Origin of the sequence: Mesorhizobium sp. B3-2-1 (assembly GCF_006439515.1) — a bacterium.
Lineage (GTDB): Bacteria > Pseudomonadota > Alphaproteobacteria > Rhizobiales > Rhizobiaceae > Mesorhizobium.
In genome coordinates this window covers 1-105,765 of the sequence record NZ_VFTI01000023.1, presented here as the reverse complement: position 1 = coordinate 105,765, position 105,765 = coordinate 1, and the positions used below count along the sequence as shown (strand labels likewise).

The window sequence follows — 105,765 nt, the reverse complement described above, 5'->3', positions numbered from 1 at the left end:
GCACATCCTACGACCCCAACAAACACCCCGCCGCTAGCTTCTTGCTCACAACAGGTTGACACAGGAAGTCTCATGCACGTGCCTCCTTCTCGCGGATGGCCGCCAGGATGCGGCTTGGCGTTGCCGGCACCTTGGTGACCAGCACGCCGGTGGCGTGGCGGATGGCGTTGAGGATCGCCGGCGCCGTCGGGATCAGCACGTGCTCGCCCAGGCCCTTGGCGCCGAACGGTCCTTCCGGATCGGGCACCTCGATAAGGATGGTCTCGATCGGCGGCACGTCACCAATGGTCGGGATCAGATAGTCGTGCAGGTTCTCGGTGCGGCCGGGGATGTATTCTTCCATCAACGCCATGCCGATGCCTTGCGCGATGCCGCCTTCGATCTGGCCCTCGACCAGCAGCGGATTGATCGCCTTGCCAACGTCATGCGCCGCGATGATCCTGATCAGCCTGACCGTGCCGAGCTTGAGATCGACCTCGAGCTCGGCGATCTGCGCGCCATAGCCATAGACCGCATAGGGCTTGCCCTGGCCCTTGGCATCGAGCGGCAGGGTTGGCGGGTCATAGGTCTCCTCGGCGCGGAAGACGAAGCCCTCGGCATCCGCATCGAGCGAGGCAAGATCGATACGGCGCGTCGCCTCGCCTTCGCGGATGACAATCGCCGAGCCATCCAGTTGAAGGGAAGCCTTGTCCGAGACATTGGCAAAGCGCAGGATCTTTTCGCGCAGGGCCCGCCCCGCCCTCTCGGCCGCCTTGCCGGTCACGAAAGTCTGTCGCGAGGCCGAAGTCTTGCCGGCGTCGGGGCTGATCGCCGTATCGGCGCTCTTGAGCCGGAATTTTTCCAGCGGCAGGCCGAGCGCATCGGCGCAGATCTGCGTGATGACGGTGTTGGACCCCTGGCCGATATCGACGGCGCCCTGGTGCAGGATGACCGCGCCGTCAGCCGCGATGCCTACCCGGATGGTCGAGGGATTGGGCAGCGAGGTGTTGCCGCAACCATACCAGCACGAAGCGACGCCGATGCCGCGTTTTCTGTCGATACTGGCACGGTTGAAAGCATCCGCATCGGCCATCGCCCGCACCCAATGCGGCCGCAGGGCTTCGAGGCATTCGGCGATGCCGACGCCAGAGTCCAGAAGCTGCCCGGTAACCGTTTCGGATCCGTTCCGAAGGCAGTTCTTCAGGCGGAAGTCGAGCCGATCCATGCCGAGCTTGCCGGCGAGCTCGTCATAAAGCGTCTCTTGCATGATCGTCGCCTGCGGCACGCCGAAGCCACGGAAGGCGCCGGCAATCGGCCCATGGGTGTGGATGGCGCGGCCTTCTGCGCGGTAGTTGGGCGTCGCATAAGGGCCGGAGGCATGCACAGGCACGCGGTTGGCGACCGTCGGTCCCCAGCTGGCATAGGCGCCGGTGTTGAAATCGCCTTCGAAAATCATGCCGGTGACGCGGCCGTCAGTATCGGCGCCGATAGTCGCCTTCATCCGGGCCGGATGGCGCTTGGTGGTCGAAATCATCGATTCGCTGCGGGTGTAGGCAAGCGCCGCCGCCCGCCCGGTCTTCAGCGCCACGAGGCCGATGAGAGGCTGCAGGGAAACGTCGAGCTTGGACCCGAAGCCGCCACCGGTCGCGGTCGGCACGATGCGCACCTTGTCGACGGCGAGGCCGAGCACTTTCGCCGTGTCGTCACGGTCCATGTAAGGCGCCTGGGTGCAGGCGACGACGACCAGCGTGTCGCCATCGAGATATGCATAGCCGGCTTCCGGCTCGATATAGGCGTGCTCGACATAAGAGGTGTCGATCCGGCCGCTGGCGGTGACGGCCGCACCGGCCAGCGCCGACTCGGGATCGCCGCGCTCGACAAATCCCTTGGTCAACAAATTGGCCGGGCGGTTTTCATGGATCAGCGCCGCACCTTCGGACTGCGCGTCGCAAGTCTGGAGGACATGCGGCAGCGCGGTCCAGCGGATGGGGAAGTCCGACAGATCGAGATCGAGGATCGCCTCGCGCTCACCGGCGACCAGGGCGACCGCCTCGCCGCGAAGCCGGACAAAGCCTTCGGCCAGCGCCGGCTGGTCGGCAAACGGGCCGATAACGCCGAAACAGTTTTTTCCCGGCATGTCGGCGGCCGTAAAAACGCCCGCGATACCGGGATGGTTTCTCGCCCAGCCATCGATGTCGCCGAAGGCGAAGCCGGCATGATAATGCGGCGAGCGGATCACCAGCACGGCAAGCGCATCGGCCGGGAAGGAATCGCCGCCGAATTTTTCATCGCCCGTTACCTTCGGCACGCCATCGAGCCTGATCGGCGAAGCCCCAACGGCATGGCCCGAGGCCGGCATCCTCCGATCGAAATCGCGATCCAGTCCATAAAGTTGGCGCTGCCCCTCACCCTTACCCTCTCCCCGCAAGGGGCGGGGAGAGGGGGGCGCCAACGCTGGAGTGCTTCCCTTCTCCCCGTCACTATAGGGGGAGAAGGTGCCGGCAGGCGGATGAGGGGCAGCGCTATCCGTCGATGGCTTTATTGCAAATTGTCCTGCCTCCATCACCGCCGCGATGATCTTCCGGTAGCCGGTGCAGCGGCAGAGTATCCCGCCCAGCGCATCCTGCACCTCGGTCTCGGTCGGCCTGGGTTTCGCGTCCAGCAGCGCGGTCGCCGCGACCAGCAGCGCCGGCGTGCAGATGCCGCATTGCGCCGCACCATGCGCCAGGAACGAGGCTTGCAACGCCGACAGCCGGCTATTGGCGAGGCCCTCGACCGTCGTCACCGCAGTGCCGGCGGCTGAGGCCGCCGGCATCAGGCAGGCACAGACGGGATCGCCGTCGACCAGCACCGTGCAGGCGCCGCAGTCGCCGGCGTCGCAACCGACCTTTGTGCCGGTGAGCCGCAATTCGTCCCGCAGCACAGAGGACAGCCGACGCAGCGGCGGCACGTTGACCGAGACGGCGGCGCCGTTGACCGCGAAGGCGATATCGGCGCGATCCATGCTCATGCGGCCACCTTGTCGCCTTTCGGATTGCCCGCGGCCTCGAGCACCGCCCGCGCAACGATCTCTCGCACCGCTTCGAGCCTGTATTCGGCGCTGCCGCGCACATCGGCGATCGGCGACAGCTCAGCCATCTGCGCCGACCGGACCGCGGCAACAAGCCCGGCGTCCAGGGGAAGCCCGCGCAACGCCGCCTCGACACCGGCAAGCCGCCTGGCAACGGCGGAACAGGAGCCGACGGCGACGGCCGCATCCGCGACAATGCCATTCTCGACAACCAGACGCGCAGCCACCATGGCGATGGAGATGACGAGGTAGCGCCGGGCGCCGAGCTTGACGAAGGCCGATGTGCCGGTGGGTTTCGGCACGCGAATGGCCGTCACTATCTCGCCAGGCTGCAAGGCCGTGCGGCGGTTGCCCAGGATGAACTCGGACAAGGGCAGATGGCGCGTCGCCGCCGCCGAGCGCAGCTCGACCTCGGCGTCGAGCACGAGCAGCCCCGGCACGCCGTCGGCGGCCGGCGAAGCGTTGCACAGATTGCCGGCGACCGAGGCGACGTTCTGGATCTGCGCCGAACCGACCTCGCGCGCCGCCTGTTTCAGTGCGTCAAAGGCTGGCGGCAAGGGGTGGCGGATGACATCGGTCCATGTCGTGCGCGCGCCGATGATCCAGTGGCTGCCGGTCTCGGCGATGCCGCGCAGCGCCGTCAGGCCGTTGATGTCGAGGACATTGTCGCGAAACGGCTTGCTGCCTTGTGCCGGATAGAAATCCGTGCCGCCCGCAAGAATACGCCAGGCGCCCTCGCCAAGCAGCGCGAGCGCCTCGTCGACCGTGGTGGGTTTCGCGTAACGGATCACGCTTTCCTTCCCAATAAGGTGGGCCTTCCCAACAAAATGGGCCTTCCCGGAAATCGGCCCTCCCAAGGCGCTTGCTCCCGGGGATATCTTGCCGGTTTCAATCCGGCAAATTCATTCGTATGCAAATGATATCAAGACGGCGGAAATTGTCAAAGCCAGAGTTTGCGGCGGCGCCCGTGTGGCTGGCATCGCCACGCATTTGTTATGCCGCTGGAGGTTGACGCGGCCCGCCATCTGGTCAAGTTTCTCCCTCCGGTCGCGCCAGCGGCTTTTTCTTTCGCCCGGTCCCTCGTTCGGAACCCGAGCCCTAGCCTGACAGGAAGGAAACCCCATGGCCGACGAAGCGCTCGTTGTCATCGACCTGCAGAACGATTTTTGCCCGGGCGGCGCGCTGGCCGTTGCCGGCGGCGACGAGATCGTGCCGCTGGTCAATGACATGATCCGGCGAACCGACCATGTCGTGCTGACGCAGGACTGGCACCCCGCCGGCCATTCCAGCTTTGCCTCCAGCCATCCCGGCGCGCAGCCTTTTTCGACGATCGAGATGCTCTATGGTCCGCAGACGCTGTGGCCGGATCATTGCATTCAGGGCAGTCTCGGCTCGGATTTCCATTCCGGCCTTGCCTGGACCAAGGCCGAACTCGTCATACGCAAGGGATTTCGCCCTGCCATCGACAGCTACTCCGCCTTCTTCGAGAACGATCACGCGACGCCCACCGGGCTCGCCGGCTATCTCCGTGAGCGCGGCATCGACACGCTGACCCTGGTCGGCCTGGCGACCGATTTCTGTGTCGCCTTCTCGGCGCTGGATGCGGTCAAACAGGGTTTTAGCACCACGGTCAGGCTCGATGCCTGCCGTGGCATCGATCTCAACGGATCGCTCGAGACAATGCTGGCGAAAATGCGCGATGCCGGCGTGACGCTCGAAGATCACACGTCGGGCTGACCGCACCATGGGGGACAGAAGGGGATCCATGCCGATGGCGATCGGAGCGGCAGGCGCGATCGTCGCGATGCTGTTTCCGGTATCGGCCTTCGCGGCCGAAGAACACGGCCTGCCTGGCGCCACGATGTCGCTCTGGTGGGCGCTGCCTTTTGCCGGGCTGCTCCTGTCGATCGCGACCGGTCCGCTGCTGTTCCACCATGTCTGGGAACATCACTACGGCAAGATCGCGGCCTTGTGGGCGGCGCTGGTGATCGTGCCGCTCGCGGTCGCCTTCGGCGCCCCGGCGGCAACCGAGGCGGTGCTGCACGCGCTGCTCACCGAATACATGTCGTTCATTGTCCTGCTGTTTGCGCTCTACACGATTTCGGGCGGCATCCTGCTTGCCGGCAACATCCACGGCACACCGCTGGTCAATGCCGGACTGCTGGCGGTCGGGGCGCTGCTTGCCTCGGTGATCGGCACGACGGGCGCCTCGATGATCCTGATCCGGCCGATCCTGCGCGCCAACGACAACAGGCCTTTCAATGGCCATGTCGTCATCTTCTTCATTTTCCTGGTGTCCAACATTGGCGGCTCGCTGACGCCGCTCGGCGACCCGCCGCTGTTTGTCGGCTTCCTGCGCGGCGTCGATTTCTTCTGGACGACCACCAACCTCTACCGGGAGACGCTGTTCGTCGGCGTCGTCGTGCTGGCGGTGTTCCTGGCGATCGACCTCATCCTGCACCGGCGCGAGGCCGGCGCGCCGAAGATCAAGGATCCAACACCGGATACGAAAGTGCGTCTGCGCGGCCTGGCCAACCTTCCGCTGCTGGCCGGTGTGATCGGCGCCATCCTGCTGTCGGCGGCCTGGAAGCCGGGCGTGAGCTTTTCCGTGTTCGGCGTCGGTCTCGAACTGCAGAACCTGGTACGCGACGCGGTCATTCTCGCGCTGGCCCTGCTATCGCTTCCCCTCTCGTACAAGAGCCACCGCCAAGCGAACGGTTTCAATTGGGGTCCGATCGCGGAAGTGGCCAAATTGTTCGCCGGCATCTTCATCTGCATCGTTCCGGTGGTCGCCATTTTGAGAGCCGGCCATGACGGCGCGCTGGCGCCGCTGGTCGCGCTCGTCACGTCGGCACAAGGCACGCCCAGCGACCTCGCCTATTTCTGGCTGACCGGGGCGCTGTCATCCTTCCTCGACAATGCGCCGACCTATCTGGTGTTTTTCGAGCTGGCGGGCGGCGACCCTCAACACCTGATGACGGAGTTCGCCTCGACGCTCGCCGCGATCTCGGCGGGCGCCGTGTTCATGGGCGCCAACACCTATGTCGGCAACGCACCCAACTTCATGGTCTATGCCATTGCCAGACATCGCGGCGTCAAGATGCCGGGCTTCTTCGGCTATATGCTGTGGTCCGGGCTGGTGCTGATCCCAACCTTCCTGATCGCGGGTTTTCTGTTTTTCCGCTAAGCTCATTCGACGCAATTCCCAAGGGAAAGCGCTACGCGCTTTTCCCGGGAAAACCGCTACACACTTTTCCTGGAATTGCTCTCGTCAGCCGACGCCGACATAGCGCCGGACCGCCGACGGGTCGGCGCGCAGGGCCTCGACATCGACCGTCTCGCGGTTGCGGCCGTTTTCGATGAAGCAGACACGATCGGCAACCGACAGCACGGCATCGACCCGCTGCTCGACCAGGATGGTGGAGACACCCATCTCGCGCAGCTTCGACACCGTCTCGCGGATCTTGGCGATCATCGACGGCATCAGCCCTTCGGTCGGCTCGTCGAGCAAAAGCACCTGCGGCTCGAGGCAGAGCGCCCGCGCCATCGCCAGCATCTGCTGTTCGCCTCCGGACAAGGTGCCCGAGCGCTGCCTCAGCCGCTGGCGCAGCAGCGGGAAGAGATCGAGGACGTTCTCGCGTGTCGCCTTGTCCTTGCCGCGCGCCATCAGCCCGATCTCGATATTCTCGGCCACGGTCATCTCGGCGAACAATCGCCTTCCTTGCGGCACATAGGCGACGCCGGCCTTCGGCACCTCATGCACCGGTAGGCCGGTCAACTCCCGGCCAGCGAGCCTGATCGAACCGGCACTTGCCGGAACCAGGCCCATGATCGCTTTCAGCGTCGTCGTCTTGCCGGCGCCGTTGCGGCCGAACAGGCACAGCACCTCGCCCTTGTTCAGAACGAGATCGAGGCCGTAGAGCACCTGGACTTCGCCATGGAAGCAATCCAGCCCCGAGATCACCAGTGCATCGGTCTTGCTCTTCTCCGTCATGGGGCCGTCCCCAGATAGGCTTCCTGCACCGCGGCGTTGTCGCGGATGGCTTCGGGCGTGCCCTCGGCCAGGATTCTGCCGGCGTTGAAGACGGTGATGCGGTGCGCGAGCTGCATGACGACCGGCATGTTGTGCTCGATCAGCAGCACGGTGGCGTTCCCTGCGATGTCGCGCACGACCTCGATGAAATTATCGATCTCGCTGTCGGCCAGACCTTGCGTTGGCTCGTCGAGGATCAGCAGGCGCGGCTTCAGCGCCAGGCCCATCGCCACTTCCAGCAATCGTTGATGGCCGTAGGACAATTGCCCGGCCGGCATATGGGCGCGATCAGCCAGCCCGGTGCGTTCAAGCGCCGACATGACGCCGGCACGCACAGCACCCTTCGAGCGGCCGTCGCTCAGCGTGCGCTGCACCGGCAGCGCGACATTGTCATAGGCGCTGAGGTTGGCGAAGACGCTGGTGATCTGGAAGGTGTAGGCGATGCCCCGGCGGACCCTGACATAGGCCGGCAGGCCGGTGATGTCGGCGCCGTCGAAGAGGATCGCTCCCGAAGAGGGCCGGATGCGGCCGCTGACCAGGCTGACGAAAGTGGTCTTGCCCGCGCCGTTGGGGCCGATGACGGCACGGATTTCTCCGGGCATCAAGGTGAAGTCGACGCTGTCGACGGCGCGCAGGCCGCCGAAGTTACGCGACAGGGCCTTGGTGGTCAGCAGCGGCGTCATGGCAGCCACCCGAGCCAGCGTTGGCGGATGCTGCCGAGAATGCCCTTCGGGAAGAACAGCACCAGCAGGATCAGTGCGATGCCGACGATCAGCAGATAAGCCGATGTGTAGCCGCTGGTGATGTCGATGACATAGTACATGAACAGCGTGCCGATCAGCGGCCCGAGCGTTGTCGCCGCACCCCCGAGCAGCACCCACAGCAGCGGCAGGATGGAATACTGCACCGAGGCGAAGCTCGAGCCGACATAGCCGAACAGCAGCGCGTAGGCGGCGCCGGACGCCGCACAGATCGCGCCGGAGACGACGACGGCGGCGAGCTTGTTGGAGAAGGTGTCGTAGCCCAGCATCTTCGTCCGTTCCTCGTTCTCCCTGATTGCGACCAGCACGCGGCCATATCTGGAACGGACGACGGCGAGCGTGATCAGCAGCACGAGAGAGAACAAGCCGAGCGCCGTCATGTAGCGCACGGTCGGGTTGGTGAGGTCGAGCGATGTGGCGCCGAAAGTGAGGACACGTGCCGGCTGCGGCACGACCATGCCCTGATCACCCCCGGTCCAGGCCGCGAAATAGAGGATGGCGAGATAAAATACCTGGGCGAACATCATAGTGACGATCATGAAGGCGACACCCGTAGTGCGCAGCGCCAGGAGGCCGATGATCAGCGAAAGAACCACTCCGCAGCCGAGACCAGCGGCGAACGCCGCCGGCACGCTCCAGCCGAGCTGGATGACGGCGAGCCCGGCGCCATAAAGCCCGGCGCCGAAGAACATGGCATGGCCGAGGCTGAGCAGGCCGACATAGCCGAACAGCATGTTGTAGCCCATGGCGAAGACCGCCAGCACCATGATGCGGGCGAGCAGACCGTGATAATAGTCCGGCAGCAGGAAGCTCAGCACGAAGAGCAGGCCGATGACGCCGAGATGCAGCGCGTAGGCCTTTGCCGGCGAAGCTTCGCTCATCGCGACGCCGTCCCGAACAGGCCTTGCGGCCGGAACACCAGCACCATGGCGACCAGCAGCGTGGCGATGATCTTGGCCAGTGTCGGCGAGAAGAACATCGAGATGATGCCGTCGGACAGGCCGATCAGCACAGCAGCGACGACGGTGCCGCGCAGCGAGCCGAGGCCGCCGATGATGACGACGATGAAGGACAAGAGCAGCGGATCCCGCCCCATCAGGTAATGCGCCTGGCTGATCGGCACGATCAGCACCGCGGCAATCGCCGCCAGCATGGCGCCGAGCGCGAAGACGCCGCCGTAGACGCGGCCGACCGGGATGCCGAAGGCCTGCGCCGTCTCGCTGTCATACTGCGTGGCGCGCATGATGAGACCAATTTTCGTGCGCGTCAGCACCAGCCATGTCGCGATCAGCAGGAGAGCGGAGGCGGCGATAACAGACAGCTTGTAGCCGGAATAGCCGAACCACGGCAAAAGGATGCGGTAGCTGAACGGCGGCTCGACCGGCCGCGCTTCGGGACCATAGAAAGTCAGCGCCAGCTGCTGGATGATGTAGAGCATGCCGATGGTGGCGACGATGGTGGCTTCCGGATTGTAGTTGAGCCGGCGCAGCACCAGCCGTTCGGCGACCAGCGCGATGGCGCCGACGATCAGCGGCGCGATCACCAGCGCCGCCAGGAAGCCCAGGGCCGGGTGGCCGCCGACTGCCGATGTGATCGCCCAGGCAAGCACGGCGCCCAGCATGAAGAACTCGCCATGCGCGACGTTGACGACACGCATCACGCCGAACACCAGCGACAGGCCAAGCGCGGTCAGCGCCAGCACGGCCGAGGTGACGAGGCCTTCGAGGGCGGCGAGGAGGAGGTGAGGGCCGAAGTGCATCTATGCACCAGCGGATGCGTGAGGCACCCCCCTCTGCCCTGCCGAACCCGGCCCTGCGCTATCGCTCCGGGCGTTCGTCGTTCGGAAAGCCAAGCAATTGGCTTTCCGTCCGCTGCGCGGACCACTTCTCACCCCCCGCAAGGGGGGAGATTGGCAACTTGTGCGGATGCGGCCACCTTCCAACCTTGGTGATTGGCGAAAGCCATGGCGACATCCGATCTCCCCCCTTGCGGGGGAGATGTCCGGCAGGACAGAGGGGGGTGGCTTGGCGCTCACGCTTGCTGGAATGAGCCTAGAGCGCCTGCGTCGTGTAATCCCCTTCGGCCTCGTAAAGCCCGTCCTCGATCTTGGTCTTGTGGACGACCTTGAGCTTGCCGCCTTCGACCTTGGAGATGTTCTGGATGCCAAAGCACTGGTGGATCTTGCCGTTGAAGGTTTTCGGCCCCTGCGGATGCTCCGGCCCTTCGGCGAATTCCTTCAGCGCCTCGGTCGCCTCGACCAGCTTGGCGCGATCTTCCGGCCCCTTGTAGCCAGCGTCCTCCATCGCCTTCTTGACGACGTAGAGCGTTTCCCAGCAGCCGAACATGTGCGCGGCGGTGGAGACGTCCTTGGGGTCGCCGACGGCGGCGCCATTGTCGTCGATGCCGACGGCGGCGCGATAGGCTTTCTGCGCTTCGGTGTCATCGGGCTGGGCGTAGCGCGGCGAGCCTTCCCAGAAATGGCTTCCGTCGAGGAATTCGAGGCCGGGGCTGTTGATGTCGACGGCCTCGAGCGAATCGATGAAGCCGAAGAGCTGCGGCCGGTTGGAGCCGTAGAACTCGCCGAGTTCCTTGACGAAGGTGAGCACCGCGGGGCCGACCATGACGTGGTAGATGACCTCGGTCTCGGCAGGGATCTGCGGGAAGTATTTGGTGAAGGAACTCTCCGTCGGCGGGATGGCGATCTGCGCGATCACCTCGGCGCCTTGCGCCTTCAGCGCCGGGGGCAGGTAGTCGCGATGGTCGTAGCCGAAGGCGAAATCGGGGAAGATCTGCGTCACCTTCTTGCCGGCATTGGCCGCGATCCACGGCGCCATCGACTGGATCTGGCTCTTCACGTCGGTGATGCCGGGCTGGAAGACGTAGCGGTTGAGCTTGGTCGAGGCGACGTGGTGGCCTTCGCTGACGACGAAGTAGGGTATCTTGTTTTCGCCGGCGGCGGGCGCCGAGCCGATGACGACATGCGAGAACAGCGTGCCGAAGACGATGTCGGTCTTGTGCTGGGTGGCGAACTTGCCGACCACTTCGGCGCCGCGGCCGGGATCGGTGCCATCATCCTCGATGATAACCTCGACCTGACGGCCATTGATGCCGCCGGCGGCGTTGATCGCCTTGATCGCGGCGGCGGTGGTCTTCTCGTACCAGCGGCCATAGGCGGCGCCAATGCCGGTGCGGTGCGACTGGAAACCGATCTTGATCGGCGCGGAGCTTTGCGCCTGGGAATAGCGGACGAAGCCGGGCGCCAAGGCGACGCCGGCGCCGGCGGCCAGACCCTTCAGCGCCGTGCGGCGGGTGAGCGTGGTTTTGGAGAGGTCGAAAAATCCGTTCTTGTCAGTCACGTTCGTTCCCCTGTTTTTGTGTTTTGACCAACGATAAGGCGGCTCGAACATCCTCGGCAAGAGGATGCAAAATTGCATGTGTACAAACTAAATCACCAAAGGCCTGACCTGGCAAGCGAGCTTTCCGCCGGGGCATGGCTCACCCGGATGGCCCACGCGGACAGCTTGTCTCATCCGACTGTCGGCGTGGCAAGCAGCCAGAGACCGAAAATGGTGTAGGCGATCATCAAGACGGTGAGCGGAAACTGGCTGAGCGCGGCGCGGGCCGGCTGGGGGTGCAGGCGCCAGGCAAAGCCGTGGGCGACGAGAACCGCGAGGACATGGCCAAGGATGATGGCGCCGGCCTGGATGTTCCACAGCCACCACGCCGACGCCGCGCCGGCAACGACCCCGGCTTCGACCTGCATGTCGGCGGTGCCGAACAGATTCCAGCCCAGTGCGAAGGGGTCGGACAGGGCGGCCAAGGCATATTGGCCGTCGACCAGCAGCGCCGTCAGATAGTGCGCGACATGGTAGGCGAGCGCGATCGGCACGATCGACCACACGAGCAGGCCCGCCGCCTTGGCGAGAGGCTGGTCGCTGCCGGCAAGGCGCTGGCCGACGATGACCGCAAGCAGGAACACTGCCGCGAGCAGCACGAATGTCAGGACAAGGCCAAGGCTGCCGCTGCCGATCACCGCCGTACGGCCTGGGAATTCCAGTGGATTGATGCCGAACAGGCCGAGCCAGAAGAAGGTTTTCGACAGGCCGTCGAAGGAGACCGACGACAAAGCGAGCAGCAGGAACGCGATGCCGCTTGTCGGCAGGGGTTCAGCCGCCAGCAGCTTGGCGCCTGGCCAGCACAGCGCAAGACGGCCTTTGTCGCCGCGCTCGACCGGCGCGAAGCGCGCCACCATCGAAAAGAAGATGCCGAGGAATTCACCGTTGCGGCTCCACTTGTCGTAGCCAAACACCAGCATGGCCATCAATGTGAACAGCCAATAGAGGCCGGCGACCCATGCAAGCCGTGCCGGATCGTCAGGAGCTGGATAGACGAGTTCGAACCAGGCAAAGGCGAAGAACAGCACGACGGCCGGCCAGCGGCCAAGCCATCGCGGAAGACGCCAGGCCGCCTCATCGCCTCTGCCGCTTAGCCGCGACAGCAGCCGCCACGGCCCGTACCAGGGGTTGAGCCATGCCCAGAGATCGCCGAACACGCCTTGCAGCAGCGTCAGTCCGGCCCATAGCAGCGTCCAGATCACCAGTGGAAGCGGGTTGGAGAGGGGATCGCGGCTGCCGAGGAAGCCGGCGGCGATGAGAATTGCAAAGCCGGCAAAGGAGATCAGGCTGACGGTGGTTCGGGTGGCGTCGCGGAAGGCGAATAGCGGCAGGCGGCGGCGCCAGAAACGGTCAATCCAATCCGCCGGCAGCAGCGCCAGCACGATGAAACTGGCGGCTACGGCGAAGGCGCCGCCGATGAGATAGTAGCCGGTGGGGAGCAGGAGGACGTGGCCGCGGTCGGAGGCGTGGGCGAAGGCGGGCGTGGGGCCAAGTAAAGCGGCAATCAGGAAAGCTAACGATAGACGGAAGCACTCTACGGCGCCCCCCTCTGTCCTGCCGGACATCTCCCCCACTTGGGGGGAGATTGGCAGTTCGCTCGATCGGCGCCAGTCCTTCAACGTCGGCAATTGGCGAAGGCGGAGACAAAGTCCAATCTCCCCCCTCGTGGGGGAGATGTCCGGCAGGACAGAGGGGGGCGCGACGGAACTCGACCTATCCAGGTTTTCCATCCCGCGAGCCCATCCCTCAAACCTTGACCAGTTGCTCCACGCGATCCTTCTGCCCGAAAATCCTCAAATACCGCTCGATCTCCTTGAGATCGCCGGTCGCCTTGGCCGGGTTGTCGGAAAGCTTGACCGCCGGCCTTCCATTGGCCTCGGTGACCTTGCAGACCAGCGATATGGCGTCGAGGCTGTTGGTCTCGGTCGGCGCGCAGCCTTCGAAATCATTGGTCAGGTTGGTGCCCCAGCCGAAGGACATGCGCACCTTGCCCTTGAAGTGGCGGTAGGTCTCCTCGATGGTTTCGACCTCGAGCCCGTCGGAGAAGATCAGCAGCTTCTGCCTGGGGTCCTTGCCCTTTTCGCGCCACCACGACAGGATTTTTTCGCCGCCCTCGATGGGCGGCGCGCTGTCGGGACGGAAGCCGGTCCAGTCGGCGACCCAGTCCGGCGCGTCACGCAGGAAGGAAGCGGTACCGAAGGCGTCGGGCAGCACGATCAGCAGATTGCCGCCATAGTAGCGCTGCCAGTCCTGCAGCACCTTGTAGGGCGACTGCTTCAGCTCTTTTTCCGAATTGGCCAGTGCCGCGAACACCATCGGCAATTCATGCGCGTTGGTGCCGAGCGCTTCGAGGTCATTGTCCATGGCCAGCAGCACATTGGAGGTGCCGGTGAACGCCTCGCCTACGCCTTCCTTGAGTGCCTCCACGCACCAGCGCTGCCACAGGAAGGAATGGCGCCGGCGAGTGCCGAAATCGGAAATGCGGATGCCGGGCAGCGCCTTCAGCCGTTCGGTCTTAGCCCACATCTTGGCCTTGGCGCGAGCATAGAGCACATCGAGCGCGAAGGGCCCGAACGATCGCAAAGCGGCGCGCGAGCGCAATTCGTTGATGATGGCAAGCGCCGGGATTTCCCACAGCGTCGTGTACATCCAGGGGCCGCTGAAGGTCAGCTCATACTGGCCGTCGCGCTTCGACAGCTCGTATTCCGGCAGCCGAAAACCTTCCAGCCAGGCGAGGAACTCCGGCTCGAAAATCTGCTTGCGGCCGTAGAAATTGTTGCCGCCCAGCCAGATCATCTCCTTCTTGGAGAAGCGTAGCGTGCGGGCATGGTCGAGCTGTTCGCGCAACTCGCCTTCGTCGATCTCGTCGGCCAGCCGCACCGGAATGGTGCGGTTGATCAAGGAGAAAGTGGCATCGACCTTGGGGTACATGCCCCAGATCATCTGCAGCATCAAAAGCTTGTAGAAGTCGGTGTCGAGCAGGCTGCGCACGATCGGGTCGAGCTTCCAGGTGTGGTTATAGACGCGCCGCGCAATATCGGTCTTGGCCATGTCTCGTTACCGCCTTCGCTGCCCTGCCACCACAATAGCGACAGGCCTCATAGCATCGAATTGACCAAAACGCTGCTTGCTTTCAGGCTGGCCCGACAAAAAGAAAGTCCTGCGTGCTGCTACGAGGGTTTGCCGCCCATCACCTTGAGCGCGGGACGTTTGCGGCGGATGACGAGGCGGCCCGCCACCGGAGCGTCGGCGCGGCTGTCATCCCCGGCCTTCTCGGCGAACAGCCAGTCGATAAACACCTGCACGATCGGCGTCGCCCGCATTTCGTTGCGGCAAACGACATAGAAATCATCGACCGCCGGTACCGACAGGCTGAACGGCGCGACCAGCATGCCCCTGGCGAGCAGCGCGCTTGCCGTCACGGAATCGCCCAGCGCCACGCCATGGCCATGGACGGCGGCTTCCGCCGTCATGCGCGCGTCGCCGAGATGATGGCGCCGGCCGCGCTCGAGGTCCAGCGCGTCGGCGGCGGCCAGCCAGGTATGCCACTCGCGGCCATCGTCACCGTGCAGCAGGACATGGTCGGCGAGGTCGCGAACGTTGCGGATCGGCCGGTTGTTGATCAGCGTCGGGCTGACCACCGGGAACAGCTCCAGGCCCGACCATTTGCGCATCCAGCAATCGGCCCAGCTGCCATCGCCATAGTGCACGCAGACATCGATATGCGGCGCCCGGATATCCCTGGGGTCGTTGGAGGGAATGAGCGTCAGCTGGATATCGGGATATTGCGCGGTGAAGCTGCCGAGCCTCGGCGTCATCCACAAAAGCAGCAGCGCCGGCACGCAGGACACCGACAGGGCGCCGCTGCTTGCCGGCCGCGTCAGCCGCTGCGTGGCGGCGGCGATGCCGTCGAAGGCCGTCGACACCGCCGGCAAGAGTTCGGCGCCATGCGGGGTCAGCTTGACCCGCTGGCCGACCCGCTCGAACAGCTTGACGCCAAGCGATTGTTCCAGCGCCTTGATCTGGTGGCTGACGGCGCCATGCGTGACATTCAGCTCGCTCGCCGCCTTGGTCAGCGAGGCATGGCGCGCCGTGGCCTCGAAGGCGCGCAGCGGGTTGAGAGGTGGCAAGCGCTTGGCCATGGATGCTCGGCTTCATTGTGAGATTTTCTCACAGAAACCACCCTAACAATATCAATTGCTTTTTCAAAGCGGCTGCCGGAGACTTTGCCCCAAGACAACATGAAGACCTGAATTTGCAGACAGCCAGCGGGACAGCAGCCCGGCCGGATGACGGTCGGCTCGCCCGAGGTCACCAATTGCAACGCTGCATCGGCTGAGGAGAAGCGGATATGGGATACGATCGCGGCAAGCTCGACGCGTTGCGTCGCAAATATGGCGAGAGCCATGGCGGCGAGATGTTCGACCCGAAATTCCGCAAGGTCGCGGACAAGATCTTCTCCAAGAGCGGCACGCGGCTGGCGCCCTATTCCGGCATCCCGACCTTCCTCACCGCGCCCTACCGTGAAATCGCGGCGGACAATCCGGACTTCGGCGATCTGCAGGTGGCGATCATCGGCGTGCCGATGGATCTCGGCGTCACCAACCGGCCGGGCTCGCGCTTCGGGCCGCGCGCATTGCGGGCCATCGAGCGCATCGGCCCCTACAACCATGTGCTGGAATGCGCGCCGACGCATGAGCTCAGGGTCGCCGACATCGGCGACGTTCCGTTCCAGAGCCGTTACCGGCTTGAGACCAGCCATGAGGATATCGAGCGGCGCATCAACCAGATCGTCGACGCCGGCGTCATCCCGTTGTCGGTCGGCGGTGACCACTCGATCACGCACCCGATCCTGAAGGCGGTCGGCAAGAAGGCGCCGGTCGGGCTGATCCATATCGACGCCCACTGCGACACAAGCGGCCTGTTCGACCTGACCAAATTCCACCACGGTGGCCCGTTCCGCAACGCCGTGCTCGATGGCGTGCTCGATCCGACGCGCACCATCCAGATCGGCATCCGCGGCGCGGCCGAGTATCTGTGGGAGTTCACCTACGAATCCGGGATGACGGTGGTCCATGCCGAAGAGGTGACCGGGCTCGGCATTCCCGCCATCATCGAGAAAGCGCGCAGAATAGTTGGTGACGGCCCGACCTATGTGTCCTTCGACATCGACAGCGTCGATCCGGCCTTCGCGCCGGGCACCGGCACGCCGGAAGTCGGCGGGCTGACGACGCGCGAGGTGCTTGAATTGCTGCGCGGCCTAAAAGGCCTCAACATCGTCGGCGGCGACGTCGTCGAGGTGGCGCCGCAATATGACGCGACCACCAACACCGCGCATGCCGGCGCCCAGGTGCTGTTCGAAATCCTGAGCCTGATGGTGTTCAGCCCGGCCGTGACCGGCAAGGGCGCCTGACGTTCAGAAAAGCAAAGGCGGCCGCCGCGCTGGAGCCGGCGGCCGACCCAAACAAACAAAAAGCTTCCAGAAGGGGAATGACAATGACAATCCGCTCGACATTCAAATCATCCATCGCCGCCGTCCTGGTCCTGGGCGCGGCAGGTCTCGGCGTCGCCACACAGGCTGCCAAGGCCGACGCACTGGCCGATATCACCAAGGCCGGCACCATCAATGTCGGCGTCTTCGCCGATTTCCCGCCCTTCTCCTCGGCCAGCGCCGACATGAGCCTCAAGGGCTATGACATGGACGTCGCGCAGTACATCGCAGACACGCTCAAGGTGAAGCTCAATCCGATCGCCGTCACCGGCCAGAACCGCATCCCCTATTTGAACGACCACCGCGTCGACATCCTGATGAGCGTCGGCTACTCGAAGGAGCGCGAGCAGGTCATCGACTTCGCCGCGGCCTATGCGCCCTATTATATCGCGGTGATCGGCCCGGCGGCGATGACGGTCAAAGGCAAGGAAGACCTGGCCGGCAAGTCGATCGCCGTCAATCGCGGCACGCTGGAAGACACCTCGCTGACCGAGGCAGCACCAGCGTCGGCCGACATCAAGCGCTTCGACAACTACAACTCGGTGATCCAGGCCTTTATTTCCGGCCAGACCCAGCTGATGGTCGTCGGCAACGACGTCGGCGCCCAGGTGCTGGCCAAGCAGGATGTGCTCAAGCCGGAGCAGAAGTTCCAGCTTCTGACCTCGCCTTCGCATATCGGCCTCAACAAGAATGAGGACGGCCTGAAGAAGGCGGTCAACGATGCCGTCGCCAAGATGTTGGCCGACGGCAAGCTCGACGAAAGCTCGAAGGCCTGGCTGAAGACGCCGCTCAACCCCGACAACCTCAAGGATTGAGTTGCCGTGGCCTTCGGCTGGCTTCCAGGTGCCGTGGGCGACATCGCGCACGGCGCGGCGACGACGATCCTTTTGATCGCCGTCACCACGCTGGCGGGAACGCTGCTCAGCATCCTCGGCGCCGCTGGACGGCGAAACGGCCCGGCGCTGCTACGCCGGGCCATCGCCTGGTATGTCGAGGTGATGCGCAACACGCCGTTCCTGGTGCAGCTGTTCTTCATCTTCTTCGGCCTGCCGAGCCTCGGCATCAGGCTCGACCCGATCCTGGCCGCCATGCTGGCGATGACGCTCAACATGGCGGCCTACACCATCGAGATCGTCGGCGCCGGGCTCGACGCGGTGCCGAACGGGCAGACGGAGGCGGCCCTGGCCCTTGGACTGCGGCCACGCCAAGTGTTCATCAAGATCGTGCTGCCGCAGGCGCTCAAGATCATCTATCCCGCGCTGACCAGCCAGATCGTCATCATGATGCTGGAATCCGCCGTGGTGTCGCAGATCGCGGTGCGCGAACTGACCTACGAGGCCGACATGCTGCAGGCGCGCACCTTTCGCTCGTTCGAGACCTATTTCGTCGTGACACTGGTCTATCTCTTGATGTCGATGGCCTTGCGGCGGCTGCTGGTCACAGGAGGGCGCCGCGCGCTCGGGGCTGGCGTGTCATGATCGAGTTCACGCTCTGGGACATCGTGCGCAACCTTCTGCTTGCCGCCCGCTGGACGGTGCTTTTGTCGCTGGCCGCCTTCGTCGGCGGCGCCCTGGTCGGGATGGCGGTGCTGTTCTTCAGGATCGCCAAGAATAAATGGAGCCGGCGCCTTGCCTCCGGCTACATCGCCCTGTTCCAGGGGACGCCGCTCCTGATGCAGCTCTTCCTGATGTTCTTCGGCCTGCCGATGCTTGGCCTGCGCATCGAACCCTGGACGGCGGCGGTGCTCGGCTTGACCTTCTTCGCCAGCGCCTATCTCGCCGAGATCTGGCGCAGCGGGGTTGACGCGCTGCCGCTCGGCCAGTGGGATGCCGGCGCCAGCCTCGGCCTGCACTATCTGCAGGAGCTGCGGCTGATTATCCTGCCGCAGGCGTTCGCGATCACCCGCGCCCCGACCGTCGGCTTCCTGGTGCAGCTGATCAAATCGACGGCGCTGACCTCGATCATCGGCTTCGAGGAATTGGTGCGGACCTCCAACGCCATCAACAACGCGACCTTCGAGCCGTTCAAGGTCTATGGGCTGGTGGCGCTGATCTTCTTCGTCCTGTGCTTTCCACTGACGCAATATGCACGGCGGCTGGAGAAGCGAACGGCGGCGCACTGACGTCAACAAGAACGGCCACCAGGTTACCGGCAGCCGTGACTTTTCAATGCCCGAACGCCAGCGACGGCGCGATGCGGTCGCGGCGCAGCCAGCGGGCCAGAAGCATGGCCGCCACCACGGCCAGCCCGCTGGACAGGCCGATCCAGATGCCGACGCCGTGGAAGCCGAAATGGAAGGCGAGCAGCACGCCGAGCGGCAGGCCGACGCCCCAGTAGCCGATGGCGGCATAGATCATCGGCACCTTGGTGTCGTGCAGGCCGCGCAGCATGCCGGAGGCAACCGCCTGCGCGCCGTCGAAGACCTGGAACAGGGCGGCAAAGACCAGGAACGACACGGCAAGCGCGATCACCCTGGCATTGGCGGGATTGCCCAGATCGATGAAGGCGCTGATCAGGAGATGGGGCCAAAGCACCATCACCAGGCCCATCAGCGCCATGAACGAGACGCCCATGACGAAGGCGGTCCAGCCGGCACGCGACACGCCCTCGGGGTTGCCCGCGCCATGCGCGAGCCCGACCCGCACCGTCACCGCCTGGTTGAGGCCGAGCGGCACCATGAAGGAGATAGAGGCGATCTGGATGGCGATGGCGTGCGCGGCCAGCGAATCGGCGTCTATCAGGCCCATCAGCAGGGCAGCGGCGTTGAAGATCGTCACCTCGAAGGCAAGGATGCCGGCGATCGGCAGGCCAAGCCGCAGCAGTCCCTTGAAGCGCGGCCAGTCGGAACGCCAGAAGCGGCCGAACAGATGGTAACGCCGGAATTTCTTCTCCAGCATCACCACGATGGCCATGCCGACGAACATCAGCGTGCTGGACAGCGAGGTGGCGAGGCCCGAGCCTGAGATGCCCATGGCGGGAACACCGAGATTGCCGAACATGAACAGCCAGTTGAAGAAGGCGTTGCAGACGACGGCGACGAAAACGATGATCAGCGCCCAGCCCGGCCGCTCCAGCGCCGAGATGAACGAACGCAGCACGATATAGCCATAGAAAGGCAGCACCGCCCATTCCAGCCAGCGCAGGTAGATGCCGGCCTGACGCGCCAACGCGGGCTCCTGGCCCATGGCCTGCAGAATGGCCTCGCCGTGCCAAAGCACGAGCCAGATCGGGATCGCGATCAGGATCGCCAGCCACAGGCCCTGGCGCACGGTGCGGCGCAGATCGCGCACGGAATGGCGGCGGCGGCCTAGCTCGGTGGCGATCATCGGCGAGGTCGCCAGCATCAGGCCGAGGCCGAAGATCAGCGGCATGAAATAAAGATTGGCGCCAAGCGCGCCGCTGGCCAGCGTGTCCGCGCCGAGGCGCCCCATCATCATGACGTCGGTGGCGGTCATCGCGGTCTGGCCGAGATTGGTCAGCACCATCGGCCAGGCCAGCGCCAATGTCGCCCTGATTTCCCGACGCCAAAGATTTTCCGGCGCGCGAGCGCCGGCTTCGATCGCAGACATTGTCCTGCTCTTTCAGAACACGGCGCGTCGGGCCACGCCCGGAAGCCGCACAGCAATGGCACAAAATGGCGCCGTTTGCGCCGTCTATTGAACGAAATGCGACATGAAGGCAAGGGAGGAGGCGCCGGAACAGATTGAGCCAGCGCCATTGCCCCGGGAATCTCCGCCTCGTTCCCTTGCCGGCCAGGGACTGCTACGGATCAGACATCGGCAACCGGCAGATGTGGGAGGCAGGATGGCGTTCAGACGCAGAAAGAACACGGCAGCGATCCCGCGCACGGCGCCTTCCTTCGAGCATATCGTAACCGAGGCGAGCGACAGTTTCCTGTGGCGGCTGGACGACTATCCCTGGGAGCGCAATGTCTGGAACTTCCACCCGGAATACGAGATCCATCTACTCAGGAAATCCTCCGGCGTCGTGCTGGTCGGCGACCATATCGGCGAGTTCGGGCCGGGCTACCTCACCATCGTCGGCGGCGGCCTGCCGCATGACTGGGTCACCGCGGTACGGCCCGATGAGCTGATCGAGGGCCGCGACATCGTGCTGCAATTCGATCCCGAGCGGCTGCGTGGGTCGGCGGGGCTGCTGCCGGAACTGCGCGAACTGGAGCCGTTCCTGGAGCGGTCGCTGCGCGGCATCGTCTTCCATGGCCGGGCGGCTCTCGACGGTGCCGCGCTCATGGAGCGGATGGGCACGGTGCAAGGGTTGGCCCGGTTCTGCCTGTTCCTCGAACTGGTGGATCTGCTGGCCCGGACCGACGAGTATGAGCTTCTGTCATCGCCGGACTTCCAGCCGGTTCTCGACGCCGCTTCGCTCGACATCGTCCAGCGTACGCTGACCTATCTGTTCCAGCATTTCGCCGAAGACCTGAAGCTGCCTGACGTGGCCGAGCTGGCCGGCATGAGCGAAAGCACCTTCTCGCGGTTCTTCCAGAAGAACACCGGCAATTCCTTCAGCGACCATCTTGCCAAGCTCAGGCTCTGGCAGGCGTGCAAGCTCCTGGCCGAGACCGATATCCCGATCACCGACATCTGTTTCCAGGTCGGCTACATGAACATCTCCAACTTCAACCGCGCCTTCCTGCGCAAGCACAAGATGACGCCGTCATCCTATCGCAAGCTGTCGCGTCAGCGCCTGGCGATGCGCGCATAAGCGCTTCCTGAATCACCGTTTTGGACCCGATCGATACTCGTGTGACGTGCTCCGTACGGGTATGCCGGTTTTTGCGCTGCACAATGCATAAAAGTACAGGTCTGCTGCAACGGGGCTTCTAGCGTCGCCCCACGCAACTGCGCATTTTGGCGACGGGTGGCATGTCGTTCGGGCGATGGTGAGGATCGCGCAACCCGAGGACCTGCGCTGCCTGCGACGTATTCCTGGAGGAGAAAAAATCATGAAACCAGTTCGGCTCGCTGCCAGCCTTGGCGCAGCTTTCGTGCTTTCCGCTACCGTTTCAACCCTAGCCCTGGCGCAGGCGCCGGTCTGCTCGGCACCGGTCAAGGTGCTGGCGCAGCCACGCGACGGCCTGACGCTTCTGGAAGACTCCAAGGCCGAGTTCGAGAAGCTCTCCGGCGCGAGCTTCAAGATCGATTATCTGAACGAGAACGACCGCCGCGCCAAGTCGCGCGCCGACGCGTCCACCGTCGGCAACTACAACGTCTACTATGTCGATGAAGCGAATGTCGCGCTTTTCGCCTCGTCGAAGTGGATCGTGCCGCTGACCGATTATTATCCGGCTGACTATGACTATGCCGACTTCGATCCGGGCCGCCAGAAGGTCGCCACCTATGACGGCAAGGTCTGGTTCGCGCCGCTGACCGGCGGCGGCGACCTGATGGTCTACCGCAAGGACGTGCTGGAGGCCGCCGGCATCCAGCCGCCCAAGACGCTTGACGAGCTGATCGCCGACGTGCCGAAGCTGACCAACGCCGACAAGGGCATGTACGGCATCGCGCTGCGCGGCGCGCGCGGCTCGGGCGCCAATGTCTGGCGCTGGATGCCGTTCTTCAAGGCCTATGGCGGCAAGTGGTTCGACGGCGACAAGCCGGCCTTCAACTCGGACGCCGCCGTCAAGGCAACCGAGACCTATCTGAAGCTGTTCAAGGATTCGGCACCGGGGACCCAGACCGGCAGCTGGGATGAATCGACCGGCGCATTCCTGTCGGGCCAGGTCGCGATCCTGGTCGAATCGACGCCGCTTTCGGGCATGGCGGTCGACCCGAAGACCTCGCAAGTGGTCGGCAAGATCGGCTTCCTGCCGCCGCCCTCGCCGCTGACGGGCGGCGGTTACGGCCATGGCCTCGCCATCGCCGCGAAAGCCAACGCCGACGACGCCTCGAAGAAGTGCGCCGGCCTGTTCATCGCCTGGGCAACCTCGAAGGAAAACGAGAAGCGCCGGCTCGACGCCCATCAGTTCGGCGAGTTGAACCGCACCAGCATCCTGTCCAGCAAGGAATTCGCCGACATCTACGGCGCCGATCTCGGCCAGGCGCTTGCCGATACCGGCAAGGTCACCGCGGTCAACTTCTGGCAGGATCCGCGCTGGCCGGACCTCGGCGATCGCTGGGGCATCATCCTCGAGGAACTGATCGCCGGCACACGCACCGACATCAAGGGCAGCCTCAACGAACTCGAGGCCTATGCCAACGGGCTGGTGAAGAAATAGGCACCTCCCTCTTGCGGCGCACGGTTCGCGGCATTCCTGGGACTGCCGGAACCTGTGCGTCGCAGGAGGGCCCGCCCTTTCCTGCGCGCGAGGGTTCCGTGATGTCCAGATATCAGAGACACAGCAAGGCCTGAGACCAATGCCTCGACGTTCATCCCTGCCGGTCACCTTCGTCGTGCCGACGCTGGTCATTCTGCTGATCCTGTCGATGGTGCCGACGCTCTACGCGATCATCATCGCCCTGCAGAACCGCGAGTTGAGCTCGACGGGCTATTCCTGGGTCTGGTTCTCGAATTTTATCGACCTGTTCTCCGACCGCCGGTTCCTCAACGCCGTCTGGGTGTCGGTGAAGTGGGAGGTCGTCACCGTCGTCGCCACGATGGTCGTCGCGATCGGACTTGGCGTGCTGATGTTCGAGGTCGCCTCGCCGCGTCTGCGTAACCTTTATTGCCTGCTGTTCATCATTCCGGTGCTGCTGCCGCGCGTCTCGGCGGCTTTCGTGTGGAAATTCGCCTATCATCCGCTCTACGGCATCGCCACCTACCCATACCGGCTGCTGACCGGCGGGCTGATTTTCGACCCGCTTTCCAAGCCGTCGACGGCTTTGTTCGCGGTCGCTTCGGTCGACGTCTGGCAGTGGGGCCCGTTCTTCGCCGTCATCGTGCTGAAGCTGCTGGAGACCTTGCCGCCGCAGCCGATCGAGGCGGCCCGGCTCGACCACGCCAGGCGCTGGCAGATCCATGCCTATGTCACCTTGCCGATGCTGAAGGCGCCGCTGATCAGCCTGATGTTCGTCAAGATGATCGAGTCGCTGCGCTCCTTCGACCTGATCTATGTGATGACCCGCGGCGGGCCGGGGGTCGCGACCGAAACGCTCGACATGTACGCCTTCTCGCAAGGCTTCATCGAATCCGGCAAGGTCTCCTACGCCTCGGCCATGGCTGTGCTGATGATGATCGCCACCGTCATCACCTTCACCATGCTGTGGAAGCGGGTGCAGGCATGAGGCCCGGCCGCATCATCGCCAAGGCCGTCCTTGCCTTCGCCGGTTTTCTCGCCGTGTTCCCGCTGCTGTGGACGGCGCTCAACTCGCTGAAGAACAGCGCCGACATCATCACCCGCGTTCCCCGCCTGGTGTTCACGCCGACGCTTGCCAATATCAGCTACATACTTGGTCGCGACAGCGTCATCACCGGGCTCTACAATTCGGTCGTCGCTTGTGGCACGGCCGTGCTGATCGGCGTCGTGCTCGGCCTGCCGGCGGCCTACGCGGTGGCGCGCTACCCCAACCGCTGGGCCGGCGACATCCAGTTCTTCGTGCTGTCGCTGCGCTTCCTGCCGCCGGTGGCGGTGGCCATTCCGCTTATGGTGATCTGGCTGCAGCTCGGCCTCTACGACACGTTGCCGGCGTTGATCGTCACCTATTCGCTGCTCACCATCTCGGTGATCATGTGGCTCGCCATCCCCGCTTTCCAGGCAGTGCCGAAGGAGATCGAGGAAGCCGCTTTCGTCGACGGCTACGGCGCCTATGCGGTGTTCTGGCGGATCGCGCTGCCCGTGGCTGCGCGCTCGCTGATCGGCGCGGTCGCCTTCAGTTTCGTGCTGGTCTGGAACGAATTCCTGATCGCGCTGATGCTGTCGAGTTCCAACGCCAAAACCTTGCCTATCGTCGCCTCCGAACTCTCCCAGCAAGGCATGAACGTGCCATGGGGCATTCTCAACGCCTCGGTCGTGCTGCTGTCGCTGCCGCCGCTGCTTTTTCTCGGCGTGCTGAGCGGCTTCCTGAATTCCGTTTTCCGGCAAAAAAAGACTTGAAGTGAGGACTTACCCGATGCGGGCTCTGGTGCTTGAGAAAAAAGGCGAACTCTCGCTGCGCGAGATCGCGTTGCCGCTTGATGTCGGGCCGGACGACGTCAGGATCGGCATCCACACGGTCGGCGTCTGCGGCAGCGACGTTCACTATTACACGCATGGCGCCATCGGCAGCTATGTCGTGCGGGCACCGATGGTGCTCGGCCACGAGGCCGCCGGCACAATCGTCGAGGTCGGCGCCAATGTCACCAGCCTGAAGGTCGGCGACCGCGTCTGCATGGAACCAGGCGTACCGAACCTGTCGTCGCGCGCGACGAAGCTCGGCATCTACAATGTCGACCCCGACGTCACTTTCTGGGCGACACCGCCTGTGCATGGCATCCTTGCTCCCTATGCCGTGCACCCGGCCGCTTTCACCTACAAGCTGCCGGACAATGTCTCCTTCGCCGAGGGCGCGATGGTCGAGCCCTTCGCCATCGGCATGCAGGCGGCTAGCCGTGCCCGCATCGTCCCGGGCGATGTCGCCGTCGTCGTCGGTTGCGGCCCGATCGGCATCATGATCGCGCTTGCCGCCCTTGCCGGCGGTTGTTCGAAAGTGCTGATTTCCGATTTTTCCGCGCCCAAGCTGAAGATCGCCGCGCAATATGCCGGCATCGTGCCGGTCAATATCGGCGAGCGGTCACTGGTCGATGCGGTCGCGGCCGCGACCGACAATTGGGGCGCCGACATCGTCTTCGAGGCGAGCGGCAGCCCCAAGGCTTTCGCCGATCTGTTCGACGTCGTGCGGCCAGGCGGCGCGGTGGTGCTGGTCGGGCTCCCGGTGGAACCGGTGGCCCTCAACGTGCCGGCGGCGATCTCGAAGGAAGTCCGTATCGAGACCGTGTTCCGCTATGCCAACATCTTCGACCGCGCCCTGCAGCTCATCGCCTCCGGCAAGGTCGACCTCAAGCCGCTGGTCACCGGTACCTATGATTTCGCCGACAGCATCAAGGCGTTCGAACGGGCGGCCGAAGGCAACCCGCAGGACGTCAAGCTGCAGATCCTGCTGACCGACGAAAAGGGCTGACCATGTCCGCGATCGTTTGCTCCCATGTCGACAAGGCCTATGGCGCCACCACGGTGATCCGCGATCTCAACCTCTCGATCGAGGAGCACGAATTCGTCGTATTCCTCGGCCCCTCCGGCTGCGGCAAGTCGACCTTGCTGCGCATGCTGGCGGGACTGGAGGACATCAGTGGCGGCGAGGTCTCGATCGGCGGCAAGGTGGTCAACGACCTCGATCCGGGCGATCGCGGCATCGCCATGGTGTTCCAGAACTACGCGCTCTATCCGCATATGAGCATCTTCGACAACATCGCCTTCGGGCTGCGGCGCCAGAAGGTGCCGGCGCCCGAAATCCGCAAGCGGGTCGAAGCGGTGTCCCGCACGCTGGGGCTGGAACACTATCTCGGCCGCAAGCCGGCCGAACTCTCAGGCGGCCAGCAGCAGCGCGTGGCGATCGCGCGGGCCATGATCAAGACACCCAAGGTGTTCTTGTTCGACGAGCCGTTGTCCAATCTGGACGCCAAATTACGCAACCATATGCGCGTCGAGATCGCGCGGCTGCACCAGTCGCTGAAGACCACCACCGTCTATGTCACCCATGACCAGCTGGAGGCGATGACGCTTGCCGACCGCATCGTGCTGCTCAAGGATGGCATCATCGAGCAGATCGGCTCGCCGGCCGAAATCTACGGGCGGCCGGGCAATATTTTCGTGGCCGGCTTCATCGGCATGCCGAACATGAATTTTGTCGAGGTGATGGTCGGCCGGGCCGGGAACGGCTGGACGCTGACCGGCGCCGGAACGGTGCTTTCGATAGACGGGGCGGGCTTTCATCTCCAGCCGGGCGATCGCGCCATACTGGGCATCCGGCCTCCGGACCTGAAGACGGCCGGTGCCGACGCGACCGGCCTATTGCAAGGCACCGCCGATCTCATCGAATTCCACGGCAATGACGCGCTGGTGACATTCGGCTCCGGCGGCAAGGAGATCAGCGCACTGGTTCCCGCACGCGACTGCCCGGTGCTGCATGCTCCGGTCCGCTATACGTTCGAGGAGGAGGCGATCCATCTGTTCGACGCGACATCGGGCGCGTCCCTGCGCAAGCAGTAGCGCTTTCGGCTCTCAGCGAATCGCGTCGAGCATCTGCCGCTGCCGGTGCATTTCCAGGAAAATCCGGTAGTCGCGATCGAAGCGGGCACCGGCGCCCGGGTTGGCGGCGCGTGTCTTGCCGCCCTGCTGCATGGCAAGGCAGGCGGCGTTGAGATCGGAGAAAAGCCCGGCGGCGGTCGCCGCCACCATGCCGGTACCGAGCAGCACCGCCTCGTCGGCCAGCGGCTCGACCACCGTGCAGCCGGTGGCGTCGGCGTAGAGCTCCATCAAAAGCGGGTTCTTGGTGTGGCCGCCGGTAACGTGCAGCGTGTCGATCAGATAGCCGTTCTCGTTCAGCGCCTCCAGCACATGGCGCACACCGAGCGCGATGCCGACAGCGGTGCGCCAATAGAGTTTGCACAGGCTGTCGAAAGAGGAATCCAGCGTTAGACCGCTGACGACGCCGACCGCGTGCGGATCTGCTAGCGGCGAGCGATTGCCGTGGAAATCCGGCAGCACGTGCAACCGGGGGGCAAGGTTATCGCCCTCGGCGGCGCGCAGTTCGGCGACGCGCGCGGCGATCCTGGCATGCATGGCGGCGTTCGGCTCGCCGCCGGCGCCATGCCAGCGGATGATGTGGTCGAGCAGCGCCCCGGTCGCCGACTGGCCGCCCTCCGACAGCCAGAGCTTCGGCAGTGCGGCGCCATAGTAAGGCCCCCAGACGCCGGCGAAAGGCTGCGGGTCGGGCGACATCGCCATGACGCAGCTCGATGTGCCGGCGATCAGCGCCAGATGGCGGCCGATATTCCGGTCGTCGCCGGCAAAGCCGCCGAGCACGCCAAGCGCCCCGGCATAGGCATCGATGACGCCCGCACCGACCCGGCAGTTTTCTGTCAGGCCGAGGTCCGCCGCTGCCTGTGCCGTCAACGGGCCGATATCGGTGCCGACCGCACTGGCCCGCGCCGGCAGATTGCCGTGCTCGAAAAGATCGTCAAGGCCGACGAGTTCGAAGAAATCGCGTTGCCATGCGATGTCCTGGTGCGCCAGGTAGGTCCATTTGGCCGTCAGCGTGCATTGCGAGCGGGCCAGCGAGCCCGTTGCCTGCCAGGTCAGGAAATCCGCCAGGTCGAATAGATAGCCGGCTTCATTCCACGTGCCGGGCAGATTGCGCTTCAGCCACATCAGCTTCGGCGTCGCCATCTCGGGAGACATGACGCCGCCGATATAGTTGAGCACCTCGTGGCCGCTCGCCGTGCATTCGTCGGCTTCGGCGATGGCACGGTGATCGAGCCAGACAATGGTGTCCCAGCGCTTGTCGCCGGTGGTCGACACACTGAGCTGGCCGCCTTGCCTGTCACGCACCACCAGCGAACAGGTGGCATCGAAGGAGATGCCGGCGACATCCTCGGCCGCGACGCCGGCCTTTTCCCGTGCGGCACGCACGGCGGCGCAGACAGCGGACCAGATATCGCGTGAATCATGCTCGGCATGATCGGGCTTCGGCTGGTTCATGGCGATCGGCCGCTCGGCACGGCCGAGCAAGGCGCCACTGGCGTCGAGAATACCCGCGCGAGCGCTCCCGGTGCCGACATCGACCGCGCAGACAAACTGTTTCGTCAAGATGCTCTAACTCTCGCTCCCAGGCCTGCAATCAGATCGGGCAATTGCAGCATGTCAGCGAATATAGAGTCCGGTTCGGTCGACGCAAGCCGCGCTTTCAATCCCGGATTGCCGGCGTGCGCGCCGCCAGTGAAGGCGAAGACGCGCATGTCGGCCGCGCGCGCCGCAGCGACACCGGCCGGGCTGTCCTCGATGACGAGGCAGTTTCGCGGTTGCGCCCGCATGGCGACAGCGGCGTGGAGGAAAAGATCCGGTGCCGGCTTGCCCCTGGCAACCATGGCGGCGCTGAACAGATGCGGCTCCATCAGCGTGAGCAGGCCGGTGACGTCGAGCGCGTAACGAATCCGTTCCAGCGTGCCGGAAGAGGCGACGCAGTACGGCAGGCCGAGCTTCGGCAGCATCTCCTTGACGCCAGGGATCGGCTTCAGCTCCTCGCGAAACTTTCGCATGAGGTCGACGCGCATGGCGGTGAGATGCTGATCGGTGATCTCCAGGCCGAAGTCGCGGCCAAGGATCTCGCGCACGCTCTTCATGCTCCTGCCGAGGAAATGCTCGTAGGCGGCGTCTTCACTGAGACTGCCGCCGGCAAGTTCGATCATGCCGAGCAGCGCCGAGACGGAGAGCGCCTCGCTGTCGACCAGCACGCCGTCGCAGTCGAAGATGACCAGGTCCGGCGTCATGGTGCCGGCTGGCTCTCAGAGCTTGCCGGCGAGGTAGCGCGTCAGCGTGGCGCGCGCGCCATTGGCCCAGAGTGCGTTGAGCGCGTGGGCAAAGGCCTCGACGAAGGCGGTGGCGCGGCCGACATCGCCATAGATATCGTCCATCGCAAGCCAGGCGGCGGGCGCGTCCTTTGCCGCTTTTGCCGTTGCCTGCAGCCGGTCCCAGCTCGGGTCGTTGGGCTCGATGACCGCTCCGCTGTCCGTCGTGCCGAAGCAGTAGCGACACCACAGCGCCGATTCCAGCGCCAGACCGGCAACGCCTTTGCCCGCCTTCAGCCGATCGGCGATGGTCGGGATGATAAATTTCGGCTGGCGGTTGGAGCCGTCGAGGCAGAGGCGGCGCACCGTGTCGCCGATCTTGGGATTGGAGAAGCGTTTCTCGATGAGCTGGTAATAGTCTTCCAGCACCGTGTCCGGCACCGGCGGCACGGTCGGGATGATCTCGTCATGTTCGAGCTTGTCGAGGAAGCCGCGCACCAGCGGTTCCTGCATCGCCTCATGGACGAAGTGGATGTCCATCAGCCCGGCCGGATAGGCGATGGTGGCGTGGCCGCCATTGAGGATGCGGATCTTCATCAGCTCGTAAGGGGCGACATCCCTGACGAACTGCACGCCGACCTTTTCCAGCGGTGGGCGCCCATCGGTGAAATGATCTTCCAGCACCCATTGCCTGAACGGTTCGCAGAACACCGGCCAATTGTCCTCGAGGCCGAAATCGTCAGCGAGGATCTTGCGCTCGCGGTCGCTGGTCGCCGGCGTGATGCGGTCGACCATGGCGTTCGGGAAGGCGACGTGGTCGCCGACCCAGCTCGCCAGGTCCTCGTCGATCAGGCGGGCGAGCCCGATCACGCCATCCGACGTGACATGGCCGTTGTGGGGAATGTTGTCGCAGGACATGACGGTGAACGGCACGATGCCGTCCTGGCGGCGGCGCACCAGCGCGGCCAGGATGATGCCGAACACAGTCTTTGGTGTGGCGCCCGGCTGTGCGTCGGCGACGATGTCGGGATGGGTCGGATTGAAGACGCCGGAGGCCGGGTCGATGAAATAGCCGCCTTCGGTGATGGTCAGCGATACGATCCTGATCGCCGGATCGGCAAGCCGGTCGATGATGACGGCTGCGTCGCCCGGCATCAGGAAATCGATCATCGCGCCGGTGACGCGGGCACTCATGTGGCCTTCGTCCTGCTCGACCACGGTGGTCAGCCAGTCCTGCTCTTCGAGCTTGCCGCGGCCGATCTTCTCGCCGTCGAACACGCCGGCGCCGACCAGCGCCCAATCATGGCCGATGCCCTGACCGAACAGGTCGTCGAGATAGACGGCCTGATGCGAGCGGTGAAAATTGCCGACGCCGAAATGCACGATGCCGGCTTTCAGCGCCGACCGGTCATAGTTCGGCCCTGCGACCTTGGACGGAAGGTTGGCGAGGCTGGAGGAAGAGAGTTTCACGGTCATCTGCTTTACCCTTTGGCCGATTTGCAGCCCGACTGTTTCGCCTCCTTCGGGAGGGCGAGGGTGAGGGGCCGCACCTGGTTTCCAGTATGCTGCCCCTCACCCGCCCCCGCGGCGCCTTCTCCGGAGGAAAAGAGAAAAGCGCCTTCCCCCTCAATTCATCCCTTTCAACTCATCCATTGGCCGCCATCGACATTGTAGGTCTGGGCAACGATGTATTCTGCCTCGTCGCTGGCGAGGAACACGGCCATGCCGGCGAGGTCTTCCGGCCTGCCCATGCGGCCATACGGCACACCCTCGCCGACCAGCCGTTTCTTTTCGCCCTTCGGCCGGTTCTCGTATTTGGCGAACAGGGCATCGACCTCGTCCCACATGTCGCTGTCGACGACGCCGGGCGCGATGCCGTTGACGTTGATGCGGTGCTTGATCAGGTCGAGCCCGGCCGACTGGGTCAGCGAGATGACGGCGGCCTTGGTGGCGCAATAGACCGCGACCAGCGGCTCGCCGCGACGCCCGGCCTGGCTTGCCATGTTGATGATCCTGCCGCCCTTGCCGCGCGCGATCATCGAGCGGCTTGCCGCCTGCAGCATGAACAGCGTGCCGGCGACGTTGACGGAGAAAAGCTTTTCGTAGCTTGCCCGAGGGATCTCCGCGATCGGCGCCAGGTCGAACAGAGCGGCGTTGTTGATCAGGATATCGAGACCGCCGGTCCTGCTCTCCACCGCCTTGACCGCGGCATCGATGGATGCCTGGTCGGTGACGTCAAGCTTTAGCGCATAGGCATGGTCGCCGATTTCAGCCGCGGTCTTGCGCGCTGCGTCGAGATTGATATCGGCAATCGCCACCGTGGCGCCCTCGCGCACATAGGCTTCGGCGAAGGCTCTCCCGATGCCACGCGCCGATCCGGTGATCAGCGCCGATTTGCCTTGCAGCCTCACCGTCCCATCCTTCACTGGGCCATCGCTTTTCCGTCAGCGCCGAAGCGATGCAGCTTGGCCTTGTCGGGGGTGAGATAGATGGTGTCGCCATGGCGGACCGCCAGTTCGCCGTCGGCGCGCACCGTCAGCGGCCCGACGCCATCGGCCTGGACATGCAGGAACGTGTCGGAGCCCAGATGCTCGGCAACACCGACCGTCGCCTTCCAGTCGCCAGCCGTCGCCGAGATCTGCATATGTTCGGGCCGGATGCCGATCGTCTTGGCGCGGTATTTGTCAGCCGGCGCGCCCTCGAGCAGGTTCATCTTCGGCGAGCCGATGAAGCCGGCGACGAACAGGTTGCGCGGCGTCTTGTAGAGCTCCATCGGCGATCCGACCTGCTCGATATTGCCGGCGTTGAGCACGACGATCTTGTCGGCCATGGTCATGGCCTCGACCTGGTCGTGGGTGACGTAGATCATCGTCGTCTTGAGCTGATGGTGCAGTTCGCTGATTTCGAGCCGCATGGTGCCGCGCAGTGCGGCGTCGAGGTTGGACAGCGGTTCGTCGAACAGGAAGGCCGAGGGCTGGCGCACGATGGCGCGGCCGATGGCGACGCGCTGACGCTGGCCGCCGGAGAGCTGGCCGGGACGGCGTTCGAGATAGTTGGTGAGGTTGAGCACGCGCGCCGCGTCCTTCACCTTCCTGTCGATGGTCGCCTGATCCTCGCCGGCCATCTTCAGCGGGAAGGCGATGTTCTTGGCCACCGTCATATGCGGGTAGAGCGCATAGGACTGGAACACCATGGCGAGCTTGCGCTTGGCCGGCGCCTCGCCGGTGACGTCACGGCCGTCGATGTTGATGGTGCCGCCGCTGGTGTCTTCGAGGCCGGCGATCAGCCGCAGCAATGTCGACTTGCCGCAGCCAGACGGGCCGACGAAGACGACGAACTCGCCATTCTCGATCACCAGGTCGAGACCGGGGATGATGGACGTCGATCCAAAGGATTTGGAGACGTTCTTGAGGGTGATGTTTCCCATGGTTTCCTCCCGGAGAGCTATTTTTCGCCGATTGCTTCAGGCAATTTTCGTTACTTCACCGCACCAAAGGTCAGGCCGCGCACCAGCTGCTTCTGGCTGAACCAGCCCATGATCAGGATTGGCGCGATGGCCAGCGTCGAGGCCGCCGAAAGCTTGGCCCAGAACAGGCCTTGCGGACTGGAGAAGGAGCTGATGAAGGCGGTGAGCGGAGCAGCGTCCGTGGTCGTCAGCCGGATCGTCCAGAACGCTTCGTTCCAGGCCAGGATGATGTTGAGCAGCATGGTCGAGGCGATGCCCGGCACCGCCATCGGCGTCAGCACGTAGATGATCTCGTTCCACAGCGACGCGCCGTCCATGCGGGCCGCTTCCAGGATCTCGCCGGGGATCTCGCGGAAGTAGGTGTAGAGCATCCACACCACGATCGGCAGGTTGATCAGCATCAGCATGACCATCAGGCCGATGCGCGAGTCCAGCAGGCCGAGATCGCGGAAAATCAGGTAGATCGGAAACAGCACGGCGACCGCCGGCATCATCTTGGTGGACAGCATCCACATCAGGATGTCCTTGGTTCGCTTGGTCGGCGAAAACGCCATCGACCATGCCGCCGGAATGGCGACCAGGAGCGCCAGGACGGTCGAACCGACGGAGAGCAGCACCGAGTTCAGGAAGAACTTGAAATAGCCGCTCTGCGCCTGGACTTCGGCATAGCTCTCGAAGGTTCCGGACGGTATCAGGTTGAAGCCCTGGATCGCTTCCTGCTCCGACTTGAACGAGGTGATGATCGTATAGAGGATCGGGAAGAAGATCAGTAGGGCGACGATCCAGGCGGCGACGGTCGCGATTGTCTTGTGCCGGGTGGTGACTGCGCGTGCCATCTTATCCTCCCTTACTTGTCCAGGTTCTTGCCGACAGCGCGCATGGCGAAGAAGGCGACGATGTTGGCGAGAATGACGGCGATCACACCGCCCGCGGATGCCTGGCCGATTTTGAACTCCAGCAGCGCCTTCTGGTATACGAGGAAAGGCAGGTTGGTGGAGGCGTAACCGGGGCCGCCATTGGTGGTGACCAGGATCTCGGCATAGATCGAGAGCAGGAAGATCGTCTGGATCAGGATGACCACGGTAATCGCCCGCGACATGTGCGGCAGCGTCAGATAGATGAAGCGGCTGATGAAGCCGGCGCCGTCCATCTCGGCGGCTTCCTTCTGCTCGGCGTCGAGCGACTGCAGCGCGGTGAGCAGGATCAATGTCGCGAAAGGCAGCCACTGCCAGGCGACGATGATGATGATCGCCGTCATCGGATGCTGCCCGAACCAGTCGATCGGTTGCGCCCCGAAAAAGCGCGCTATGTCGGCGAACACGCCATATTGCGGGTGCATGATCATGTTCTTCCACACCAGTGCTGCCACCGGCGGCATGACGAAGAACGGCGAAATGACGAGAATGCGCACGATCCCTTGGCCCCACATCGGCTGATCGATGAGCAGCGCCAGCAGGATGCCGCCGATCACCGTGATCAGCAGCACGCTGACCACCAGGACAAGCGTGTTGAGGATCGACTGCAGGAAAGCCGGGTTGGAATAGAACAGCGCGTAGTTCGAGAGGCCGACGAAACCATCGCGAACCGGATTGAGCGGATTGTACTGCTGGAAGGAGAACCACAGGGTGAGAGCGAGCGGAACAACCATCCAGACCAGCAGCAGCACCACGGATGGCGCCATCATGAATCGGGCAAGCGAACGGGTCTGCTGAGTAGCCATGACGGTCACCCTTCAAGGATCGAACTGAATTTCAGAGGCGTTGAAGACGGCCGCCCGAACTGGGTTTCGGGCGGCCGTTGCCGGTCATGGTCGTCGGCCGGCATTCGGCACCGGGAGGAGCCTTACTTGATATAGCCGCCCTCGGTCATTGTCGCGGTCGCGGCGTCCTGGGCCTGCTTCAGCGCATCGTCGACGCTCGACTGACCGGCGAGAGCCGCCGAGAAGAGCTGGCCGACGGTGGTGCCAAGGCCCTGGAACTCAGGGATGGCAACGAACTGCACGCCGACATAGGGCACCGGCTTGACGGTCGGATGCGTCGGGTCGGCGGCGTTGATGGAGTCCAGCGTCATCTTGGCGAACGGAGCCGCCTTCTGATATTCGGGATTGGCGTAGAGCGAGGAGCGCGTGCCCGGAGGAACGTTGGCCCAGCCTTCCTTCGATGCAACGAGATCCTCATAGTGCTTGCTGGTCGCCCACGACACGAACTTCTCGGCCGCATCAGCCTTCTGTGTACCGGCAGGGATGGCCAGCGACCAGGCCCACAGCCAGTTGCCGCGCTTGCCGAGCCCCTTGTCGGGAGCCAAGGCATAACCGACCTTGTCGGCGACGGTGGAGTTCTTCGGGTCGGAGACGAAGGACGCCGCGACGGTGGCGTCGATCCACATGCCGCACTTGCCCTGCTGGAAGAGCGCCAGGTTTTCGTTGAAACCGTTGGAGGACGCACCCTCGGGGCCATCGGCCTTCATCAGGTCGACATAGAATTGCAGGGTGTTCTTCCACTCAGGCTGGTCGAACTGCGGCTTCCAGTCCATGTCGAACCAGCGAGCGCCGAACGAGTTCGACATGGCGGTCAGGAAGGCCATGTTCTCGCCCCAGCCGGCCTTGCCGCGCAAGCAGACGCCGTTCACGCCATTGGCGCGGTCGGTCATCTTGTCGGCGGCCTGCTTGATGAAGTCCCAGGTCGGCGCGTCGGGCATCTTCAGCCCAGCCTTCTCCATCAGGTCCTTGCGGTACATGACGAAGGAGCTTTCGCCGTAGAAGGGCGCGGCATAGAGCTTGCCGTCGACCGATAGGCCGCCGGCGATGGCCGGGATGATGTCCTTGACGTCGTAGTCGGCGCCGAGCTTGTCGAGCGGCAAGAGCCAGCTCTGCTTGGCCCAGATCGGAACCTCGTAGGTGCCGATCGTCATCACGTCATACTGGCCGCCCTTGGTGGCGATGTCGGTGGTGACGCGCTCGCGCAGCACGTTCTCTTCGAGCGTGACCCAGTTGAGCTGGATGTCGGGGTTGGCCTTGGTGAAGTCGTCGGTCAGCTTCTGCATGCGGACCATATCGCCATTGTTGACGGTGGCGATGGTGATGGATTCGGCGTGTGCGGCGAACGCAAGCGCGCTGGCGGACAACAAGCCCAGGGTGAGCGTGCGAAGTTTCATCAAAATTCCTCCCATGAACCAAGATGAGCATTTGCCTTGGCTATGAGCAATTACTCACTTGGTCTTAATTATGTCAAGCCGGATTCGATGCTGCAGCGCAACACGCGGCGGCCGGCGAAATGATGACGGATGATTGGCGACAGGGGCGCGGATTGCCGCCACCTGGAGTCCAGGCTGCGGGGCCGAAAGCCTCCCGAACGGGATGTCGTTTTCTTGCCGGTCTGCTTGTCTGCCGATCAGCAGGCGATCTCGGCCAGCAGCCAGTCGCGGAAGGCGCGGATCTTGGGCACGTTGCGGCGTGCCTCGGGGTAGACCAGCCAGTAGGCGTGCCCGTCGTCGCCGACCAGATCGAACGGCTGGATCAGCCGGCCGTCGGCGAGTTCGGCCTTGAACAGCGCCCTAGTCAGGATCGCCACGCCGTGGCCCGATATGGCCGCGTTGGCTTCATAGGCCTGCGCGCCCATGCTGCTGCCGGGACGCTTGGCAAGATCGTGGCTGTGCACGCCGGCGGCCTCGAACCATTGCGTCCACCAGATATCGCTGGGATCGAGGATCGGCAGCTTGAGCAGATCGGCCGGTTCGTTGATGCCGCCGATGCTCGCCGCGAGCTTCGGGCTCAGCATCGGCGTGAAATCGGCATCGAGCAGCTTGTGGGCTTCCAGCCCTGGCCATTTGCCGCCGCCCGAACGGATGGCGAGGTCGACATCCTCGCGGGCGAAATCCGTTAGCCGGCTCGACGTCTCGAGCCGCACGGCAAGCGACGGATGTGCGATCTGGAACGCGCCGAGATGGTGCGCCAGCCAGTTGGAGGCAAAGGTCAGCACCGTGGTGACACACAACAGCCCGTCCGCGCCGCCGCGCGCGGCGGCATAGGCCTGGCCAAGAATGGCAAAGGCCTCGCTGACAGCCGGCGCCAGGCGCTGGCCCGCTTCGGTCAGCTCGATCTGTCGCGGCCGACGCAGGAACAGCGGTGCGCCAACGCGCTCCTCCAGCACCTTGATCTGATAGCTGACCGCCGCTTGCGTCATGGCGAGTTCCCCGGCGGCCTTGGTGAAGGAAAGATGCCGCGCCACCGCCTCGAACACCCGGATCGCCTGCAACGGCGGCAGTTGCGAAACCTGCGGCGCGCTGAGATCAGGCATAAAGCCTCCTTATGGGTCGTTATCGACGTTCGATTGGCAAAGGCGGCCGGCAAGGCCGACATTGACGCTCAACCCGTCATTCGGGTTCAGGATAACGAAGGTTGACGATCATGACCATGGCGCAGCAAAAATGCACATCCGCTCCCGATCATCGCTGGATTTCGTGGCTCGCGGACGGATTTGGCTGGTTTGCGGTTAGAAAAAGGCCGCATCTCGACATCAGGGACCTGTCGCCGCATTTGCAGCGCGACCTCGGTTTTCTCGACGGCAACGACCCTTTCGGCCGGCACCAATAGCCTTGCTGGCTTTATCGCCAAGCCGTCAAATGCTGGCCAGCAGGGCGGCCGCCGTGCGCTCGTCGGTGATGAGCCCGTTGACCAGCCGGCGGTTGACGGCCGCCAGGATGCCGGGCAGCTTGCGCTCGCCCATGGCAAGCGCGATGACCAGCGACTTCTCACGTGACGGCAGCGCCGCCGACGACACCCGGTCATTGGTGATGCCTTCGATCATGCGGCCTTCGCGATCGAACACCCAACCGACGATTTCGGCGACGCCGCCGGCCTTCTGCAAGGCTTTCAGCTCGCTTTCGGAAATGAAGCCATCTTCGTAGAGCGGTGCCTTCGGGCCAAGGTCGCCGATACCGATGAAGGTGACATCGGCCTCGGCGGCAAGCGCCAGCGTCGGCTGGATCATCGGCTGGTTGAGCAGCATCTCGCGCTCCTGCGGCGAGGATGCGATGACCGGCAGCGGCATCGGGAAGGACCGCGCCTTGACCCTGTCGGCCATGGTGAAGATGACGTTGTAGAAGGCGGCCGAACCGTCCGGCGAGATGTTGCCGGTCAAGGACACCACCTTGTGCTGCGGGCATTCCATCGGCGGCAATTGCTCGATCGCCGCCTTCAGCGTGCGCCCGGTGCCGATGCCCATGACGATCGGCGTCGGCGACCGCAGCCGCCGCTCGATCTCGGCGGCCGCCGCTTCGGCGATGCCGATGGTGGTGGAGGATGAATTGGGGTCGCTCGGCACCACCTCGACCAGGTCGAGCGCAAAGCGCGACTTCAGCCGCGCGGCAAGGTCCAGGCAGTTGGCGATCGGATGATCAACGCGGACCTTGATCAGGCCTTCCGACACCGCCAGCGACACCAGCCGCTGCGCCGTCTGCCTCGATATGCCGAGCGTGGCGGCGATCTGGTCTTGTGTGTTGCCGGCAACATAATAGAGCCAGCCGGCGCGCGCCGCGTCGTCCAGCCTATTGCTGCCGCCATCCTGCCGGGTATTCACGTCCTGCCTCCCGAACCCGCCGATCATCAGGCGGTCCGTATCACTTTCGCAGGGAATGGCTGCCTGCGCAATTGTCAATCTCAAGAGCAAATGCTTGCGCCGATAAAGCGGAGTTTTCTCCGCCATCATCATGCGGGAGAAAGCACGGCAGGTTCCGTTTCCACCAGAAGGCATGTTCCATGCCCGCCAAAGGTTTATCTCCCGCCGCAAACCCTTTAAGGGATCGCAAAAAGGAGCGCTGCATGACACCGAAGGCGGTTTTCTGGGACATGGACGGCACGCTGGTCGACAGCGAACCGCTGCACGCGGCGGCCCTCATTGCAGCGATGCGCAATGCCGGCCTCACGCCGCCTGACGATCTGCACGAGCGTGTGCTCGGCGTCGCCGCCTGGCCGGTCTATGAAATGATGCGCGGCGAGTTCGGGCTGCAACTGCCCTTCGACGAATGGATCGTTCACAAATATGAGCATTACCTGCCGTTGGTCGAGGGGCTGAAGCCGCGCCCTGGCGCGATCGAGGTCTTCAATGAGTTGCGCGCGCTCGGCATTCAGCAGGCGGTGGTCTCCAATTCGGACCGGATGATCGTCGACGCCAACCTGCGCATGGTCGGCCTCACCTATCCCGGCATGAAGACGATCAGCCGCAACGACGTGCGGGAAGGCAAGCCGCACGCCGAGCCTTTCCTGCGCGCCGCCTATCTGGCCGACGTCGATCCCGCGCACGCCGTCGCGGTCGACGACAGCTGGCCGGGCGCCATGGCGGGGCTGGCAGCGGGGATGAAGACCATCTTCTGGCCTGAAAAGCCGATGGAAGGACCGCCCGGCGCCATCGTCATCAACAGCGCCGCGGAATTGCGGGCTCAACTCGGACTGTAGCCCTCAGTTCCGGTACGCCGGCTCCTGTTCGTCGAGGATCGCCTTCAACTCGGCGAGATGACGTTCGGCTTGGCCTGGATAATCGTCCATCTCGCTCGCCGCCTTCTCGGCGATCGCGTCGGAGAGCGTGCGCAACGGCCGGCCGGTCCACAGCGCCTTGATGTAGGTCTCGGCGGCGCGCTCGAAATAGAACATGCGGTTGAAGGCGTCGGCGACGGTGTCGCCGACGACCAGCACGCCATGGTTGCCCATGACCATTACCTTGACCTTGGGGTCGGCGAGAAGCTGCGAGCAGCGCTCGCCCTCTTCCTCGAAGGCCAGCCCGCCATAATGCGCGTCGACGACGTGACGGTTGAAGAACATCGCCGAATTCTGGTCGATCGGCGGCAGAGTCGAGTCGGCAAGCGAGGCCAGCACGGTGGCGTGAATCGAATGGACATGCATGACGCAGCGCGCGTGCGGCACATTGCGATGGACGGCGCCATGCAGGCCCCATGCCGTCGGGTCGGGTGCATTGGGGCCTGACAGCGTGTCGGGATCGTTGGCGTCGATTTCGATCAGGTCGCTGGCCTTGATGCGTGAGAAATGCACTTGGTTCGGGTTCATCAGGAACCTGGTGCCGTCATCATTGACCGCCAGCGAAAAATGATTGGCCACCGCCTCGTGCATGTTGAGCCGCGCCGTCCAACGGAAGGCGCAGGCGAGATCGACGCGCTCTTCGTAGAAGGGCAGGTTGGTCAGCGTTTCCTTCTGCAGGCGGGCAATAGTCATCTTAAAAGTCCTCCGGTTTCGGCAAGAATGCCGCGCTCCGCTGGTGCCCGCAACCGCTTTCGCTTGGTGCAGAAGGCCAGCTATGCCGCCGTGCTTGCGGCGCCCACGGTCCGCAATCCGCCGTGCTCGACGATGAAATCGATGACCTCCTGCAGGCCCTTGCCGCGCGAAAGATCAGTGAAGCCGAACGGCCGCTTGCCGCGCATGCGGCCGGCATCGCTCTCCATGATGTCGAGATTGACGTTCACATAAGGCGCAAGGTCGCTCTTGTTGATGATGAGGAAATCGGAGCGCGTGATCGCCGGGCCGCCTTTGCGCGGGATCTCTTCGCCCTGGCAGACCGAGATGACATAGAGCGTCAGGTCGGCAAGGTCCGGCGAGAAGGTGGCGGCCAGGTTGTCGCCGCCGGATTCGATGAAGATGATGTCGAGATCGGGGAACTTGCGGTTCAGCTCGGCGATAGCCTGCAAATTGATCGACGCGTCCTCGCGGATGGCGGTGTGCGGACAGCCGCCGGTCTCGACGCCAACGATACGGTCCTCCGGCAGCGCCTGCAGCCGGGCCAGCATCATGGCGTCCTCCCTGGTGTAGATGTCGTTGGTGACGACGGCGATGGAAAACTCGTCGCGCAGCGCCTTGCAGAGTTTTTCGGTGAGCGTCGTCTTGCCGGAACCCACGGGGCCGCCAATGCCGATGCGAAGAGGACCGTTAGCTTGTGTCATGCCGGAAACTCCGTGATGGCGAGGACCGCGAAACTAAGCCCGATCAGCAGGCACAGCGGCGAATAGAGAATGGTATCGAGCCGCGCGAAAGGCTGTTGCGGCGCCAGCCGGCGCCACCAGGGCGTGAAACCGGCGATGCCGCGCCCCAGGAACACCAAACCGATCAGCATCGACGTGGCGGCGAGCCCCTCCTTTGGAAAGGGCGAGGCAAAGAAACCGATGAGCGCCAGCGGCCAGAGCGTTGCCAGGCCAAGGCAAGCGGCAACGGCGAAGCTGGCGAACGGCGTCGGCATTTCGTCGACGCCGCGAAAGCCGACGACGGCGTGGGCGCAGGACGCGGCATCCCTGCCCGGCCAGATGCCGCCGATGCCCCAATAGACATGCAGCGCCGTGATCAGCAGCAGGACGAATGAGAGGACGAAGGCGAGGAGGATCATGAACGGAACAATCGCGAATACTGGGTTTCGTGCTTCATCGCCACGATGTCTGAGATGAAGGCGCAGCCACCGAGATCGTCCGGTGTCGAGCGGGACGCGCGGGCAGCGGTCGAGAGCGCCAGCGGCTCGAACCCGGCAAGCAGCGTCGTGGCCTCGTTCTGACCGATGACGCCGAGCCGGATCGCGGCCTGGACGAGGTTGGAGAAGAAGGCCTGCAGGAAGGCGGACAGCGCGTCCCGCAGCGCAATGCCATTGCCGCCGGCAACAGTGCCGACAGCGATGCAGTAGGCGCATTCGGCCGGCAAGCGCTTCAGCGCGGCATTGGGCCAGGCGCCGGCCGCTTTGAGGAAGGCCGCACCTTGCAGCATGGTCTCGGTGTGGCGTTCGCGCGAGCCGGCCAATGCCTCGGCCAGTGCTGCGACTTCGGCCAGATCGCCGCCTTCGCGGGCGCGGCGCCAGCTCTCTGCGAACAGCACGGCATCGTTCCAGCCCGAACCCATCTCGACCAGCGTCTCCAGCCAGGAAGCAAGGCTGTCGCCGTCGCTCACCAGTCCGTCATGCACCGCGCGCTCAAGGCCATGGCTATAGGCGAAGCCGCCGACCGGAAAGGCCGGCGACAGCCATGCCATCAGCCGCAGCAGGGCGATGCCGGAGGGCTGGTCAGTCATGGTGATGATCGTGATGCGAATGCGCGTGGCTGTGCGAATGGGATTCGCCGTGGCCATGGCTGTGCGCCTCGGCATGGCTGTGCGCATGGCCATGATCGTGCCCGCCGGAATAGGCGCCACGCACCGGCTTGAACGGTTCCGAGACGTCGCGCACCGTGGCTCCGAGCCCCTCCAGCATCGCCTTGATGACGTGGTCGCGCAGGATGAGGATGCGGTGCGCCTCGATGCCGGCGGCGAGATGGCGGTTGCCGATATGCCAGGCGAGCTCGGCGAGATGTACGGCGTCGCGGGCGCGGATGTCATAGACCTCTTCGGGCGCAGCGATGATCTCGATATGGCCGCCATCCTCCAGCACGAGCCGGTCGCCGTCGTTGAGGGCGACAGGTTCGGGCAGGTCGACGAGCACCTTGCTGCCGTCGGCAAGTTCGATGGCGCGGCGGCGCAGATGCCGCTCATCATGGGCAAGAACCGCACGGCCGGTTGGCGCGACGGTCGCGGCCGTGCCGGCGGGCAGCACCGAGACGGCGCGCGGAAATTTGGTGAAGTCGGTGTTGATGTTGAGCTTCATTTCATGGAGCCTCCTTAGAGCACCGCGCGTCCTCTTGGACGCGCAAAGGACGCTCTAATACTTTGAATCTATGCATCGTGCTTTCCAAAAATCGATTCCGACTTTCGGGCCGATGCATTGGCTTGCGCCCGCGCACGGGCAGGCCTCGACAACACGCGGTCGAAATAGGCGTTGACGCGGTCGGAGTCGATCGCGAACCGGCCGGCACGCGCCCAGCCGCCCATGTCGCCAAGCAGCACATCGACGGCCGAGAACCGGTCGCCGAGTGCAAACGTTTTGTCGCCAAGCCTGCGCTCCAGCGCCTTGACCTCCGACGCAAAATCAAAGGCCGCGGCAGGGCCGACATCGACCCGCACTTCCCTGGGCAAGAGGAAGCGGTGGCGCAATTTGTTCCACAGCGGCGCCTCGAACTCCGACTGTGCGAAGTGCATCCAGGAATCCATCTCGGCACGGCCGGCGATCCCAGGATTGGCGCCCAGGCCTTTGTCGGCGTGCTTGTCGGCGAGATAGACACAGATCGCGGCCGAATCCGTCACCGTCAGCTCGCCGTCGATGAGGATCGGCACCTTGCCCGACGGATTGAGCGCATAGGCTTCCGGCGAGCGCAGCTTGACCTCGACGAATTCATAGGGCTGCCCGAGCTCCTCCAGCATCCAGAGGACGCGACTGACCCGGGATCCGCGCGATCCGACGGCCTTGTACATCATTGAACCTGCCTTTCCCCGGAACTCTAGATCATCGGCCGATCTCATACGATCGTGTCGAAGAGCCGCAGGATGAACGATATCTGGTAGATCAGCGCGGCCGCGACGAAGGCGATGTGGAAGCGGCGGTCGCGCACCAGGATCGCGGCGATGCAAAACGCGACGAAGACCGGCGTGCGGAACAGATATTCGTTGCCGAAGCGGGCGAAATGCTCCGGACCTTTCAACAGCGTGTCGATGATATCGAGCAGATAGGTCGCCGCCAGCAGTCCGAAGAACCAGGCGCGGCGCGAATAGAAGAAATCCTCGTAGCTGGTGTAGTCGAGCATCGAGTCCGGAAACAGCATCGCGCAGAGCAGGAACAGCGTGATGGCGTAGAAAATGATGAAAAGATATTTGCCGAAGGTCCACGTTTCGATGGCGTAGAGGCCGAACTCCCACCACCAGAAATGCACCAGCATCAACAGCACCGAGGCGACCCAGGCCAGATGCACGGGATAGAGCCGGTACTGGCCAGGATGCTGGACGATGCGCGCCACCCCCGACAGCAAACGGGCGACACCAAGCCCGATCACCATGCCCATGACGATGCGGATATGCGGGAAAATGTCGTGGGCGGAGGCTATTTCAGTGGCCATCGACTACTAACAATGCCCTCGGCGCAACGAAACTAGCCGACGTGCGGCGTAACACGATAACTCATTCCCGAATAAGCTTTTCCGGTGACCAAGGATCGCCGGGGAAAAAATCATGGTCGAGAACCTCCTTGACCGAGTACGGACAATCCACCGGGAAATCCCGTTCCATCAGGCCCGTCCCGTCGGCCGCCTTCAACTTCGCTATCCGGAATTCTCGGCCAAGTTGTTTTCCTGGATAAGCTTTCAGGCTAGGACTCGCGTCGAGCAGATTTTCGATCCGAAATCGCTGTTCGTGGATCGTCGCCAACCATCCGGTTTTGCGTTTCTCAGGCTGGAATTCCCACTTAAGGAGATGTTGGAGCAAGGTGCCCAACCTGCTCGCAATTTCCCTTTGGTCGCTGCGCCCCAAGCTCTCGATCTCCTCGGCAAGATTCTCGCGATCGAGGTCAGACAGGCGACCTTCACGCAACAATGCACCTTGTTCGGCGCACCACCGAGCATAATCGGCCTCGTAGGGTGTCAATTGCTGTATCAACAGAAACTTGTTCATCGCGAACATGCTTTCCGGCTACCGGGGAGCTGGGGAACTAGATTCGTTAAATTCTCGAAAAACCCCGCCCATCTTGGAATTTCAGTTCCCTAGCTAGGCCTCGCACTTGACAAAGGCCATGGGATAATAGGCGTGATTTCGTTGAAGATCACGCCCTTAAAACAGAAAATACCGCTGCGCCATCGGCAGCACGGTCGCCGGCTCGCAGGTCAAGAGTTCGCCGTCGGCGCGTACCTCGTAGGTTTCCGGATCGACCTCGATATGCGGCGTGGCGTCGTTGAGCACCATCGAGTGCTTGCCGATGCCGCCGCGCGTGTTTTCGACGGCGACGAATTGCTTGTCGACGCCGAGCCTGCCGTGCAAACCCGATTCGAGCGCGGCCTTCGAAACGAAAGTCACGGACGAGTTGGTCCGGGCTTTGCCATAGGCGCCGAACATCGGCCGGTAGTGCATCGGCTGCGGCGTCGGGATCGAGGCGTTGGGATCGCCCATCGGGGCGGCGGCGATCATGCCGCCGATCAGCACCATATCCGGCTTGACGCCGAAGAAGGCCGGATTCCACAGCACCAGGTCGGCGCGTTTGCCGACCGCGATCGAGCCGATCTCCTTCGACAGCCCGTGCGCGATGGCCGGATTGATGGTGTATTTGGCGATATAGCGGCGGACGCGGAAATTGTCGTTGTCGCCGGTCTCCTGCGGCAACGACCCGCGCTGGCGCTTCATCTTGTCGGCGGTCTGCCAGGTGCGGATCGCCACCTCGCCGACGCGACCCATGGCCTGGCTGTCCGACGAGATGATCGAGAAGGCGCCGATGTCGTGCAGGATGTCTTCGGCGGCGATGGTTTCCTTGCGGATACGGCTTTCGGCAAAGGCGATGTCCTCGGGGATCGACGGCGACAGATGATGGCAGACCATCAGCATGTCGAGATGCTCGGCCAGCGTGTTGACGGTATAGGGCCGAGTCGGGTTGGTCGAGGACGGGATGACGTTGGGCAGGCCGCAGACCTTGATGATATCCGGCGCATGGCCGCCGCCGGCGCCCTCGGTGTGGAAGGCGTGGATGGTGCGGCCCTTGATGGCCGCCACCGTGTTCTCGACAAAGCCGGATTCGTTGAGCGTGTCGGTGTGGATCATGACCTGCACGTCGTAGTCGTCGGCGACCGACAGGCAGCAGTCGATCGCCGCCGGCGTCGTGCCCCAGTCCTCGTGGAGCTTGAGCGAGCAAGCGCCGCCCAGCACCATTTCCTCGAGTGCGTCGGGCAGCGAGGCGTTGCCCTTGCCCGACAGGCCGATATTCATCGGGAAGGCATCGAAGGACTGGACCATGCGCGCCATGTGCCATGGCCCCGGCGTGCAGGTGGTGGCCAGCGTGCCATGCGCCGGGCCGGTGCCGCCGCCAAGCATGGTGGTGATGCCCGACATCAGTGCCTCCTCGATCTGCTGCGGGCAGATGAAGTGGATATGCGCGTCGAAGCCACCGGCGGTGAGGATCTTGCCCTCGCCGGCGATGATTTCGGTGCCGGGACCGATGATGATGGTGACGCCATCTTGCGTATCGGGATTGCCGGCCTTGCCTATTGCCGCGATGCGGCCATCCCTGAGGCCTACATCGGCCTTGAAGATGCCGGTGCTGGCATCGATCACCAGCGCATTGGTGATGACGGTGTCGACCGCGCCTTGGGCACGGGAAACCTGGCTCTGGCCCATGCCGTCGCGAATGACCTTGCCGCCGCCGAATTTCACCTCCTCGCCATGAATGGTGAAATCCTTCTCGACCTCGATGATCAGTTCGGTGTCGGCAAGCCGCACTTTGTCGCCAACGGTCGGGCCATACATCTGGGCGTAGGCGGCACGGGTTAGTCTGGCCATCAGCGATTGCTCCCGAAATGCGGTGTGATCGAAGCCCAGCTGCACATTGTCGCCATCCAATAGTCACGCAATGACCCGCTCGGCGACACCTTCTGAACCCATTTGGCGGTTGAGGTTGGGCCGCCACCCCAAAACGACCGTTTGCCAAATCGATGGAAGGAAAATCCATGCGCAAAACGATAGTTCTTGCAACTGCCGCCACCCTGATGCTGGTTGGTGCCGCCAGTGCCCAGCAGCAGCCCGCGCAACAGCCCTCTCCAAGCGCGCCGGCTCCAGCCGCCCCTGGCGGTCAGCAGGCCGCGCCGGCGATCCAGAGCGTCAACGTCATCGACATCAGCGAGTTGCCGAAGGACACGCAGACGCAGGTCAACCAGGTGATCGCGCAGCGTGGCGACGCAGGCCTGCAGAAACTGCGCAGTTCGATCGACGCCACCCCCAAGGTGAAATCCGCCCTCCAGGCCAAGCGAATGACCTCGGCTCAGGTGGTCGCGGCCAGCATGGAGCCGAATGGCGCGCTGACCCTGATCACCAAGAAAGCGAGTTAAAGACCCGGCGTGGCGGGCCGGTATCCGGTCCGCCCGCCGAATCATGACGGGAACCGTGGCAGAGCCGGAGTCGTTTCGTTTCCTGAGCGTCGAAACAAACCGCGAAAGTGGACGATGACCGACACCAACTTGCCCGATGTCCGTTGGCTGCACGCCGTTGCCGCAGCTGCGTTTCTGGTGGTGAGTCTCCCCCAGGCGGCGCTGAACGCGCAGGGCCTTCAAAGCCCGGAGACCGTCGACCGCATCGTCGGCTCGCAAGTCAACCAGGAAGAGGCCAAGACGACCGCCGAGATCGGAAAGGTCAATTCGGCGATCGACCGCACGCGCGAAAACATCAGCACGGTGCGCAAGACATCCAAGCTCGACAAGGTCGATATCGTGTTCCTGACCGACGCGGCGCGCAGCGAGGGCGGCCCGCCACCGGCCATCGAGAACAAGGTTCGGCAGCATCAGGACGATGTTACCGAACTGCGCAATGAGATCGAGGCCAACGCCCTGCTCTTCAATGCCATCGAGTCGCGGCGCGTGCTTGCCGAGGACGTTCTCGCCGTCGAGTTCGACGATCCCGGAAAGATCGTCATCTATGCGGCCGCCAAGCCGTCTGGCTGAGCCGAAGGCATCGTTTGCTTTCAGGTTTGCCCCGAAGCCGTTGGCCGGCCTTGCGCACCAGGCATGAGACGCCCTCACAGCTTGCCCATCACCTTCTGCTGAAATCCATAGACCTCGCGCTTGCCGCCGAGCGGCACCAGCGTGACGTCGCGTTCCTGCCCCGGTTCGAAGCGCGTGGCGGTGCCGGCGGCGATGTCGAGGCGCATGCCGCGCGCGCGCTCGCGGTCGAATTTCAGCGCCTCGTTGGTTTCGAAGAAATGGTAGTGGCTGCCGACCTGGACCGGGCGGTCGCCACTGTTGGCGACTTTCAGGGTGACGGTCGGCAGACCCTCATTGAGTTCGATGTCGCCTCGAGCAGAGATGATTTCGCCGGGGATCATGGGACCTCACACGACGCCGAAGGCGAGGACGACGCCGATCGCCGCGCAGGCGGCACCCGCGATACGGGCCACACCGCGGAACCTTAGGCCGAGGCTCAGACCAGCGGCGATGCCGATTGCATGGAGCAGCACGGTGGCGATGGCAAAGCCGGCCATATATTCGAGCCCGCCGGCATTTTCCGGCACTTCCGTGCCATGGGCGTGGCCGTGAAACAGCGCGAACAGACCGATGATGGCGACACCGGCCGAAACGGGCAGATCGACCGCCAACGCCACCAGCAGTCCAACCGCCACGACGGAGGCCAGTATGCCCGGCTCGACGAACGGCAACGGCATATGAGCCATACCAAGGGCCGCGCCACCGAGCATGACGGCGACGAACGCCGCAGGCCAGGCCCAGATCGCCTTGCCACCCTTGAGGGCCGCCCACAGACCGACAGCGAGCATCACCGTCATATGGTCGAGGCCGGACAGCGGATGCGTGAAGCCGGCCATGAAGGAGGATGTCGTGCCAATGCCGACATGGGCGTAGGCAGGCATGGCGGCCGCCACGAGCAGGATCGCCGAGAGGCACAGGCGTTTGACAGGGATCATTTTACTTGCCTTTCGTTTTGCGGTGTCAGGCGGCCTTGCGGGGGCCGCAGCCCTCGGCCTTGAGCACGCGTTTGGTCGAAGCCGGATATTTCTTCAGCATCGCGGCGGGGCGAATCGGCCGGGCTGTAAAATTGCCACCGCAGTTTGGGCAGACGCCGCCAAGCACGTTTTCGACACAGCCGGCGCAGAAGGTGCACTCGAAGGTGCAGATCAGCGCATCCTTCGCCTCCGGCGGCAGATCCTTGTCGCAGCATTCGCAGTTCGGGCGCAGCTCCAGCATTTTCTCTCCTCACCGGATGGGTTCGTGCACGGTCACCAGCTTGGTGCCGTCGGGGAATGTCGCTTCCACCTGCACGTCATGGATCATCTCGGCGATGCCTTCCATGACCTGCGCGCGGCTGACGACATGGGCGCCGGCCTCCATCAGCTCGGCGACCGGGCGGCCATCGCGGGCGCCCTCGACAACGAAATCGGTGATCAGCGCGATGGCTTCTGGATGGTTGAGCTTGACGCCGCGCTCGAGCCGCTTGCACGCCACGATCGCCGCCATGGCGATCAGCAGCTTGTCCTTTTCCCTTGGCGTCAGGTTCATGCGTCTTCCTGAAATGATGCGGCCACAGTCACAGTGACCATAATTTGGGCAACCCCGCCCTTCCGTTGAGCAATTCGACGAGCGGGACCAGCCGCTGGCGCAGGTGGTAGCCGTCCCCGGCGTAAAGCCTCGCAAGAAGCTTGCCAGATGTCTTCACTGTCCAGACGCTGGCGCCGCCCCGGTCGCCAATGATCTCCCGAACCGGGTCGAGCAAGGCTTCCGCGCGCGGCGACACCAGCATCAGCGTAGCCACGGCGATCGCGCCGCCTGATGTCGCCGGACGGGCCAGAGTATCGGCGATATCGGGTCCGATGCGGAAATCCTCGGCATGAATGAGAATTCCTTCCCTGCGGATACGCCAGCGGTCGCGAAAAGTGCCCTGCGCGGCACGTTCGCCCATAGCCAGGCGGCCGAAGACGGCCGCTTCCAGCACCAGCGCCTCGGCCCCCACGGCAAGCTCGACATCCAACGTACGAACAAACGCGGCGCGGTCGAAGACGATGGTTTCCTGCGGCAACCAGGCGATGCTGCCGTTCTGACCGACGGTCAGCTTGACCCGCACTTCGGCATGGTCCGACGCTGCGCGATAGACTTTTTCGCAGGCCTGGGTCGTTATCGTGGCGCTGGCATCCGCGCCGACATCGACATCCCAGCCGAGGCGGTCGCCGCCGGTCAGCCCGCCGGCGGTGTTGATCAGGACCGCCTCCAGCGGACCGGCCGAAACGGCCGGCAGCCTTATCTTGGCGGAGCCGTCCTGATAGAGGCGCCGCAGCCGCGTGTGTCCGTCGATGCTGGCGCAACCAAGCTGCGCCTTGCCGGCCGCACGCTGGGCCAGCTTACCCGAGAACTTCGTATTTTCGATCGTATCCACGCCGTCAGGTTAAGCACTGTGGCGCTTTTGTCGACATATAGCTTGTTGCTTGATGACGTTTCCGTTTCTATAGAGGGAACCACCTTGGTACGGTCAGGCGACGCTTGGCGGGGGATAAGGCGAAGATCGCGACCTGATATCGAGGACAAGAAGACGCTGTTCAGCGTCGGAAACGACAAGTGGGGAAGAAACCGAATGGCTGACCAGCTGGCAACGGACATCATCGAAAAGATCAAGGCCCATGCCGAGCCTGGCGGCGAGGAAATCACCACCACGACCGAATTGACGGCGCTGGGCATTCATTCGCTGGAGCTGACCGAGATCATCTTCGACCTCGAGGAGCAATATGGCATCGAGATCGAGATGAACACGGTCGATGCCTGGAGCAATCTGAAGAATGTCGGCGACATGGTCGAGGCCGTTCGCGCGCTGATCGCGAAAAAAGCCTGACCGAATGCTGAAGCGTGTCGTCATTACCGGCATCGGTGGGCTGTGCGGATTGGGCACCGATGCGCAGGCAATCTGGGCCGAGATGCGGGCCGGCCGGTCGGCGATCGGCCCGATCGACAATCCCTTCCTGCACGACCTGAAGGTCAAGACAGGCTGCGAGATCAAGGCGCTGCCGGATCACGGCATCGAGCGCAAGCAACTGGTGTCGATGGATCGCTTCAGCCTGCTGGCGGTGATCGCGGCGAAAGAAGCCATGCGGCAGTCCGGATTGGTCCCGCATGCGGACAATACCTATCGGATGGGAGCCATTGTCGGTGTTGGCGTCTGCGGGTTCGAGACGGTCGAGGAGAACTATCGCGCCATCCTGATCGAGGGCAAGAATCGCGCCGGCATCTTCACGGTTCCCAGGGTCATGCCGGGCGCCGCCTCCGGCCAGATCAGCATGCATCTGGGTTTGCGCGGACCGGTGTTCGGCGTCACCTCGGCCTGTTCGTCGGCCAATCATGCCATCGCCTCGGCGGTCGACCAGATCAGGCTCGGCCGCGCCGACGTCATGGTGGCCGGCGGCACCGAGGCGCCGCTGGTGTGGGGCGTGCTGAAGGGCTGGGAGGCACTGCGTGTTTTGTCGCCCGACACGTGCAGGCCATTTTCTGCCGACCGCCAGGGCCTGGTGCTGGGCGAGGGTGCCGGCATGGCGGTTCTGGAAAGCTACGACCATGCGATGGCGCGCGGCGCCACCATTTTGGCCGAGATCGCCGGCGCCGGCCTTTCGGCCGATGCCTCGGACATAGTCGCGCCTACCGTCGAGGGACCGGAAGCGGCGATGCGCTTCTGCCTGGCCGACGCCGGGCTCAATCCCGAGGATGTCGACTACCTCAACGCGCACGGCACCGGCACCAAGGCCAACGACCAGATCGAGACCACCGCGATCAAGCGCGTCTTCGGCGACCATGCGCGGGCGCTCTCCGTCTCCTCGACCAAGTCGATGCATGCGCATTGCCTCGGCGCCTCGGGCGGGCTGGAGATGATCGCCTGCGTCATGGCGATCCGCGAAGGCGTTGTGCCGCCGACGGCGAATTACCGCGAGGCCGATCCCGACTGCGATCTTGACGTGACGCCGAATGTCGCGCGCGAGCGCAAGGTGCGCGCCGCCATCAGCAATAGCTTTGCCTTTGGCGGCACCAATGCGGTGCTGGCCTTCAAGGCCATCTAATCCGGGCGGTTACTACCTCCCGGGCGGTTACTACCTCCCCGGGCAGTCACCACCGTCCCGGTCGGTCACCACCTGCCCCAGGCGGTCCGGAACGGTTGACTATCCGTGCATGGTGAAAGCGTCGCAGCCATATTGATCCCACCCGACCGCAGCCCTAGCTAATTCTTGGCAGACCCGCCGACCCCGCGCCGCTTGGCGCAAATCCCCCCGCTCAGGAGTTCTCGATGGCCGACTTGTCCGCCTTTCCGATCGCAACCCGTTGGCCAGCGAAGCATCCGGACCAGATTCAGCTCTATTCGGCAACGACGCCGAACGGAGTGAAGATATCGATCGCGCTGGAGGAACTCGGCCTGCCCTATGAGCCGCATCTGATCAACATCGGCAAGAACGAGAGCTGGACCCCGGAATTCCTGTCGCTCAATCCCAACGGCAAGATTCCGGCGATCATCGATCCCAACGGCCCTGATGGCGCGCCGATCGGCCTGTTCGAATCCGGCGCCATCCTGCTCTACCTCGCTGAAAAGACCGGCCTGCTCATCCCAGCGGATGCAGCGCGGCGTTACGAAACGATCCAGTGGGTCTTCTTCCAGATGGCCTCCGTCGGGCCGATGTTCGGCCAGGTCGGTTTCTTTCACAAATTCGCCGGCCGCGAGATCGCCGACAAGCGGCCGCTGGAGCGTTACCGCGACGAATCGCGCCGCCTGCTCGGCGTTCTCGACGTCAGGCTGAAGGGCCGCAAGTGGATCATGGACAATGACTACACCATCGCCGACATCTCGCTGCTCGGCTGGGTGCGCAACCTGATCGGCTTTTACGAGGCGCGCGATCTGGTCGGCTTCGATGATTTCACCAATCTGGCAGCGTGGCTGGAGCGCGGCCTGGCGCGGCCGGCAGTGCAGAAGGGCCTGACCATTCCGGGGCGGAGCTGAACCCCGCCGGCCCCCACGGGGACGCGGCCCTACTTTGCTTTCGCCTTGGATCCGCCCTTGCCGACCACGGAGGCGGCGAGGGACGCCACGCCTCGCGCCGTGGCCACGACCGCTCCAGCGGCAATGTTGGCTGCCGTGCGAACCTTCGAGTCGCCTGCGGCCGGCTTCCTCGCTTGGGCTGTCCTGGCAGCCGCTTTCGGCGCGGTAACTTTCGGCGTGCCACCTGGTACGACTTTCTTCGGCGGCGCCTTGCCGAAGGCCTTTGTATCCTTGGAGCGCTGGGCGACCGCCGGGCCGGCCCCGGCCGCCGATTGCGGCGCCTTCGGTTGGGCTGACTTGCCCCTGGCGGGCTTTTTTGCTTTGGTTGCCATCGGACGGAATCCCTCTTCTGGCATGATTGCCTGATCGGGATAACGCCTTGTAAGTCTTAAGGTTCCCGTCGAAAAATACCGAAAATTAAACAGGTTGATCGAGATTAACCCGAGTTAACCAATGACCAGGTCGGCCGCCCGGCGCCGTGCCAGCACGCGTTCGATGTTGGGCATGTCGTTGGAGGCGATCCAGGCGCGCGCGTCGGCTTCGGAACGGCCATGCTCGTGCCAGCGTTCCATCAGGCGGCGTTCGAGCTCATTGCGCGGCACGTCGACGAAGATCGAGAAATCGAACAGCGGCGCCAGCCGCGACCAAGGCTCCTCGTCGAGCAACAGGTAATTGCCTTCGACCAGGATGAACTTGGTCTCGGCACCGACGATCGCCGCGGCGGCGCGCGACAATTCCATGTCGCGGTCGAAGACCGGAATGGCGATTTCGGGCTCGCCGGCGCGGATGCGCTTCAGAAGCGCCTCGAAGCCGCCGAAGTCGAACGTGTCGGGCGCGCCCTTTCGCGCGCGCAGGCCGCGCGCGTCGAGCACGATATCGTCATAGTGGAAGCCATCCATGGGCACGACTTCCACAGCGCCTTCCGGCAAAAGGTCATGCAGGCTTGCCGATAATGTCGATTTGCCGGCGCCCGGCGGTCCGGCGATGGCGACGATGAAGCGCTTCGCCTTGCCGGCGCGCTTGAAGATGGTGGCGGCGAGGTGGGCGATTTCGGACATTTTGGCTCCTTCCGCACGATTTCAGACGCATCTTGTCGGCGGTCGCTGGAAATTTCAAACCGCGATTTGCACGATTTAGAGCGAACAGGCGTGGAAGTCAGCGCTGGCGAATGCGATTAATCCTTACGGCTTTGCCCTTCAGCGTGCCGCTGGCAGGCCGATGCGCAGGAATTCGCTGTCGAACGGGACCTCCGATGCCGCCGCGCCAGCCAACCGCAGACGGCCATCCGCCGTGGTGATCTCCCGTGGTGGCTCGCCGCCCGACAGCGGTAACGCGCCGATGACATGGCGGAACGAGACGCCGCGGTCCTCGCCAAGCGCGAATGCCGTCGCCACGCCTTCGCGCTTCAGCCAGTTGTCGCCGAGCGAGGCGGCGTGGCCAATCGCCGTGCGCCCATCCTCGATGCCGAGCACACCGAGATGGCGGCCGCTCCACGGCGCGTAGTCGCGCCCGCCATTGCTGAACCACAGCATGGTGACCGGCAGTTCGGCCGGGTTCTTCAGCACCAGCACCAGATCGTCCTCGGCGTGGCGGGCAAGCGCGGTCCAGCCCGGGCCGCCATGGTCGGCCTCGACCAGAGTGAGGAAATCCTCGCGCCGGTGCTCTATGCGGTAGTTCGTGAGATCCAGCGTGCCGCCGCCGGCAGCGGGAAAATGCGCGAGGTCGGACGACCGCGCCGGATACGCCAGCATGAAGCGGCCGCGCCCGGGGTCCGGCTCCAGCGGATCGGCCGGGGTGGCGGCAAACCGCTTCGGCGAGAACGCCAGCCTGCCGCCGCCTTCCATCGCCGTCATCGGGTGGTGGGCGACCGAGATCGCGCCGGACCCACCGGAAAACACATGTTCCTGGTAGAGGAAGGGATGGTCGTCGCGCAGCGTGAAAATCTTGTCGACGCCGGCACCCATCACCTTGTGGCGCAGCCGGAAGACAGCGCGCCATCCGCCATCCGTGGCGCCGCTGTCGACCACATCCCAGGCACTGTTGGCCGGCCAGCCATGCAGCGGCGCCTCCTCGACATCGCTGCGCGAAAACGGCGCGCAGAGAAAGTCGCCGGAGAGCCGGACGGTGCCCTGCGGCAGGTCAGGAGGCAGCGTCTCGCCGGCGTCGACCCAAGGTGCGCGGTGCAGTGGCCTGAGCTTGCGCCCGTTACTTTCAATGACCATGTCGGCGATGTGGCCGACCGTGAGGTCGAGCGAAACCGAGATGCCCTTGGCGTTGATCGTGACTGTATCCATGGCGCTCTCACCCGAATCTGACGGTGCGAACAGAACCCGTTCCGTGTGGATTGCGCAAGCGCAGCGTCAGGCATTTTGCATCAGGGTGGAGGGATGTATTGTCGAACGTGAAGCGGATTTCCTTTCGAGGCTAGCGCCCTACGAAGCCCCCTCTCCGGCCGCTACGCGGCCACCTCTCCCCCGCCTTCGGCAGGGGCGAGGAAACCAGGTCGTGCTGCACTCGACATTCCCAGGGCTAACCGGCATTAACCAAATGGACGCATCCGCCGCGTTACGTTAGCTTCGCCTTATCTCAGCAACAGCATTGCCAGAACAGTCCAGCCCTTGTCCTTTTCGCGTCTCTTTCCGCTCTTCCAGAAAATCCTGGCTGCCCTCACCCTGGCGGCCATGGTTGCCGGCTGCTCGACCATAACCCCGCCCGACAGCGTGTTGGCCGTTCCGGCACCGCCGCAGAAATACGCGGCCATCGTCGTCGATGGACGGAGCGGCAAGCAGCTGTTCGAGGTCAATTCGACGGCGCAGCGCTATCCGGCGTCGCTGACCAAGATGATGACGCTCTATCTGCTGTTCGAGGCGATGGAGACGGGCCGCGTCACCAAGGAGACGCAGATCCCGGTTTCCGACCACGCCGCCTCGCAGCCGCCGACCAAGATGCGCTTCCGGCGCGGCGAGACGATCGACGTCGATTCCGCCATCCGCGCCATCGTCGTCAAATCGGCCAATGACGTGGCGGTGGCGGTGGGCGAATATCTCGGCGGCTCGGAGGACCAGTTCGCCGCCATGATGACCTCCAAGGCGCGCCAGCTCGGCATGAGCAGCACCACCTTCCGCAACGCGTCGGGCCTGCCCGACGACGGCCAGATGACGACCGCGCACGACATGGCGGTGCTCGGCATGTCGTTGCAGCGGCGCTTCCCGCAGCACTTCCACTATTTCTCCGAAAGCGACTTCATGTTCCGTGGCAGGCTGGTACGCGGCCATAACGACATGCTCGGTCGCGTGCGCGGCGTCAACGGCATCAAGACCGGCTATATCAGGGCCTCCGGCTTCAACATCGTCACCTCCTACGACGCCGACGGCCGCCAGTTGATCGTGGTAGTGATGGGCGCCGACAGCGCCCGCCAGCGCAACGACCATGTCGAAGCGCTGATCCAGCGCAGCCTGTCGCCCACCATGGCCGACACCAAGACCAGGCTGATGTTCGCCGAACAGCAGTGAGGTGGGGAGCCTCCCCATCTCTTCGTCATCCACGGGCGGAGCAAGGAGCGAAGCGATGTGGCGCAGACCCGAGGATCCATGCCGCGACCTCGGGGCGCCGCCACGGTGCGGATCCTGCTCCGCTGCACCCCGCAGCCGGCTATTGTCTTGCGACTGTCACGCAATCGTGCGGAAGACGTGGCATAGGCTGCGGAATCCGACGGTGGATATGCCCCACCGCGATGGCGTATTCTAAACTAAGCACGACAGCAGGAGCCCATCATGAGCACCGTTCCCAAGGCATCCGAGCAGAAGTCGGCCGACAATGAGAACGACAGCGGCGGCGAATATTTCGAGGCGCCGACCACCGAAGCGGATCTGCACGGCGTTTCCGACGAGCATTTCGATACGCCCGAAGTGCCGGATTCCGAACCGTCAGGGCCTGGCACATCGCGGCTGAAGCCGAAGAAAAAGCCATCGGCGATCTCGGGCCGCAAATTCCGCAAGCGCGACCTTGTGCGCATCGATACGCTGCGCCCGAGTCTCGCCGACCGCATTCACTCGGACCACCCCGACCTGCCCAAGGGCGCCCGCATCAGCCGCGAGGAGCTCGGCCGCTACCGCATGCGCTACATGGAGGAGCTGCTGCAGCAGGAGCACGGCGAATTCTCCGAGCTCGACCGCCAGGTGGTGGAATCGATCGCCCGGCAGGACACGATTTCGGAAAACAGCGAAGAAGAATTCGAGGAGCACCGGACGTTCGCCGACCGCGTCTCCGACGGCATGGCCGCCTTCGGCGGCAGCTGGTGGTTCCTGATCTCGTTCGGCAGCGTGCTTCTGGTGTGGATCGGCATCAACCTGTTCGAAGGCACGACCGGCGCCTTCGATCCCTACCCCTTCATCCTGCTCAACCTGCTGCTCTCCTGCATCGCCGCCATCCAGGCGCCGATCATCATGATGAGCCAGAAGCGCCAGGAGGTGAAAGACCGCCTGCGCTCCTTCAACGACTACCGCGTCAACCTCAAGGCCGAGCTCGAAGTGCGCCATCTGCACGAAAAGCTCGACTACCTCATCTCGCGCCAATGGACGCGGCTGGCGGAGATGCAGCAGATGCAGCTCGATGCCATGCATGAACTGGCGAGTGCGAAGAAGGCGAAGCGGGCGACGCGCGCGCGGCGGCCGGTGAAGAGCCCGGCGGGGGAGTAAGGGGCGGTGCCCCGCAGTGGACGAGGTCTCTGCCACCAAGCCCCGACCACTCTAACTCTTTGCGTTACGCAAACGCATAATTCCTGTAATTGCTTTAGTACTCAATCGAGCTCGATCCAAGCTGGCGCATGGTCGCTTGGCTTCTCCCAGGCGCGCAATTCGACGTCCACCCCGGCATTGCGCAGTTTGTCCGAAAGGGAAGGGCTCACGAGCAGGTGGTCCATTCGGAGGCCGGAACTTCGATCGTAGCCGCCCCGGTATGAGAAGTTCCAGTATGTGTAGATGCCCTTCTCGGGGTGGATGCGCCGGACGGCATCGATCCAACCATTCCCCAGCATTTCGGCGTAGGCTTGCCTGCTCTCCGGAAAGTACACCGCGTCCCCTAGCCATCGTCCGGGCACCACGGCGTCGATTGCGGTTGGAACGACGTTATAGTCGCCGCAGAGAATGCTAGCGCCGTCTGTGACTAGCAGCTGGCCGTAGCTGATCAGGCGATCGAACCAGCGGAGCTTGTAGTCGAATTTTGGACCTGGCGCCGGGTTGCCGTTGGGCAGGTAGAGACAACCCACGACAAGCCCATTCACCTCGGCCTCGATGTAGCGGCTGTGAGTGTCGTCTGGATCCCCGGGCAGACCTCGCCGACGTTCTAGTGGTTTTGTCCCTCGAGCTAGGATAGCTACACCGTTGTAAGACTTCTGCCCGTGCCAGATCGCGCCGTAACCCGCGTCCAGGATCGCATCAGCAGGGAACTTGTCGTCGGATGTCTTTAGCTCTTGAAGGCAGACAATGTCGTACGTGGTTTCACTCAGCCATTTGAGCAGCACCGGCAGGCGGCTGTTGACGCCGTTCACGTTGAACGTTGCGATGCGAGTCATTGGACTTTCCGTAGGCTAGGCAGCGCTTCTCAACGCCGGACCGTTCACTACGATCCCGGTCTAAGTGCAAAATCGGGAGGTTCAACGGAACCGGATGCAGTTGTTTCTTGGCGTCTGACGATCCAATGCCCCTGAGCCAGTCAAATCGGCCCAGGAGGCGCCGTGAGCAACTCGCAAAGGGCGTCCCCCGAAGCAGCCGGAGAGCCAATGGGCCGCTCCGCGTCGGCCGCATAGAAAAGGCCGCCCCAACCGAATGCAGATGGAACAGCCTTCTCATGGCATAGCGGTGTTAATAGGCTTTTTTGGACGCCGCGGTCTTCGCGGTGTGCTTCTTGTGCTTCACCGGGCTCTTGTGCTTAACCGGGCACTTGTGCTTCTTCGTCGGCTTGCAAGCCTTCTTGGTCGTAACGTTCTTCGCGTGCGGCTTCGCAGTCGTTGCCGCCTTGGTCGTTGCGGTCGCAGCTGGAGCGGTCGTCTTGGTGGCGGCGGCGGTACCGGGAGCTGGCATCGACAAAGCCAGCGCAACGGCGAGACCGAGGGCGGAGAGAAGGGACTTGTTCATGGTTTTTTCTCCTTGCTATGCAGGTCGGTTTTCACTGCATCCGGATCGATCGGCGTCACGCCAAGCAGCTTCACAGCATTTGCGAGCATTCGGATTCCCTGTGCCTGCTTCTTGTTGGCGCAGAACCGATTTCCCTTTCTTTGCAGCGCTTTCGCCGCGGTGACCTGCGTTGACGCGGCATGGGTTTCGAGGGCTTCGTCAACTTGGCGGCTGAGATTGGTGCAGCGCTCGGTTCGGGTCGCCGCAACCTTTGCCTCGCCAGCTTCGACCGGACTGGTAGCGAGCGAAATGCCGAGCAACGCACTCATCAAGCTGATCGAGAACCTTTGCATCGCTTGTCGCCAATCCGAACAAGTGCCGCAGTGCGGCAGCCGATGAAACCCTCTCCAGCCAATTCTACGCCCGAACGATTTCTGGAGTTTTTCTGGTTTATTTCTGAATTGTGTCTGAGGCCGCGCGCGCGCTTTGCCCCGCGTAAAAACGGAACATCGGGGCCCATTGGGGAGTGTTGCGAAGCCCTTCGAAAAGGTCCGCCCCGATCGCCTCGGGTGCGGCAACTTTCGTATCAGTCTGGCATGAATTCGCTACGGCCTCGGCAAGCATCGCCCGCCTCCGAGTCCAGCAAAGGCTCAGGCATCCCAGTTCCGCCAGCCTCTACTGCTTGGCGGCGGCTTCCAGGTAGGCGATCACATTGGCGACGTCGGCATCGTTCGGGAGCCCGGCGAAGGGCATCTTGTTGCCGGGCACCTTTGTCTTCGGCGACTTGATGTATTCAGCGAGATTGGCCTCGTCCCAGACCAGGCCGCCCGCACCTGCCTTCTTCATCGCGTCGGAATATTTGGCCTGGAAGCTCGGCAGCGAACCTGCCTTTCGGCCGATGACGCCATGCAAGGATGGACCGATCTTGTCCTTGTCGGTCGTCGCTTCATGGCAGACCATGCATTTGGTGAAGATCTTCTTGCCGGCGTCGGCATCGCCCGCTGCAAAGGCCGGGGTGGTCGCGATAAATGAAATCGCAAGAAGGGCCGCGTTCAGTCTCATGGCATTCTCCTCCCTCAAATCGGCGCCGTCCGCGCCGTGGATGCTAGCGCATGTCGCCCGAAAGTAACCTCGATTTTGGTACAGCGACATGCATAAGGCTAAAATTAGCGGGCCGCACGCCCCCTTTTCGACGCCACGCGCTTCAATGCCGCGCACGGTAACGCATCAAACGGTATTTAGGTTGCAGACCGGGCGGCCGAACGCGACAAGGCCGGGGAACAATGCTATGATACCGGCGGTGCAGGTCGCGGTTTCGCGTGGCCAGTCACGCAGACGGCAACACCGAAAACCGCGACCGAACCGGGCCCGATCCTGGAGGGAATGGTCATGGCAAATTTCCATGTCTACGCAGCAGGCACCGGCAGCAAGCTCGAACATCCCGCTATCCGCCGGATAGGGGTTGCGGATGTTTTTGACGCGCTTCGCCGGGGATTTGACGATTTTTGGGAAAAACCCTCGCACTACGTCTTTTTATGCCTGATCTATCCGGTTGCCGGTATCGTGCTGATCACCTGGAGCTCCGGCGGGAACGCGCTTCAGCTCGTCTACCCACTGATGACCGGCTTCGCGCTTCTAGGCCCCTTCGCCGCGCTTGGCCTCTATGAGATCAGCCGCCGGCGCGAACAGCAACTCGACGCGTCGTGGCGACATGCCTTCGACGTCCGAAAATCGCCCGCCATGCCGGCTATCGCCGCTCTCGGGATCATGCTGGGGGTGCTGTTCATCGCCTGGCTGGTAACCGCGCGCGCGCTCTATGCCTACCTCTATGGCGATGCCGCGCCGGCATCGTTCTTCAGCTTTATCGCGGATGTGCTGACCACACAGCGCGGCTGGACGCTGATCATTCTGGGCAACCTCATCGGTTTTCTGTTTGCCCTTGTCGTGCTCAGCACCACGGTCGTCGCCTTCCCGCTGCTGCTCGACCGCGACATCGGCGCCTACGCGGCTGTCGAGACTTCGGCGCGAGCGGTCATGACGAACCCGGTGCCGCTGCTGCTGTGGGGTCTCATCGTCGCCGTTGCGCTGGGTCTCGGCTCGCTGCCGCTGCTCGTCGGCCTGGCCGTGGTGCTGCCCGTGCTCGGCCATTCGACCTGGCACCTTTACCGCAAGCTGATCGAACCGGCGCCAGCCCCTGCCGCAGCCAAGGCAAAAACACGCAAAGGGAGCTGATCCGATTTGCCCAGTGCATGTCGCCCGGAAGTGTCCTCGGTTCCGGGACAACGACATGCATAAAATCAGAAGCTTAACAGCAGGTCGGGCGAATCCCATTCGCCGCGACATGCTGTAGTGCATGCGCGCAAAGGTGGCGCGGCAACGACATGTACAAAATAGAGACCGGCGTCGCCTTGCCGCCGATTGCTCGACGAAGGAGCGGCGCCCACCCTGTAAAGAGGCGGGCGCTTCTGGTTCACGCCGGATGGCTGAAGCGAGCGACCCGCGCATCCCTCAACAGATTGCGGAAGTCGCCGCCCGTGACATGCACCAGCGTCTTGTGATCGCCGGCTTCGAAATAGACATCGTCTTCGGCGCCAAAGCTTTCGTCGAGAATGACCGGCACGCCATAGGCGGCGCCCAGGGGCGGCACGGCGCCAATGTCGCAGTCGCTGAACACCTCGCCGATTTCATCTTCGGAAGCGAGGCCAAGGCGTCTGTCGACCACGTCCTGCAACGTATTGAACTCGACCCGGTGGCTGCTCGGAACCACCGCCAGCGCATAACCCATCTCGTGATGGACCAGCACCGATTTGGCGAGTCGTCGGCCCGGAACATGCGCTGCCTGCGCCGTCTGGCTGCTGGTCGCGGTTCTGTGGTGGGCAACGGTATCGTAGGCGATGCCCCTGCCGGCAATATAGTCCTGGAGTTTTCTTGCGATCGTCATCGTAGGCGCCTTTCTGTTGGAGGTGGGGACGCGTCTGAGAACGAGACGCCATTGTCCTCCCGTCATTTTTCCTGTCAACGAAGAAACGCGATCCGGCGAGCCGTCTATGGCCCCATGCCGAATGACAGGACACGGGTCAGTTCGGTGTAACCGGACTCGAGAACCATGATCCACACGAACACAAGGATCAGCAGCGGCGGCACCAGGATCGCATAGGCAAGCGCCAGCCGCTCCCAGGCCATGTGCATGAACACGGCGACGATCAGCCCGGCCTTGAGCATCATGAAGGTGATGATCAGGCCCCATCTGAGATGGCCCTGGAGGCCGAAATAGTCGATGCTGTAGGAGCCGGCGCTGAGGATGAACAGCCAGCCCCAGACGACGAGATAGAGCCTGATCGGGTGCTGCTGGCCTTCCGCGTGTCCCACCGCCTGCGAGGGAGCGTGTCCTTGCAGCCCTTGTTCCTGCGCTTCTGCCTGTGCCATCGCTCCACCTCACCAAAGATAGAAGAATGCGAAGATGAATACCCACACCAGATCGACGAAGTGCCAGTAGAGCCCCATGATCTCGACGCTCTCGTACCGGCCGCGCCGGCTGGTGAAGAACCCGCGCGCGCCGGCTTCGAAGTCGCCGCGCCACACCTTGCGCGCGGTGATCAACAGGAAGATCACACCGATGGTCACATGGGTGCCGTGGAACCCGGTGATCATGAAGAAGGATGAACCGAATTGCACGGCGCCCCAAGGATTTCCCCAGGGCCGCACGCCCTCGGTGATGAGCTTCGTCCACTCGAAAGCCTGCATGCCGACGAAGGTCGCGCCCAGAGCGGCTGTGAGCAGCATCAACGCCGCGGTCTTCCTGCGATCGTGCCGGTAGCCGAAATTGACCGCCATGGCCATTGTGCCGCTCGACGAGATCAGCACGAAGGTCATGATCGCGATCAGGATCAGCGGAATGTCCTGGCCGAACATGTGCAGCGCGAAAACCTCGCTCGGGTTGGGCCAAGGCACCGTCGTCGACATGCGCGCGGTCATGTAGGACAACAGGAAGCAGCCAAAGATGAACGTGTCGCTGAGCAGGAAGATCCACATCATGGCCTTGCCCCAGGAGACGTTCTTGAACGCCCTCTGGTCGGATGACCAGTCGGCCGCGATGCCGCGCAGGCCTGGCGGCCGCGGAGCGACCGGTGCGGCGTGTTGCAGCGTGGTCTCGGCCATGAGCATTTCCTCCTTGGGTACGGCCTCCGTGGGTACGGCCCGGGGCGCGGCCGTCTAGGTCAAGAGCCCCCGGCAGATGTCGATCACGTTATCCGCCCAGCCCATGAGCACGCAAAAAAGCACCAGCCAGACGGCAAGCAGGATGTGCCAGTATATCGCGCAGAGCTCGGTCGACAGAACGAGGCTTCCGGATCGGACGCCTCGCCATGCGCGCACATTGACCCGGCCGAGCGCCACCAATCCGCCGGTGATGTGAAGGCCGTGCATCGCGGTCAGGAGATAGAAGAAGCTGGCAGCCGGGTTCTCTGTCGCGAAATAGCCTTCGGCGGCGAAATCGCGCCAGGCGAGCAATTGCCCAGCCAGGAACGCCAACGATGCCAGGGCGCCGGCGAGAAGGGCAAGTCGGAGATTGTCCAGTTGGGCTTTGTGCGCGGCAGACACCGCGCCTTGCAGCGCCAAGCTCGCCAGCACCAGCATGGCGGTGTTGAGCCACAGCAGCCTCGGAGCCGGAGCGGCCTGCCAGTCGGCATAGTCCATGCGCATGACATAGGCGCTGATCATGAGCGCGAACAGCGCGCCGACCACGGCAAGGAACACGCCGAGCCCGATCTTGGCCGGATGCATGAGCGACGCTTCCGTCTGCGGAAACGCCGTGACCGGCCCGGCCTCGAGCCACGGCTTGGACATCAGCCGCTGGCGCGACAGCCACCAGCCGACAACGCCGGTTACGGCGGCCAGGAAGATCAGGATCGCGATCATGCGGGGCCGCCTTGCGTCAATGGACGCGGATCGTTCTGTGCAATGAAGTCTTCCGGCGCGCCGGGCACGCTGTAGTCATAGGCCCAGCGGTAGACCACCGGCAGCTCCTTGCCGAAATTGCCGTGTGGCGGCGGCGTGCCGGCCGTCTGCCACTCGAGCGTCGTCGCCCGCCACGGATTGTCGCCTGCTGGCCGTCCATGGCGAATGCTCCAAAGCAGGTTGAACAGGAACACCATCTGGGCGAAGCCGACGATCAGCGCGGCCACGGTGATGAACTCGTTCAGCGTATGCACCGAAGGCGGGACGAAGGCCGTATCGCCGAGCTCGGGATAGCGGCGCGGCACGCCGACCAGCCCGATATAGTGCATCGGGAAGAAGATCATGTAGGTACCGATGAAGGTCACCCAGAAGTGGAAGCGGCCCATCGCCTCGTTGAGCATCCGGCCGGTGATCTTGGGGTACCAATGATAGATTGCACCGAATACCACCATGATCGGCGCCACGCCCATCACCATGTGAAAATGCGCGACGACGAACATCGTATCCGACAGCGGCACGTCGACCACCACATTGCCGAGGAACAGCCCGGTCAGCCCGCCATTGACGAAGGTGACGATGAAAGAGAGCGCAAACAGCATCGGGATGGTCAGGTGGATGTCGCCGCGCCACAATGTCAGCACCCAATTGTAGACCTTAATGGCGGTGGGGATGGCGATGATCAGCGTGGTGGTGGCGAAGAAGAAGCCGAAATAGGGATGCATGCCCGAGACATACATGTGGTGTGCCCAGACGACGAAGGAGAGCGCGCCGATGCTGACGATCGCCCACACCATCATGCGATAGCCGAAGATGTTCTTGCGCGCATGCGTGCTGATGAGGTCGGAGACGATGCCGAAGGCAGGCAGCGCCACGATGTAGACTTCAGGATGGCCGAAGAACCAGAACAGGTGCTGGAACATGATCGGGCTGCCGCCATCGTGCGGTAGTGGGGTGGTGCCCATTTCCACGATCGCCGGCATGAAGAAACTCGAGCCGATCGCGCGGTCGAACAGCATCATGACGCAGGCGACGAAGAGCGCCGGGAAGGCCAGCAGCGCCATGACCGTGGCGGTGAAAATACCCCAGACGGTCAACGGCAGGCGCATCAGCGTCATGCCGCGCGTGCGACCCTGAAGCACGGTCACCACATAGTTGAGGCCGCCCATGGTGAAACCGATGATGAACAGGATCAGCGACACGAGCATCAGGATGATGCCCCAATCCTGTCCGCCGGGCGTGCCCGAGGTAATGGCCTGCGGCGGATAGAGCGTCCAACCGGCGCCTGTCGGCCCCCCTGGCGCAAAGAAGCTGCCGACGAGCACCAGAACGGCAAGCAGATAGATCCAGTAGCTCAGCATGTTGACATAGGGAAACACCATGTCGCGCGAGCCGACCATCAACGGAATGAGATAATTGCCGAAGCCGCCAAGGAACAGCGCGGTCAACAGGTAGATCACCATGATCATGCCGTGCATGGTCATGAATTGATAATACATGTCCGGCGAGATGGACGCGAAAGTGTCGGGAAAGCCAAGCTTCAGGCGCATCAGCCAGGACAGCACCAGCGCGACGAGCCCGATGGACAGCGCCGTGCCGGCATATTGGATGGCGATGACCTTGGCATCTTGTGAAAAGACGTATCTCGTCCACCAGCTGTGCGGGTGATAGAGTTCCACCTCCGCCACTTCCGCGGCCGGAATGAAATCTGCTCCATGAGGCGTGACGTCGACCATCCCTGAACCTCTCCGCTCTTTCCGGTCCTCCGCGGGGCCGGTTTCATCGATGCCTTACTCTGCCTTCGCCCGTGCCGTCGCTGGCGCAGCAAGCACGCCCACCTTGGCGGGTGCCGACATCTGGGCAAAGGTCGACTGCTGCTGCAGCCAGGCCAGATAATCCTCTGGGGTGTCGACCTTCACGACGCCACGCATGAAGGCGTGACCGACGCCGCAAAGCTCGGCGCAAAGAACTTCGAAACTCCCTGTCTTGGTGGGGGTGAACCAGAAATAGGTGACCGTGCCGGGAACCATGTCCATCTTGGCGCGGAACTCCGGCACGTAAAAATCGTGCAGCACGTCGATCGAGCGCAGCAACACCTTGACCGGCTTGCCGATCGGCAGATGCAGATCGGTCGCCACGACGACGACATCGTCCTGACCGTTCGGGTCCTGCGGGTTGATGCCAAGCGGGTTCTCGGAACCGATGAGCCGGGCGTTCGAGGTGCCAAGCTTGCCGTCCGCGCCAGGCAAGCGGAAGCTCCATTGCCATTGCTGCGCAACGACCTCGATCTCGGTCGCGTCCTTGGGAACGGTGACGAACTGGCTCCACACGAACAGCCCGGGCGCCAACAATGCCGCGACGCCGACAGCGGTGACCACGGTCAGCCAGGATTCGAGCTTCCTGCTTTCGGGCTCGTAGTGCGCCTTCTGCCCTTCCTTGTGCCGGAAGCGGTACACGCAATATGCCATGAACAGCACGACAGCGGAGAAGACCGTCCCGGTGATCCAGAACGTGATGACGAGAGTGCTGTCGATATAGCCCCAGTTGGAGGCTATCGGCGTCCACCACCAAGGGCTCAGCACATGGAACAGCACCGAGCCGACGACAATCAGAACGAGTACGAGCACAACGGCCATCCTCGGTTCCTCCCGGCGTTCCGAGGGACTCTGTCCCGCAGGAAGGCCGCGCCCATTATGCGCGACTTACTTCGGAAATACTAGGGCACGTGGCTGGCGGGGGGAACGTCATACTTTGCAGGGGCGACGCGCGCGCGACGGACGGTGGAGAGCGAGGCGGGGCAGTGAGGGACAGCGCGGATTGACCGGAAGAAGCGGGCTGCCGGCGCCCTCGGAAAGGCTCGGGTCCTCGCCTCGCAGAGTGGGGTCCGAAGGACGGGCGAGACCCGTGGCTCGCCCCGGCAGGTGGCTCGGCGAAGCGGACATGGAGACGGGAGCGTCATGCTCGACAGAGTCCTCGCCTCACGAAGGGAAATCTCCAATCCTCAATTGCCCGTTGAAGCCCGCCCCCGCTTCCGCTAAGAAGCCGTGACTTGCCGGTTCACCGGCTGGTTCGTTTTCCGGACCCTTCGTCCTGAAAGCACCCGTAGCTCAGCTGGATAGAGCGCTGCCCTCCGAAGGCAGAGGTCACAGGTTCGAATCCTGTCGGGTGCGCCACGTTCCGCCGACAGCCGCACAAAATATCTTATATTCTGATTTAAGATCAACCGGATGGCGGTATGGGCGCTATTGGGCATGGTGCTGACGTATGCCCACCATTCCGGAGCGAACCGTCGCAAATCGGCTCGTTATCGTCGAGGCCCTGACCGAGAGCGGGATCGAGGCATTCTTCGTCACGCATCTCTTCGAGTTCGCCCACAACCTCCGTGAACGGAACCTGCCGAACGCAATGTTCCTGCGTGCCGAAAGGCAGGGAGACGGAACGCGGACTTTCAAACCACACGAAGGCGTTCCGCTTCAAACAAGCTTCGGCGAAGATCTCTACCATAGAATATTCGAAGAAGCGGAATATAACAGCGCTAACCGACATCCAGGAGCTGAAGCGAGGACGGCATGAACGGGGACACGGAGAAAATCCGCATTATCAGGCTGCACGAGAAGTGGGCCGACTTTTATACGATCGTCGCTCAGGTGCTGATCCTTTTGCTGTTCGCAGGCGTCTACTTTTTGGCCGAACAGACGGGTGTCGATGCGGCGGAGCGTACTGGTGCTTTCGTGTTGCTGGGCCCCATCATTCTCGGCACGGTCATTTGGCAAGCTGCCGGCTTCGGACTTGCCCGCATCCACATGATCATCAATGGCATCGATCTAGGAGGGTCCATCCACGACGAGCGGGCTCGGGGATAGGTCGACAAGAAGATGCAGGACGTTCTTCATGCAGTGATGTGGGTGGCGCTCGGCAGTGCCTTTGGCGGCCCGGCGCGCTATTTCGTGTCGGGGCTGGTCGGCCGGCACGTCGGCGAAACTTTTCCCTGGGGCACCATGGTCGTCAACGTCAGCGGCGCTTTCGTGATCGGCCTGATTGCAGCCGCCGCGACCACCGGGGGTTTTCTACCGATGCCGTCCGCCTGGCAGCTTGCCGTCACCGGCTTCCTCGGCGCCTACACAACCGTGTCCTCCTTCAGTCTCCAGACCATGGCGCTGGCCCGCGACGGCCAGTTTCGCAAGGCGGGTAGCAATGTGGCGCTTTCCCTCGCTCTCTGCCTGTCAGCCGTGGCGCTTGGCTATGGCGTTGGCGCTTTCAGCCTTGGGATTGGCCCCGCATGAGCGAGTTCAAGGAGGCGCTTTCCGATGAAGAAGAACCGCGGCCGACGCCCAAGGCTGGTCTACGAGGGCGGGCCAGATGGCATTCGTTGCGCGAAAGGCTGCTTCTTTATGCCGTGGTTTCGCTCGGTTCGATCATCGGCAGCGTCTTGCGCGCCCTTGCCTCGCTCGCCGCGCTCGGCTGGTTCGGCCAGGGATTTCCATGGGGTACCCTGTTCGTCAACATCGTGGGTTCCTTCGTCATTGGCTTCTACGCCGCGATCACAGGGCCGGACGGACGAATCTTCGCGGGCATGTACCAGCGTCAATTCGTGATGACCGGCATTTGTGGCGGCTTCACCACCTTCTCGGTCTTCAGTCTGGAAGCCTTCCAGTCGCTTCATGCCGGTAGATTCACGCTCGCAGGGCTTTATGTCGGCATCTCCGTCATCACTTGGCTCGCATCCGTCTGGCTCGGCCACGCTCTTGCTTCACGCCTCAACCGCCTGGGAGGAACATGATCATGCAGATACCACGCCAAGCTATGCTTCTGCGGATATTCATCGGTGAGGATGATCGTGACGATGGCCACCCGCTCTACGAATCCATCGTGCTGAAGGCTCGCGAGATGCAGCTTGCCGGCGCAACCGTGCTGCGCGGCGGAATGGGCTTCGGTCAGTCCAGCCGGCTACACACTACAAAAATCCTCAGGTTATCGGAGGACTTGCCCCTGGTCGTCGAGATCGTGGACAGCGAAGAGAAGATCAATGCTTTCCTGCCGGTGCTCGAAGGCATCATGTCGAGCGGACTGGTGACGCTCGAAAAGGTGCAGGTGTTGCAGTACGGATCAAGCGGCGCCTAAATGTGAGCTTTCGGGAGGTTGTCCATTCGGGCCGACCGAGGAGACTGGAGTTACCACGCTTCAGATTCGCCGGAGGGTCCGAATGAACATCCATAAGGATGCCCGCCTGACGCCGCTGCGTCGAGAGGAAATGGCGCTGTCGGTGATAGAAGGCGGCGCTTCCCATTCCCAAGCGGCCTTGAAGTATGTGGTGACGGCGAAGGTCGTGACGCGTTGGATCGAGCGCTATAAAGCGGAGGGCCGAGCCGGCATGGCCGATCGGTCGATCGAGCAGAAAGGGCAAGATTTTCGGCCTGATCGGTGCGAAGTGGCCATGATCCTTTACTTTCGCTAGCTGCCATCGAGAGCCAGATCAGCCGGAAGTGACCAGAAATACGTCAGAATCAGCATCAATCCCGCCAGTCCAATGCCAACCAGATCGTGACAATTACGATCATGGCCGCGCGGCCCTTCGGCCGTTCCAAGATTTTCGCGGCCGCTGCACGATGCCCAAGGTCGGCTCCTGCGGCACTGCCGCCTACCCCGCGAGCCTATCGTCGTCATCGACATCGCAAGGGATCCGCGGTGGGGGATTTTCGCGACCTAGTATTGGCCATACCGGCTTCGTGCTCGGCTTCTTTGACTTGTATTCGATGGCGGTGTGCGGGCACGGAGGCCGACAGCACTCTCGCTTTAGTTCAAAGTTGCCATTTGGATCGTTACAGATAGGTAAGAATTATAAGGATATTACTCTTATCGGATTCTTTGCAAAACGCGGAGATACGAAATGTCGCGTTCAAGATTCCCGGTTGACCAGCTGGCCCAGTCATTTTCCAAGGACGATGCCGACGCCGTGCGCCTGGTGCTCGACGCGGTCCCTCATCCGATATTCATCAAGGATCACCAATCCCGTTTCGTTGTTCTGAATCGTGGCATGTGCGAGTTCATGGGGCGTTCCCACGAGGAGCTAATCGGCAAGACGGACTACGACTTCGTACCGAAGGAACACGCGGATGTGTTCCGGCGCATTGATCAACTGGTGCTGGAAACTGGCGAAATCAGCGAGAACGAGGAGATCATCCGCGGGCCGCAAGGTGTGATCCGCACAGTTGTGACGCGCAAGGCGCGGGCGTTGCTGCCGACCGGTGCCCGTTTTGTGGTCGGTAGTATTACGGACATTACCAAGCTGAAGCAGCACCAAGCCTCGCTGCAGCTCCTGTTCGAGGAGAATCCGCTGCCGATGTGGGTATTCGACCTGGAAAGCCTGCGCTTTCTGGACGTCAATCAGGCCGCCATCGAGCATTATGGCTACACACGCGAGCAATTCCTCTCCAAGTCGATCCTCGACATCAGACCTCGCGAAGATATCGAGGCGTTCCATCGCATCGTCGGCACCGGCCAAGGCTCCTACCAAACCGGGCGCAGCTGGCGTCACATCAAGGCCGACGGCAGCCTGATCGACATCCTCGCCTATTCCAAGCCGATCGACTATGACGGCCGCGCGGCTTTCATGGTCGCTGTCATGGACGTGACGGAGCGGAAGCGAGCGGAAGACGACCTTCGGCGCACCAGGGAGTTCCTGGACACAGTCATCGAGAACATTCCGGTCATGCTCTTCGCCAAAGAGGCGGGACAGCACCGCTACGTCCTGATGAACCGGGCGGGCGAGGAACTGCTCGGTATCCCTCGAGCGGAGCTGATCGGCAGGACCGACGCCGAGCTGTTTTCGCCAGAGGAGGCCGAGTCATTCTTCATTCGTGACCAGGAGGCTTTGCGCTCCGGTTCCGTGCAAATCGCCGCGGAAGAGAAGATCCCCACGCGGCACAAAGGCGTGCGCGACCTCGCAACCCGACGGCTGGCTGTCGAGAGCCAGGATGGCACGTCGAAATACCTGCTTACGGTCGCGGAAGACATCACCGAGCGCAGGCGAGATGCCGCGCGGATCGCCTACATGGCCACACATGACGTGCTGACCGACCTTCCCAATCGAGCGGCACTCGTCGAGCAGCTCGAGTTCACGCTCGAGCGGGCGAGCTCCGGGCGCGAGTCGTTTGCCGTCATGCGTCTTGACCTCGACGGCTTCAAGGAAGTCAACGACGTCTACGGACCGGGGGTGGCGGACGCTCTGCTTGGCCAGGTGGCGAAGCGCCTTGCCGTAACCGCGGGCAAGCACTTCGCTGCGCGGACAGGCGGCAACGGGTTCACCGTGATCGTCAGCGAAGGTCCGCATCCCGCGGTCGCTGTAGAGCTGGCCGACCGCCTGCTGGCGACGATCGCCGATGTTTTCGATGTCGAAGGCCACGCACTGCGGGCTGGGCTCAGCATCGGTATCGCCTTCTTTCCTGACGATGCGACCGACATCACAGCTCTTTTGAGCAATGCTCAGGCAGCGCTTGATCGCGCAAGAGCCGACGGCCGTAGTGTCTTCCGGATATTCGAAGCCGACATGGATCGCAAGCTGCGCGAACGCCGTGCTCTCGAACAAGACTTGCGATCCGCACTGGCAGGTGGCGAATTATTCCTGCACTATCAGCCGCAGGCGGGCATGGCCGGCGAAATCGTCGGGTTCGAAGCTCTGATCCGGTGGTCCCACAAGGACCGAGGGATGATCCCACCCGCCGAATTCATTCCGGTGGCCGAAGAGAGTGGACTGATCGTGCCCATTGGAGAATGGGTGCTGCGGGAGGCATGCCGAGAGGCGGCTTCGTGGACCAAGCCCGTTCAGGTTGGCGTCAATTTGTCTCCCGTGCAGTTTCGCCAGGGCGATCTGCCTGGCCTGGTGCATTCGGTCCTGCTGGAGACGGGGCTCGATCCAAAGCGGCTGGAGCTGGAAATAACCGAGAATGTGCTGTTCGACGACTTCTCGCGGGCAAGTTCGATCCTCAGGCGGCTGAAATCGCTCGGCGTGAAGATCGCCCTGGACGACTTCGGAACCGGCTATTCGTCGCTTTCCTATCTTCAGTCTTTCCCCTTCGACAAGATCAAGATCGACAAGTCCTTCGTCTGGATGATCGAGAAGAACCCGCAATCGGCCGCCATAATTCGTGCGATCGTGGGGTTGGGACGAGGCCTGTCGATGCATATCATCGCGGAGGGCGTCGAGACATTGGAGCAGTTGAGCTTTCTTAGCGAAGAGGGCTGCAATGCTCTGCAAGGCTACCTGATCGGACGCCCCTATCCAATTGAGGCATACGCGAATGAGGTCGGCAGACCCGCAGCGCTGGCGGGCAGCGCGCGCCCTCGCCGCAGACGGTAATCGAGGCGAGAGGGAACCCCTTCTCTCGCCGAATCCTCACGGGCGGACGCGGATGATCGTTTTCCCCGCGCGCCGCTCAGTCGAATTGAACGTGGCGACAGCATCATCGAGGCTCGAGACCTTGCCGATGTTCGTCCGCAGTCTTCCGTCCCGGACCCGCTGAACTATCTCGGATAGTTGCGCGTGATCAGCCTCGACGACGAAGTCAATCGCCAGGCCATCCGCGGGTCGAACATCCGTTGGTCCGACGACTGTCACGAGCGTTCCTCCGGCCCGGATCAGAGTTGCGGACCGCTTCTGGATATCCCCGCCGATGACATCGAACACCAGATCGATCCTGCCGACATCCTCCAGGGAGTCGTTCCCGAGGTCGACGAATTCATTTGCACCGAAGTCGAGCGCCTTCTGACGGTCGGCGGCGCGGCCGGTGCCGATGACATAGGCGCCGGCTTCCCGCGCAAGCTGCGTCACGACCGAACCGACGGCACCGGCCGCGCCGTGCGCAAGCACGCTCTGCCCTGCCCGAAGGCGGCCATGCTGAAACAGACCCTGCCATGCGGTCAGGCCCGAGATCGGCAGACTCGCGCCCACCGCGAAGTCGACATCGCCGGGCAGTGGCGCGAGATTGCGTGCTTCCATGGCGACGTACTCAGCAAGTGTACCGTCGCGATGCCAGTCCGACAGGCCGAACACCCGTTGACCGATCGACAGCCCCGTGGTGCCGTAGCCAAGCGCGGAGACCACACCGGCCAATTCATGGCCGAGGATCGATGGCGTCCGGTCACGGAAGGCCCGATCCGCCCAGGTCGAAGGCCACTCCAGTTCGGTGTTGACGAAGCCCGCCGCATGAACCTGTACGACGACGTCGTTTATCGCTGCCTGTGGTTTGGGCCGCTCCACCAGCTTCATTCCGGCCGTTCCCGCGGCCTGGTCCGTCACGACGATCGCTTTCATGGGAATTGTCTCCTCGTTCGCTCAACGCGTCGACGCTCGCCGACTTCACATCCTGAATGGTCTGTCTGGGCACTCGTAGTGTGCAGCCTTCCGGTATCTGGCAACATGTCTTGGAGTTCGCCGAGGCGCAGTATCATATAGGTGAGCATTTTGTGCGGGCCCATCATGAATCCGCGGACCGACCTGTTCGTAGTCCAGGCTATGGGACAGAGTTTTCCTATCACCGTCAGCGAGGTTGTCGCGCCGGAAGACTAGAACGATTGCGTCACATCCAGTCATCCGCAGTCGATTCGATAGCAGACGCCACCCGACGGTCAGCGCGTTATTCTATCCTCCGAAGCCCGCCTGTGTCGGCAGCCAGAGCGACAGTTCCGGGAACAGCCAGACCATGAACAGGCCGAGGATCAACAGCACGACGTAAGGCATGATGCCGCGGATCACCTCGGCCAGTGGCGCGCCGCTGATGGCCTTGATGACGAACAGGTTCATGCCGACCGGCGGCGTGATCAGCGCCAGCTCCAGGTTGATCATCAGCATGACGCCGTACCAGACTGGATTGATGTCGAGCGCGGTCATGGCCGGCAGGATGATCGGGGTGGTGATCAGGATGATGGCGATGGTTTCCAGGAACATGCCGAGGATGAAGATGGCCAGCATCACCGCCAGGATGAAGCCGGCCTGCGACAAGCCCATGGCGGCCACGCTCTCCATGATCTCGGCCGGAAGCCGCACGATCGTCACCGCATGGCCGAAAAGGCCGGCGGCGGCGATGATCATGAACAGCATGGCGCTGGTGCGCATGGTCTCGAAGGTCACGTCGATGAGGTCGCGCAGCGTCACGTTGCGATAGACGAGCAGCGCCACGGCCAACGCATAGGCCGCGCCCACGGCGGCGGCCTCGGAAGCGGTGAAGATGCCGAGATAGATGCCGCCGAGGATGATCGGCGGCATCATTACCGCCCAGATAGAGTTCCACAGCGCCCGGCCGATGGCAGGCAGGCCCGGCCACTCCGCGGCCCTGACGTCGCCATGCGCGCGCGCCTGAAACCAGCTGTAGCCGGCAAAGATCGCCGCCATCATCAGGCCCGGCACGAGACCAGCAAGGAAAAGCGCCCCAATCGAGGCGTTGGTGACGATGGCATAGAGGATCATCGGCCCGGAAGGCGGGATCAGGATGCCTAGCGTGCCGCCGGCGGCGATCACCCCATAGGTGTCGCGCGGCCGGTAGCCGAAGCGTTTCATCTGCGGGATCGATGCGGAGCCGATGGTCAGCGCGGTGGCGACCGACGAGCCGGAAATCGTCGCGAAGATGGTGCAGGACAGGATGGTGGCGAAGCTCAGCCCGCCGCGCAAGTGGCCGACCAGCTTGTTGGCCATGTCGTAGAGATCGTCGATGACCTTCGCCTTGATCATGATATGCGCCATGAAGGCGAACATTGGCAGTGTGGCGAGCAGCGGGTTGTCCAGGCTGGAGAAGATGGTGTCGGCCATGCTCATGACGTTGTGCTCGAGCAGGGCCATGACGATCAGTGAGGCGAGGCCGAGCGCGCAGAAGATCGGCATGCCGGTCATCAGCAGGGCGATCAGCAGAGCGAGGATGACGAGGATCATGCGCCTGTCCTCGCGACAAGCAGCTGCGCGATCTTGAGCACTGCGACCAGTCCCAGCAGGGCCGCGCCTGGTAGCATGGTTGCCTGGGGGATCCACATCGGCATTTCGAGATAACCGGTCGAATAGTCGCCGAAGCGCCAGGAGAAGGCGACGGTGCGCCAAGCGGTGAACAGGAACACCGCCGAGAACACCAGCACGCAGGCATAGGCCCAAAGGTCGAGCAGCCAGCGCGTGCGCCCACGCATGGCGTTGGTGACGAGGTCGATCTGGATGTGCTCGCCGCGGCGCAGCGTCTCGGCGGCGCCGAACATGACGATCGCCACGACCAGGAAGCCGGTTGCCTCGTCGACGCCGCGCATCGGCTTATCCAGCCCGTAGCGCATGAAAATGCTGACCAAGGTCAGCGCCAGCACGAAGACGATGATGGCGCCACTGACCGCGCCGCAAAGCATGGACAGGCGTTCGATGATCTTAAGCAGGCCGGTGGCGGCTGGCGCCTCCACCTTGTTGTCTTCGCCCGGAATCATGTGCCGCTACTGCAGCTTGGCGATGAGTTCGAGCAGCTTCTTGCCATCCTCGCCGGTCTGCTCGGCGAAAGCCTTATCGAAGGCCGGTCCCATGGCGGCCTTGAAGGCCGCGTTCTCGGCGTCGGTGGCGATGTGAACCTTGACGCCCTTGCCCTCCAGTTCGCCCGGCGCGCTCTTGGCCGCTTCCTGCGAGGCCTCGATCGCCCAGCCCGCGGCCTCCTCGCCGGCCTTCTTCAGGGCCGCTTTCGACTTGTCGCTCAGGCTGTCATAGAAGGCGGGGTTGAGATAGCCGTGGGCGTAGGCGGCGAGCACCGGCGTCACCGTCATATGGTCCTGGACCTCGTAATATTTGCGCGACCAGGCGGCGGCGACATCGGTGACGCCGGCATCGATGACGCCGGTCGACAGCGCCTGGTAGACTTCCGACCCGGGCAGCGTCGCCGGCGAGGCGCCCATGGCGACGAGGCCCTGATCGAAGGGGCCGCCAAGACCGCGGATCTTGATGCCCTTGAAGTCGGCGGGCGCAATGAGCGCCCGGCCCTTCGAGGTGAACACGCTGGTGTTGGTCTGGAACAGCCAGGCGACGTTCTTAACGCCCTTTTCGGAGAGCTTCTCCTCGAGGAAGGCGGCCGCCTCGGAGGTCGGCCACTTCTTCCACGCATCGATCGACGACATGGTGTAGGGGCCGATGGTTACGTTCATGAGCGGCAGCGTCCTGCCCCACTGGAAGTTGAGCGAGAAGGCGCATTCGATATCGCCCTTGGCCACCGCCTGGATGTTGTCGTTGGCCTTGACCAGGCTGTCGGCGCCGAACACCTGCACGTCGAGTTCGCCGTCGGAAAGCTTCTCCACCTCCGCCGCCCATTTGTCGATCACGACGGCGATGTGGTGCGCCGGCGGCAATTGGTGGCTGCAGCGCATCTTGGTCGCCGCATTGGCGTAGCCGCCGAGCGCGGTGGTTACCGCCAGAGCGGCGGATATTCTGATCAGCATGGTCATTGTCTTCCTCCCGTTTGACCGTTTTGTCTTGCGGCGCGGGGCGCCGTATTCCTGCCTCCCTGCAGTCACGCCGCCGCGCGGCCGGGCAACCCTGCCCGGGCCAGGCCGCCATGCAGCGGCTCGTCAGGCATTTCCGATTCCGGTATTTTTCGCACTGCCAGCAGCTTCGGCATGTCGATGCCGGTGGCAAAACCCTTCTCTTCGCACAGGAACACCAGATCCTCGAACACCACGTTGCCGGTCGCGCCCGGCGCGAACGGGCAGCCGCCCAGTCCGCCGAGCGAACCGTCGAGAATATTGGCGCCAGCATCGAGCGCGGCGGCGGCGTTGGCGATGCCCATGCCGCGCGTGTCGTGGAGATGCACCGCCACCGGCCGGCCGGCGGCGAGCCGGACCACCCGCGCCGTCAGTTCGGAGACCGCCCTGGGGCCGGCATAGCCCACCGTGTCGGCGATGCCGACCACGTCGGCGCCAGCCTCCAGGCAGCGTTCGACAAGACGCACCACCTCGTCGGGATCGACGGCGCCGGCGATCGAGCAGCCGAGCGCCATGGCGATGCCGGCATTCACGATCGCCTTGTGGCCGCGTTCATCGCGCAGCCGGGCGGCCGCGCGCACGAGTTCGACCGCGTCGGTGCGTGACCGGCGCATATTGGCCTGACTGTGTTCTTCCGTCGCCGAGACGACACAGACGACTTCGTCGACCGCGGTATCGAATGCTTCGGTCAGGCCGCGTTCGTTCAGCGCCAGAGCCGCCGAGCGCGCGCCTTCGAGACGCGAAACCGCATCGATCAGATCGCGCAGGTCGGCAAATTGCGGCATGCGGCTCACCGGCAGGAACGAGCCCACCTCGAAATGGCGCACGCCGGCGGCATATTCGCCCGCCAGCCAGTTCAGCTTGGCGTCGGTGGACGGCCAGGATTTGACCAGTTGCAGCCCGTCGCGCAGGCCGACTTCGCGAAGACTTGCCCGCCCGGCGGGATATGCTGAGGCAGCCCGGTTCATGCCGCTTGCCGCGATGCGCCACGCGCCTTGCCGATGCCTTCGGCGTCGAACCCCAGCGAGCCCAGCACTTGATCCGTGTCCTGTCCCGGCGCCGGCACGTCGCCGCCACCCGTCAACATCAGCCCGTCGACCTGGAACGGCAGCGCGGGTGCGCGGAAACTTTGACCATCGGGCAACCTCGACGTCGCCAGCCCTCCCGGCCGCATGACATGCGGGTCCGAATACATGTCCGACGGCCTGGCGATCGGCGAGTAGGGAATGCCGAGCCGTTCGAAGTCCGTGCCGAGTTGTGCCGATTGCCGCGATGCGATGGCTTTGGCAACGACCGGGATGGTGCGGTGGCGCGCGTCGATCTGATCCATGCGCGCCTGCAATCCAGGGTCAGCGAGCAACTCGTCGAGTTCAAGCAGCCGGCAGAGCGCCGCCCATTGCCCCTCGGTTACCGCGCCGACAAACATCTGGCGACCATCGGCGGTGTCGAAGATGTCGTAGACCGGCCAGGAGAAGGTTCTCTCCGGCATCGGCGGCGGGTCCACGCCCTCGAGGTCGAATTGCACCATGTGCTGCGCGACCAGCAGCAGACAGTTCTCGAACAGGCCAACCCGCAGGCTGCGTCCCTTGCCGGTCTCCTTGCGTTCCAACAGCGCGGCCAGGACCGAAAAAGCTCCAAACAGACCACCCATGATGTCGTTGGCCGAGGAGCCGACCCGCAGTGGCCGCCCGGTCGGCCCGGTCATGTAGGCGAGGCCCGTCATCATCTGGACCACTTCGTCGAGCGCCGTGCGGTCCTGGTAGGGACCGCTCAGGAAACCCTTGTGCGAGGCCAGTATCAGCCTGGGGTAGCGTCGGCGCAGGTCTTGCGGGTCGGCGCCCATTTTCGCCAGTGATGCGTCGCGGAAATTGTCCACGAACACGTCGGCCGTCGCCAGCAGCGCATCGAGCGCGCGGCGCCCCGCTTCCGCCTTCAGATCGAGCTGGATCGACTTCTTGCCGCGGTTGAACAGGGGGAAGAACGGTCTTCCCATGCCGGTAAGATCACGCGTCTTGTCGCCTTCCGGCGGCTCGACCTTCACCACCTCCGCGCCCAGCATGCCGAGGAACATGCCGCAGGATGGTCCCATGATCATGTGGCTCATCTCGACCACCCTGATACCCGCCAGGGGCCGGAAGCTCTCGTCCATCTCAATCTCCTCCGGCATCAGGCTAGCGTTGCCGAAGGCATCGTGAAATTATAATGTTTATAATTTAGCTTTCGAAAAATCAGAAGCCACGATGGACTCGCGTCAACTCCGCTACTTCGCCGTCATCTATGAGCAGGGCACGCTATCCAACGCGGCCGAGACCTGCCGGGTCGCCGTGTCCGCGCTCAGTTACCATCTTGCCAATCTCGAGACGGAACTCGGCACCCCACTTTTCGTGCGCAAGCCGCGCGGCTTGCGGCCCACAGCGGCCGGCGAGCGCCTCTACGTCCATGCCAAGTCGATCCTGAAGGCCATGTCGGCCGCCGAGAAGGACATTCGCGAGGCCGGCGGCGAGGTGTCCGGCGAAGTCTCCGTCGGTATGGCCTATTCGGCTGTCAAGGCGATCGGCGTCGATCTCGCACGGTGCATCGTCACGAACTTTCCGAAAGTCCAGCTGTCACTGTCTGAAAGCCTGTCGGGCTCGACTTTGATGCATCTTATGACATCCGAAGTGGACATCGCGCTGGTTTACAACCCACCTACTGACCCGCGCCTGAAGGCACAGGCCGTGCTGGAAGAGCAGATGGTGCTGGTAGGAACCCGGGCGATCATAGGCGACAGCGATGCGCCGGTTCGTTTTGCCGAGGTTCTTGATCTGCCGATGATCCTCCTGAGACAGGGCGTCTCGGCCCGTGCCCTAATGGACGACACGAACCTGCTCAAGAAACTCGAAGGGCGCGCAAAGCTGCAGATGAACTCGGTCCACGCCATCGGTGCTTCGCTGGCTGCCGGTCTCGGCTGCGCGATCGGCACCAAACTCTTCATGTATGAACATATTGAAAGCGGTTTGCTGCACTATCGCCCGATCGTCGAGCCCGACCTGTCGCGAACCCTCTATGTCTGTGAAATGGCCGACCAGCCTGCGACATACGCGCTGGAAGCGGTTCGGCGCGAGATTCTGGACCTCGTGCGCTGCTCGGTCGCGGAAAAGCGCTGGGAAGCACGCATGGTGATGCCGTAATCCTAAGGTTCGCGCCGGCGCTCGGCCGCGGCCGCGGCCGCGGCCGCGAGATGAAATGCACACCCATCGATCGTCAGGTTCCCGGCGAGAAAAAAGCGTTGCATGGGGGATATCGTGCGTTGATGGCTTCGCCTGTCCAAGGAAGAAAGCATTAGCCGACTTCCTGGACTCCCTGTCTAGCGCGTATGAAGTGTGGGTGAAGGCGACGCCGTCGAGGGGCAAAATATGCTACTTCGGGTGTCGTCGATCGCGGCTTTCGACCGCGTTCATCGAGCAGCGAAACGATAGATCCCTCCCGAGGAGCCTGACTTGACCACAACCACCCCCAAAACCAGGCTCGCGCTGATCACCGGCGCCGGCGCGGCCGACGGCATCGGCTTTGCCATTGCCCGCCGGTTTGGCCAGGCCGGGCATGCGGTTTTCCTGACCGGCGCCAGCGCGCGGGTACTGGAGCGCGCCCTCGAGCTTCGCGGCGAGGGCATCGATGCCACGGCCGCGGTCGCCGATCTCACCATTGCCGCGGAGGTGGAGCGGCTGCGGGCCGAGGTCGGCGCTGTCGATATCCTGGTCAACAATGCCGGCATGGGATCGCTGGCGTCGCCGTCCGTCGACAAGACGTTCCTGGCGATGAGCGAGGCCGAGTGGGACCAGGGCATCGAGACCAGCCTGAAGACCGCGTTTCTCGTCACCAGGGCGTTTCTGCCGGCGATGGTCGAAACGGGGTATGGGCGCATCGTCAATGTCGCATCGGTGACCGGGCCGCTGGTCTCCTACCAGGGCACCGCCGCCTATTCCGCGGCGAAGGCCGGGATGGTCGGCCTGACCCGGACATTGGCGCTGGAAATGGCGCGGCACGGCGTCACCGCCAACGCCGTGGCGCCTGGCTGGATCGAGACAGGGGCGTCGAGCGAGGCGGAGCGGATAGCGGCCCGGCATGCGCCGCCGGGCCGCGCCGGCCGGCCGGATGAGGTCGCGGCGGCGGTCGTGTTCCTGGCCTCCGAGAGCGCCAGCTACATCAACGGCGCCTTGCTGGTGGTCGACGGCGGCAACAGCCTCGAGGAACGCAAGGGATAGACCTCGCGGCCTTATGCCTGGATGGATTTCGACCCTCAGACGTAATTCCTTCCACCCGGAATGAACCGTGATCTCTCTCGGGTGAAATTTCCTCGCGGCCAGTCTGGACCCGCCAGGCACCTTCCCGCTTGACTCAATCATCAGTCTGCACTAATCATAAGTCATGACTGTTGATAGTGCACAGCTTGCCGCCCTGGGCGACCCGACCCGAAGGCAGATTTTCGAGCTGATCGCGGAGCGGCCGCGCTCGGTGGCGGAGGTCACGCGGCAGGTCAGCGTGTCGCAGTCCGCGGTGTCGCAGCATCTGAAGGTGCTTCGGGATTCGCGGCTGGTGCGCGCGGAGCCGAAGGGCGCCAGCAACGTCTACCACATCGATCCGCACGGGCTTGGCCAGATGCGCGCCTGGCTCGACCGGTTCTGGAGCAAGACGCTCGCGGCCTACAAGCTGGCCGTCGAAACCCCACCAGAGGAGTGACCATGAACACCCAGATCCCCATCGCGTCGGTAAAACAATCCGTCGTGGTCGAGGCGCCGATCGAGCGCGCCTTCAAGGTTTTCACCGAGGATTTCGGCAGCTTCAAACCGCCCGAGCACAATTTGCTTGTAGCCGAGATCGCCGAGACGGTGTTCGAGCCTCGGGTCGGCGGCCACGTCTATGACCGCGGCGTCGATGGCAGCGAGTGCCGCTGGGCGCGAGTGCTGGCCTATGAGCCGCCCAACCGCGTGCTCCTGAGCTGGGACATCAGCCCGCAATGGCGCATCGAGACCGACCTGGCCAGGACCAGCGAGTGGGAGGTGCGGTTCACCGCCGAAACGGCTGAGCGCACCCGCGTCGAGATCGAGCACCGCAAGCTGGAGCGCCATGGCCAGGGCTGGGAAGGCGTCCGCGATGCCGTCGCCGGCGATCAGGGCTGGCCGCTCTACCTGCAGCGCTATGTCGAGCTGGTTGCACGGCAGGCCTGACCGCGACTTTTAGAGGCGCTTCGCCGGATAGGCGGTCAGGGCACCACGCCCCTGCACGCCCAGGCGACATTGGCGAACGATCTCGGCCCGTCCGGTCGCCCGGCCTGATAGGCATCGCGGACGGCAGCCTCGGTGCGCTCGCGCTCGGTTGCCTCCAGCGTGATCATGTATTTGCCGAGCGGACCCTCGCCGGCTGCTATCGGCGCCCAATAGTCGGCGAAGTCCTGGTAGTCCATGCGGATCATCAGCTCGGTCTCGGTCACGTCGGCCAGCCCCTGCTCGATGAAGGTCCGCTTCATTTCACCGGGCTGCATCATCGGCTGGAAGCAATAGCGGCTGCGCAGTTGGCGCCCGCCTTCGCCGAGCGCGGCAACCGTGTCGATCATCATGCGCATGCCCGCCATGCCGCCGAGATGGTCCCACACCACGGCCGCGACCACGCCGCCCGCCCGCGTAACGCGACGCATTTCGGCAACCGCCTTGCCGGATTCCGGCACGAAGTGAAGCACCAGCAGCGCCAGCGCGCGGTCGAACGCATTGTCCGCGAACGGCAAGGCGGTGGCGTCCGCTTGCTTGATTTCGATGCGCGGATCGGTGTTGCGCCGCCTTGCCGCCTCGACGAAAACAGGTGAAAAGTCGATTGCCGCGATCGCCGCGAGTTCGGCGGATTTCGCCAGCTCGAACGTCAGGCTGCCGGTACCGCAGCCGACGTCGAGGATCTTTTCGCCAGGGGCAAGACCGGCGAAGCCGATGAAGCTGGGCGCGAGCTTTCGACTCCAGCGGCCCATGAGTTGCTCATAGCCGGACGCGTCATGAACGGTGAAACTCGATGTCATATGCCCCTCCCCTTGGCTGGCGGCGCAGGCTAGACCTCAATCAGGATGAAGCCAAGACGCGGGGAGCACGGTGGATGCCTGCATCCAGGGCGGGTCAAAAAGGCCGGCCGGCAGTTTTGCCGGTCTTTATGAGACGCCCCTTGAACGTCGCCACACTTTCCTTTTCACCAGCGGCCATTCCAGCTTGGCGATCGGATAGCGCCCTCAAGACGAAGGAATATGCGGCTCCTCCACCAGGTAAAACCGGTCCTTCGGCGAGAAATCCGTCACCAGGAACGAAAACGAGGCGGTTTCGAGCGGGTCTACCTTGCCTTTGCGGAACAGCAGCCTGTCATAGGGCTCGAAATCGCGTTTGAATTCGGCGAAGCTGTCGGACTTGATCATGCCGTGCTCGCGCTCAGCCTGGTCGAATGACAGCCCGTCGCCATAATCGCTCGGCCTGTTCATGATCGACTGCAGCTCGAATTCGAATTCGATCCAGGCGTCACCGCTGTTGTTGAGGGCGACGATCTTCAGCGGAAGGAAACCGGTCGTGTAGTCGCCGGAGGTTCCGAACGGCTGGATCGGCCTGGCGGCCCGTATGGTCAGCGTAACCGGGTCCGCCGTCTCCAGTTCCTCGGTGACCACGATCGGATCAGCGCGCGTTCCGGCGCCCCTGGCCGAGAGGATCCTGAAACCGCCGAGCTCGTCGGAGAACGAGTAGGCGCCGGCTTGGACCATCCTGGCCCCGTCCGCCTCGGCGCGCGGGCAGCTTGCGGCCAGCAAAGCCGCACACACCTGCACACAGCGCAAGCCTGGACCCGTCATGGTTCGAGTATGAACGACAATTGCCCAGCCGCATACTGGAATGACATGGCGTGAGGGGATGGCGGCCTATTGGCCGGCTGAAACAACGATGCTGCCTCAGCCCCCCACCCGCCCCACGCTCTCCCGCTCCACCAGCGGGCATTCGAGCTTCGTAATGGGATAGCGCCCCCGTCCCGCCACCGCGGGCGCTTCCAGCTGCTCGATCGCCCATTGGCCCATGGCCATATGCGGCAGGATCGAGGTGGTCAGCGGCGGGAACAGATGCCGGGCGATTTCCTCGTCGTCGTAGCCGACGACCGAAATGTCGGCGGGAATGTGCAGGCCGGCTTCCTTCAGCGCTTCGTAGCAGCCGATCGCGGTGCGGTCGTTCTGGCAGAAGATGGCGGTGGGGCGATCCTTCAGGGCCAGCAGCTTGACGGTCGCGGCGTAGCCGGCGCTGGCCGACCAGTCGCCCTCGACCACCAGTTCGGGGTCGAACGGGATGTCGGCGGTGGCGAGCGCGCGGCGGTAGCCTTTCAGGCGGTCCTGCGCGGCCTGCATCCAGGGTTCGCCCGTAATGGTGGCGATGCGGCGGTGGCCGTGGCTGATCAGGTGACGCGTCGAGCTCTGGCCGCCGGCGATCTCGGACGGCACCACGGCGGGGAAGGCGTAATCCGATGTGTAGCAGTTGAGCAGGATCACGGGGATGTCGAGGCCGTAGAGGAAGTCGGGCGCCGTGATCTCGCGGGTGAAGATGGTCATGTAGATCAGCGCCGAGATGCCGCGCTTGGTGAGGGCTGCGATGGCCCGCGGCTCCATCACGGCGTCGCCCATGGTCTGCGCCACCAAAAGCACGTTGCCGGCATTCCACGAGGCCTGGCGCGCGCCCTCGATGGCGACAACGGCTTCCGGGCTGGTGGCCAGCTGGTCGACGGCGAAGCCGATCACGCCGTCAAGTCCATCGAAGGTCCCCTCGAAAGCGGTAGCGGGCTTGTTCAGCGCCGAGAAGGCAGGGGCGCTGTAGCCGAGCGCCCGCGCCGCCTCGATCACCCGCTCGCGGGTCTGCTGCGACAGGCGGATGCCCGGCGAATTGTTGAGCACGAAGGAAACCGTCGCCTGCGAGCAGCCTGCGGCACGCGCAATGTCGGTCATGGTGACGCGGCCCTTGGGCTTTGCCGCCGCCTTGCGGCGCTTCGCGGTTGCGGTGGCCGGATGATCCGTCGTCTCGCTCATGCAGCAGATGTCCCCCGATCCCCAGCCTGTCTAGCGACGGCCTGCCGGGCCGGCAAGATGGCGTGACGCCGCCGGTTCGCGGGCGCATCGATTTCGTTTATAACTATTATCATACTTGTGGTCCATCGCTCGTGCAGGCTCGGGCCTCGAAAAATCCCGAGATCGCAGGGCTCCGGCTTGGTGTACGGGGATCACAGCATCCGGCAAATCTGTCTGGAGATGGCCTCCTCGCACTGCCACGCCAATCCCGTGCTAATAGTGTTTACTAATACAAAAATGCGCTGTACCGTCAATCCATCGCATCCGGCCCGGTCGGGTCCGGCTGCGGTGGGGAGTGTCTGTGAATGGTCCGATGGCGAGCGGATATCTGCCTCCGCCAACCTTGTCTCGCATATGTGATATGTCAGACAAATCGGACTATTTACGAATGAAGAATGGTTGTCTAAAGTCCGTGGCCGTGGCTGGGAACGACGCCAGTCTTTTCCGTGCCGGAACCCTTGAGGAGGAGGGGCGTCCAAGCCGCAAACGGCAATTTCCAGTATGCAAGACAATCCAGTGATCTAGTCCGGTCAGTCCTCCGACTGACCAAAACGGGAGGTTGAACATGAAATCCTTGATACGCAATGCATCCGTGGCCGCCGCGGCCCTGGTTGTCGGCCTGGCGGCGACGGCCATCGCACGCGCCGACGACAAGCCGACGCTGGCCTTCGTCGTCAACGGCGCTTCCGATTTCTGGAAAGCGGCCGAAGCCGGCGTCAAGAAGGCGCAGGGCGAACTGCCCGGCTACACGCTCGAACTCAAATATCCCGAACAATCCTCGGTCGCCATCCAGCAGCGGCTGATGGACGATCTGGTGACCGCCGGCGTAAAGGGCATCATGGTCTCGGCCGTTGATCCCAAGACCTCGACCGATGGTCTGAACAAGATCGCCTCGCAAACGGCATTGTTCACCACCGACAGTGACGCCCCCCAGACCAAGCGCGTCGCCTATATCGGCTCGTCCAATGTCGATGCCGGCAAGCAGGCGGCCGAAATCGCCAAGAAGGCGATGCCGAACGGCGGCAAGTGCCTGGGCTTCGTCGGCCTGCTCGGCGCCGACAATGCCAAGGAGCGCATCCAGGGCATGAAGGATGGCCTCGCCGGCACCAAGATCGAACTGATCGACGTGCGCGGCGACGACATCGACCAGGCACGCGCCAAGAAGAATGTCGAGGACGCGCTGGTCGCCAGCCCCGATGTCACCTGCATGGTCGGCTTCTACTCCTACAACACGCCGCGCATCTATGAAGCGCTGCGCGACGCCGGCAAGCTCGGCTCGATCACCGTCGTCGGCTTCGATGACGATCCGATCACGCTGGGCGGCGTCAAGGAAGGCACCATTGCCGCCACCGTCGTGCAGCAGCCCTTCGAATGGGCCTATCAGGGAATGAAGCTGATGGCCGCCTATCTCAAGGGCGACAAGTCGGGCATCCCGGCCGGCAATCTGATCATTATCCCGACCAAGATCATCGGCAAGGATGATGTCGACGCCTATGCCAAAAATCTGAAGGCGATGGCTGGAAACTAAGACCACGGACAGTTCAGCCGGCTCAACTCGCTTGAGCCGGCTGTTCGCATTGACGAACCCTGCCGGGATCGTCAGTCTGCAGAACGGGCCGCTTTGGCTCACCGGCTGCTGTCAGGCATGATGAATTATTCCGACACATCCATCGCGGCGACCACTCCGTTCCTCAGCCTCGAGAACGTGCGCAAGACCTATCCGGGCGTCGTGGCGCTCGACGGGTTTTCCATGGAGGTCAGGCCGGGCGAGGTCATCGGCCTTGTCGGCGAGAATGGCGCGGGCAAGTCGACGCTGATGAAGATCCTCGGCGGCGTCACCACGCCTGATACCGGCACCATCACCGTCGACGGCACCGCCCACAAGGACCTGACGGTCGAAGGCAGCCTGGGTTCCGGCATCGCCTTCGTCCACCAGGAACTCAACCTGTTCGAAAATCTCGACGTCGCCGCCAACATCTTCTTCGGCCGCGAACCGCTGCGTGCCGGGCCGCTGAGGCTGGTCGACCGCGGGAAACTACGCGAAATGGTGGCGCCGCTGCTGAAGCGCGTGGGCGCCAATTTTTCCGCCGACACGCAGGTCGCGGATCTCTCGCTGGCGCAGCAGCAGATGGTCGAGATCGCCAAGGCGCTGTCGATCAAGGCCCGGCTGGTCATCCTCGACGAGCCGACATCGAGCCTGCCGCTCGCCGAAACCGACAAGCTGCTCGACGTCATCAAGGCGCTGAAGGCCGACGGCATCAGCGTCATCTTCATTTCGCACCGCCTGCACGAGATCGAGCGCGTCGCCGACCGGGTCGTCGTGCTGCGCGACGGCATGCTGGCCGGCACGCTGGGCAAGCGCGACATCAACCACGACCAGATGGTCAAGCTGATGATCGGCCGCATGCTGAAGGAACGCGAGAAGGCCTCCGAGGCCGCGCGAGCCCCTGGTGCCGTCGCGCTGTCGGCCAAGGCGGTCCGCACCCCCACCTACCCCAGCCGGCCGGTCGATCTCGACGTCAGGCGTGGCGAAATCCTTGGCCTTGCCGGCCTTGTCGGCTCCGGCCGCACCGAACTGGCGCGGGTGTTCTTCGGCATCGAAGCCAGCCTTGGCGGCACGCTGGAACTCAACGGCAAGCCACTTGCACTGGCCAGCGCGGCGGACGCCGTCGCGCAAGGCATTTTCCTCGTGCCGGAAGACCGCAAGCTGACCGGCATCCTGCTCGACCTGTCGATCGCGCAGAATATTTCACTGCCCAATTTGCCCGCGCATGCGAAGCGCACGCTGGTCTCCAACAGCGCGGAAGTCGCTACCGCCGAGAAGCAGAAGAAGAATCTCGGCATCAAGGCGCCTTCGGTGCAGACGCGCACCGGCACGCTGTCGGGCGGCAACCAGCAAAAGGTCGTGCTCGGCAAATGGCTGGCCATGAACCCGAAGGTGATGATCCTCGACGAGCCGACGCGCGGCATCGACATCGGCGCCAAGGCCGAGATTTACGGGCTGATGCGGGCGCTGGCGGATGCCGGCGTCGCCGTGCTGATGATCTCCAGCGACATGGAAGAAGTGATCGGCGTGTCCGACCGCATCGCCGTCATGCATGAGGGCCAGATCTCGGGCATTCTCGACAAGGATCAGTTCAGCCAGGAAAACGTGCTTTTGCTCGCGGTGGGCAAGCCGGCAAACTAATGCATGCCGCGCAAAAGTGACCCTCGGTTTTGCGGCAACGGCATGCATAAACAAAAGCTGAAGCGCGCGACGCGCTTTAGCTAAGCGGAGACGACGATGACAAAGAAAGATCTCGGCCTGCTGATCCTGATCCTGGTGGTCGGAGCGGTCGTTGCCATCATCAATCCGCGCTTCCTCCTGCCGATCAATCTCGCCAACACCTCGAATCTCATCGGTCTGTTCGGCATTCTGTCGATCGGCCAGGCCTTCGTCATCATCACCGGCGGCATCGAGCTGTCCGTCGGCTCCGTCGTCGCGCTGCTCGGCACATTGTTCATCGACTTCATCGCCGTGCGCAGCATGGGATGGCCGATCGCCTTGGTGCTGATCCTGGTGCTCGGCGCCATCATCGGCCTGGCGCATGGCTGGCTGATCACGCGGCTCAAGCTGCAGCCCTTCGTCGTCACCTTGTGCGGCCTTTTGATCTATCGCGGCGTCGCGCGCTTCTACACCGCCGATGGCACCGCCGGTTTCGCCTTCGGCCAGAATTTTCCCGATCTCGAATTCCTGACCGCTGGCCGCTCTTGGGGCGTGCCGAACTCCTTCTTCGCGCTGATCGTCATCGCCATCGTCATGTGGGTGGTGTTGCACCGCTCGGTGTTCGGGCGCTATCTCTACGCCATCGGCAAGAACGAGGAGGCGGCGAAATATTCGGGCATCCGCACCGGCCGCGTCGTCATGGCGGCTTACGTCATCTGCGGCGTGCTGACGGCGCTGTCGGCGATCTATTTCGCCATGTACACGCGCTCGATCTCGCCGGCCAGCCATGGCCAGTTCTACGAGCTCTACGCCATTGCCGCCGCCGTGCTCGGCGGCTTCTCGCTGCGCGGCGGCGAAGGCTCGCTGATCGGCGTCATCCTTGGCACGGTGCTGCTGCAGGAATTGCAGAACCTGGTCAACCTGCTCGGCATTCCCTCTTCGCTCAACTTCGCGGTGATGGGTGGCGTCATCCTCATCGGCGTGCTGGTCGACCAGCAATGGGGCGTGTTCCGGGCGCGCCGGCGGATGGTCGATGCCGCCCGCAAGGGCGCGGTCGGCGCGGCCGCGGAATAAGTCCTCAACTACCTGCTGCTCGTGCGTGCGGCGCGGCGAACGCTCTGCAAAAGAATGGCGAGGCAGCCGACCAGCAGCAGCGCGCCGCCAAGCAGCGGTGGCAGTGCGAGCAGCTTCACCGCCGCGGTAACGGCGGCCACCAGGACCAGCGCCAGCAGCGCCAGACTGCCGTCATCGACGAACATGCCGAAGAATTCCCTGGCGACAAGACGGAGAACGTTCATCGGGCGAGCCCTCCGGCTGCTGTTGGACGGGTGCCGCGCAACCAGCGCACCATGGCGAAGGACGCCAGCGCGACGATGGCGAAGATGGCGAGCAGGGCAAGATCGGCGCCCGGCCAGTTGGCGCCGATCCCCTCGCCGGTCCAGAAGATGCCGAAGCTGGTCAGCATCAGCCCGACCACGAATTTAAGCGCATTTTCCGGCACGCGCGCCAGCGGACGGTGAACCGCCAGGCCGATAAGCATGACCAGGATGAAGGCGGCCAGCGCGCCCATGCTGGCGTATAGCGTCTGCCCGTGCGCGGCACCGACGGCAATGACGATGAACACCACCTCGACACCCTCGAGCAGCACCGCCTTGAAGGACGCCAGTCCGGCGAGGTAGTCGGCGCGCCGATCTCCGGCCTGCCGGTGCAGCGCGGCGGTTTCCTTGGCGAAAGCCGCCTCCTCGTCATGCAGGGCGATGACGCCGACGCTGCGCAGGATGGCCTTTCGCAACCAGCGCATGCCGAACAGGATCAGCAACGCCCCGACGGCGAACTGCAGCGTGGTGATCGGCACCAGCGCCAGCAGCGGCCCGAACGCCAGCACCAGGGCCGCCAGCACCGCCAGCGCCAGCGCGGCACCCGTCAAAGCCGGACGCCAGCTGCGTGTCACCCCCACCGCGAGCACTATGGTGAAAGCTTCGACGACCTCGACCAGGGAGGCGAGAAATGCCGCCGTGACTGTCGAGAGAATGGGTGTCAGTGTCTGCATCAAGGCTTCCTGTCTTGTCTCGTTCGACCATGATCTTTTTGGCCGGTCATTTCCAGCTTCGGGAGTGCGATCCGGGATCACTATGCGGTCAGCACCACACAGCGCTCCGGTGGCAACGAAAAGGCAAGCGCGGCGCCAATAGGCGGCGCTTCGGGCCAGTCGAGCCGTATGCGTTGTTGTCCGAGATCGACCGCCAGCCGCCAGCATCGGCCCTGGAAAGCGCTCGACAGCACCTTGCCCTGCAATCGATTGCCGGGATAGGCGTCCGCCGGCCGGGCGTCCTCGGGACGGATGACCAGCATGCCTGCGCCGGATCGGGCGCCCGGCGTGCGCACGGTTTCGGCATCACTGTCGGCGATCCTGAAATGCTCGTCCCTTACCTGCCCGCGAACGATCGAAAAGCCGCCGATGAAGCCCGCCACGAAAGAATCGGCCGGCGCTTCATAGATGGCGCGTGGCGTGTCGAACTGGACGATCTCGCCTGCCCGCATGATGGCTATACGGTCGGAGACCGCCATGGCCTCCGCCTGGTCATGCGTCACATAGACGACCGTGATGGCTTCGCGGCGCACCATCTCCATCATCTCGATGCGCATGTCCTCGCGCAGCGCGGCATCGAGGTTGCTCAGCGGTTCGTCGAACAGCATCAGCGCCGGACGCGCCGCGAGGCAGCGCGCGATGGCGACGCGCTGCTGCTGGCCGCCGGACAATTCCGTGGGATAGCGATCCTTGTAGGGAGCAAGGCGGGTGACGTCGAACGCATGGTTCACCCGCTGGGCGATTTCCTGCTCCGAAAGCCGCTGCGCGCGCAGGCCGAAGGCGAGATTGTTGGCCACCGTCATATGCGGCCACAGCGCATAGTCCTGGAAGACCATGCCGATCCGCCGCTTTTCAGGAGGCACGACCGATGTCTCGCTCCATACGACCCGTCCGTCCAGCGTGATCGATCCCTTTTCGGGTGCGACCAGCCCGGCGATGATGCGCAGAAGCGTGGTCTTGCCGGAGCCGCTGGCACCGAGAAGCGACACCACTTCGCCGGCATCGATCTTGAGGTCCAGGTCGATCAGGATGGGGCGCCCGCCGAGCGACTTGCAAATGCCGGCACAATGCAGGGATGCGGTCATGACAAGGGTTCCACTCCGACGGTCTGGTGGTGGCCCGCATCGACAAGCGCCGCACTCCGGCGCGGTCTGACGAACCGCCGAAGCGGATACCAGACCAGCGCGGCACCCATGCCCGCGGCCGCCATGGCGACCAGCGCGATCGCCGACGCCAATCCGTCCCGATCGTGGCTGAACAGCTTCAGGATGAGCGTCGGCGCCGGCGGGCCGCTCCGGGGAATAAGCATTTGCGAGATCGGCAGTTCGAACACGGTGCGGATGAACGTCAACAGGAAGGCCGTCACCACGCTCAGCAGGATCAGCGGCAAGGTGATTGCCAGCAACCGGCGGGTCGCCCCGACGCCGTGCAGGCGCGCCGCATCCGTCAAGCCTGGCGCCAGCTGGCCGATGGCCGAAAGGATCACCACCAGACAGTAAGGAAGCGCTGCCGCGACATAGCCCGTGACCAGCAGCGAGCCATCGCCATAATGGGGAAACGGCCAGTCGCGGAAACCAGGCAGGCGATTCCACACAAGGATATAGCCGAAGCCGAGCACGATGCCCGGTATCGCCACCGATCCCAGCGACAGGCCGACGACGGCGCTGCGCAGAACTGGGCCCGCGCGGTCGAGTTGCGCCGACAGGAGCAAGGCGAGGGAACTGGCGATGAGCGCCGTCAGCCCAGCATAGAAGAGACTGCGCAGCAAGCCGTCATTGGCCGCGGTGTTCAGGCTGAGCGCCGCCACCACATTGGCTGCGGTAAAATTGCTCCAGATGAGCCCGTGGCCCAGCGTCTGCGTCAAGGCACGCGCCGCGATCGCGGTCAGCGGCAATGCCAGCGCCAGGAAGGCAATGGCAAAGGCCGCCGCCATGGCGAGCCAGCGCCATCTGCCGAGATTGTAGAGCCTGGCTGGCCTGGCGCGGCCCGAAATCAGGCGCGGATCGGCGCGGCGGCGCAACAGCCGGTCCGCCACCACGACGAGCAGGACGAGGCTGAGCAGGACGAGCGCCTGGGCGCCGGCGGCGGGAAAATCGACCGGATAATCACTTGCGGCAGCGTAGATGCCATAGGTCAGGACACCAAAATTCGACATTCTGGCAATGGTCGAGGCCAAGCCGAAGTCTGACAGCACCTCGGCGAAGGTGGCGATGAAGCTCAAGGCGATGGCCGGCGCCAGCAAGGGGCCGTTGATGCGCAGCCAGATCCTGAGCGGAGCGGCGCCGGAGAGCCGCGCTGCATCCTCCAGTTCGCTGCCCAGTCCGGCCAGCGCGCTGCCGATGATGAAGGCGGCCAGCGGAAACAGGCTGAGCGTGTGGACGAACACCAGGCCGGTCAGGCCGAAAAACGCGGAGCCCAGCGAAGCAGGCAGCAGCCCGAATTGAGCCAGGTAACCACCGGAAGACATCAGCAGCACCCAGGCGAGCGCCTTCAGATAGGACGGTGTCAGGAAAACCAGCCATGGCACCATTGAAATTGCTGTCCGGCCCGGAATGTCGCAGCGCTGGACGAGCACCGCGAAAGCGCCGCCCAGCGCCGTCGTAGTGCAGGCGACGAACATGCCTAGCTCAAGCGAATGCAGGACCGAGCCCGCGACATAGGGAGAATTGAAGACACGGGCCAAGGGCTCGAGGCTCAGACTGTTGCTGGCGTCTTGCGCGGCAAACAGGCCGGGCATGACCGTCTGGACCAGCACCAGGGCAAGCGGCAATCCGATCAGCAAGGCAAACACGGCGTAGACGGCAAATGGCCCGCCGTGGCGAGCGAGCGTCGACAGGCGGCCTAGCGGCGGCTTTCCTGCGCCAACGCCGCGGGCAAAGGCCGCGGCGTTGGAATGCTGGAGGATCGTCATTTCCCAAACAGCCGGATCACTGGACGAAACTGGCCTTGTACCACTGCTTCCACTCGGTCTCGTGAGCCGAGGCCACGGCATCGTCGAGATGCGTGTAGGTGATGTTGGTCTCGCGGCCTGGCTTGGCGTTGATGCCCTTGATGATCGGGATGTAGAAGAAGTCGGTGTCGTCGCCATTCTGCATGGCGGCCTGGCCTTCGGCACTGGTGACGAAGTCGATGAATTTCCGGGCCGCGTCCATGTGCTGGGTCTTGGCGCTGATGCCGAGGCCTTGCGGCAGGGATACCGAGCCCTCGCTGGGGTAGACCGCGACGACGGGTTCGCCGGCGGCGATCTTTGAGAAGATGGCGCTGTCCTGGTTGATGCCGACGGAGGCATCGCCGGTCAGCACGGCCTTGTTCACCTTGCCGCCGCTTGACAGGCCGGACAGGGACTTGTTGGTCAGCGTCTTGGCCAGGAGAGCCTTGCCGGCATCGAGGCCGTTGGTCTGGAAGAAGCCGGCCAGCCATTGATAGGCCGGTCCCGACAGGTTGGGATCCTTGGCCGCGACGCCGCCGGCGAAGGACTGAAGATCGGCCCAGGATTTGGGCATCTTGCCGGCTGGCACTTTCTTGGTGTTGACCTCGATGGCCGTGGTGCTGGTGCCGGTCGGCAGGAAGGCGTGGCTTTGCGGGATCAGCGACTTGCCGAGATCGGTGAAGGCCACCTTGTCGTAGGCGGCGGCGGGAATGGCCTGCAGCACATGATCTGCCGCCATGCGCTCCATCACGGCGGAGCCGTCGAGCCAGACGATGTCGAATTGCGGATTGCTGCCTTCGGCGGCGATCTTGCCCAGCGTCTCGCCGGTGCTGCCGGGCTCGACGACATCGACGGTGAGGCCGGTCTTGGCCTGGAAGGCCTTGGCCACCGGGCCGGCGAAATCGAGCGCGTCATAAAGCACGAGGTCGGATGCCGAGGCAGGTGCTGCCGTGGCAAGCGCGCTCAAGCCAATTGCCAAATAGAAACTTGTACGTGCGTTCATCTTGCTCTCCAGTGGATTTTCCATGGGCGCAGTAAGTCCCATCGTATCATGCATGAATAGGTTGAATGTTTTGTGTCGTTTGCAGAGTTCCTAGTTTTTATTATATTTATTCTTGCGAACGCCGCGCTTTATCCAGGCCTTGTCGATCGATCCCCGAACCGTGCTCAGCCGCTCGAGGGCATCAAAGGCGGCATCGCTGTTTCGTTTCGCCAACCCGATGATCATCGCCTCGATGAGGACGATCGTGCCGCCATGCATGGCCAGGTGATCGGCCTTGCCGCGCGGAACCGGGAGGCTCTCCGCCACCTTGCCGGGAACCAGCGGAGCCAGATTGTCACTGATAAGCACCACCGGAATGTCGAAACGCGCGGCATGATCGAGCACGACTTCCACCTCGCGATAGAGCGGCGCGTAGGCCATCATCAGCACGGCGTCGCCCTTGCCGAGCCACAGCAGGCGATCGGCGAGCGCAATTCCCGATACCGACAGCGCGCTGGTCGGCAGGCCGATCCGGTTGAACTGCAAACTGGCATAGTCGGCCATGGCGCCCGATGGACCTATGCCGAAGACATGGCGGCGGCTGGCCCGCGCCAGGATGTCGACGCTGCGCTCGAAAGCCGCCGCCATCTCCGGACGCTTGAGCACTTCGAGCACGCTCTCATGGAGGTCGATCACATGCCGCAGTGCCCCGGCACTGTCGTCGCCGGTCTCCTGCAAGGTGCGCGCCAGGCGCTTGCCTGGGGATGGCGTGCCGGTCAGGTCAGACAACAGCATCTGGCGAAGCGCCGAGAGGCTGTCGAAACCAAGCGAGCGCGCCGTCCGCACGACGGTCGCATCGCTGGTGCCGGCGAGTTCTGCGATCTCGGCCGCCGACCCCAGCAGGACCGACTGCTTCTGGTCGACGAAGAACCGCGCCATGCGCTGCTCGGCCGGCGGCAAGCTTTCGAGTGCCGCCTGAACACGGGCATCGACCGTCATCCTTCGGTCTTCCGAGGCATCATAGGTCATGGTGGCCGGCCCGCTCACTTGTCTGTAGTGATTACAACGAGAGCCACAATCCGAAATGTCTGTTACAGGGATGTGACGACGCCCGTCAGGCGCACGCGACCATGTCGCCCGCTCGAAGATAAGCGGCCACGGACCGCTGCAAGCAGCGGTCGCGGCATCGTGATGTGCCGAAATCGGAGCTGGAGGATCTTGGCTTAGATCAGACCCGACATGTCGGAGAAGGCCATCGCCTTGCGCAGCAGCTCGGCGAAGCGCTCGCCGGCCACCTCGCGCGGACCGCTGTTGTCGATCGAGGTGACGCCGGGGCCGGACAAGGTCACATTGGCGCTGCGCGCAAGCCGCGCCAGCACTTCGCCGCGCGACTCGCGGCCGCGAATCGCCAGCCGCTCGGCCAGTACCTCGGGCGAAGCGGTGATCTCCACGATCGCCAGATTGGCATAGCGTTCGCGCAGAGTGGGGATGATCGCGCGCGACACGTTGGCCACGACAACGTGTCCGTTGGAAACGGACCAGTCGACATCGGCAGGCAGGCCATAGCGCAGGCCATGCGCCTCCCAGGAGATAGCGAAGGCGCCGTCGGCATCGGCCTCGGCGAAGGCGGCATCGGCCAGCGTGTCGTGATCCTCGCTCGCCGCATCGCTCGGCCTGGTGATGACGCGGCGCACGAACTCCAACTGCGTCTCGTCGGCGAAGAGCGCCTTGGCGTAGCCGATCACCGTGTCCTTGCCGGCACCGCTTGGGCCCACGACAGCGACAAAGACGCCGTGACGGATCGGAAAGGTTTCGGCGGACAGTTCGCGCTCGATCAAGGCCGACACCATCATGCCACCCGGCGTCCCTGCCGCCAGACGGTGCGCACGACCGGAACATGATCGTCGACGCGCACGCGCACCAGATCGGCGCGGCGCCCCTGCTCGATGACGCCGCGATCATCAAGGCCGACGGCCTGCGCCGGGTTCTTCGAAACCATGGCGACGGCCTGCGGCAGCGAAATGCCTTCGACCATGTCGCCGAGGAAGAAGGCCGACTGGATCAGGCTGAAGGGGATGTAGTCAGACGACAGGATGTCGAGCAGGCCGTCGCTGGCCAAGGTACGGGCCGAAACATTGCCCGAATGCGAGGCGCCGCGCATGACATTGGGCGCCCCCATCAGCACGCCGAGCCCGGCGGCCTTCGAGGCCCGTGCCGCTTCCTCGGTGGTCGGGAACTCGGCAACCCGCACGCCCTGCTCGATGGCCTCGTCGACATGGGCCGACGTGGCGTCGTCGTGGCTGGCGAGCACGATGCCGCGCTCCTGGCAGGCGGCGGCGATGAAGACGCGGTTCGGCCCCGAATTCTGCGCCGATTCGGTCATCCGCTTCTCGCAGAATTTCTGGAAGTCGCGATCCGAGAGTTTCAGCTTGCGCTGATAGTAGTAGGCATAGGTTTCAAGGTTGACGAACTGGCGCTGGCCCGGCGCATGGTCCATCAGCGATGCCAGCCTGACCCGCTCGTCGCCGTCGAAATTGGCGAATGCCTTGAGGCAGTCCGGCGCCGAGACCTCACAGCGAAGATGCAGGAAGTGATCGGCCCGCAGACGATCCTGCGCGACGCTGTCCTCGATCGCGTCGGCCAGCTTGCGGATATCGTCCAATGTCAGGTCGGCGTCCTCGTCCATGCCGACGCGCAAGGCATCGAGCACGGTGGTGATGCCGGCGGTCGCGACCTGCGCGTCATGCGCAAGCACCGCGGCGATCGGGTTCCAGCGCACTTTCGGCCGCGGCGCATAATGGCCCTCGAGATGATCGGTGTGGAGTTCGACCAGCCCTGGAATGATGAAGTCGCCGCCCATGTCCTCGCCGATGCGGCCAGTGCCAGCATCGATGCCGGCGATAAAGCCGTCGCGCAGCACCAGCGACCCTTCGACGATCTCGTCGGCAAGTACGATGCGGGCGTTGGAAAGGACAGTTTCGGTGGTCATTTTAGGCTAGTCCTTGGCTCTTGCGGTCGGGTTGGTTCAGGCGATCTTCCGGGCCGGGCGGCGTCCGAGCGCGTGCTGGGAAAGCACCATGAATGGCGCACCGGGTTCGGGTTCGACAAACAATGTCAGCGCATCCACCAGCACGGGCTGGCGCAACACATCGGCGAAAAGGCTGTCGATCGCGGTGCGCAGGCGAGGGCTTTCCTGTGGTCCGGCCCGGCCGGACAGGGTCATGTGGAAGCGGAAGGTTTCGAAGACATAGGGGTAACCCCATTGGCAGAGATTGCGAAACTCGGCCGGCTTCAGCGAATCCGGGCTGCGCCGCTCGATCTCGGCCTCGCTCAACGGCGCGCGAAACCGGTCGAAATCGCGCACGACGTCGTCGGCGAAGCGGTTGAGCGGAGGCAGCGGACCTTCCGGCACCAGCGCGAAGAAGCTGTCGATCTGGCTGACGACCAGGCGCGGGATCGTTACGACAGGCGTCACCTCGGCAAAATGATCGAGCGCCGCTCGCAGCGAAGCCTCGGTCTCGTCGGCAGCCAGGCGGAAAGGCGCTTTCAGCGTGGCGTGAAAGCCATAGCGGCGCGCCGAAGCGGTGTGGAAGGCCACTTCCGCCGCCGCCAGGTCGGCAACGGCCTCAACCGGCCTGGTCGCGGCACCAAACGGGTCGCGGCCCAGCCAGTTGGCGGCAATTCGCGCCAGCGGCTCGTCCTGCCTGGGAGTGAAATAGATGGCATAACGCATCGAAAGTCCTCGTCAGAAGGTTGCCATAGGTGATTTCCATGACGGATTGACGAAGCTTTGAAGGGTTTTCGAAGGCAAATCGACCCTCAGGGTCGTTAGCCGACGATTTTTCCGAGCTGGACCAACAAGTTCAGCCGGAAACGCAGAACGCTCAGGCCTTCATCAACCATTCGTGCTCGGGCGCATTGTGGAATTTCCACGTCCGCTTCGGCCCGGCCATCACATTGAGATAATAGAGGTCATAACCATGGCAGGCGGCGCAGGGGTGATATCCCCTGGGCACCAGCACCACGTCGCCGTCCTCGATCGCCATGGCTTCGTCGAGCGCGCGATGGCCATCCTGATCGGCATCGGTATAGACACGCTGGAAGGCAAAGCCCTGCGGCGGGTTGAGGCGATGATAGTAGGTTTCCTCGAGATAGGATTCAGCGGGCAGGTTGTCCTGGTCGTGCTTGTGCGGCGGGTAGCTCGACGTGTGGCCGCCGGGCGTGATGACCTCGACCACCAGCAGCGAGTCGGCGGGCTGGCCCTCCGGCAGGATGTTGGTGACATAGCGCGTATTGGTGCCCTTGCCGCGCACCTCCTGGCCGAGATCGTCCGGTCCGATCACCCGGACCGGCAGGCCGCCGCCAAGACCGGGTGCCGAGCAGACGCCAAGTTCCAGCTCGGTATCGGCCGTCACCGACCAGTCCGATCCCTGCGGCACGTAGACGGACCACGGCTTGCCCTCGAAGGTCGACATGCGCTCGCCGAGCAGGCCGAGATCCTTGCCGCCGGCTTTGGCGGTACCCTTGCCAGTCACGAACACCAGGCAGACCTCGCGGTCGTCCGTCTTTCCAGAGGCGCTTTCGCCCGGCTTCAGCCGATGCAGGTCGAAACCGACATAGGTCCAGCCGGCGCTTTTCGGCGTCACATGAGCGACGCGGCCATGGCCCTTGTCGGCTTTGACGAGCAGTTTGGACATTTTGTCTCTCCTATCCCATTGGCTTGACGGCTACAGGCGTGAAGCCAAGCCGCTCGTTTGAAAGGGCCATCACGAATCTTCGGATTGGCCGGCGCCTTCCAACTTCGTCATCCTAGGGTCTGCGCCGCGTCGCTGCGCTCCTTGCTCCGCCCTAGGATGACGAGGCAAGGAGCGTTTCGGCCAGTCACCAAGGTATGCGATCCGTTACGCACGTATCCAATCCACTGGAACTTCTTCCATCATTCCTTGGGTTCGACGGCGCCCTTGGGTTCCTCAGGCGTCGCCTTCGCCTCCTCCACCGGCTTGTAGAGATAGAAAAACTGCCAGGCGCCGTAGCCGGCGAAACCGAGGGCAATGACGCCCCAGAACGGCGTGCCGGTGGCGAATTCGATCACCGACCAGATCAGGCAGACCGCGACGACGGCGATGCGCCGCCAAAGCGGGCGGAAGAACGGGTGTTCATAATCTTTCATCGCGCCATCCGAAATTCAGCAATCTGTCCTCAGATAGACCGGGCGTCACGGCGAATCCAGCCTTCAGGCATTCGGAAAACCTTGCGTCTCGACCGTGTAGCCGGCTAATGTCATCACCCGCATCAGCTCCTTGTAGCCGACCTGCGCCATCTTGAGCGGCGGGTTCTTCCTGGGATCCTGCTCGGCCTCGACCACGAACCAGCCCTCGTAGCCGTGATCGGCGAAGCGCTGCACGATGGCGCCGAAGTCGAGCGAACCGTCGCCCGGCACGGTGAAGGCGCCGAGGGCCACCGCGTCGAGGAAGGACTGCTTCGTACGGTCGAGTTTGTCGATCACATCCATGCGCACGTCCTTCACATGGACATGGCTGATGCGCTTGTGATGGTTGTCGATGGCGCGCAGCACATCGCCGCCGGCAAACGCCAGATGGCCCGCATCGAGCAGCAGAGGGATGCCTTCGCCGGAATGGCGCATGAAGGCATCGAGCTCCGGCTCGGTCTCGACCACGGCCGCCATATGATGGTGATAGGACAGCGGCATGCCTTGTTCCGCACACCATTCGCCGAATTCGGTCAGGCGCCTGCCATAGGCTTTCATCTCGTCACCGGTGAGCTTCGGCTTGGTCGCGAGCGGCTTGGAGCGGTCTCCCTGGATCGAGCGGCCGACCTCGCCATAGACGATGCAGGGCGCATCGACCGCCTTGAACAGGTCGATCATCGGCTGGATGCGGTCCTTGTTGGCAGCCATCTCCTCGTCGACCAGCGTGCCCGAGAACCAGCCGCCGCATAGCGTTACGTCGGCGGCTTTCAGGATCGGCAGCATCACCTTGGGGTCGTTGGGGAAGCGGCGGCCCATTTCCATGCCGGTGAAACCGGCCGAGCGCGACTGGCGCAGACATTCCTCCAGCGACACGTCATCGCTGAGTTCGGCAAGATCGTCGTTCCACCATGCAATGGGGGACATGCCCAGTTTGGCTTTCAAGTCGTCACTCCGGTTTCAATTTGGTTCACGCTCCCCCTTGTGGGGAGGGTCGCTGCGAAGCAGCGGGGTGGGGCGGCGCCGGCGTCAATCGCCGATGGTCTGCATCCGCCGCTTCTCGTCATAGGCCTTGCGCGCCGCGTTCACCTGGCTGCGCGCCGACACTTCCGGCACCGCCACGTCCCACCAGTGGCCGCCGGCATCGGTGGAAACCAGCGGATCGGTGTCGATGACCAGCACGGTGGTGCGGTCGTTCTTCTTGGCCTTCTGCAACGCGTTCTCCAGCTCGGCGATCGACGGCACTTTCTCTGATATCGCGCCCATGCTCGCCGCATGCGCGGCGAAGTCTATGTCGGGCAGGACCTCGTGACGCGAGTCCTTCAGAAGATTGTTGAAGTTGGCGCCGCCGGTCGCCATCTGCAGCCGGTTGATGCAGCCAAAACCCCTGTTGTCGAGCAGCACGATGGTCAGCTTCAGGCCGAGCATCACCGAGGTGGCGATCTCGGAGTTCAGCATCAGATAGGAACCATCGCCGATCATGACGACGACCTCCTCGTCGGGCTTGGCCATTTTGGTGCCGAGCCCGCCGGCGATCTCGTAGCCCATGGTCGAGAAGCCGTATTCGGCGTGATAGGAGCCGGGCGCGCCGGCCTGCCAGAGCTTGTGCAATTCGCCGGGAAGGCCGCCTGCCGCATGCAGCAGCGTCACGCCAGAGCCCATGGCGCGCTGCACGGCGCCGATCACCTGCGCGTCGGAGGGGAAAGCGGCATTGGTCGAGGCCGTCACCTTGGCCGCATCGGCCTGCCAGGCCTTCTTGCCGGTGGCCGCATTGTCGGTCCAGACGTCAGGCGCCTTCCAGCCTTTCAGCGCGGCGGCGAGTTCCGCGAGCCCTTCGGCCGCGTCGGCGACCAGCGGCAGCGCCCGGTGCTTGCCGGCATCCAAGGGCTGCACGTTGAGCCCGATGATGGTCTTGCCGGAATTCTTGAACAGCGCCCACGAGCCGGTGGTGAAATCCTGCAGGCGCGTGCCGATGGCGAGCACGACATCGGCCTCTTCCGCCAGCCGGTTGGCGGCCGAGGTGCCGGTGACGCCGACCGCCGCCATGTTGAGCTTGTGATCGTCGGGCAGCGAGGACTTGCCGCCTTGCGTCTCGCAGACCGGAATGCCCGCGCCTTCGGCGAATTTGGCCAGTTCATCGGAGGCCTGCGAATAGAGAACGCCGCCGCCGGCGATGATCAATGGCTTCCTGGCGCCCTTCAGCGCCGCGACGGCCGCCGCCAGTTCGCCACGGTCCGGACGCGGCCGGCGCTGGCGCCAGACCCGCTCGGCAAAGAAGCTCTCGGGATAGTCATAGGCCTCGGCCTGCACGTCCTGGCAGAGCGACAGCGTCACCGGGCCGCAATCGGCCGGGTCGGTCAGCACCTGCATGGCACGATTGAGCGCCGGGATGATCTGTTCCGGCCGCGTGATGCGGTCGAAATAGCGCGATACCGGCCGGAAGCAGTCGTTTACCGTCGCCGTGCCGTCGGAAAAATCCTCGGCCTGCTGCAGCACGGGATCGGGAATGCGGTTGGCGAAGACATCGCCCGGCAAAAACAGGACGGGCAACCTGTTTACGTGGGCAAGGGCGGCCGCCGTCACCATGTTCAGCGCGCCGGGGCCGATCGAAGAGGTCGCGGCCATGAAGCGGCGTCGGAAATTGGCCTTGCCATAGGCGATCGCCGCATGCGCCATCGCCTGTTCGTTGTGGGCGCGGAAGGTCGGCAGCTCGTCGCGCACCTGGTAGAGCGCCTCGCCGATGCCGGCGACGTTGCCATGGCCGAAGATCGCCCAGACACCGCCGAAAATCGGCACTTTTTTGCCGTCGATCTCGGTCATCTGGCGGGACAGGAAGCGGGTCAGCGCCTGCGCCATCGTCAGGCGGATTGTCTTGCTCATTGTTTTCCTCCGCAGTCCTTATGCAGCGCCTTGTTATGCCGCCTTGCGGCCGCGCGCGGCAAGCCACGCTTCGGTCAGCTGTTCGAAGCGCGACGCCATGTCGGCGACAGCCTCGTCGTCCGACATCTTGCCGGCCAGCCATTGTTCGGCGGCGTGGACGAAGATGGTGCGGCCGACGGCAAAGCCTTTGACGATGAGCGCCTTGGCGGTGGCGGCGAAGGCGGCTTCCAGCTCGTCCTGCGGCGCTTCCAGGCCAAGCAGGACGATGCCGCGGCACCAGGGATCGTGCTTCAGGATCACCGCCTCGATTTTGGCCCAGGCGCCGCTCGACGCCTGCGGCTCGAGCTTCCACCAGTCCGGCTTGATGCCGAGCGCATAGAGTTCCTCCAGCGCGCGCGGGATCGTCGTGTCGTCGAGCCTGCCATGCTTGCCGGCTATGATCTCGATGAGAAGTTCCCGGCCGACTTTGCGCGCGGCCTCGAACAGCGCGCGCAGCTTCTGCTGCTGTTCTTCCTTCAGGGCCGCCGGATCGTCGGGATGGTAGAAGCACAGGCATTTGATGCAGTGATCGACCGGCCATTCGGTGAGCTGCGAGCCGATATCCTGCGAGAATTCGAAACGCAGCGGCCGCGAGCCCGGCAGTTCCACCGGGCGGCCGAGCCACGCGAAGGGATGGCGGGCGAACTCGAACATCGCCTCGCGGCCGTGTTTCTCGTCGATCAGCATGCCGTAGCCGTCGCGGCCGGCGGCGACCTTGGCCGCCGCCTTGACCGCAAGCACCTTGAAATCGCGGATGCGTGCGGGATCGGCGCCTGTCTTGGTCGCGACATCCTCGAGCTGCACACGGTGGTCGCAGGCAAGCGCCATCAGCGAAGGGATATCGCGCCGGCGTGTCGTCGCCCAATGGATGTGGTTGATCGCCTCGTCCTTGCGTAGCGCCCGATGCTTGCTGCCGTTCCTGAGGAAGAACTGCAGCTCCTCGAAGGTCGGATATTCCGGCGCGCAGAGCAGCCGTGACACGGCGAAGGCGCCGCAGGCATTCGCCCAGGTTGCCGCCGTGGCAAGGCTTTCGCCGCCGAGCCAGCCGCACAGCAAGCCGGACATGAAGGCGTCACCGGCGCCCAGTACATTGTAGATCTCGATCGGGAAGCCCTGCCCGACGATACCGTCCTCGAGATCGTCGCTGATCGGCCCGTCATAGACGATGCAGCCCATGGCGCCGCGCTTCAAGACGATGGTGGCCGAGGACAGGGCGCGGATCGTCTTCAGCGCGCTCAGGCAGTCGTCGGCGCCTGACGCGATCATGATCTCTTCCTCGGTGCCGACGATGAGGTCGCAATCGGGCAGCACCGTCTTCAACTGGGCCGAGACCCGGTCGGACTTGACATAGCGCTCGAACCCTTCGGCGTGGCCAGCGAGACCCCACAGGTTCGGCCGGTAGTCGATGTCGAAGACGACCTTGCCGCCCCTGGCCTTCATGATGCGGATCGCCTTGCGCTGGGCGGCGTCGCTGTTGGGACGGGAAAAATGCGTGCCGGTGACGACGATCGCGCGGGCCGAGGCAATGAACGCCTCGTCGACATCCTCTTCGGCCAACGCCATGTCGGCACAGTCGGAGCGATAGAAGATCATCGGCGAGACGCCTTCGCTCTCGACCGAAAGCAGCACCAGCGCGGTCAGCCGCTCCTTGTCGGTCTTCAGCCCGTCGACATTGACGCCTTCGCGCTTCAGCTGCTCACGGACGAAGCGGCCCATCTGCTCGTCGCCGACGCGCGTCAGCAGCGCCGAGCGCAGGCCGAGCCGCGCCGTACCGACGGAAATGTTGGCCGGGCAGCCGCCGACCGACTTGGCAAAGGTGGTGATGTCCTCAAGCCGCGAGCCGATCTGCTGGCCATAGAGGTCGACGGACGCGCGGCCGATCGTGATGACGTCGAGCAGCGCCTGTCTTGCGTCCACGGCTTCGCTCATTGGAACCTCCCGTCGGTCTTGTCGTCATGGACAACATTGTTTGGGTAACACGCGCGAGCGGCGGCGTGGTGCCGGCAATATGAAATAATAATTCCAATCCATAGTCAATATGGAATGAGCATTCCCTGAGCTAAAATTGCCTTGGTGGGATGCTCGATCACGCCTTGCGCTTGCGAGTCGCGTCGCGCCGCTTCTCGCCGACGCCGACGGTAAGCGCCATGGCCAGCGCCATTGTCGCCGACAGCGAGCGGAAGCCGGCGAAATCCGCTTCGGCAACCTCGAACCAGACCCTGGCGAACTGGGCGAGCGGCGAGAATGAGCTGTCGGTGATGGCAACGATCGGCACGCCCTGCTCGGCAATGGCGCGCGCCTCCTCGATCGTGGCCGGCGCGTAGGGCGAGAAGCTGATGGCGATGACGGCGTCCGCAGGTGTGGCGAAGCCGACCATCTCGGCATTCAGCCCGGCAGCCGATTCGATCAGCTGGTTGCGGATCTTCAGCTTGCCGAGCGCGTAGGCGATGTAGGAAGCCACCGGATAGGAGCGTCGCTTGGCCAAGACATAGATGGTCTGCGCCTTCGCCAGCAGCGAAATCGCGTCTTCCAGATGCGCGTCATCGAGCGTGCGGGAAATGTCGTTGAGCGAGGTGCTGGCGGCGGCGATGAAGCCGTCGAAGATCGCCCGGTGACCGGCGCCGCCCTCGGCCTTGGCGCGCAGCGCCTGCAGCCGCTCGTCATAGGAGGAGTTGCGCTCGCGCAGCCGCTCGCGAAACACCTGCTGCAGGCTGGTGAAACCATCGAAACCGAGTTGCTGGGCAAAGCGGATCAGGGTCGAGGGCTGCACGCCGGCCGAAGCGGCGATGCTGGCGGCGGTGCCGAAGGCGATATCGTCGGGATTGTCGAGCGCGTAGGCGGCGATCTGGGCGATGCGCTTGGGCAAGCTCTCGCGCCGATCCAGAATGGTGGCGCGCAGCGTCTCGAAGTCGCGAGGTACCTGTTCGTCCATCGTCGCTCTGTTCAGGCTGTCTGGAAGCTCTCTCTGCCCCATCATAGCGGGCCTGCGCAAGAACGCCATAAAAAATGAGGCAGACATTCCATTCCTAGAGAAAATGGACTAATTCATCCACTCAGCATTCATGGCCGTGGAGGAACGAAAAATGGTCGGCGTAGGTCTTATCGGCACGGGCTTCATGGGCAAATGCCACGCCATCGCGTGGAGCGCCGTCGGGGTCGTCTTCCCCGACGCGATCAAGCCACGGCTCGTCCATCTCGGCGAGGTCAACGAGGACCTCGCCAGGCGCAAGGCCGGCGAGTTCGGCTTCGCCAAGGCGTCCGGCGACTGGCGCGCCGTCGTCAACGACCCCGAAGTCGATGTCGTCTCGCTGACGACGCCCAACCAGTTTCATCCAGAAATGGCCATCGCCGTGCTCGAAGCCGGCAAGCATCTGTGGTGCGAAAAGCCGATGGCGCCGAGCTTTGCCGAAGCCGAGGCGATGGCGGCCGCGGCGAAGAGATCGGGCAAGGTCGCGGCGCTTGGCTACAACTACATCCAGAGCCCGGCCATCCGCCACATCGGCGCGCTGCTCGACGAGAAGATCATCGGCGAGGTCAACCATCTGCGCATCGAGATGGACGAGGATTTCATGGCCGATCCCGAGGCACTGTTCTTCTGGAAACACGAGGCGGCTTCCGGCTACGGCGCGCTCGACGATTTCGCCGTGCATCCGCTGTCGCTGGTCACGGCGCTGTTCGGCCGCGTCGCCAGAGTCATCTGCGACATGGCCAAGCCCTATGCCGACCGCAAGCTCGCATCAGGCGGGCGCCGCGCGGTCGAGACGTACGACATCGCCAGCGTGCTGATGCATCTGGAGAACGGCATTGCCGGCACGCTGCAGGTCAACCGTTCGGCCTGGGGCCGCAAGGGCCGCATCGCCATCCAGATCTTCGGTTCCAAGGGATCGATCCTGTTCGACCAGGAGCGGATGAACGAATTCCAGCTCTACCTGACGTCGGACCGGCCGACCGAACAGGGCTACCGCACCATACTGGTGGCGCCGCAGCACAAGCCCTATGATCTTTTCGTGCCGGCGCCCGGCCACGGCCTCGGCTTCAACGATCTCAAGATCATCGAATGCCATGAATTGCTGACGCGACTTGCCGGCAAGCCGGCCCGGCTCATCGAGTTCGCCGAAGGGCTGGAGATCGAGCGCACTGTGCACGCCATGGCGCGCTCCTTCGAAGAGAAGCGCTGGGTGGATGTTAGGTAACGATCGCGCTGGCGCCGGTCCAGGCTTCCACGTGATCCAAATGTCGGCGGGCAGGTTTCAACGTCGGCGCTGCCCCTCATCTGCCTGCCGGCATCTTCTCCCCGTATAGTGACGGGGAGAAGGGGCGGTGTCGGTCTTGGCGCCTGTTCTGCAACGCAGCCGATTGGCGAAATCCGGCGAAGGCGACCTTTCTCCCCATCACTATGCGGGGAGAAATGCCCGGCTGTCCGAACCGGATAGATAGGTAACAGAATGGACCGATAGCATGGGTGACAGTTTTCTTGTCCGCCGGGAGGACC

Annotated in this window: 108 protein-coding genes, 1 tRNA gene and 1 pseudogene; 38 read left to right on the top strand and 72 right to left on the bottom strand. The window is 63.7% G+C overall.

The window, feature by feature from the left end:
• Positions 1 to 70 precede the first annotated feature (70 nt).
• Both FJW08_RS22550 and FJW08_RS22545 read right to left on the bottom strand, forming a co-directional pair.
• The gene (locus tag FJW08_RS22550; RefSeq protein ID WP_246682493.1) at positions 71 to 2,983 is read right to left on the bottom strand and encodes a molybdopterin-dependent oxidoreductase; all 2,913 of its coding nucleotides are present in this window, start codon (positions 2,981 to 2,983) and stop codon (positions 71 to 73) included.
• 2 nt (positions 2,984 to 2,985) lie between these two features.
• On the bottom strand, positions 2,986 to 3,840 hold the full coding sequence (locus FJW08_RS22545) for a xanthine dehydrogenase family protein subunit M (protein WP_140812351.1): 855 nt from the start codon (positions 3,838 to 3,840) through the stop codon (positions 2,986 to 2,988).
• 331 nt (positions 3,841 to 4,171) lie between these two features.
• On the opposite strand from FJW08_RS22545, the gene pncA reads away from it, so the two are divergent.
• Together pncA and FJW08_RS22535 are read left to right on the top strand one after the other, a co-directional pair.
• Positions 4,172 to 4,786: a bifunctional nicotinamidase/pyrazinamidase gene (pncA, locus tag FJW08_RS22540; protein ID WP_140812350.1), complete on the top strand. Its 615-nt coding sequence runs from the start codon at positions 4,172 to 4,174 to the stop codon at positions 4,784 to 4,786.
• A 28-nt stretch (positions 4,787 to 4,814) separates the two neighbouring features.
• Positions 4,815 to 6,236 (top strand): sodium:proton antiporter, encoded by a 1,422-nt coding sequence (locus FJW08_RS22535; protein ID WP_140812349.1) that lies wholly within the window; start codon positions 4,815 to 4,817, stop codon positions 6,234 to 6,236.
• An 84-nt stretch (positions 6,237 to 6,320) separates the two neighbouring features.
• On the opposite strand, the gene FJW08_RS22525 is transcribed toward FJW08_RS22535, so the two are convergent.
• The 8 genes from FJW08_RS22525 to gcvA (FJW08_RS22490) all read right to left on the bottom strand — a co-directional run bounded on the left by FJW08_RS22525 (position 6,321) and on the right by gcvA (FJW08_RS22490) (position 15,380).
• The gene (locus FJW08_RS22525; protein ID WP_140812347.1) at positions 6,321 to 7,043 is read right to left on the bottom strand and encodes an ABC transporter ATP-binding protein; all 723 of its coding nucleotides are present in this window, start codon (positions 7,041 to 7,043) and stop codon (positions 6,321 to 6,323) included.
• Positions 7,040 to 7,765, bottom strand: a complete 726-nt coding sequence (locus FJW08_RS22520) for an ABC transporter ATP-binding protein (protein ID WP_140812346.1) — start codon at positions 7,763 to 7,765, stop codon at positions 7,040 to 7,042. The genes FJW08_RS22525 and FJW08_RS22520 overlap by 4 nt, the downstream gene beginning before the upstream one ends.
• A complete protein-coding gene (locus FJW08_RS22515; protein WP_140812345.1) occupies positions 7,762 to 8,724 on the bottom strand; it encodes a branched-chain amino acid ABC transporter permease in 963 nt (320 codons plus the stop codon). Before FJW08_RS22515 ends, FJW08_RS22520 begins: the two co-directional genes overlap by 4 nt.
• A complete protein-coding gene (locus FJW08_RS22510; protein WP_140812344.1) occupies positions 8,721 to 9,602 on the bottom strand; it encodes a branched-chain amino acid ABC transporter permease in 882 nt (293 codons plus the stop codon). The genes FJW08_RS22515 and FJW08_RS22510 overlap by 4 nt, the downstream gene beginning before the upstream one ends.
• A gap of 292 nt (positions 9,603 to 9,894) precedes the next feature.
• Positions 9,895 to 11,199, bottom strand: coding sequence for an ABC transporter substrate-binding protein (locus tag FJW08_RS22505; protein WP_140812343.1), 1,305 nt, complete (start codon positions 11,197 to 11,199; stop codon positions 9,895 to 9,897).
• A 170-nt stretch (positions 11,200 to 11,369) separates the two neighbouring features.
• Positions 11,370 to 12,803: a hypothetical protein gene (locus FJW08_RS22500; protein ID WP_140812342.1), complete on the bottom strand. Its 1,434-nt coding sequence runs from the start codon at positions 12,801 to 12,803 to the stop codon at positions 11,370 to 11,372.
• A 181-nt stretch (positions 12,804 to 12,984) separates the two neighbouring features.
• Entirely contained in the window at positions 12,985 to 14,289 is a 1,305-nt protein-coding gene (pncB, locus tag FJW08_RS22495; RefSeq protein ID WP_140812341.1) for a nicotinate phosphoribosyltransferase, read from the bottom strand.
• A gap of 119 nt (positions 14,290 to 14,408) precedes the next feature.
• Positions 14,409 to 15,380, bottom strand: a complete 972-nt coding sequence (gene gcvA / locus FJW08_RS22490; protein ID WP_140812340.1) for a transcriptional regulator GcvA — start codon at positions 15,378 to 15,380, stop codon at positions 14,409 to 14,411.
• A 209-nt stretch (positions 15,381 to 15,589) separates the two neighbouring features.
• Between gcvA (FJW08_RS22490) and speB the strand changes: the two genes are divergently transcribed.
• From speB to FJW08_RS22470, 4 genes are all read left to right on the top strand, one after another.
• Positions 15,590 to 16,651: an agmatinase gene (gene speB / locus FJW08_RS22485; protein WP_140812339.1), complete on the top strand. Its 1,062-nt coding sequence runs from the start codon at positions 15,590 to 15,592 to the stop codon at positions 16,649 to 16,651.
• An 83-nt stretch (positions 16,652 to 16,734) separates the two neighbouring features.
• On the top strand, positions 16,735 to 17,544 hold the full coding sequence (locus FJW08_RS22480) for a transporter substrate-binding domain-containing protein (protein ID WP_140812356.1): 810 nt from the start codon (positions 16,735 to 16,737) through the stop codon (positions 17,542 to 17,544).
• A 6-nt stretch (positions 17,545 to 17,550) separates the two neighbouring features.
• Positions 17,551 to 18,207, top strand: a complete 657-nt coding sequence (locus FJW08_RS22475) for an amino acid ABC transporter permease (RefSeq protein ID WP_140812338.1) — start codon at positions 17,551 to 17,553, stop codon at positions 18,205 to 18,207.
• Entirely contained in the window at positions 18,204 to 18,851 is a 648-nt protein-coding gene (locus FJW08_RS22470) for an amino acid ABC transporter permease (protein WP_140812337.1), read from the top strand. Before FJW08_RS22475 ends, FJW08_RS22470 begins: the two co-directional genes overlap by 4 nt.
• A 43-nt stretch (positions 18,852 to 18,894) precedes the next feature.
• Here the strand turns inward: FJW08_RS22470 and FJW08_RS22465 are convergent, their stop codons facing one another.
• Positions 18,895 to 20,298: an MATE family efflux transporter gene (locus FJW08_RS22465; protein WP_140812336.1), complete on the bottom strand. Its 1,404-nt coding sequence runs from the start codon at positions 20,296 to 20,298 to the stop codon at positions 18,895 to 18,897.
• Between the two features lie 235 nt (positions 20,299 to 20,533).
• On the opposite strand from FJW08_RS22465, the gene FJW08_RS22460 reads away from it, so the two are divergent.
• The 6 genes from FJW08_RS22460 (at position 20,534) to ugpC (ending at position 26,930) form a co-directional block, all read left to right on the top strand.
• On the top strand, positions 20,534 to 21,451 hold the full coding sequence (locus tag FJW08_RS22460) for an AraC family transcriptional regulator (protein WP_140812335.1): 918 nt from the start codon (positions 20,534 to 20,536) through the stop codon (positions 21,449 to 21,451).
• Positions 21,452 to 21,692: 241 nt separating this feature from the next.
• The gene (locus FJW08_RS22455; protein ID WP_140812334.1) at positions 21,693 to 22,964 is read left to right on the top strand and encodes a sugar ABC transporter substrate-binding protein; all 1,272 of its coding nucleotides are present in this window, start codon (positions 21,693 to 21,695) and stop codon (positions 22,962 to 22,964) included.
• A 139-nt stretch (positions 22,965 to 23,103) separates the two neighbouring features.
• On the top strand, positions 23,104 to 23,970 hold the full coding sequence (locus tag FJW08_RS22450) for a sugar ABC transporter permease (protein ID WP_140812333.1): 867 nt from the start codon (positions 23,104 to 23,106) through the stop codon (positions 23,968 to 23,970).
• Positions 23,967 to 24,779, top strand: a complete 813-nt coding sequence (locus FJW08_RS22445; RefSeq protein ID WP_140812332.1) for a carbohydrate ABC transporter permease — start codon at positions 23,967 to 23,969, stop codon at positions 24,777 to 24,779. Before FJW08_RS22450 ends, FJW08_RS22445 begins: the two co-directional genes overlap by 4 nt.
• A gap of 16 nt (positions 24,780 to 24,795) precedes the next feature.
• Complete coding sequence (locus tag FJW08_RS22440) at positions 24,796 to 25,842, top strand: NAD(P)-dependent alcohol dehydrogenase (RefSeq protein WP_140812331.1); 1,047 nt, start codon at positions 24,796 to 24,798, stop codon at positions 25,840 to 25,842.
• Between the two features lie 2 nt (positions 25,843 to 25,844).
• Positions 25,845 to 26,930 (top strand): sn-glycerol-3-phosphate ABC transporter ATP-binding protein UgpC, encoded by a 1,086-nt coding sequence (gene ugpC, locus FJW08_RS22435; protein ID WP_140812330.1) that lies wholly within the window; start codon positions 25,845 to 25,847, stop codon positions 26,928 to 26,930.
• A 12-nt stretch (positions 26,931 to 26,942) separates the two neighbouring features.
• Here ugpC and FJW08_RS22430 read toward each other — a convergent pair whose 3' ends face one another.
• The 9 genes from FJW08_RS22430 to gcvA (FJW08_RS22390) all read right to left on the bottom strand — a co-directional run bounded on the left by FJW08_RS22430 (position 26,943) and on the right by gcvA (FJW08_RS22390) (position 36,988).
• Positions 26,943 to 28,529, bottom strand: coding sequence for an FGGY-family carbohydrate kinase (locus FJW08_RS22430; protein ID WP_140812329.1), 1,587 nt, complete (start codon positions 28,527 to 28,529; stop codon positions 26,943 to 26,945).
• On the bottom strand, positions 28,526 to 29,209 hold the full coding sequence (locus tag FJW08_RS22425) for an HAD family hydrolase (RefSeq protein WP_140812328.1): 684 nt from the start codon (positions 29,207 to 29,209) through the stop codon (positions 28,526 to 28,528). Before FJW08_RS22425 ends, FJW08_RS22430 begins: the two co-directional genes overlap by 4 nt.
• A gap of 15 nt (positions 29,210 to 29,224) precedes the next feature.
• Positions 29,225 to 30,703: a mannitol dehydrogenase family protein gene (locus FJW08_RS22420; protein ID WP_140812327.1), complete on the bottom strand. Its 1,479-nt coding sequence runs from the start codon at positions 30,701 to 30,703 to the stop codon at positions 29,225 to 29,227.
• Positions 30,704 to 30,867: 164 nt separating this feature from the next.
• Complete coding sequence (locus tag FJW08_RS22415; RefSeq protein WP_140812326.1) at positions 30,868 to 31,638, bottom strand: L-iditol 2-dehydrogenase; 771 nt, start codon at positions 31,636 to 31,638, stop codon at positions 30,868 to 30,870.
• A gap of 11 nt (positions 31,639 to 31,649) precedes the next feature.
• Positions 31,650 to 32,654, bottom strand: coding sequence for an ABC transporter ATP-binding protein (locus FJW08_RS22410; protein WP_140812325.1), 1,005 nt, complete (start codon positions 32,652 to 32,654; stop codon positions 31,650 to 31,652).
• Between the two features lie 50 nt (positions 32,655 to 32,704).
• On the bottom strand, positions 32,705 to 33,529 hold the full coding sequence (locus tag FJW08_RS22405; protein WP_140812324.1) for a carbohydrate ABC transporter permease: 825 nt from the start codon (positions 33,527 to 33,529) through the stop codon (positions 32,705 to 32,707).
• Between the two features lie 11 nt (positions 33,530 to 33,540).
• Positions 33,541 to 34,413 (bottom strand): sugar ABC transporter permease, encoded by an 873-nt coding sequence (locus FJW08_RS22400; protein ID WP_140757325.1) that lies wholly within the window; start codon positions 34,411 to 34,413, stop codon positions 33,541 to 33,543.
• Between the two features lie 122 nt (positions 34,414 to 34,535).
• A complete protein-coding gene (locus FJW08_RS22395) occupies positions 34,536 to 35,846 on the bottom strand; it encodes a sugar ABC transporter substrate-binding protein (RefSeq protein ID WP_140812323.1) in 1,311 nt (436 codons plus the stop codon).
• Positions 35,847 to 36,082: 236 nt separating this feature from the next.
• Positions 36,083 to 36,988 carry a transcriptional regulator GcvA gene (gene gcvA / locus FJW08_RS22390; RefSeq protein WP_140812322.1) on the bottom strand — a complete coding sequence of 302 codons (906 nt, stop codon included), beginning with the start codon at positions 36,986 to 36,988 and terminating at the stop codon, positions 36,083 to 36,085.
• Positions 36,989 to 37,098: 110 nt separating this feature from the next.
• Here gcvA (FJW08_RS22390) and FJW08_RS33030 point away from each other — a divergent pair, with 110 nt between their 5' ends.
• Complete coding sequence (locus FJW08_RS33030) at positions 37,099 to 37,284, top strand: hypothetical protein (RefSeq protein WP_140812355.1); 186 nt, start codon at positions 37,099 to 37,101, stop codon at positions 37,282 to 37,284.
• A 25-nt stretch (positions 37,285 to 37,309) separates the two neighbouring features.
• Here the strand turns inward: FJW08_RS33030 and FJW08_RS22380 are convergent, their stop codons facing one another.
• Positions 37,310 to 38,269 carry a sugar-binding transcriptional regulator gene (locus tag FJW08_RS22380; protein WP_140757321.1) on the bottom strand — a complete coding sequence of 320 codons (960 nt, stop codon included), beginning with the start codon at positions 38,267 to 38,269 and terminating at the stop codon, positions 37,310 to 37,312.
• Between the two features lie 242 nt (positions 38,270 to 38,511).
• Here FJW08_RS22380 and FJW08_RS22375 point away from each other — a divergent pair, with 242 nt between their 5' ends.
• Positions 38,512 to 39,144 (top strand): HAD family phosphatase, encoded by a 633-nt coding sequence (locus FJW08_RS22375; RefSeq protein WP_140812321.1) that lies wholly within the window; start codon positions 38,512 to 38,514, stop codon positions 39,142 to 39,144.
• Between the two features lie 3 nt (positions 39,145 to 39,147).
• Here the strand turns inward: FJW08_RS22375 and FJW08_RS22370 are convergent, their stop codons facing one another.
• The 9 genes from FJW08_RS22370 to ureC all read right to left on the bottom strand — a co-directional run bounded on the left by FJW08_RS22370 (position 39,148) and on the right by ureC (position 46,074).
• The gene (locus tag FJW08_RS22370) at positions 39,148 to 39,915 is read right to left on the bottom strand and encodes a class II aldolase and adducin N-terminal domain-containing protein (protein WP_140812320.1); all 768 of its coding nucleotides are present in this window, start codon (positions 39,913 to 39,915) and stop codon (positions 39,148 to 39,150) included.
• An 80-nt stretch (positions 39,916 to 39,995) separates the two neighbouring features.
• Positions 39,996 to 40,637, bottom strand: a complete 642-nt coding sequence (gene ureG / locus FJW08_RS22365; RefSeq protein WP_140812319.1) for an urease accessory protein UreG — start codon at positions 40,635 to 40,637, stop codon at positions 39,996 to 39,998.
• Positions 40,634 to 41,074, bottom strand: a complete 441-nt coding sequence (locus FJW08_RS22360) for a DUF3995 domain-containing protein (protein ID WP_140812318.1) — start codon at positions 41,072 to 41,074, stop codon at positions 40,634 to 40,636. The genes ureG and FJW08_RS22360 overlap by 4 nt, the downstream gene beginning before the upstream one ends.
• Positions 41,071 to 41,742, bottom strand: a complete 672-nt coding sequence (locus tag FJW08_RS22355) for an urease accessory protein UreF (protein ID WP_140757316.1) — start codon at positions 41,740 to 41,742, stop codon at positions 41,071 to 41,073. Before FJW08_RS22355 ends, FJW08_RS22360 begins: the two co-directional genes overlap by 4 nt.
• The gene (ureE, locus tag FJW08_RS22350) at positions 41,735 to 42,310 is read right to left on the bottom strand and encodes an urease accessory protein UreE (RefSeq protein WP_140812317.1); all 576 of its coding nucleotides are present in this window, start codon (positions 42,308 to 42,310) and stop codon (positions 41,735 to 41,737) included. The genes FJW08_RS22355 and ureE overlap by 8 nt, the downstream gene beginning before the upstream one ends.
• Positions 42,311 to 42,378: 68 nt before the next feature.
• On the bottom strand, positions 42,379 to 43,014 hold the full coding sequence (locus FJW08_RS22345; protein ID WP_140757424.1) for a glutathione S-transferase family protein: 636 nt from the start codon (positions 43,012 to 43,014) through the stop codon (positions 42,379 to 42,381).
• A gap of 44 nt (positions 43,015 to 43,058) precedes the next feature.
• Positions 43,059 to 43,652, bottom strand: a complete 594-nt coding sequence (locus tag FJW08_RS22340; protein ID WP_140757314.1) for a hypothetical protein — start codon at positions 43,650 to 43,652, stop codon at positions 43,059 to 43,061.
• Positions 43,653 to 43,713: 61 nt separating this feature from the next.
• Positions 43,714 to 44,202, bottom strand: a complete 489-nt coding sequence (locus tag FJW08_RS22335) for a DUF29 domain-containing protein (RefSeq protein WP_140812316.1) — start codon at positions 44,200 to 44,202, stop codon at positions 43,714 to 43,716.
• A 156-nt stretch (positions 44,203 to 44,358) separates the two neighbouring features.
• Entirely contained in the window at positions 44,359 to 46,074 is a 1,716-nt protein-coding gene (gene ureC, locus FJW08_RS22330; RefSeq protein ID WP_181183010.1) for an urease subunit alpha, read from the bottom strand.
• 164 nt (positions 46,075 to 46,238) lie between these two features.
• On the opposite strand from ureC, the gene FJW08_RS22325 reads away from it, so the two are divergent.
• Together FJW08_RS22325 and FJW08_RS22320 are read left to right on the top strand one after the other, a co-directional pair.
• Positions 46,239 to 46,616 carry a hypothetical protein gene (locus FJW08_RS22325; RefSeq protein WP_140812314.1) on the top strand — a complete coding sequence of 126 codons (378 nt, stop codon included), beginning with the start codon at positions 46,239 to 46,241 and terminating at the stop codon, positions 46,614 to 46,616.
• Between the two features lie 114 nt (positions 46,617 to 46,730).
• On the top strand, positions 46,731 to 47,225 hold the full coding sequence (locus FJW08_RS22320) for a hypothetical protein (RefSeq protein WP_140812313.1): 495 nt from the start codon (positions 46,731 to 46,733) through the stop codon (positions 47,223 to 47,225).
• Between the two features lie 74 nt (positions 47,226 to 47,299).
• Here the strand turns inward: FJW08_RS22320 and FJW08_RS22315 are convergent, their stop codons facing one another.
• From FJW08_RS22315 to FJW08_RS22295, 5 genes are read right to left on the bottom strand one after another with little or no spacing between them, the layout of a single operon-like run.
• On the bottom strand, positions 47,300 to 47,605 hold the full coding sequence (locus tag FJW08_RS22315) for an urease subunit beta (RefSeq protein WP_140812312.1): 306 nt from the start codon (positions 47,603 to 47,605) through the stop codon (positions 47,300 to 47,302).
• A gap of 6 nt (positions 47,606 to 47,611) precedes the next feature.
• Entirely contained in the window at positions 47,612 to 48,199 is a 588-nt protein-coding gene (locus tag FJW08_RS22310) for a HupE/UreJ family protein (protein WP_140812311.1), read from the bottom strand.
• Positions 48,200 to 48,224: 25 nt separating this feature from the next.
• On the bottom strand, positions 48,225 to 48,479 hold the full coding sequence (locus tag FJW08_RS22305; RefSeq protein ID WP_140812310.1) for a DUF1272 domain-containing protein: 255 nt from the start codon (positions 48,477 to 48,479) through the stop codon (positions 48,225 to 48,227).
• A 9-nt stretch (positions 48,480 to 48,488) separates the two neighbouring features.
• Positions 48,489 to 48,791 carry an urease subunit gamma gene (locus FJW08_RS22300; protein ID WP_140812309.1) on the bottom strand — a complete coding sequence of 101 codons (303 nt, stop codon included), beginning with the start codon at positions 48,789 to 48,791 and terminating at the stop codon, positions 48,489 to 48,491.
• 28 nt (positions 48,792 to 48,819) lie between these two features.
• Entirely contained in the window at positions 48,820 to 49,662 is an 843-nt protein-coding gene (locus FJW08_RS22295) for an urease accessory protein UreD (RefSeq protein ID WP_140812308.1), read from the bottom strand.
• A 195-nt stretch (positions 49,663 to 49,857) separates the two neighbouring features.
• Between FJW08_RS22295 and FJW08_RS22290 the strand changes: the two genes are divergently transcribed.
• The 3 genes from FJW08_RS22290 (at position 49,858) to FJW08_RS22280 (ending at position 52,254) form a co-directional block, all read left to right on the top strand.
• Positions 49,858 to 50,112, top strand: a complete 255-nt coding sequence (locus FJW08_RS22290) for an acyl carrier protein (RefSeq protein WP_027145432.1) — start codon at positions 49,858 to 49,860, stop codon at positions 50,110 to 50,112.
• Positions 50,113 to 50,116: 4 nt separating this feature from the next.
• Complete coding sequence (locus tag FJW08_RS22285; RefSeq protein WP_140812307.1) at positions 50,117 to 51,325, top strand: beta-ketoacyl-[acyl-carrier-protein] synthase family protein; 1,209 nt, start codon at positions 50,117 to 50,119, stop codon at positions 51,323 to 51,325.
• A gap of 224 nt (positions 51,326 to 51,549) precedes the next feature.
• Positions 51,550 to 52,254 (top strand): glutathione S-transferase N-terminal domain-containing protein, encoded by a 705-nt coding sequence (locus FJW08_RS22280; RefSeq protein ID WP_140812306.1) that lies wholly within the window; start codon positions 51,550 to 51,552, stop codon positions 52,252 to 52,254.
• A gap of 29 nt (positions 52,255 to 52,283) precedes the next feature.
• Here FJW08_RS22280 and FJW08_RS22275 read toward each other — a convergent pair whose 3' ends face one another.
• From FJW08_RS22275 to FJW08_RS22265, 3 genes are all read right to left on the bottom strand, one after another.
• On the bottom strand, positions 52,284 to 52,625 hold the full coding sequence (locus FJW08_RS22275) for a hypothetical protein (protein WP_140812305.1): 342 nt from the start codon (positions 52,623 to 52,625) through the stop codon (positions 52,284 to 52,286).
• Positions 52,626 to 52,739: 114 nt separating this feature from the next.
• On the bottom strand, positions 52,740 to 53,351 hold the full coding sequence (locus FJW08_RS22270) for a nucleoside triphosphate hydrolase (RefSeq protein WP_140812304.1): 612 nt from the start codon (positions 53,349 to 53,351) through the stop codon (positions 52,740 to 52,742).
• Positions 53,352 to 53,489: 138 nt separating this feature from the next.
• A complete protein-coding gene (locus FJW08_RS22265) occupies positions 53,490 to 54,587 on the bottom strand; it encodes a hypothetical protein (protein ID WP_140812303.1) in 1,098 nt (365 codons plus the stop codon).
• A 324-nt stretch (positions 54,588 to 54,911) separates the two neighbouring features.
• On the opposite strand from FJW08_RS22265, the gene FJW08_RS22260 reads away from it, so the two are divergent.
• Positions 54,912 to 55,805 carry a D-alanyl-D-alanine carboxypeptidase family protein gene (locus FJW08_RS22260; protein ID WP_140757300.1) on the top strand — a complete coding sequence of 298 codons (894 nt, stop codon included), beginning with the start codon at positions 54,912 to 54,914 and terminating at the stop codon, positions 55,803 to 55,805.
• A 261-nt stretch (positions 55,806 to 56,066) separates the two neighbouring features.
• A complete protein-coding gene (locus FJW08_RS22255) occupies positions 56,067 to 56,990 on the top strand; it encodes a DUF1003 domain-containing protein (RefSeq protein WP_140757299.1) in 924 nt (307 codons plus the stop codon).
• 101 nt (positions 56,991 to 57,091) lie between these two features.
• Here the strand turns inward: FJW08_RS22255 and xth are convergent, their stop codons facing one another.
• The 4 genes from xth to FJW08_RS22235 form a co-directional block, all read right to left on the bottom strand.
• Positions 57,092 to 57,865: an exodeoxyribonuclease III gene (gene xth, locus FJW08_RS22250; protein ID WP_140757298.1), complete on the bottom strand. Its 774-nt coding sequence runs from the start codon at positions 57,863 to 57,865 to the stop codon at positions 57,092 to 57,094.
• Positions 57,866 to 58,154: 289 nt separating this feature from the next.
• Positions 58,155 to 58,427, bottom strand: coding sequence for a hypothetical protein (locus FJW08_RS22245; protein WP_140812302.1), 273 nt, complete (start codon positions 58,425 to 58,427; stop codon positions 58,155 to 58,157).
• A complete protein-coding gene (locus tag FJW08_RS22240; protein ID WP_140757294.1) occupies positions 58,424 to 58,759 on the bottom strand; it encodes a hypothetical protein in 336 nt (111 codons plus the stop codon). Before FJW08_RS22240 ends, FJW08_RS22245 begins: the two co-directional genes overlap by 4 nt.
• A 322-nt stretch (positions 58,760 to 59,081) precedes the next feature.
• Positions 59,082 to 59,468 (bottom strand): cytochrome c family protein, encoded by a 387-nt coding sequence (locus FJW08_RS22235; RefSeq protein ID WP_140812301.1) that lies wholly within the window; start codon positions 59,466 to 59,468, stop codon positions 59,082 to 59,084.
• A gap of 327 nt (positions 59,469 to 59,795) precedes the next feature.
• Between FJW08_RS22235 and FJW08_RS22230 the strand changes: the two genes are divergently transcribed.
• The gene (locus FJW08_RS22230) at positions 59,796 to 60,638 is read left to right on the top strand and encodes a DUF2189 domain-containing protein (protein ID WP_140812300.1); all 843 of its coding nucleotides are present in this window, start codon (positions 59,796 to 59,798) and stop codon (positions 60,636 to 60,638) included.
• Between the two features lie 238 nt (positions 60,639 to 60,876).
• On the opposite strand, the gene FJW08_RS22225 is transcribed toward FJW08_RS22230, so the two are convergent.
• The 6 genes from FJW08_RS22225 to FJW08_RS22200 form a co-directional block, all read right to left on the bottom strand.
• A complete protein-coding gene (locus FJW08_RS22225; RefSeq protein ID WP_140757288.1) occupies positions 60,877 to 61,347 on the bottom strand; it encodes an aminoacyl-tRNA deacylase in 471 nt (156 codons plus the stop codon).
• Positions 61,348 to 61,451: 104 nt separating this feature from the next.
• On the bottom strand, positions 61,452 to 61,832 hold the full coding sequence (locus FJW08_RS22220) for a cytochrome C oxidase subunit IV family protein (RefSeq protein ID WP_140757286.1): 381 nt from the start codon (positions 61,830 to 61,832) through the stop codon (positions 61,452 to 61,454).
• A gap of 9 nt (positions 61,833 to 61,841) precedes the next feature.
• Positions 61,842 to 62,564 carry a heme-copper oxidase subunit III family protein gene (locus FJW08_RS22215; RefSeq protein WP_140757284.1) on the bottom strand — a complete coding sequence of 241 codons (723 nt, stop codon included), beginning with the start codon at positions 62,562 to 62,564 and terminating at the stop codon, positions 61,842 to 61,844.
• A gap of 54 nt (positions 62,565 to 62,618) precedes the next feature.
• Positions 62,619 to 63,323, bottom strand: coding sequence for a cytochrome c oxidase subunit 3 (locus FJW08_RS22210; RefSeq protein WP_140812299.1), 705 nt, complete (start codon positions 63,321 to 63,323; stop codon positions 62,619 to 62,621).
• Entirely contained in the window at positions 63,320 to 65,095 is a 1,776-nt protein-coding gene (locus FJW08_RS22205) for a cbb3-type cytochrome c oxidase subunit I (protein ID WP_140812298.1), read from the bottom strand. The genes FJW08_RS22210 and FJW08_RS22205 overlap by 4 nt, the downstream gene beginning before the upstream one ends.
• Before the next feature lie 54 nt (positions 65,096 to 65,149).
• Complete coding sequence (locus FJW08_RS22200) at positions 65,150 to 65,995, bottom strand: cytochrome c oxidase subunit II (RefSeq protein ID WP_140757278.1); 846 nt, start codon at positions 65,993 to 65,995, stop codon at positions 65,150 to 65,152.
• Positions 65,996 to 66,455: 460 nt separating this feature from the next.
• Here FJW08_RS22200 and FJW08_RS22195 point away from each other — a divergent pair.
• From FJW08_RS22195 to FJW08_RS22160, 8 genes and pseudogenes are all read left to right on the top strand, one after another.
• A tRNA-Arg gene (locus FJW08_RS22195) sits at positions 66,456 to 66,532 on the top strand.
• Positions 66,533 to 66,623: 91 nt separating this feature from the next.
• Complete coding sequence (locus FJW08_RS22190) at positions 66,624 to 66,932, top strand: hypothetical protein (RefSeq protein ID WP_140812297.1); 309 nt, start codon at positions 66,624 to 66,626, stop codon at positions 66,930 to 66,932.
• Complete coding sequence (locus FJW08_RS22185; RefSeq protein WP_140812296.1) at positions 66,929 to 67,222, top strand: hypothetical protein; 294 nt, start codon at positions 66,929 to 66,931, stop codon at positions 67,220 to 67,222. The genes FJW08_RS22190 and FJW08_RS22185 overlap by 4 nt, the downstream gene beginning before the upstream one ends.
• Before the next feature lie 12 nt (positions 67,223 to 67,234).
• Positions 67,235 to 67,642 (top strand): fluoride efflux transporter CrcB, encoded by a 408-nt coding sequence (gene crcB / locus FJW08_RS22180; RefSeq protein ID WP_140758769.1) that lies wholly within the window; start codon positions 67,235 to 67,237, stop codon positions 67,640 to 67,642.
• On the top strand, positions 67,639 to 68,139 hold the full coding sequence (locus FJW08_RS22175) for a CrcB family protein (protein WP_140758770.1): 501 nt from the start codon (positions 67,639 to 67,641) through the stop codon (positions 68,137 to 68,139). The genes crcB and FJW08_RS22175 overlap by 4 nt, the downstream gene beginning before the upstream one ends.
• A 2-nt stretch (positions 68,140 to 68,141) precedes the next feature.
• A complete protein-coding gene (locus FJW08_RS22170; protein ID WP_140758771.1) occupies positions 68,142 to 68,480 on the top strand; it encodes a DUF190 domain-containing protein in 339 nt (112 codons plus the stop codon).
• Positions 68,481 to 68,562: 82 nt separating this feature from the next.
• Positions 68,563 to 68,745, top strand: a pseudogene (locus FJW08_RS22165) (leucine zipper domain-containing protein); the annotation flags it as partial.
• A 501-nt stretch (positions 68,746 to 69,246) separates the two neighbouring features.
• Positions 69,247 to 71,715, top strand: coding sequence for an EAL domain-containing protein (locus tag FJW08_RS22160; protein ID WP_140812295.1), 2,469 nt, complete (start codon positions 69,247 to 69,249; stop codon positions 71,713 to 71,715).
• A 36-nt stretch (positions 71,716 to 71,751) separates the two neighbouring features.
• On the opposite strand, the gene FJW08_RS22155 is transcribed toward FJW08_RS22160, so the two are convergent.
• The 6 genes from FJW08_RS22155 to FJW08_RS22130 all read right to left on the bottom strand — a co-directional run bounded on the left by FJW08_RS22155 (position 71,752) and on the right by FJW08_RS22130 (position 77,991).
• The gene (locus FJW08_RS22155) at positions 71,752 to 72,669 is read right to left on the bottom strand and encodes an NADP-dependent oxidoreductase (RefSeq protein ID WP_140812294.1); all 918 of its coding nucleotides are present in this window, start codon (positions 72,667 to 72,669) and stop codon (positions 71,752 to 71,754) included.
• Between the two features lie 327 nt (positions 72,670 to 72,996).
• Positions 72,997 to 74,280, bottom strand: a complete 1,284-nt coding sequence (locus FJW08_RS22150) for a TRAP transporter large permease (RefSeq protein ID WP_140812293.1) — start codon at positions 74,278 to 74,280, stop codon at positions 72,997 to 72,999.
• Positions 74,277 to 74,807, bottom strand: coding sequence for a TRAP transporter small permease (locus tag FJW08_RS22145; RefSeq protein WP_140812292.1), 531 nt, complete (start codon positions 74,805 to 74,807; stop codon positions 74,277 to 74,279). The genes FJW08_RS22150 and FJW08_RS22145 overlap by 4 nt, the downstream gene beginning before the upstream one ends.
• Before the next feature lie 6 nt (positions 74,808 to 74,813).
• Positions 74,814 to 75,806: a TRAP transporter substrate-binding protein DctP gene (dctP, locus tag FJW08_RS22140; RefSeq protein WP_140812291.1), complete on the bottom strand. Its 993-nt coding sequence runs from the start codon at positions 75,804 to 75,806 to the stop codon at positions 74,814 to 74,816.
• Between the two features lie 65 nt (positions 75,807 to 75,871).
• Complete coding sequence (locus tag FJW08_RS22135; protein WP_140812290.1) at positions 75,872 to 76,810, bottom strand: hydroxymethylglutaryl-CoA lyase; 939 nt, start codon at positions 76,808 to 76,810, stop codon at positions 75,872 to 75,874.
• Positions 76,807 to 77,991: a CaiB/BaiF CoA-transferase family protein gene (locus FJW08_RS22130; RefSeq protein ID WP_140812289.1), complete on the bottom strand. Its 1,185-nt coding sequence runs from the start codon at positions 77,989 to 77,991 to the stop codon at positions 76,807 to 76,809. Before FJW08_RS22130 ends, FJW08_RS22135 begins: the two co-directional genes overlap by 4 nt.
• A gap of 91 nt (positions 77,992 to 78,082) precedes the next feature.
• Between FJW08_RS22130 and FJW08_RS22125 the strand changes: the two genes are divergently transcribed.
• From FJW08_RS22125 to FJW08_RS22110, 4 genes are all read left to right on the top strand, one after another.
• Positions 78,083 to 79,012 carry a LysR substrate-binding domain-containing protein gene (locus FJW08_RS22125; protein WP_140812288.1) on the top strand — a complete coding sequence of 310 codons (930 nt, stop codon included), beginning with the start codon at positions 78,083 to 78,085 and terminating at the stop codon, positions 79,010 to 79,012.
• 309 nt (positions 79,013 to 79,321) lie between these two features.
• On the top strand, positions 79,322 to 80,086 hold the full coding sequence (locus tag FJW08_RS22120; RefSeq protein WP_140812287.1) for an SDR family NAD(P)-dependent oxidoreductase: 765 nt from the start codon (positions 79,322 to 79,324) through the stop codon (positions 80,084 to 80,086).
• A gap of 163 nt (positions 80,087 to 80,249) precedes the next feature.
• Positions 80,250 to 80,561: a metalloregulator ArsR/SmtB family transcription factor gene (locus FJW08_RS22115; RefSeq protein WP_015314540.1), complete on the top strand. Its 312-nt coding sequence runs from the start codon at positions 80,250 to 80,252 to the stop codon at positions 80,559 to 80,561.
• A 2-nt stretch (positions 80,562 to 80,563) separates the two neighbouring features.
• A complete protein-coding gene (locus FJW08_RS22110) occupies positions 80,564 to 81,049 on the top strand; it encodes an SRPBCC family protein (protein ID WP_140812286.1) in 486 nt (161 codons plus the stop codon).
• A gap of 35 nt (positions 81,050 to 81,084) precedes the next feature.
• Here the strand turns inward: FJW08_RS22110 and FJW08_RS22105 are convergent, their stop codons facing one another.
• From FJW08_RS22105 to FJW08_RS22095, 3 genes are all read right to left on the bottom strand, one after another.
• Complete coding sequence (locus tag FJW08_RS22105) at positions 81,085 to 81,885, bottom strand: class I SAM-dependent methyltransferase (protein WP_140812285.1); 801 nt, start codon at positions 81,883 to 81,885, stop codon at positions 81,085 to 81,087.
• A gap of 204 nt (positions 81,886 to 82,089) precedes the next feature.
• Positions 82,090 to 82,605 carry a hypothetical protein gene (locus FJW08_RS22100; RefSeq protein ID WP_224591167.1) on the bottom strand — a complete coding sequence of 172 codons (516 nt, stop codon included), beginning with the start codon at positions 82,603 to 82,605 and terminating at the stop codon, positions 82,090 to 82,092.
• Between the two features lie 183 nt (positions 82,606 to 82,788).
• Positions 82,789 to 83,904, bottom strand: coding sequence for a LacI family DNA-binding transcriptional regulator (locus tag FJW08_RS22095; RefSeq protein ID WP_181183009.1), 1,116 nt, complete (start codon positions 83,902 to 83,904; stop codon positions 82,789 to 82,791).
• A 604-nt stretch (positions 83,905 to 84,508) separates the two neighbouring features.
• On the opposite strand from FJW08_RS22095, the gene FJW08_RS22090 reads away from it, so the two are divergent.
• From FJW08_RS22090 to FJW08_RS22080, 3 genes are all read left to right on the top strand, one after another.
• Positions 84,509 to 85,471 carry a sugar-binding protein gene (locus tag FJW08_RS22090; protein ID WP_140812283.1) on the top strand — a complete coding sequence of 321 codons (963 nt, stop codon included), beginning with the start codon at positions 84,509 to 84,511 and terminating at the stop codon, positions 85,469 to 85,471.
• A 120-nt stretch (positions 85,472 to 85,591) separates the two neighbouring features.
• Positions 85,592 to 87,130, top strand: coding sequence for a sugar ABC transporter ATP-binding protein (locus FJW08_RS22085; protein WP_140812354.1), 1,539 nt, complete (start codon positions 85,592 to 85,594; stop codon positions 87,128 to 87,130).
• Between the two features lie 96 nt (positions 87,131 to 87,226).
• On the top strand, positions 87,227 to 88,222 hold the full coding sequence (locus FJW08_RS22080; RefSeq protein ID WP_140758779.1) for an ABC transporter permease: 996 nt from the start codon (positions 87,227 to 87,229) through the stop codon (positions 88,220 to 88,222).
• Between the two features lie 8 nt (positions 88,223 to 88,230).
• Here FJW08_RS22080 and FJW08_RS22075 read toward each other — a convergent pair whose 3' ends face one another.
• The 15 genes from FJW08_RS22075 to FJW08_RS22005 all read right to left on the bottom strand — a co-directional run bounded on the left by FJW08_RS22075 (position 88,231) and on the right by FJW08_RS22005 (position 104,205).
• Positions 88,231 to 88,446: a hypothetical protein gene (locus tag FJW08_RS22075; RefSeq protein ID WP_140812282.1), complete on the bottom strand. Its 216-nt coding sequence runs from the start codon at positions 88,444 to 88,446 to the stop codon at positions 88,231 to 88,233.
• The gene (locus tag FJW08_RS22070) at positions 88,443 to 89,198 is read right to left on the bottom strand and encodes a COG4280 domain-containing protein (protein WP_140812281.1); all 756 of its coding nucleotides are present in this window, start codon (positions 89,196 to 89,198) and stop codon (positions 88,443 to 88,445) included. Before FJW08_RS22070 ends, FJW08_RS22075 begins: the two co-directional genes overlap by 4 nt.
• 80 nt (positions 89,199 to 89,278) lie before the next feature.
• Complete coding sequence (locus FJW08_RS22065; RefSeq protein ID WP_140812280.1) at positions 89,279 to 90,322, bottom strand: ABC transporter ATP-binding protein; 1,044 nt, start codon at positions 90,320 to 90,322, stop codon at positions 89,279 to 89,281.
• Positions 90,319 to 92,148 carry an ABC transporter permease subunit gene (locus FJW08_RS22060; RefSeq protein WP_181183008.1) on the bottom strand — a complete coding sequence of 610 codons (1,830 nt, stop codon included), beginning with the start codon at positions 92,146 to 92,148 and terminating at the stop codon, positions 90,319 to 90,321. The genes FJW08_RS22065 and FJW08_RS22060 overlap by 4 nt, the downstream gene beginning before the upstream one ends.
• 16 nt (positions 92,149 to 92,164) lie before the next feature.
• On the bottom strand, positions 92,165 to 93,169 hold the full coding sequence (locus FJW08_RS22055) for an extracellular solute-binding protein (protein ID WP_181183007.1): 1,005 nt from the start codon (positions 93,167 to 93,169) through the stop codon (positions 92,165 to 92,167).
• A 90-nt stretch (positions 93,170 to 93,259) separates the two neighbouring features.
• Positions 93,260 to 94,147, bottom strand: a complete 888-nt coding sequence (locus FJW08_RS22050; protein ID WP_246682491.1) for a MurR/RpiR family transcriptional regulator — start codon at positions 94,145 to 94,147, stop codon at positions 93,260 to 93,262.
• A gap of 224 nt (positions 94,148 to 94,371) precedes the next feature.
• Positions 94,372 to 95,001, bottom strand: coding sequence for a phosphonate metabolism protein/1,5-bisphosphokinase (PRPP-forming) PhnN (gene phnN / locus FJW08_RS22045; RefSeq protein ID WP_181183006.1), 630 nt, complete (start codon positions 94,999 to 95,001; stop codon positions 94,372 to 94,374).
• The gene (locus FJW08_RS22040) at positions 94,998 to 96,137 is read right to left on the bottom strand and encodes an alpha-D-ribose 1-methylphosphonate 5-triphosphate diphosphatase (protein WP_140812276.1); all 1,140 of its coding nucleotides are present in this window, start codon (positions 96,135 to 96,137) and stop codon (positions 94,998 to 95,000) included. Before FJW08_RS22040 ends, phnN begins: the two co-directional genes overlap by 4 nt.
• A 36-nt stretch (positions 96,138 to 96,173) precedes the next feature.
• The gene (locus tag FJW08_RS22035; protein WP_140812275.1) at positions 96,174 to 96,881 is read right to left on the bottom strand and encodes a DUF1045 domain-containing protein; all 708 of its coding nucleotides are present in this window, start codon (positions 96,879 to 96,881) and stop codon (positions 96,174 to 96,176) included.
• A 151-nt stretch (positions 96,882 to 97,032) separates the two neighbouring features.
• On the bottom strand, positions 97,033 to 97,845 hold the full coding sequence (gene iolB / locus FJW08_RS22030; RefSeq protein ID WP_140812274.1) for a 5-deoxy-glucuronate isomerase: 813 nt from the start codon (positions 97,843 to 97,845) through the stop codon (positions 97,033 to 97,035).
• Positions 97,846 to 98,084: 239 nt separating this feature from the next.
• Positions 98,085 to 98,318, bottom strand: a complete 234-nt coding sequence (locus FJW08_RS22025) for a DUF3329 domain-containing protein (protein WP_140758789.1) — start codon at positions 98,316 to 98,318, stop codon at positions 98,085 to 98,087.
• 63 nt (positions 98,319 to 98,381) lie between these two features.
• Entirely contained in the window at positions 98,382 to 99,299 is a 918-nt protein-coding gene (gene iolE, locus FJW08_RS22020; protein ID WP_140812273.1) for a myo-inosose-2 dehydratase, read from the bottom strand.
• An 84-nt stretch (positions 99,300 to 99,383) separates the two neighbouring features.
• Positions 99,384 to 101,234: a 3D-(3,5/4)-trihydroxycyclohexane-1,2-dione acylhydrolase (decyclizing) gene (gene iolD / locus FJW08_RS22015; RefSeq protein ID WP_140812272.1), complete on the bottom strand. Its 1,851-nt coding sequence runs from the start codon at positions 101,232 to 101,234 to the stop codon at positions 99,384 to 99,386.
• A gap of 33 nt (positions 101,235 to 101,267) precedes the next feature.
• On the bottom strand, positions 101,268 to 103,202 hold the full coding sequence (gene iolC, locus FJW08_RS22010; RefSeq protein ID WP_140812271.1) for a 5-dehydro-2-deoxygluconokinase: 1,935 nt from the start codon (positions 103,200 to 103,202) through the stop codon (positions 101,268 to 101,270).
• Positions 103,203 to 103,359: 157 nt separating this feature from the next.
• The gene (locus FJW08_RS22005; RefSeq protein ID WP_140812270.1) at positions 103,360 to 104,205 is read right to left on the bottom strand and encodes a MurR/RpiR family transcriptional regulator; all 846 of its coding nucleotides are present in this window, start codon (positions 104,203 to 104,205) and stop codon (positions 103,360 to 103,362) included.
• Between the two features lie 151 nt (positions 104,206 to 104,356).
• On the opposite strand from FJW08_RS22005, the gene FJW08_RS22000 reads away from it, so the two are divergent.
• Positions 104,357 to 105,466, top strand: a complete 1,110-nt coding sequence (locus FJW08_RS22000) for a Gfo/Idh/MocA family oxidoreductase (RefSeq protein ID WP_140812269.1) — start codon at positions 104,357 to 104,359, stop codon at positions 105,464 to 105,466.
• The last annotated feature ends 299 nt before the right edge of the window (positions 105,467 to 105,765 follow it).

Bases quoted from the DNA above. Each gene is read 5' to 3' on its own strand.
- FJW08_RS22550 (WP_246682493.1), bottom strand. From the start codon at position 2,983: ATGGATCGCGCCGATATCGCCTTCGCGGTCAACGGCGCCGCCGTCTCG.
- pncA (WP_140812350.1), top strand. From the start codon at position 4,172: ATGGCCGACGAAGCGCTCGTTGTCATCGACCTGCAGAACGATTTTTGC.
- FJW08_RS22535 (WP_140812349.1), top strand. From the start codon at position 4,815: ATGCCGATGGCGATCGGAGCGGCAGGCGCGATCGTCGCGATGCTGTTT.
- FJW08_RS22525 (WP_140812347.1), bottom strand. From the start codon at position 7,043: ATGACGGAGAAGAGCAAGACCGATGCACTGGTGATCTCGGGGCTGGAT.
- FJW08_RS22520 (WP_140812346.1), bottom strand. From the start codon at position 7,765: ATGACGCCGCTGCTGACCACCAAGGCCCTGTCGCGTAACTTCGGCGGC.
- FJW08_RS22515 (WP_140812345.1), bottom strand. From the start codon at position 8,724: ATGAGCGAAGCTTCGCCGGCAAAGGCCTACGCGCTGCATCTCGGCGTC.
- FJW08_RS22510 (WP_140812344.1), bottom strand. From the start codon at position 9,602: ATGCACTTCGGCCCTCACCTCCTCCTCGCCGCCCTCGAAGGCCTCGTC.
- FJW08_RS22500 (WP_140812342.1), bottom strand. From the start codon at position 12,803: ATGTCCGGCAGGACAGAGGGGGGCGCCGTAGAGTGCTTCCGTCTATCG.
- pncB (WP_140812341.1), bottom strand. From the start codon at position 14,289: ATGGCCAAGACCGATATTGCGCGGCGCGTCTATAACCACACCTGGAAG.
- gcvA (WP_140812340.1), bottom strand. From the start codon at position 15,380: ATGGCCAAGCGCTTGCCACCTCTCAACCCGCTGCGCGCCTTCGAGGCC.
- speB (WP_140812339.1), top strand. From the start codon at position 15,590: ATGGGATACGATCGCGGCAAGCTCGACGCGTTGCGTCGCAAATATGGC.
- FJW08_RS22480 (WP_140812356.1), top strand. From the start codon at position 16,735: ATGACAATCCGCTCGACATTCAAATCATCCATCGCCGCCGTCCTGGTC.
- FJW08_RS22470 (WP_140812337.1), top strand. From the start codon at position 18,204: ATGATCGAGTTCACGCTCTGGGACATCGTGCGCAACCTTCTGCTTGCC.
- FJW08_RS22465 (WP_140812336.1), bottom strand. From the start codon at position 20,298: ATGTCTGCGATCGAAGCCGGCGCTCGCGCGCCGGAAAATCTTTGGCGT.
- FJW08_RS22460 (WP_140812335.1), top strand. From the start codon at position 20,534: ATGGCGTTCAGACGCAGAAAGAACACGGCAGCGATCCCGCGCACGGCG.
- FJW08_RS22455 (WP_140812334.1), top strand. From the start codon at position 21,693: ATGAAACCAGTTCGGCTCGCTGCCAGCCTTGGCGCAGCTTTCGTGCTT.
- FJW08_RS22450 (WP_140812333.1), top strand. From the start codon at position 23,104: ATGCCTCGACGTTCATCCCTGCCGGTCACCTTCGTCGTGCCGACGCTG.
- FJW08_RS22445 (WP_140812332.1), top strand. From the start codon at position 23,967: ATGAGGCCCGGCCGCATCATCGCCAAGGCCGTCCTTGCCTTCGCCGGT.
- FJW08_RS22440 (WP_140812331.1), top strand. From the start codon at position 24,796: ATGCGGGCTCTGGTGCTTGAGAAAAAAGGCGAACTCTCGCTGCGCGAG.
- ugpC (WP_140812330.1), top strand. From the start codon at position 25,845: ATGTCCGCGATCGTTTGCTCCCATGTCGACAAGGCCTATGGCGCCACC.
- FJW08_RS22425 (WP_140812328.1), bottom strand. From the start codon at position 29,209: ATGACGCCGGACCTGGTCATCTTCGACTGCGACGGCGTGCTGGTCGAC.
- FJW08_RS22420 (WP_140812327.1), bottom strand. From the start codon at position 30,703: ATGACCGTGAAACTCTCTTCCTCCAGCCTCGCCAACCTTCCGTCCAAG.
- FJW08_RS22410 (WP_140812325.1), bottom strand. From the start codon at position 32,654: ATGGGAAACATCACCCTCAAGAACGTCTCCAAATCCTTTGGATCGACG.
- FJW08_RS22405 (WP_140812324.1), bottom strand. From the start codon at position 33,529: ATGGCACGCGCAGTCACCACCCGGCACAAGACAATCGCGACCGTCGCC.
- FJW08_RS22400 (WP_140757325.1), bottom strand. From the start codon at position 34,413: ATGGCTACTCAGCAGACCCGTTCGCTTGCCCGATTCATGATGGCGCCA.
- FJW08_RS22395 (WP_140812323.1), bottom strand. From the start codon at position 35,846: ATGAAACTTCGCACGCTCACCCTGGGCTTGTTGTCCGCCAGCGCGCTT.
- gcvA (WP_140812322.1), bottom strand. From the start codon at position 36,988: ATGCCTGATCTCAGCGCGCCGCAGGTTTCGCAACTGCCGCCGTTGCAG.
- FJW08_RS33030 (WP_140812355.1), top strand. From the start codon at position 37,099: ATGACCATGGCGCAGCAAAAATGCACATCCGCTCCCGATCATCGCTGG.
- FJW08_RS22375 (WP_140812321.1), top strand. From the start codon at position 38,512: ATGACACCGAAGGCGGTTTTCTGGGACATGGACGGCACGCTGGTCGAC.
- FJW08_RS22370 (WP_140812320.1), bottom strand. From the start codon at position 39,915: ATGACTATTGCCCGCCTGCAGAAGGAAACGCTGACCAACCTGCCCTTC.
- ureG (WP_140812319.1), bottom strand. From the start codon at position 40,637: ATGACACAAGCTAACGGTCCTCTTCGCATCGGCATTGGCGGCCCCGTG.
- FJW08_RS22360 (WP_140812318.1), bottom strand. From the start codon at position 41,074: ATGATCCTCCTCGCCTTCGTCCTCTCATTCGTCCTGCTGCTGATCACG.
- FJW08_RS22355 (WP_140757316.1), bottom strand. From the start codon at position 41,742: ATGACTGACCAGCCCTCCGGCATCGCCCTGCTGCGGCTGATGGCATGG.
- ureE (WP_140812317.1), bottom strand. From the start codon at position 42,310: ATGAAGCTCAACATCAACACCGACTTCACCAAATTTCCGCGCGCCGTC.
- FJW08_RS22345 (WP_140757424.1), bottom strand. From the start codon at position 43,014: ATGTACAAGGCCGTCGGATCGCGCGGATCCCGGGTCAGTCGCGTCCTC.
- FJW08_RS22340 (WP_140757314.1), bottom strand. From the start codon at position 43,652: ATGGCCACTGAAATAGCCTCCGCCCACGACATTTTCCCGCATATCCGC.
- FJW08_RS22335 (WP_140812316.1), bottom strand. From the start codon at position 44,202: ATGAACAAGTTTCTGTTGATACAGCAATTGACACCCTACGAGGCCGAT.
- FJW08_RS22325 (WP_140812314.1), top strand. From the start codon at position 46,239: ATGCGCAAAACGATAGTTCTTGCAACTGCCGCCACCCTGATGCTGGTT.
- FJW08_RS22320 (WP_140812313.1), top strand. From the start codon at position 46,731: ATGACCGACACCAACTTGCCCGATGTCCGTTGGCTGCACGCCGTTGCC.
- FJW08_RS22315 (WP_140812312.1), bottom strand. From the start codon at position 47,605: ATGATCCCCGGCGAAATCATCTCTGCTCGAGGCGACATCGAACTCAAT.
- FJW08_RS22310 (WP_140812311.1), bottom strand. From the start codon at position 48,199: ATGATCCCTGTCAAACGCCTGTGCCTCTCGGCGATCCTGCTCGTGGCG.
- FJW08_RS22305 (WP_140812310.1), bottom strand. From the start codon at position 48,479: ATGCTGGAGCTGCGCCCGAACTGCGAATGCTGCGACAAGGATCTGCCG.
- FJW08_RS22300 (WP_140812309.1), bottom strand. From the start codon at position 48,791: ATGAACCTGACGCCAAGGGAAAAGGACAAGCTGCTGATCGCCATGGCG.
- FJW08_RS22290 (WP_027145432.1), top strand. From the start codon at position 49,858: ATGGCTGACCAGCTGGCAACGGACATCATCGAAAAGATCAAGGCCCAT.
- FJW08_RS22285 (WP_140812307.1), top strand. From the start codon at position 50,117: ATGCTGAAGCGTGTCGTCATTACCGGCATCGGTGGGCTGTGCGGATTG.
- FJW08_RS22280 (WP_140812306.1), top strand. From the start codon at position 51,550: ATGGCCGACTTGTCCGCCTTTCCGATCGCAACCCGTTGGCCAGCGAAG.
- FJW08_RS22275 (WP_140812305.1), bottom strand. From the start codon at position 52,625: ATGGCAACCAAAGCAAAAAAGCCCGCCAGGGGCAAGTCAGCCCAACCG.
- FJW08_RS22270 (WP_140812304.1), bottom strand. From the start codon at position 53,351: ATGTCCGAAATCGCCCACCTCGCCGCCACCATCTTCAAGCGCGCCGGC.
- FJW08_RS22265 (WP_140812303.1), bottom strand. From the start codon at position 54,587: ATGGATACAGTCACGATCAACGCCAAGGGCATCTCGGTTTCGCTCGAC.
- FJW08_RS22255 (WP_140757299.1), top strand. From the start codon at position 56,067: ATGAGCACCGTTCCCAAGGCATCCGAGCAGAAGTCGGCCGACAATGAG.
- xth (WP_140757298.1), bottom strand. From the start codon at position 57,865: ATGACTCGCATCGCAACGTTCAACGTGAACGGCGTCAACAGCCGCCTG.
- FJW08_RS22245 (WP_140812302.1), bottom strand. From the start codon at position 58,427: ATGAACAAGTCCCTTCTCTCCGCCCTCGGTCTCGCCGTTGCGCTGGCT.
- FJW08_RS22240 (WP_140757294.1), bottom strand. From the start codon at position 58,759: ATGCAAAGGTTCTCGATCAGCTTGATGAGTGCGTTGCTCGGCATTTCG.
- FJW08_RS22235 (WP_140812301.1), bottom strand. From the start codon at position 59,468: ATGAGACTGAACGCGGCCCTTCTTGCGATTTCATTTATCGCGACCACC.
- FJW08_RS22230 (WP_140812300.1), top strand. From the start codon at position 59,796: ATGGCAAATTTCCATGTCTACGCAGCAGGCACCGGCAGCAAGCTCGAA.
- FJW08_RS22225 (WP_140757288.1), bottom strand. From the start codon at position 61,347: ATGACGATCGCAAGAAAACTCCAGGACTATATTGCCGGCAGGGGCATC.
- FJW08_RS22220 (WP_140757286.1), bottom strand. From the start codon at position 61,832: ATGGCACAGGCAGAAGCGCAGGAACAAGGGCTGCAAGGACACGCTCCC.
- FJW08_RS22215 (WP_140757284.1), bottom strand. From the start codon at position 62,564: ATGGCCGAGACCACGCTGCAACACGCCGCACCGGTCGCTCCGCGGCCG.
- FJW08_RS22210 (WP_140812299.1), bottom strand. From the start codon at position 63,323: ATGATCGCGATCCTGATCTTCCTGGCCGCCGTAACCGGCGTTGTCGGC.
- FJW08_RS22205 (WP_140812298.1), bottom strand. From the start codon at position 65,095: ATGGTCGACGTCACGCCTCATGGAGCAGATTTCATTCCGGCCGCGGAA.
- FJW08_RS22200 (WP_140757278.1), bottom strand. From the start codon at position 65,995: ATGGCCGTTGTGCTCGTACTCGTTCTGATTGTCGTCGGCTCGGTGCTG.
- FJW08_RS22190 (WP_140812297.1), top strand. From the start codon at position 66,624: ATGCCCACCATTCCGGAGCGAACCGTCGCAAATCGGCTCGTTATCGTC.
- FJW08_RS22185 (WP_140812296.1), top strand. From the start codon at position 66,929: ATGAACGGGGACACGGAGAAAATCCGCATTATCAGGCTGCACGAGAAG.
- crcB (WP_140758769.1), top strand. From the start codon at position 67,235: ATGCAGGACGTTCTTCATGCAGTGATGTGGGTGGCGCTCGGCAGTGCC.
- FJW08_RS22175 (WP_140758770.1), top strand. From the start codon at position 67,639: ATGAGCGAGTTCAAGGAGGCGCTTTCCGATGAAGAAGAACCGCGGCCG.
- FJW08_RS22170 (WP_140758771.1), top strand. From the start codon at position 68,142: ATGCAGATACCACGCCAAGCTATGCTTCTGCGGATATTCATCGGTGAG.
- FJW08_RS22160 (WP_140812295.1), top strand. From the start codon at position 69,247: ATGTCGCGTTCAAGATTCCCGGTTGACCAGCTGGCCCAGTCATTTTCC.
- FJW08_RS22155 (WP_140812294.1), bottom strand. From the start codon at position 72,669: ATGAAAGCGATCGTCGTGACGGACCAGGCCGCGGGAACGGCCGGAATG.
- FJW08_RS22150 (WP_140812293.1), bottom strand. From the start codon at position 74,280: ATGATCCTCGTCATCCTCGCTCTGCTGATCGCCCTGCTGATGACCGGC.
- FJW08_RS22145 (WP_140812292.1), bottom strand. From the start codon at position 74,807: ATGATTCCGGGCGAAGACAACAAGGTGGAGGCGCCAGCCGCCACCGGC.
- dctP (WP_140812291.1), bottom strand. From the start codon at position 75,806: ATGACCATGCTGATCAGAATATCCGCCGCTCTGGCGGTAACCACCGCG.
- FJW08_RS22135 (WP_140812290.1), bottom strand. From the start codon at position 76,810: ATGAACCGGGCTGCCTCAGCATATCCCGCCGGGCGGGCAAGTCTTCGC.
- FJW08_RS22130 (WP_140812289.1), bottom strand. From the start codon at position 77,991: ATGGACGAGAGCTTCCGGCCCCTGGCGGGTATCAGGGTGGTCGAGATG.
- FJW08_RS22125 (WP_140812288.1), top strand. From the start codon at position 78,083: ATGGACTCGCGTCAACTCCGCTACTTCGCCGTCATCTATGAGCAGGGC.
- FJW08_RS22115 (WP_015314540.1), top strand. From the start codon at position 80,250: ATGACTGTTGATAGTGCACAGCTTGCCGCCCTGGGCGACCCGACCCGA.
- FJW08_RS22110 (WP_140812286.1), top strand. From the start codon at position 80,564: ATGAACACCCAGATCCCCATCGCGTCGGTAAAACAATCCGTCGTGGTC.
- FJW08_RS22105 (WP_140812285.1), bottom strand. From the start codon at position 81,885: ATGACATCGAGTTTCACCGTTCATGACGCGTCCGGCTATGAGCAACTC.
- FJW08_RS22100 (WP_224591167.1), bottom strand. From the start codon at position 82,605: ATGGTCCAAGCCGGCGCCTACTCGTTCTCCGACGAGCTCGGCGGTTTC.
- FJW08_RS22095 (WP_181183009.1), bottom strand. From the start codon at position 83,904: ATGAGCGAGACGACGGATCATCCGGCCACCGCAACCGCGAAGCGCCGC.
- FJW08_RS22090 (WP_140812283.1), top strand. From the start codon at position 84,509: ATGAAATCCTTGATACGCAATGCATCCGTGGCCGCCGCGGCCCTGGTT.
- FJW08_RS22085 (WP_140812354.1), top strand. From the start codon at position 85,592: ATGAATTATTCCGACACATCCATCGCGGCGACCACTCCGTTCCTCAGC.
- FJW08_RS22080 (WP_140758779.1), top strand. From the start codon at position 87,227: ATGACAAAGAAAGATCTCGGCCTGCTGATCCTGATCCTGGTGGTCGGA.
- FJW08_RS22075 (WP_140812282.1), bottom strand. From the start codon at position 88,446: ATGAACGTTCTCCGTCTTGTCGCCAGGGAATTCTTCGGCATGTTCGTC.
- FJW08_RS22070 (WP_140812281.1), bottom strand. From the start codon at position 89,198: ATGCAGACACTGACACCCATTCTCTCGACAGTCACGGCGGCATTTCTC.
- FJW08_RS22065 (WP_140812280.1), bottom strand. From the start codon at position 90,322: ATGACCGCATCCCTGCATTGTGCCGGCATTTGCAAGTCGCTCGGCGGG.
- FJW08_RS22060 (WP_181183008.1), bottom strand. From the start codon at position 92,148: ATGACGATCCTCCAGCATTCCAACGCCGCGGCCTTTGCCCGCGGCGTT.
- FJW08_RS22055 (WP_181183007.1), bottom strand. From the start codon at position 93,169: ATGAACGCACGTACAAGTTTCTATTTGGCAATTGGCTTGAGCGCGCTT.
- FJW08_RS22050 (WP_246682491.1), bottom strand. From the start codon at position 94,147: ATGACGGTCGATGCCCGTGTTCAGGCGGCACTCGAAAGCTTGCCGCCG.
- phnN (WP_181183006.1), bottom strand. From the start codon at position 95,001: ATGATGGTGTCGGCCTTGATCGAGCGCGAACTGTCCGCCGAAACCTTT.
- FJW08_RS22040 (WP_140812276.1), bottom strand. From the start codon at position 96,137: ATGACCACCGAAACTGTCCTTTCCAACGCCCGCATCGTACTTGCCGAC.
- FJW08_RS22035 (WP_140812275.1), bottom strand. From the start codon at position 96,881: ATGCGTTATGCCATCTATTTCACTCCCAGGCAGGACGAGCCGCTGGCG.
- iolB (WP_140812274.1), bottom strand. From the start codon at position 97,845: ATGTCCAAACTGCTCGTCAAAGCCGACAAGGGCCATGGCCGCGTCGCT.
- FJW08_RS22025 (WP_140758789.1), bottom strand. From the start codon at position 98,318: ATGAAAGATTATGAACACCCGTTCTTCCGCCCGCTTTGGCGGCGCATC.
- iolD (WP_140812272.1), bottom strand. From the start codon at position 101,234: ATGAGCAAGACAATCCGCCTGACGATGGCGCAGGCGCTGACCCGCTTC.
- iolC (WP_140812271.1), bottom strand. From the start codon at position 103,202: ATGAGCGAAGCCGTGGACGCAAGACAGGCGCTGCTCGACGTCATCACG.
- FJW08_RS22005 (WP_140812270.1), bottom strand. From the start codon at position 104,205: ATGGACGAACAGGTACCTCGCGACTTCGAGACGCTGCGCGCCACCATT.
- FJW08_RS22000 (WP_140812269.1), top strand. From the start codon at position 104,357: ATGGTCGGCGTAGGTCTTATCGGCACGGGCTTCATGGGCAAATGCCAC.